Annotated in this window: 112 protein-coding genes, 7 tRNA genes and 2 pseudogenes (2 of these 121 cut by a window edge); 37 read left to right on the forward strand and 84 right to left on the reverse strand. The window is 58.9% G+C overall.

Annotated features, from left to right (window positions below; all coding sequences use genetic code 11):
- The 4 genes and pseudogenes from ACQY1J_RS13655 to ACQY1J_RS13670 all read right to left on the reverse strand — a co-directional run.
- Window positions 1–384: pseudogene (locus tag ACQY1J_RS13655) on the reverse strand (valine--tRNA ligase); it reaches 2642 nt to the left of the window's first position.
- 10 nt (window positions 385–394) lie between these two features.
- A complete protein-coding gene (locus ACQY1J_RS13660; protein WP_082471943.1) occupies window positions 395–1345 on the reverse strand; it encodes a DUF2497 domain-containing protein in 951 nt (316 codons plus the stop codon).
- Window positions 1346–1586: 241 nt separating this feature from the next.
- Entirely contained in the window at window positions 1587–2234 is a 648-nt protein-coding gene (locus ACQY1J_RS13665; RefSeq protein ID WP_184655165.1) for a protein-L-isoaspartate O-methyltransferase family protein, read from the reverse strand.
- A 132-nt stretch (window positions 2235–2366) separates the two neighbouring features.
- Entirely contained in the window at window positions 2367–2564 is a 198-nt protein-coding gene (locus tag ACQY1J_RS13670; protein ID WP_062457584.1) for a hypothetical protein, read from the reverse strand.
- 308 nt (window positions 2565–2872) lie between these two features.
- Here ACQY1J_RS13670 and ACQY1J_RS13675 point away from each other — a divergent pair.
- A tRNA-Cys gene (locus ACQY1J_RS13675) sits at window positions 2873–2946 on the forward strand.
- A gap of 194 nt (window positions 2947–3140) precedes the next feature.
- Here the strand turns inward: ACQY1J_RS13675 and ACQY1J_RS13680 are convergent.
- Window positions 3141–3329: a hypothetical protein gene (locus ACQY1J_RS13680; RefSeq protein ID WP_062580327.1), complete on the reverse strand. Its 189-nt coding sequence runs from the start codon at window positions 3327–3329 to the stop codon at window positions 3141–3143.
- Between the two features lie 139 nt (window positions 3330–3468).
- The gene (locus ACQY1J_RS13685; RefSeq protein ID WP_430250108.1) at window positions 3469–4164 is read right to left on the reverse strand and encodes a hypothetical protein; all 696 of its coding nucleotides are present in this window, start codon (window positions 4162–4164) and stop codon (window positions 3469–3471) included.
- Window positions 4165–4472: 308 nt separating this feature from the next.
- Here ACQY1J_RS13685 and ACQY1J_RS13690 point away from each other — a divergent pair, with 308 nt between their 5' ends.
- Together ACQY1J_RS13690 and ACQY1J_RS13695 are read left to right on the forward strand one after the other, a co-directional pair.
- The gene (locus tag ACQY1J_RS13690; protein WP_192086661.1) at window positions 4473–4649 is read left to right on the forward strand and encodes a hypothetical protein; all 177 of its coding nucleotides are present in this window, start codon (window positions 4473–4475) and stop codon (window positions 4647–4649) included.
- Window positions 4650–5456: 807 nt separating this feature from the next.
- Entirely contained in the window at window positions 5457–6098 is a 642-nt protein-coding gene (locus ACQY1J_RS13695; RefSeq protein ID WP_062580325.1) for an exopolysaccharide biosynthesis protein, read from the forward strand.
- Window positions 6099–6161: 63 nt separating this feature from the next.
- Here the strand turns inward: ACQY1J_RS13695 and ACQY1J_RS13700 are convergent, their stop codons facing one another.
- Window positions 6162–6425 carry a PGPGW domain-containing protein gene (locus ACQY1J_RS13700; RefSeq protein WP_062457597.1) on the reverse strand — a complete coding sequence of 88 codons (264 nt, stop codon included), beginning with the start codon at window positions 6423–6425 and terminating at the stop codon, window positions 6162–6164.
- A 181-nt stretch (window positions 6426–6606) separates the two neighbouring features.
- Here ACQY1J_RS13700 and ACQY1J_RS13705 point away from each other — a divergent pair.
- Window positions 6607–6681: transfer RNA gene (locus tag ACQY1J_RS13705), tRNA-Asn, on the forward strand.
- 230 nt (window positions 6682–6911) lie between these two features.
- Here ACQY1J_RS13705 and ACQY1J_RS13710 read toward each other — a convergent pair.
- On the reverse strand, window positions 6912–7196 hold the full coding sequence (locus ACQY1J_RS13710; protein ID WP_430250110.1) for a hypothetical protein: 285 nt from the start codon (window positions 7194–7196) through the stop codon (window positions 6912–6914).
- A gap of 329 nt (window positions 7197–7525) precedes the next feature.
- Here ACQY1J_RS13710 and ACQY1J_RS13715 point away from each other — a divergent pair, with 329 nt between their 5' ends.
- Window positions 7526–7768: a DUF982 domain-containing protein gene (locus tag ACQY1J_RS13715; RefSeq protein WP_062457603.1), complete on the forward strand. Its 243-nt coding sequence runs from the start codon at window positions 7526–7528 to the stop codon at window positions 7766–7768.
- 83 nt (window positions 7769–7851) lie between these two features.
- Here ACQY1J_RS13715 and ACQY1J_RS13720 read toward each other — a convergent pair whose 3' ends face one another.
- Both ACQY1J_RS13720 and ACQY1J_RS13725 read right to left on the reverse strand, forming a co-directional pair.
- Complete coding sequence (locus ACQY1J_RS13720) at window positions 7852–8403, reverse strand: cupin domain-containing protein (RefSeq protein ID WP_430243719.1); 552 nt, start codon at window positions 8401–8403, stop codon at window positions 7852–7854.
- A 132-nt stretch (window positions 8404–8535) separates the two neighbouring features.
- Window positions 8536–8805, reverse strand: a complete 270-nt coding sequence (locus tag ACQY1J_RS13725) for a hypothetical protein (protein ID WP_430250112.1) — start codon at window positions 8803–8805, stop codon at window positions 8536–8538.
- Here ACQY1J_RS13725 and ACQY1J_RS13730 point away from each other — a divergent pair.
- The 5 genes from ACQY1J_RS13730 to ACQY1J_RS13750 all read left to right on the forward strand — a co-directional run bounded on the left by ACQY1J_RS13730 (window position 8804) and on the right by ACQY1J_RS13750 (window position 12646).
- A complete protein-coding gene (locus ACQY1J_RS13730; protein WP_430250114.1) occupies window positions 8804–9841 on the forward strand; it encodes a cysteine synthase A in 1038 nt (345 codons plus the stop codon). The genes ACQY1J_RS13725 and ACQY1J_RS13730 overlap by 2 nt on opposite strands.
- A 24-nt stretch (window positions 9842–9865) precedes the next feature.
- On the forward strand, window positions 9866–10603 hold the full coding sequence (locus tag ACQY1J_RS13735; protein ID WP_430250116.1) for an alanyl-tRNA editing protein: 738 nt from the start codon (window positions 9866–9868) through the stop codon (window positions 10601–10603).
- Window positions 10604–10669: 66 nt separating this feature from the next.
- Complete coding sequence (gene sseA, locus ACQY1J_RS13740; RefSeq protein WP_430250118.1) at window positions 10670–11551, forward strand: 3-mercaptopyruvate sulfurtransferase; 882 nt, start codon at window positions 10670–10672, stop codon at window positions 11549–11551.
- Between the two features lie 2 nt (window positions 11552–11553).
- A complete protein-coding gene (locus tag ACQY1J_RS13745; protein ID WP_430250119.1) occupies window positions 11554–12111 on the forward strand; it encodes a GNAT family N-acetyltransferase in 558 nt (185 codons plus the stop codon).
- Window positions 12112–12181: 70 nt separating this feature from the next.
- Window positions 12182–12646 (forward strand): DUF1203 domain-containing protein, encoded by a 465-nt coding sequence (locus tag ACQY1J_RS13750; protein ID WP_092662080.1) that lies wholly within the window; start codon window positions 12182–12184, stop codon window positions 12644–12646.
- A gap of 10 nt (window positions 12647–12656) precedes the next feature.
- Here the strand turns inward: ACQY1J_RS13750 and ACQY1J_RS13755 are convergent, their stop codons facing one another.
- Window positions 12657–13358, reverse strand: coding sequence for a PadR family transcriptional regulator (locus ACQY1J_RS13755; protein ID WP_062580312.1), 702 nt, complete (start codon window positions 13356–13358; stop codon window positions 12657–12659).
- 272 nt (window positions 13359–13630) lie between these two features.
- Between ACQY1J_RS13755 and ACQY1J_RS13760 the strand changes: the two genes are divergently transcribed.
- A complete protein-coding gene (locus ACQY1J_RS13760) occupies window positions 13631–15631 on the forward strand; it encodes a bifunctional 2',3'-cyclic-nucleotide 2'-phosphodiesterase/3'-nucleotidase (protein ID WP_430250120.1) in 2001 nt (666 codons plus the stop codon).
- Window positions 15632–15666: 35 nt separating this feature from the next.
- Here the strand turns inward: ACQY1J_RS13760 and ACQY1J_RS13765 are convergent, their stop codons facing one another.
- Window positions 15667–16635 (reverse strand): LysR family transcriptional regulator, encoded by a 969-nt coding sequence (locus ACQY1J_RS13765; protein ID WP_062457631.1) that lies wholly within the window; start codon window positions 16633–16635, stop codon window positions 15667–15669.
- A 134-nt stretch (window positions 16636–16769) separates the two neighbouring features.
- Between ACQY1J_RS13765 and ACQY1J_RS13770 the strand changes: the two genes are divergently transcribed.
- A complete protein-coding gene (locus ACQY1J_RS13770; protein ID WP_430250121.1) occupies window positions 16770–17387 on the forward strand; it encodes an FMN-dependent NADH-azoreductase in 618 nt (205 codons plus the stop codon).
- Window positions 17388–17389: 2 nt separating this feature from the next.
- On the opposite strand, the gene ACQY1J_RS13775 is transcribed toward ACQY1J_RS13770, so the two are convergent.
- The 6 genes from ACQY1J_RS13775 to wrbA all read right to left on the reverse strand — a co-directional run bounded on the left by ACQY1J_RS13775 (window position 17390) and on the right by wrbA (window position 22384).
- Window positions 17390–18676, reverse strand: coding sequence for a GGDEF domain-containing protein (locus ACQY1J_RS13775; RefSeq protein ID WP_174196768.1), 1287 nt, complete (start codon window positions 18674–18676; stop codon window positions 17390–17392).
- Window positions 18677–18805: 129 nt separating this feature from the next.
- Window positions 18806–19126, reverse strand: a complete 321-nt coding sequence (locus ACQY1J_RS13780; protein ID WP_430250122.1) for an HlyU family transcriptional regulator — start codon at window positions 19124–19126, stop codon at window positions 18806–18808.
- Window positions 19127–19194: 68 nt separating this feature from the next.
- Entirely contained in the window at window positions 19195–20445 is a 1251-nt protein-coding gene (ilvA, locus tag ACQY1J_RS13785) for a threonine ammonia-lyase (protein WP_425503222.1), read from the reverse strand.
- Between the two features lie 158 nt (window positions 20446–20603).
- Window positions 20604–21503, reverse strand: coding sequence for an alpha/beta hydrolase (locus ACQY1J_RS13790; protein ID WP_430250124.1), 900 nt, complete (start codon window positions 21501–21503; stop codon window positions 20604–20606).
- Between the two features lie 74 nt (window positions 21504–21577).
- Window positions 21578–21663: transfer RNA gene (locus ACQY1J_RS13795), tRNA-Leu, on the reverse strand.
- Between the two features lie 121 nt (window positions 21664–21784).
- Complete coding sequence (gene wrbA, locus ACQY1J_RS13800) at window positions 21785–22384, reverse strand: NAD(P)H:quinone oxidoreductase type IV (RefSeq protein ID WP_062581387.1); 600 nt, start codon at window positions 22382–22384, stop codon at window positions 21785–21787.
- Between the two features lie 284 nt (window positions 22385–22668).
- Between wrbA and ACQY1J_RS13805 the strand changes: the two genes are divergently transcribed.
- The 3 genes from ACQY1J_RS13805 to gpt all read left to right on the forward strand — a co-directional run bounded on the left by ACQY1J_RS13805 (window position 22669) and on the right by gpt (window position 25009).
- Window positions 22669–23457, forward strand: a complete 789-nt coding sequence (locus ACQY1J_RS13805; RefSeq protein ID WP_430250126.1) for a competence/damage-inducible protein A — start codon at window positions 22669–22671, stop codon at window positions 23455–23457.
- Window positions 23458–23577: 120 nt separating this feature from the next.
- Window positions 23578–24417 carry a universal stress protein gene (locus tag ACQY1J_RS13810; RefSeq protein ID WP_062457648.1) on the forward strand — a complete coding sequence of 280 codons (840 nt, stop codon included), beginning with the start codon at window positions 23578–23580 and terminating at the stop codon, window positions 24415–24417.
- Between the two features lie 94 nt (window positions 24418–24511).
- Complete coding sequence (gpt, locus tag ACQY1J_RS13815; RefSeq protein ID WP_092662062.1) at window positions 24512–25009, forward strand: xanthine phosphoribosyltransferase; 498 nt, start codon at window positions 24512–24514, stop codon at window positions 25007–25009.
- A gap of 59 nt (window positions 25010–25068) precedes the next feature.
- Here the strand turns inward: gpt and ACQY1J_RS13820 are convergent, their stop codons facing one another.
- Both ACQY1J_RS13820 and ACQY1J_RS13825 read right to left on the reverse strand, forming a co-directional pair.
- Window positions 25069–26709: a M10 family metallopeptidase C-terminal domain-containing protein gene (locus ACQY1J_RS13820; RefSeq protein ID WP_192086674.1), complete on the reverse strand. Its 1641-nt coding sequence runs from the start codon at window positions 26707–26709 to the stop codon at window positions 25069–25071.
- A gap of 30 nt (window positions 26710–26739) precedes the next feature.
- On the reverse strand, window positions 26740–27156 hold the full coding sequence (locus ACQY1J_RS13825) for a hypothetical protein (protein WP_430250128.1): 417 nt from the start codon (window positions 27154–27156) through the stop codon (window positions 26740–26742).
- Window positions 27157–27957: 801 nt separating this feature from the next.
- On the opposite strand from ACQY1J_RS13825, the gene ACQY1J_RS13830 reads away from it, so the two are divergent.
- Window positions 27958–31782: a vitamin B12-dependent ribonucleotide reductase gene (locus ACQY1J_RS13830; RefSeq protein WP_430250130.1), complete on the forward strand. Its 3825-nt coding sequence runs from the start codon at window positions 27958–27960 to the stop codon at window positions 31780–31782.
- A 405-nt stretch (window positions 31783–32187) separates the two neighbouring features.
- Window positions 32188–33588, forward strand: a complete 1401-nt coding sequence (locus ACQY1J_RS13835; RefSeq protein ID WP_430250132.1) for a DUF882 domain-containing protein — start codon at window positions 32188–32190, stop codon at window positions 33586–33588.
- 225 nt (window positions 33589–33813) lie between these two features.
- Here ACQY1J_RS13835 and ACQY1J_RS13840 read toward each other — a convergent pair whose 3' ends face one another.
- Window positions 33814–34440: an outer membrane protein gene (locus ACQY1J_RS13840; RefSeq protein WP_430250134.1), complete on the reverse strand. Its 627-nt coding sequence runs from the start codon at window positions 34438–34440 to the stop codon at window positions 33814–33816.
- Window positions 34441–34742: 302 nt separating this feature from the next.
- Between ACQY1J_RS13840 and ACQY1J_RS13845 the strand changes: the two genes are divergently transcribed.
- The 3 genes from ACQY1J_RS13845 (at window position 34743) to ACQY1J_RS13855 (ending at window position 36683) form a co-directional block, all read left to right on the forward strand.
- Window positions 34743–34961 (forward strand): hypothetical protein, encoded by a 219-nt coding sequence (locus ACQY1J_RS13845; protein WP_062457666.1) that lies wholly within the window; start codon window positions 34743–34745, stop codon window positions 34959–34961.
- Between the two features lie 82 nt (window positions 34962–35043).
- Complete coding sequence (locus ACQY1J_RS13850) at window positions 35044–36048, forward strand: ketopantoate reductase family protein (protein ID WP_430250136.1); 1005 nt, start codon at window positions 35044–35046, stop codon at window positions 36046–36048.
- A 314-nt stretch (window positions 36049–36362) separates the two neighbouring features.
- On the forward strand, window positions 36363–36683 hold the full coding sequence (locus ACQY1J_RS13855) for a DUF1883 domain-containing protein (protein ID WP_192076793.1): 321 nt from the start codon (window positions 36363–36365) through the stop codon (window positions 36681–36683).
- Window positions 36684–36686: 3 nt separating this feature from the next.
- Here ACQY1J_RS13855 and ACQY1J_RS13860 read toward each other — a convergent pair whose 3' ends face one another.
- On the reverse strand, window positions 36687–38003 hold the full coding sequence (locus ACQY1J_RS13860; protein WP_430250138.1) for a replication-associated recombination protein A: 1317 nt from the start codon (window positions 38001–38003) through the stop codon (window positions 36687–36689).
- 13 nt (window positions 38004–38016) lie between these two features.
- Complete coding sequence (locus ACQY1J_RS13865) at window positions 38017–39444, reverse strand: DegQ family serine endoprotease (protein WP_430250139.1); 1428 nt, start codon at window positions 39442–39444, stop codon at window positions 38017–38019.
- A 313-nt stretch (window positions 39445–39757) separates the two neighbouring features.
- On the opposite strand from ACQY1J_RS13865, the gene ACQY1J_RS13870 reads away from it, so the two are divergent.
- Entirely contained in the window at window positions 39758–40123 is a 366-nt protein-coding gene (locus tag ACQY1J_RS13870; protein WP_062457681.1) for a lysozyme inhibitor LprI family protein, read from the forward strand.
- Between the two features lie 108 nt (window positions 40124–40231).
- On the opposite strand, the gene ilvD is transcribed toward ACQY1J_RS13870, so the two are convergent.
- Both ilvD and ACQY1J_RS13880 read right to left on the reverse strand, forming a co-directional pair.
- Window positions 40232–42067 carry a dihydroxy-acid dehydratase gene (gene ilvD / locus ACQY1J_RS13875; RefSeq protein ID WP_430250140.1) on the reverse strand — a complete coding sequence of 612 codons (1836 nt, stop codon included), beginning with the start codon at window positions 42065–42067 and terminating at the stop codon, window positions 40232–40234.
- Between the two features lie 269 nt (window positions 42068–42336).
- Window positions 42337–42759 (reverse strand): DUF4112 domain-containing protein, encoded by a 423-nt coding sequence (locus ACQY1J_RS13880; protein WP_430250141.1) that lies wholly within the window; start codon window positions 42757–42759, stop codon window positions 42337–42339.
- 190 nt (window positions 42760–42949) lie between these two features.
- On the opposite strand from ACQY1J_RS13880, the gene msrP reads away from it, so the two are divergent.
- Complete coding sequence (gene msrP, locus ACQY1J_RS13885; RefSeq protein ID WP_430250142.1) at window positions 42950–43897, forward strand: protein-methionine-sulfoxide reductase catalytic subunit MsrP; 948 nt, start codon at window positions 42950–42952, stop codon at window positions 43895–43897.
- A gap of 2 nt (window positions 43898–43899) precedes the next feature.
- Window positions 43900–44547 (forward strand): protein-methionine-sulfoxide reductase heme-binding subunit MsrQ, encoded by a 648-nt coding sequence (gene msrQ, locus ACQY1J_RS13890; RefSeq protein WP_192086678.1) that lies wholly within the window; start codon window positions 43900–43902, stop codon window positions 44545–44547.
- 9 nt (window positions 44548–44556) lie between these two features.
- Here msrQ and ACQY1J_RS13895 read toward each other — a convergent pair whose 3' ends face one another.
- The 3 genes from ACQY1J_RS13895 to ACQY1J_RS13905 all read right to left on the reverse strand — a co-directional run bounded on the left by ACQY1J_RS13895 (window position 44557) and on the right by ACQY1J_RS13905 (window position 47611).
- On the reverse strand, window positions 44557–44937 hold the full coding sequence (locus tag ACQY1J_RS13895) for a DUF779 domain-containing protein (protein WP_192086679.1): 381 nt from the start codon (window positions 44935–44937) through the stop codon (window positions 44557–44559).
- A gap of 79 nt (window positions 44938–45016) precedes the next feature.
- Window positions 45017–46525 carry an aldehyde dehydrogenase gene (adh, locus tag ACQY1J_RS13900; RefSeq protein ID WP_430250143.1) on the reverse strand — a complete coding sequence of 503 codons (1509 nt, stop codon included), beginning with the start codon at window positions 46523–46525 and terminating at the stop codon, window positions 45017–45019.
- Between the two features lie 132 nt (window positions 46526–46657).
- Window positions 46658–47611 (reverse strand): helix-turn-helix domain-containing protein, encoded by a 954-nt coding sequence (locus tag ACQY1J_RS13905; protein ID WP_184655184.1) that lies wholly within the window; start codon window positions 47609–47611, stop codon window positions 46658–46660.
- Window positions 47612–47781: 170 nt separating this feature from the next.
- Here ACQY1J_RS13905 and ACQY1J_RS13910 point away from each other — a divergent pair.
- Window positions 47782–48653 (forward strand): annotated as a pseudogene (locus ACQY1J_RS13910) (DUF817 domain-containing protein).
- Here ACQY1J_RS13910 and ACQY1J_RS13915 read toward each other — a convergent pair.
- The 32 genes from ACQY1J_RS13915 to rpsL form a co-directional block, all read right to left on the reverse strand.
- Complete coding sequence (locus tag ACQY1J_RS13915) at window positions 48625–49038, reverse strand: DUF2809 domain-containing protein (RefSeq protein WP_325260936.1); 414 nt, start codon at window positions 49036–49038, stop codon at window positions 48625–48627. The pseudogene ACQY1J_RS13910 and the gene ACQY1J_RS13915 sit on opposite strands and share 29 nt — an antisense overlap.
- An 86-nt stretch (window positions 49039–49124) precedes the next feature.
- A complete protein-coding gene (gene rplQ, locus ACQY1J_RS13920) occupies window positions 49125–49550 on the reverse strand; it encodes a 50S ribosomal protein L17 (protein WP_062457711.1) in 426 nt (141 codons plus the stop codon).
- A gap of 46 nt (window positions 49551–49596) precedes the next feature.
- Window positions 49597–50607 carry a DNA-directed RNA polymerase subunit alpha gene (locus tag ACQY1J_RS13925; RefSeq protein WP_062457714.1) on the reverse strand — a complete coding sequence of 337 codons (1011 nt, stop codon included), beginning with the start codon at window positions 50605–50607 and terminating at the stop codon, window positions 49597–49599.
- A gap of 174 nt (window positions 50608–50781) precedes the next feature.
- Window positions 50782–51171: a 30S ribosomal protein S11 gene (rpsK, locus tag ACQY1J_RS13930; protein WP_007766864.1), complete on the reverse strand. Its 390-nt coding sequence runs from the start codon at window positions 51169–51171 to the stop codon at window positions 50782–50784.
- A gap of 115 nt (window positions 51172–51286) precedes the next feature.
- On the reverse strand, window positions 51287–51655 hold the full coding sequence (gene rpsM / locus ACQY1J_RS13935) for a 30S ribosomal protein S13 (protein WP_062457717.1): 369 nt from the start codon (window positions 51653–51655) through the stop codon (window positions 51287–51289).
- 243 nt (window positions 51656–51898) lie between these two features.
- Window positions 51899–52549: an adenylate kinase gene (locus ACQY1J_RS13940; protein ID WP_062580269.1), complete on the reverse strand. Its 651-nt coding sequence runs from the start codon at window positions 52547–52549 to the stop codon at window positions 51899–51901.
- Entirely contained in the window at window positions 52546–53886 is a 1341-nt protein-coding gene (secY, locus tag ACQY1J_RS13945; protein WP_062457722.1) for a preprotein translocase subunit SecY, read from the reverse strand. Before secY ends, ACQY1J_RS13940 begins: the two co-directional genes overlap by 4 nt.
- Window positions 53887–54116: 230 nt before the next feature.
- Window positions 54117–54596, reverse strand: a complete 480-nt coding sequence (rplO, locus tag ACQY1J_RS13950) for a 50S ribosomal protein L15 (RefSeq protein WP_062457725.1) — start codon at window positions 54594–54596, stop codon at window positions 54117–54119.
- 16 nt (window positions 54597–54612) lie between these two features.
- On the reverse strand, window positions 54613–54822 hold the full coding sequence (gene rpmD, locus ACQY1J_RS13955; protein WP_062457727.1) for a 50S ribosomal protein L30: 210 nt from the start codon (window positions 54820–54822) through the stop codon (window positions 54613–54615).
- Window positions 54823–54836: 14 nt separating this feature from the next.
- The gene (gene rpsE, locus ACQY1J_RS13960; protein ID WP_062457730.1) at window positions 54837–55406 is read right to left on the reverse strand and encodes a 30S ribosomal protein S5; all 570 of its coding nucleotides are present in this window, start codon (window positions 55404–55406) and stop codon (window positions 54837–54839) included.
- A 125-nt stretch (window positions 55407–55531) separates the two neighbouring features.
- Window positions 55532–55894: a 50S ribosomal protein L18 gene (gene rplR / locus ACQY1J_RS13965; RefSeq protein ID WP_062457734.1), complete on the reverse strand. Its 363-nt coding sequence runs from the start codon at window positions 55892–55894 to the stop codon at window positions 55532–55534.
- A gap of 12 nt (window positions 55895–55906) precedes the next feature.
- Complete coding sequence (gene rplF / locus ACQY1J_RS13970) at window positions 55907–56440, reverse strand: 50S ribosomal protein L6 (protein ID WP_062457738.1); 534 nt, start codon at window positions 56438–56440, stop codon at window positions 55907–55909.
- Window positions 56441–56482: 42 nt separating this feature from the next.
- Entirely contained in the window at window positions 56483–56881 is a 399-nt protein-coding gene (rpsH, locus tag ACQY1J_RS13975; RefSeq protein WP_062457741.1) for a 30S ribosomal protein S8, read from the reverse strand.
- A gap of 12 nt (window positions 56882–56893) precedes the next feature.
- Window positions 56894–57199, reverse strand: a complete 306-nt coding sequence (gene rpsN / locus ACQY1J_RS13980) for a 30S ribosomal protein S14 (protein WP_062457744.1) — start codon at window positions 57197–57199, stop codon at window positions 56894–56896.
- A gap of 33 nt (window positions 57200–57232) precedes the next feature.
- Complete coding sequence (rplE, locus tag ACQY1J_RS13985) at window positions 57233–57790, reverse strand: 50S ribosomal protein L5 (protein ID WP_062457747.1); 558 nt, start codon at window positions 57788–57790, stop codon at window positions 57233–57235.
- Window positions 57783–58091 (reverse strand): 50S ribosomal protein L24, encoded by a 309-nt coding sequence (rplX, locus tag ACQY1J_RS13990; RefSeq protein ID WP_062457750.1) that lies wholly within the window; start codon window positions 58089–58091, stop codon window positions 57783–57785. Before rplX ends, rplE begins: the two co-directional genes overlap by 8 nt.
- 12 nt (window positions 58092–58103) lie before the next feature.
- Window positions 58104–58472: a 50S ribosomal protein L14 gene (rplN, locus tag ACQY1J_RS13995; protein ID WP_052638136.1), complete on the reverse strand. Its 369-nt coding sequence runs from the start codon at window positions 58470–58472 to the stop codon at window positions 58104–58106.
- A gap of 236 nt (window positions 58473–58708) precedes the next feature.
- Window positions 58709–58945 (reverse strand): 30S ribosomal protein S17, encoded by a 237-nt coding sequence (rpsQ, locus tag ACQY1J_RS14000; RefSeq protein ID WP_062457753.1) that lies wholly within the window; start codon window positions 58943–58945, stop codon window positions 58709–58711.
- Between the two features lie 12 nt (window positions 58946–58957).
- The gene (rpmC, locus tag ACQY1J_RS14005; RefSeq protein ID WP_007770142.1) at window positions 58958–59158 is read right to left on the reverse strand and encodes a 50S ribosomal protein L29; all 201 of its coding nucleotides are present in this window, start codon (window positions 59156–59158) and stop codon (window positions 58958–58960) included.
- Window positions 59159–59170: 12 nt separating this feature from the next.
- Window positions 59171–59584: a 50S ribosomal protein L16 gene (gene rplP / locus ACQY1J_RS14010; RefSeq protein WP_062457756.1), complete on the reverse strand. Its 414-nt coding sequence runs from the start codon at window positions 59582–59584 to the stop codon at window positions 59171–59173.
- Between the two features lie 38 nt (window positions 59585–59622).
- Window positions 59623–60360 carry a 30S ribosomal protein S3 gene (gene rpsC / locus ACQY1J_RS14015; RefSeq protein WP_062457759.1) on the reverse strand — a complete coding sequence of 246 codons (738 nt, stop codon included), beginning with the start codon at window positions 60358–60360 and terminating at the stop codon, window positions 59623–59625.
- A complete protein-coding gene (gene rplV, locus ACQY1J_RS14020) occupies window positions 60360–60749 on the reverse strand; it encodes a 50S ribosomal protein L22 (protein ID WP_062457763.1) in 390 nt (129 codons plus the stop codon). The genes rpsC and rplV overlap by 1 nt, the downstream gene beginning before the upstream one ends.
- A gap of 2 nt (window positions 60750–60751) precedes the next feature.
- On the reverse strand, window positions 60752–61030 hold the full coding sequence (rpsS, locus tag ACQY1J_RS14025; RefSeq protein WP_062457765.1) for a 30S ribosomal protein S19: 279 nt from the start codon (window positions 61028–61030) through the stop codon (window positions 60752–60754).
- A 16-nt stretch (window positions 61031–61046) separates the two neighbouring features.
- On the reverse strand, window positions 61047–61880 hold the full coding sequence (rplB, locus tag ACQY1J_RS14030; RefSeq protein WP_062457768.1) for a 50S ribosomal protein L2: 834 nt from the start codon (window positions 61878–61880) through the stop codon (window positions 61047–61049).
- A gap of 11 nt (window positions 61881–61891) precedes the next feature.
- The gene (locus ACQY1J_RS14035; protein WP_062457771.1) at window positions 61892–62185 is read right to left on the reverse strand and encodes a 50S ribosomal protein L23; all 294 of its coding nucleotides are present in this window, start codon (window positions 62183–62185) and stop codon (window positions 61892–61894) included.
- Entirely contained in the window at window positions 62182–62802 is a 621-nt protein-coding gene (rplD, locus tag ACQY1J_RS14040; protein ID WP_062457774.1) for a 50S ribosomal protein L4, read from the reverse strand. Before rplD ends, ACQY1J_RS14035 begins: the two co-directional genes overlap by 4 nt.
- A 14-nt stretch (window positions 62803–62816) precedes the next feature.
- A complete protein-coding gene (gene rplC, locus ACQY1J_RS14045) occupies window positions 62817–63458 on the reverse strand; it encodes a 50S ribosomal protein L3 (RefSeq protein ID WP_062457777.1) in 642 nt (213 codons plus the stop codon).
- Window positions 63459–63495: 37 nt separating this feature from the next.
- Window positions 63496–63804 (reverse strand): 30S ribosomal protein S10, encoded by a 309-nt coding sequence (rpsJ, locus tag ACQY1J_RS14050; protein ID WP_003547547.1) that lies wholly within the window; start codon window positions 63802–63804, stop codon window positions 63496–63498.
- 312 nt (window positions 63805–64116) lie between these two features.
- A complete protein-coding gene (gene tuf / locus ACQY1J_RS14055) occupies window positions 64117–65292 on the reverse strand; it encodes an elongation factor Tu (protein WP_092662037.1) in 1176 nt (391 codons plus the stop codon).
- Window positions 65293–65386: 94 nt separating this feature from the next.
- On the reverse strand, window positions 65387–67486 hold the full coding sequence (gene fusA / locus ACQY1J_RS14060) for an elongation factor G (protein WP_062453161.1): 2100 nt from the start codon (window positions 67484–67486) through the stop codon (window positions 65387–65389).
- Between the two features lie 33 nt (window positions 67487–67519).
- Window positions 67520–67990 (reverse strand): 30S ribosomal protein S7, encoded by a 471-nt coding sequence (gene rpsG, locus ACQY1J_RS14065; protein WP_062580266.1) that lies wholly within the window; start codon window positions 67988–67990, stop codon window positions 67520–67522.
- A gap of 81 nt (window positions 67991–68071) precedes the next feature.
- Complete coding sequence (gene rpsL / locus ACQY1J_RS14070) at window positions 68072–68443, reverse strand: 30S ribosomal protein S12 (RefSeq protein WP_042618537.1); 372 nt, start codon at window positions 68441–68443, stop codon at window positions 68072–68074.
- Window positions 68444–68943: 500 nt separating this feature from the next.
- On the opposite strand from rpsL, the gene ACQY1J_RS14075 reads away from it, so the two are divergent.
- Window positions 68944–69237, forward strand: coding sequence for a hypothetical protein (locus tag ACQY1J_RS14075; protein ID WP_062453163.1), 294 nt, complete (start codon window positions 68944–68946; stop codon window positions 69235–69237).
- 111 nt (window positions 69238–69348) lie between these two features.
- Here the strand turns inward: ACQY1J_RS14075 and rpoC are convergent, their stop codons facing one another.
- The 10 genes from rpoC to ACQY1J_RS14125 form a co-directional block, all read right to left on the reverse strand.
- Entirely contained in the window at window positions 69349–73557 is a 4209-nt protein-coding gene (gene rpoC / locus ACQY1J_RS14080) for a DNA-directed RNA polymerase subunit beta' (protein ID WP_092665502.1), read from the reverse strand.
- Window positions 73558–73745: 188 nt separating this feature from the next.
- Window positions 73746–77876, reverse strand: a complete 4131-nt coding sequence (gene rpoB / locus ACQY1J_RS14085; RefSeq protein WP_062454716.1) for a DNA-directed RNA polymerase subunit beta — start codon at window positions 77874–77876, stop codon at window positions 73746–73748.
- A gap of 247 nt (window positions 77877–78123) precedes the next feature.
- Entirely contained in the window at window positions 78124–78498 is a 375-nt protein-coding gene (rplL, locus tag ACQY1J_RS14090; RefSeq protein WP_062453165.1) for a 50S ribosomal protein L7/L12, read from the reverse strand.
- Window positions 78499–78553: 55 nt separating this feature from the next.
- Window positions 78554–79072 carry a 50S ribosomal protein L10 gene (gene rplJ / locus ACQY1J_RS14095; RefSeq protein WP_062453166.1) on the reverse strand — a complete coding sequence of 173 codons (519 nt, stop codon included), beginning with the start codon at window positions 79070–79072 and terminating at the stop codon, window positions 78554–78556.
- Window positions 79073–79409: 337 nt separating this feature from the next.
- A complete protein-coding gene (gene rplA / locus ACQY1J_RS14100) occupies window positions 79410–80108 on the reverse strand; it encodes a 50S ribosomal protein L1 (protein ID WP_062453167.1) in 699 nt (232 codons plus the stop codon).
- Between the two features lies 1 nt (window position 80109).
- Complete coding sequence (rplK, locus tag ACQY1J_RS14105; protein WP_062453168.1) at window positions 80110–80541, reverse strand: 50S ribosomal protein L11; 432 nt, start codon at window positions 80539–80541, stop codon at window positions 80110–80112.
- Window positions 80542–80715: 174 nt separating this feature from the next.
- Window positions 80716–81246, reverse strand: coding sequence for a transcription termination/antitermination protein NusG (gene nusG, locus ACQY1J_RS14110; RefSeq protein WP_062453169.1), 531 nt, complete (start codon window positions 81244–81246; stop codon window positions 80716–80718).
- 15 nt (window positions 81247–81261) lie between these two features.
- Window positions 81262–81462: a preprotein translocase subunit SecE gene (gene secE / locus ACQY1J_RS14115; protein ID WP_062453170.1), complete on the reverse strand. Its 201-nt coding sequence runs from the start codon at window positions 81460–81462 to the stop codon at window positions 81262–81264.
- A gap of 195 nt (window positions 81463–81657) precedes the next feature.
- Window positions 81658–81733: transfer RNA gene (locus tag ACQY1J_RS14120), tRNA-Trp, on the reverse strand.
- 108 nt (window positions 81734–81841) lie between these two features.
- Window positions 81842–83236, reverse strand: coding sequence for a capsule biosynthesis protein (locus tag ACQY1J_RS14125; RefSeq protein WP_430250145.1), 1395 nt, complete (start codon window positions 83234–83236; stop codon window positions 81842–81844).
- Window positions 83237–83445: 209 nt separating this feature from the next.
- Between ACQY1J_RS14125 and ACQY1J_RS14130 the strand changes: the two genes are divergently transcribed.
- Entirely contained in the window at window positions 83446–84750 is a 1305-nt protein-coding gene (locus ACQY1J_RS14130) for a capsule biosynthesis protein (RefSeq protein ID WP_430250146.1), read from the forward strand.
- A 108-nt stretch (window positions 84751–84858) separates the two neighbouring features.
- Here ACQY1J_RS14130 and tuf (ACQY1J_RS14135) read toward each other — a convergent pair whose 3' ends face one another.
- The 3 genes from tuf (ACQY1J_RS14135) to ACQY1J_RS14145 all read right to left on the reverse strand — a co-directional run bounded on the left by tuf (ACQY1J_RS14135) (window position 84859) and on the right by ACQY1J_RS14145 (window position 86561).
- The gene (gene tuf, locus ACQY1J_RS14135; RefSeq protein ID WP_092662037.1) at window positions 84859–86034 is read right to left on the reverse strand and encodes an elongation factor Tu; all 1176 of its coding nucleotides are present in this window, start codon (window positions 86032–86034) and stop codon (window positions 84859–84861) included.
- Between the two features lie 342 nt (window positions 86035–86376).
- A tRNA-Gly gene (locus ACQY1J_RS14140) sits at window positions 86377–86450 on the reverse strand.
- A 26-nt stretch (window positions 86451–86476) separates the two neighbouring features.
- Window positions 86477–86561, reverse strand: a tRNA-Tyr gene (locus tag ACQY1J_RS14145).
- 202 nt (window positions 86562–86763) lie between these two features.
- On the opposite strand from ACQY1J_RS14145, the gene ACQY1J_RS14150 reads away from it, so the two are divergent.
- The 3 genes from ACQY1J_RS14150 to cysQ all read left to right on the forward strand — a co-directional run bounded on the left by ACQY1J_RS14150 (window position 86764) and on the right by cysQ (window position 89315).
- Window positions 86764–87651, forward strand: a complete 888-nt coding sequence (locus ACQY1J_RS14150; protein WP_092662035.1) for a TrmH family RNA methyltransferase — start codon at window positions 86764–86766, stop codon at window positions 87649–87651.
- 102 nt (window positions 87652–87753) lie between these two features.
- Window positions 87754–88455, forward strand: coding sequence for a DUF982 domain-containing protein (locus ACQY1J_RS14155; RefSeq protein WP_113167067.1), 702 nt, complete (start codon window positions 87754–87756; stop codon window positions 88453–88455).
- A 62-nt stretch (window positions 88456–88517) separates the two neighbouring features.
- Window positions 88518–89315: a 3'(2'),5'-bisphosphate nucleotidase CysQ gene (gene cysQ / locus ACQY1J_RS14160; protein ID WP_430250147.1), complete on the forward strand. Its 798-nt coding sequence runs from the start codon at window positions 88518–88520 to the stop codon at window positions 89313–89315.
- A 71-nt stretch (window positions 89316–89386) separates the two neighbouring features.
- Here the strand turns inward: cysQ and ACQY1J_RS14165 are convergent, their stop codons facing one another.
- Window positions 89387–90424, reverse strand: a complete 1038-nt coding sequence (locus tag ACQY1J_RS14165) for a calcium-binding protein (RefSeq protein ID WP_430250148.1) — start codon at window positions 90422–90424, stop codon at window positions 89387–89389.
- A 249-nt stretch (window positions 90425–90673) separates the two neighbouring features.
- Here ACQY1J_RS14165 and ACQY1J_RS14170 point away from each other — a divergent pair, with 249 nt between their 5' ends.
- Window positions 90674–91201, forward strand: coding sequence for a DUF4142 domain-containing protein (locus ACQY1J_RS14170; protein ID WP_062453178.1), 528 nt, complete (start codon window positions 90674–90676; stop codon window positions 91199–91201).
- 191 nt (window positions 91202–91392) lie between these two features.
- On the opposite strand, the gene ACQY1J_RS14175 is transcribed toward ACQY1J_RS14170, so the two are convergent.
- Both ACQY1J_RS14175 and ACQY1J_RS14180 read right to left on the reverse strand, forming a co-directional pair.
- Window positions 91393–91677, reverse strand: a complete 285-nt coding sequence (locus tag ACQY1J_RS14175) for a hypothetical protein (RefSeq protein ID WP_139283848.1) — start codon at window positions 91675–91677, stop codon at window positions 91393–91395.
- Window positions 91678–91846: 169 nt separating this feature from the next.
- Window positions 91847–91922 (reverse strand) — tRNA-Thr (locus tag ACQY1J_RS14180).
- 261 nt (window positions 91923–92183) lie between these two features.
- On the opposite strand from ACQY1J_RS14180, the gene ACQY1J_RS14185 reads away from it, so the two are divergent.
- The gene (locus ACQY1J_RS14185; RefSeq protein ID WP_062580078.1) at window positions 92184–92957 is read left to right on the forward strand and encodes an NAD kinase; all 774 of its coding nucleotides are present in this window, start codon (window positions 92184–92186) and stop codon (window positions 92955–92957) included.
- A 73-nt stretch (window positions 92958–93030) separates the two neighbouring features.
- Here ACQY1J_RS14185 and prfB read toward each other — a convergent pair.
- The 3 genes from prfB to ACQY1J_RS14200 form a co-directional block, all read right to left on the reverse strand.
- A protein-coding gene (gene prfB / locus ACQY1J_RS14190; RefSeq protein WP_113111005.1) for a peptide chain release factor 2 occupies window positions 93031–94159 on the reverse strand; the annotation gives its coding sequence in 2 pieces (ribosomal slippage) (window positions 93031–94089 and window positions 94091–94159; 1128 coding nt in all).
- Window positions 94160–94280: 121 nt separating this feature from the next.
- Window positions 94281–96758: a penicillin-binding protein 1A gene (locus ACQY1J_RS14195; protein WP_062453182.1), complete on the reverse strand. Its 2478-nt coding sequence runs from the start codon at window positions 96756–96758 to the stop codon at window positions 94281–94283.
- Between the two features lie 266 nt (window positions 96759–97024).
- Window positions 97025–98188, reverse strand: a complete 1164-nt coding sequence (locus ACQY1J_RS14200; RefSeq protein ID WP_062453183.1) for an N-acetylmuramoyl-L-alanine amidase — start codon at window positions 98186–98188, stop codon at window positions 97025–97027.
- Window positions 98189–98948: 760 nt separating this feature from the next.
- Between ACQY1J_RS14200 and ACQY1J_RS14205 the strand changes: the two genes are divergently transcribed.
- The 6 genes from ACQY1J_RS14205 to aat all read left to right on the forward strand — a co-directional run bounded on the left by ACQY1J_RS14205 (window position 98949) and on the right by aat (window position 106261).
- Complete coding sequence (locus ACQY1J_RS14205) at window positions 98949–102035, forward strand: Rne/Rng family ribonuclease (protein WP_430250149.1); 3087 nt, start codon at window positions 98949–98951, stop codon at window positions 102033–102035.
- Window positions 102036–102340: 305 nt separating this feature from the next.
- On the forward strand, window positions 102341–103111 hold the full coding sequence (locus tag ACQY1J_RS14210) for a DsbA family protein (protein ID WP_062580069.1): 771 nt from the start codon (window positions 102341–102343) through the stop codon (window positions 103109–103111).
- 144 nt (window positions 103112–103255) lie between these two features.
- Window positions 103256–103693, forward strand: coding sequence for a type II 3-dehydroquinate dehydratase (aroQ, locus tag ACQY1J_RS14215; RefSeq protein WP_209903385.1), 438 nt, complete (start codon window positions 103256–103258; stop codon window positions 103691–103693).
- Between the two features lie 27 nt (window positions 103694–103720).
- Window positions 103721–104182: an acetyl-CoA carboxylase biotin carboxyl carrier protein gene (gene accB, locus ACQY1J_RS14220; RefSeq protein WP_062453187.1), complete on the forward strand. Its 462-nt coding sequence runs from the start codon at window positions 103721–103723 to the stop codon at window positions 104180–104182.
- Between the two features lie 9 nt (window positions 104183–104191).
- A complete protein-coding gene (gene accC / locus ACQY1J_RS14225) occupies window positions 104192–105538 on the forward strand; it encodes an acetyl-CoA carboxylase biotin carboxylase subunit (protein WP_062580065.1) in 1347 nt (448 codons plus the stop codon).
- Between the two features lie 105 nt (window positions 105539–105643).
- On the forward strand, window positions 105644–106261 hold the full coding sequence (gene aat / locus ACQY1J_RS14230; protein ID WP_092662023.1) for a leucyl/phenylalanyl-tRNA--protein transferase: 618 nt from the start codon (window positions 105644–105646) through the stop codon (window positions 106259–106261).
- Between the two features lie 20 nt (window positions 106262–106281).
- On the opposite strand, the gene ACQY1J_RS14235 is transcribed toward aat, so the two are convergent.
- The 5 genes from ACQY1J_RS14235 to gatB form a co-directional block, all read right to left on the reverse strand.
- A complete protein-coding gene (locus ACQY1J_RS14235; RefSeq protein WP_062453190.1) occupies window positions 106282–106713 on the reverse strand; it encodes a DUF2155 domain-containing protein in 432 nt (143 codons plus the stop codon).
- A gap of 86 nt (window positions 106714–106799) precedes the next feature.
- The gene (locus ACQY1J_RS14240) at window positions 106800–107198 is read right to left on the reverse strand and encodes an NADH:ubiquinone oxidoreductase subunit NDUFA12 (protein WP_062454718.1); all 399 of its coding nucleotides are present in this window, start codon (window positions 107196–107198) and stop codon (window positions 106800–106802) included.
- A gap of 102 nt (window positions 107199–107300) precedes the next feature.
- Window positions 107301–107762: an N-acetyltransferase family protein gene (locus ACQY1J_RS14245; protein WP_430250152.1), complete on the reverse strand. Its 462-nt coding sequence runs from the start codon at window positions 107760–107762 to the stop codon at window positions 107301–107303.
- Window positions 107763–107787: 25 nt separating this feature from the next.
- Complete coding sequence (locus ACQY1J_RS14250; protein WP_430250154.1) at window positions 107788–108294, reverse strand: N-acetyltransferase family protein; 507 nt, start codon at window positions 108292–108294, stop codon at window positions 107788–107790.
- Between the two features lie 4 nt (window positions 108295–108298).
- Window positions 108299–109237, reverse strand: partial view of an Asp-tRNA(Asn)/Glu-tRNA(Gln) amidotransferase subunit GatB gene (gatB, locus tag ACQY1J_RS14255; protein WP_113111013.1) — the 3' portion only. 564 nt of this gene lie beyond the right edge of the window; only the last 939 of its 1503 coding nucleotides appear in the window; its start codon lies off the right edge, out of view — the gene reads right to left on this strand; its stop codon occupies window positions 108299–108301.

A 109237-nucleotide genomic window follows, 5' to 3' on the forward strand; every position in this document is an offset into this window, starting at 1 on the left:
CCATCTGCGTGGCAATGCCCGCATGGTCCATGCCCGGCTGCCACAGCACGTCCTTGCCGCGCATGCGCTCGAAGCGGACCATGATATCCTGCAGCGTGTTGTTGAGCGCGTGCCCCATGTGCAGCGACCCGGTCACATTCGGCGGCGGGATGACGATGGTGAAGCTTTCCGCACCAGCCTTTGCGTTGGCACCGGCACGGAAGGCGTCCGCATCGTCCCAGGCTTTGGCGATCTTCGGTTCGACGGCGGCGGAATCGTAGGTCTTTTCGAGCATTTCCTGACCCGTTTTTCTTTTTGAATGAGATGGTGCGGTGTTAAAGACGTGGAGGCCGTGAAGTCAATAAAAAAGCCGCCCCGTGTGGAGCGGCCCTTGATGACAGGCATTGGAGGCGATTTAGCGACGCGGGCCGCGGGCAACGCGCTCGATTTCCTCGCGCACGAGACGCTCCACAAGTGTCGGCAGGTTGTCGTCCAGCCATTCCTGCAGCATCGGACGCAGCATTTCCTGCGCCATATCCTCGACAGAGCGACGCTCGAGACCATCGAAGACGGCTGCAAGTTCGTTGAACGATTTTGTCACCTGCGCGCCCGCTTCGACCGAAAGGAGCGTTGCAGCGGCCTCCTCGATCATCGCAGGAAGATTTTCCTGTTGAGCCGGTTGCGCCTTCGGTGCCGGCTGTTCGACCGGCTCGGACATCTCCGGCTGCTGCGCGACTGCCGGTTGCGGCTTCAGCGCTGGAATGGGCGATGGTCCTGCAGGCTCGACGTCTTTCGCCATAGGGGTCTCGATCGGCTTGGATACCATTGCCGCAGGCCTTGTTTCGAGAGGGGCGATGGTGTCACGCAGCGCGACGTCGGCAAAGGCCGAGATTGCAGCGGATGCCTTCTCGGCTGCGGGCATCGACAGGCGCGGCGCCGGTGCCGGGCGGCTCATCGCATTTTCCTGCTGGCGGGCCGAAGCGGCGCGGACGCGGGCCGCAACGTCGGCAAGCGAGAGCGAGCGCTCACCCGATGATGAAATCTCAGGGTCGACTGTCGATGCGGAAACAGGCTTGGGTGCGTCGTTTGCGGATGCGGGGGCGTAGGGTTCCGACTGGAACGGCATCGGGGCCGGTGAATGGGCACGAAGAGGAAGGCCCGGGTCGTTTGCAGCGATGCCAGCGGCAAGATCGGACGCAAAGTCCGTATCGTCGATATCGTCGATCAGATCGTCATCCGCATAGGGCGAACGCGATGCCTGATCTGGTGAACCCTCGCCGACCGGCTCGTTGCTTTCGATGATCCGGCGGATCGAAGCCAGGATCTCTTCCATTGACGGTTCACGCGCTACACTTGGCTGAGCCATTTTCATCCCCGTTCTCGCCGACTGGGTGCCAGGTCGGCAGACGACCTCTTTTCAAAGGTCTGATTCGTTTTCACTTTACGAACCTCGTCTCGCGATACAACGACGGGCGCATCAACGACTCTAGCGATACACAGATTTGTTGCCGACGTGAATCCCCGCTGCAGATTTGTATCGCGCTGGAAAAACAAAAAGGAGGCCAAGGCCCCCTTCCTAAACTTCGCAAATCGTCAGCAAGCCGATTTTAGAATACGAAATCCTTCGCTCGGCGAAATCCCGGCAACGGTTTGATCGAAGCGTTGAAGTGGGCGCTTTTTGACAGTGCACCCTGCTCTTTGACGAAGAGCGTCGCCTGCGCGGCATTTCCGTATCCGAGAACAGCGACCAGACGCCCGCCATCCTTCAGCTGCGCACTGAGTTCAACCGGCACGTCTTCGATCGAGCCGGCAATGAAGATGACATCGTAAGGGCCCTGGTTCGCAACGCCTTTTTCCATGTCGCCCGTGACGACAGTCACGTTGTGGGCGCCCGCCAGGTTGGCGATTGCCTGCTCGGCGAGCGCTTCATCGGATTCGATCGACACGACCGATTTAGCAAGAAGCGACAGAAGCGCAGAAATGTATCCGCTGCCTGTGCCGACCTCGAGCACCGTATCCGACTTGGTGATCGCAGCCAGCTGTAAAAGCTTGGCCAGAGGCGAGGCTTCCATCAGGAAGCGACCGGGACAGATTTCAACATCGTTGTCGATATAGGCCAGTGACTTCGACTTGGCCGGAACAAAGTTTTCGCGCTGTACCGTGAGAAACGCCTGAAGCACGGAATGTGCCGTCACGTCTGTCGTGCGGATCTGGTTCTCGACCATCTTCACACGGGCTGCTTCGAAATCAATCATGTCACCTGCCTCACAGCGCCGGCGTACCGGCCAATCCTTCAGCCGTGTTACTTGCCTCTCGCTGCGCTTTCAAGATAGCGCGCGCATCGATTGGAAAAAACACGGTGATGCAGGCGCTCGTGCAACTCTTGCTTAGTGCAGGATAAGGGTCGGAAGCTCTCGCTTCTTGGCGAGGACGACATCGTGTCCGTAGGATTTGCGCAGGCTGTGGCTGCGATCGAATGCCAACTGCTCGGCAGCACTCAGATGAAAGGCTCCATCTGCAAACGTGCCAGTCGCATCATCTTCGGTGACGGGTCTGTAGAGTGCGGTGATCAATCGGTTCAGCATTTTTCACTCCCTGGGCTTCGCTCACTAAAGTCGGAAGAGCTCGGTTCCGTTCCCCTGACCGCGAGGAATATTCGTGAAATATTTACCATAGGACCAACACAGCCAGATGACGCGAACACGCTGCATACAGCCTCCCCCGCAAGGGTATCTTCCGAGGACGCCGCGTTTTGCGGGCGCCCTTCATCACCGGTACAGACAGGCGCCGCTGACGAAGTGGATAAAAACGTCGAGGATTGAACAGAAGGGTATTGCACCTATCGGAGATTCGTTCTAATTCGGCGCCACCACTCGCTTTTTTAGCACCGGATGGCCTCGTGGCGGAGTGGTGACGCAGAGGACTGCAAATCCTCGTACCCCGGTTCAATTCCGGGCGAGGCCTCCATCCCTTTCTTGATATGTCGCAATGGGTTAGCATCGGCGTCAGCCGATCGACACGATATGTCCGATAGCAACCGGTCGCGCACATTCCTCGATATTATTTAGGTATTGCGACTGGCGCACGAGAACGCCAGCGGATCGTCTTTCACGCCCGCCAGCCTCCCGCCAATCCGCGATTGGACCTGTCGCCTGCCCGGATCAGCCCACCGGCCGCACCAGTTCTTCGACCAAGCCACGATAAGCCTCTGCGGCCAGTTCCAACTCCGCGATGAGGGTCTCGTTCGACGTCGTCTGCGTCCTGAACCCGCTCGTGGTCAGCCACTCGATGTCCGCACGAAGGATTTGGATAGTGTCTTTATAGCGTTGGACGCGATTTTCCGGCTGCATGTTCGGCTCCTGTGAACCGGAACAACTACCGCGCTTTGCGTTCGAGGCAATAAGCGGGATGCCAGAGACCGGACGTTTATCGGCACCGGTCGCTGGTTTGTGTCAAGAATTCAAGGATTGGGCGCGAAGCGTGATGATGTCAGAGAGCAGACGCCGCGGCCGGCTTGCGTCCCCTGGCTGCCGCGGAAAGATCGATGGAGCTTATAGTCGCCACCAGGAACATGACCGGAATGCCGAATTCCAGCACTTCTTCGACGATACCCAACAGAAGATTGGTGTGATCGCTGACAATGACGCCAAAAGGCGCAAGCTTGCGATCCAGCCCATCGATCGACTTGGAGACAATGGCAAGACCGATCGCCGCGATGATGTTCCAAGCCCAGGACGCGCGATACCTGACGCCGGAGAGAAGCTCAGGGCCGTTGCGAACGATCAGCCGGAACGCGACGGTTGCCACGAACAGGATCACCAGAACGCCAAAGACGCGCTCGACAGGTTGCGCCATGTTCGTCAGGTAGAGGTTGCTCTTGAGCATGCCGACACTGGTCAGCCGCTTGTCGAGGTCGAGTTCTCGCCCCATCATCAACAGCATGATGGCCGCAACCTGCCAGTCCCGCCGCCATATGTCGCCGGTGCGCGTCCACAGCCACACCATTGCGGTATAGGCGTAGAGCAAGGCCGTCGAAATCTCGAGCGCGCCGGTTTCCTTCGTCAGTGCTGTCGTAAAACCGTTACTCGCAAGGTCTACAGCGAACAGAACGGCAGCCCCGACCAATGCCAGTGTCAAAAGATACCAAGGACGGGAAGTAACAGCGTAGGCGTGGTGTGGGAGCATTTCGATTCTCAAAATTCATGTCGACGAGTGTGGATTGAGGGCGTGGACCGCTTAGCGGCCCGCTGACCGGTGCCGTGCGCGCCGATTCTGGATGAAAACGGTCTACTACTGGAGAAGCCGGTAGTCCATGTCTTTCACGGCGGACAGATTCTGCTCTGCCCCTGTTTCCAAAGAAACCGGCAAACCCGAAAAACTGTAGAGCAGTCCTTTACGCCGTTGATTTATTGCTTCTATTAGCAAATTTCCTTTACATTTCTGCAGGCGCGACTATTTCCGGCCCCTCACGGAATGATCGCAGCGAGGCCGATTTGAAGGATGATCCCGCCACACAACTCGCAGATATTGCGCGGCAACTCGCACTGCTTGCGGAGGCAGCCAAGGCATTGTCGCAGACGCCGCTGGTGGAACTGTCCGGTCAACTTCTGCCGGCCGGCCGCGAGAAGCCGGACGAGCCCAAAACCCCTCTTCCAAACAACGTCAATTAGACTTGAACGACTCGTATCGGACAAGGCTTGCGCCCGTGGTCGCGTGGTCGCGTGGTCGCGCAGCGATATGGGGTCTGCGCGGGTGCCGATAGAGCCCCGCTCATAGCATCGACACAAGCCACAACATTTCACGATCGGGTCGTAACCAGATATTAACGTTCCTCCATAGGGCTGCGTTAAACTATTTGTCCTAGAAATAGGCAGACGGCGATGTTGCCGCCATACCCTTGTCAGAGGATCGCCATGACGGCGATGGTTCGATATGAAGCTCTCATCTTCCGACGCCGTCATGGCGTTCACGACTATTATATCCCTCGTCAGCATCATTTATGTGGGGCATCTTTTCGTTGCCCTGTTTTGACGGTCTCACCGAGACACGCTGACTGACGGCTCTCCTCGTCCCCCACAAGCCGCACGCTCGCCCTGATCAACATTCTCGCTCACGGATCAAAATCGTGTTAGAGTGTCTGAAGTCAGGTGTGGGAGACATCTGGCGGCTTGGCTAACGGGAAGAGGAGACCGTTATGCAGTATCTCGATTTTGTAGCCGCATTGAATCCATTCGTCTTGTGCACTCTTGCTCTCGTGGTGGCCTGCGGCCTCTACGATCGCTTGTCGCAACCGAAATAGTGGATTGCATGCGCTGCCGGGAAATCGCGACGCGTTGCTCGTGTCGATAACCGGTACATCTGGAGGCGGCTTGATGGTCGACTGACGCGCCGCGCGTCGCGCGAGTTCGTTTTGTTGCCTTTGAGTTGCTTGTTTCTGCTGTTATTCAGACTGCATTTCTTATGATAGAGGTGCAGCTTTGCAGGATAACGCGGAATTCGAAGATACATCGGCAGGTCTCAGCGAAACGCTGAGGAAATTGATCGGTCGGATTGACGGCGGCACCGTGACGCTGCGTCAGTTGATGGATGGCGTCGGTGAACAGGGTCTTCTGCTGATCTGCGCGGTCACTTCCCTCCCCTTTCTGCTGCCCGTTTCGATACCGGGTGTTAGCACCGTGTTCGGCGCGGCCATCATAATGATCAGCATTGCTGTAGTGCTCAACCGGATGCCGTGGCTTCCTCGTGCGATTCTCGATCGGGAACTCGACAGCGCAAAGCTGGTGCCGACCCTTGAGAAAGGTGTGAAAATCGTCTCCAGGCTCGACAAATATCTGAAGCACCGCATGGCCGGCATCACGACCGGGCCCATTGCCAACAGGGTCAATGGCCTCGCAATCACGTTCGCCGGTGTGCTGCTGATGTTTCCGCTCGGCCTCATCCCCCTGTCCAACACGCTGCCCGGCATTGCTATTCTGCTTCTGTCGACAGGCATGGTTCAGCGGGATGGTCTCGTCGTTCTCGGCGGTTATTTCTTCAACCTTGCAACGATCGTCTATTTCGGGGCGCTTGCTTATGGCGCGTTCGCCGCCGGCCAGGGCCTGGCGTCACTCGCCGGATAAGACCCATCCCGGGAGAAGCTCTCGCACCAGGCAACAGCTTCTCCCGGTCTGGTTGACGTCATGTCATTTCCGAAGCGAAGCTGCTTGTTTCTCGCGGCGCCTGCGACCCCACCAGACTTCCAGGCGACGACGACGACGTCTGACGAAAGCGAGATCCTGCGACAGGATCAAGATACCCAGCGGCACCATCCAGAAGCCCAGAATCGGCAGGAAGCCCAGAATGCCGCCGACGATAAGAACGGTTCCGATGCAGAGCCGCGCCACGCGCGAGCGCGGCATCGGAATGGACCGCCCTGCGATGAAGAGACGACCCTGCCCCGGATCCATTCCAAACCGCCTGCCTTGAGGTTTTTCCACCACGTATACGGCTCCAACTAAACGCTTTTTTGTAGGGGCGAGATGGGGATGCATGGGGATAAAACAAGCCGGACCTAATTTTTTTGAAAAAACCGCTTGGCAAATGCGTGAAGCATTTGTATTACCCCGCTCACACCGCAAGCGCGGTTGTTCCCTGGTAGCTCAGCGGTAGAGCATTCGACTGTTAATCGACAGGTCGCCGGTTCGAATCCGGCCCGGGGAGCCAAATTCTGCGATAAGCGCCTGTTTTTGTTGATCCGTATCCGAAGACAGGCGCTTTTCCACTTCCCCTATTTTGACAAATCGAAAAAGCAACTTGATATCGCGAGCGGTTTCGCGTTCGGGGATGTGTAACGCTGTTGCGTGCAGTTCCACTGGTAAAGAAACAAGCCGGTCGCGATCCGCCACGTTGCAACGTGAGTCTTCTGTTTGCTCGCGCTCATCTCAAAGTCGTCTTCACTTCTGATCCGAGGGTGCGGGCGTGCCGGGAAGCGCGTTTTCGCGGGATGGGGCAGCCGGCGTATCGTAATGCGTGCCCTGCGGATCGGGCGGCACGCTGTTGGCGGTCGGAGCCTGCGTGACGCCGATGCTAACCGCGACGCCGACGGCGATCGCAACTGCCAAGCCGGCCAACGGAATCAGAGAGCGATGTCGGCTCTCCTTGTAGGAACCGTACGCAAGTGCGAGCCCAAGCATTGCTGCTCCGCCTGCGACGACGATAAACCCCATGTAATTAGCCATTATTTTTCCTCCTGAAACCAGAACATGCGTATCTGGCCGAAGTTCCGCGTCCAGCGGAGACGCCTGAACCGGCGCGACTGTTGCCGGCAGATGCCGCGGACGTCGCGAGTGACGACAGTTGGTCTCGTGCCTTGAAGTGAGCAGAGACTGGCTGATTCGATCGCGTACGTTGGGGCGGTGTCAAGACGACCCGTCCCCGGACACAGTGCCCGGCGATGCCGGCCCCAAATGCCCCCAACACACATCCGAACCCGGAAAATCCGCTTGTCCTAATGGGACATTGCGCTAGGCTGGAGGTAGAGGACAGTTGACTTAGGGAGGAGACAACTATGCCGCAGCCGAACTGGCAAAAACCGGTCAAAGTCGCGTTTGGGAATCTTGGGACCGAGGTAATCAATGGGCCATCCGAGGCCCTCATCCTGCTACTGGACCACTGGCCGGATCTTCGGGGTCCGCATTTCGTGCGGGCGCGCAGTGCCTGCCGGGCTGCCCTCGACGGCCGTCGTTCGCCGGAGGACGCACGACAGTTTTTCGAGCAGGCCGTGAGCGAAGCGCAAATGCACGTAAACTGATTGGTCTGACTGCTGCGTTTTCAGTTCTGGCCGATTGACGAATGGTTGACCGCGAACCAACCATTCGATGACAGTGTTCGGCTTTAAAGTCCGATCATATCGCCCATGAGCTGGATCGGCGATCCGCTGAGAGCGATCGGTGCGAACAGGACGGAAAAGCAGACGCACGGCCCCGAATCACCAACGATCGGCCGGTGATCGAGCGTCTCGTCAGCGACCGATATGTCGCCCTGCGTGAAGTTTCCGCGGTGATCGTGGAATTCGCCTTCGATCACCAGCGTGAGTTCGAGACCGTTGTGGCCATGGTTTGGAAGTGCCCTCCCAGGACGGGCCCAGAGAAGACTTGCTTCCACGTCGGGCGACCGCTCGATAATATGCTCGCGCAGTCCCGGCAGCTTGCGCCGCCACGGAATAGAAGTCAGGTCTTTCCCCGTATAATCCCGCAACAGGGCCGGCAACTGGGAACCTTGCTCCGGTGGCAACACGCTCCATGTCGGTGGGTCCGATCTGACAATATCGCTGATGGCCCTGTCTCGAAATTCACGGGACAACGTCTCATCGCAGGTCATGTCTTCCAACCCATCGCCGGCCAGTCGCTGAAGGGCATCGACAAGCTGGGCATTGGGTTTCTGCATCTGCAGATGGGAACCTAACAAGACGTGGGCTGCCTTTGGCAGAGAGCCGGCTACGTATTGCGAGATCAGAAAATCGACTCTCTCAATATTCAGATGCATAAACTAAGCCGCAATCGTTGGCGTGAACGAAATTCAGTTCTCGCAATCAATGCCATCAGGTCGAATCGTCTGAAACCAAAACCGAGCGCTCCACTCTGCGTAGTGCAGGGCGAAGGATGTATTATACAGTTGCATCCGAGCCATGTCGATAAACCTGCCGGTATTGTCCGGTAGATGACAGTCCTCGGTATGCGGGGCGATCCCATCGCGCGCGATGCGCGGAAAGGATTTTCTTGGCGCGGATGCCTTGCCCGCCGAATGCAGCCTGATTACATGATCCTTGAAAAAGAAGGCATTTCTCATGGCAATACAATCTTCTGTTCTCGACCTCATCGGCAATACGCCGCTCATCAGGCTGGCGGCTGCATCCGATGCAACCGGATGCGAAATCCTCGGCAAGGCCGAATTTCTCAATCCCGGTCAGTCGGTCAAGGATCGCGCAGCGCTCTATATCATTAGAGATGCCGAGAAGAAGGGGCTTCTGAAGCCGGGCGGAGTGATCGTCGAAGGGACCGCCGGCAATACCGGTATCGGTCTGACCCTGGTCGCAAAGGCATTGGGGTATCGAACCGTCATCGTCATTCCGGAGACCCAGAGCCAGGAGAAGAAGGACGCGCTGAGACTGATGGGCGCCGAGCTCGTGGAAGTACCAGCCGTTCCCTACAAGAACCCGAACAACTATGTGAAGGTTTCCGGTCGCCTTGCCGAGCAGCTTGCCAAGACGGAACCTGCGGGCGCGATCTGGGCAAACCAGTTCGACAATGTTGCCAACCGGCAGGCCCATATCGAGATGACGGGCCCCGAGATCTTCGAACAGACGGGCGGCAAGGTGGACGGCTTCGTCTGCGCAGTCGGCTCCGGCGGTACGCTGGTCGGTACAGCCATGGCGTTGCGGGCGCTTAACCCCGCCGTCAAGATCGGCATCGCGGATCCGGAAGGTGCCGCACTCTACGAATTTTATGCGCACGGCGAGATGAAATCCGAGGGAAGTTCGATCACCGAGGGCATCGGTCAGGGACGTATCACCGCCAATCTCGAAGGGTTTGCGCCTGACTATTCCTATCGCATTTCGGACGCTGAAGCGCTGCCGATCGTGTTCGATCTGATTGAGAACGAGGGGCTTTGCCTCGGCGGCTCTTCCGGCATCAACATCGCGGGCGCGATGCGCCTGGCAAAGGATCTCGGCCCCGGCCATACGATCGTGACGATCCTTTGCGACTACGGCAACCGCTATCAGTCCAAACTCTTCAACCCGGATTTCCTGCAGTCCAAGGGCCTGCCGGTTCCGGGCTGGCTCACGAAGAAGACCAAGATCGATATTCCGTTCGAAACCGTCTGAAACCGACCGCAGAGAACAGAACCGATGGCAACTGAACTCCTCTATCGCGACGACTTCTATCTCTCGACACTGGAGGCGGTGGTTACCGCGATCCACGAGGATGGCGGCATCGAATTCGACCGCACCTGCTTCTATGTGACATCTGGGGGGCAACCTGGTGATACCGGCAGTCTGGAGCGCGCCGACGGAACCAGGATCAAGCTTGGCCAGACACGGCACGGCGAGACGAAGGACATCGTCGTCCACGTTCCGCTGGAAGGCGAACCGCGGCCGACGGTCGGCGAAACTGTTGTCATGCATGTCGACTGGGACAGACGGCACAAGCTGATGCGGATGCATACGGCCTGCCACCTGCTGTCGGTCGTCTGCTCCTACCCGATCACCGGTGCCGCAGTTGGCGAAGACGAATCGCGTGTCGATTTCGACATGACCGCCGTCATCGACAAGGATGAGGTGACCGCCGGCTTGATGGATCTCGTCACGCAGAACCATCCGGTCTACCTGCAATGGATCACCGACGCGGAACTGGCGGCCAACCCTGGCATCGTCAAATCGAAGAACGTCCGGCCGCCGGTCGGGCTCGGGCGCGTCAGCCTTGTCTGCATCGGCGAGGATTCGAGCGTTGACAGCCAGCCGTGCGGCGGCACACATGTTGCAAACACCGGGGAAGTGGGCGCTATCCACATTTCCAAAATCGAGAAAAAGGGCAAGGAAAACCGTCGCTTCCGGATCCGGTTCGGCGATATCGCCACGGATGCCTGAAGACACTCGTTTGTCCGGACCGGTTTCTCACCGAATACCGCGTTTTATCAAGGTAGGAGTTTTGACATGAGCGACACCAGCCGTTTCGTCGTTTCGTCCGAGTGGCTCGAAAACGAGCTCGGAAGCCCGGATTTGAGAATCGTCGACGCCTCCTTCTACCTGCCTGCCCACAACCGCGATGCAGATACCGAATATGCGGCAGGGCATATTCCCGGTGCCGTGCGTTTCGATCACGACAAAGTCGCGGATCATTCCACCGGTCTCCCGCATATGGTGCCCTCGCCCGATGTGTTTGCCGATGCTGTCGGCAAGCTCGGCATCAGCGAGAATGACGTCATCGTCATCTACGACGGCCCGGGCATCTTTTCTTCGCCGCGCGGCTGGTGGCTGTTCCGCATTATGGGTGCGAAACAGGTGTTTATCCTGGACGGTGGCCTCGATGGCTGGAAAGCGGAAGGGCGAGCGCTCGAAACCGAGATCCCCTCGCCGGTTGCGTCCAATTTCGATGCGGAGCTTCGCCTCGACAAGGTCATCGACTACCATCAGATGATGTCGATCGTCAGCGATCGTACAAGCCAGATTGCGGATGCACGGCCGGCCGGACGCTTTACCGGCACAGAGCCGGAACCCCGCGCTGGCATGCGCTCCGGTCATATGCCGGGTGCGGTCAACGCTCCCTCCAGCAGCTTTTCGACAAACGGCAAGCTGAAGACGATACCCGAACTGCGCCAGGCTATCGAAGCCGCGGGAATCGATTTGGGGCGCCCGGTCGTGACGAGCTGCGGTTCGGGCATTACCGCTGCGATCATCACGCTTGCGCTGGAATCGCTCGGGCATGAGGACAACGCGCTTTATGACGGGTCTTGGACGGAATGGGGCGGACGCTCGGACACGCCGATCGAGACAGGACCGGCTAAGCCTACCCCTGCAATCTCGTCGCAGGCGTAACGATGGCGAAAAAGCCCGTACCGCTGAAGGCGCGCGTCACCGTTCTGGAAATGACGGCCGCGCCCAAGACAAGCATGCCGATTCCGGCCAACATTCAAACCGCCATCATACGCACCACCGAAGTGCCGTTGCATTTCTACCGGTACCTATACCGGCAAGTCGGCAAACGCTGGCACTGGTACGATAGGCTGCGGTTGTCCGACGCCGAGCTTGCGGCCGCGATCCACAACCCGCGCTGTTCGATCACGATCCTTCTGGTCGACGGATCGCCAGCCGGATTCTACGAGCTGAACTCTACTGACGACAACGTCGTAGAGCTGTCCTATTTCGGCCTGTTCGAGCGGGCCCTCGGGCTCGGCATCGGCAAGTGGTTCCTGACGCAGGCTCTTTATTCTGCGTGGCAGAACAACCCGGAGAAGGTCACCGTCACCACCAATTCGCTCGACCATCCCCGGGCGCTGCAGCTCTACCAGATGATGGGTTTTTCGCCCGTCTCGACATACGAGGCCGAGATCGTGCCGATGACCAGCGCGGAACTGGTGAAGGTGCTGGACAGCTAGCTCGCGCAAGGATCGGGTGGCGCTTCAAAGCCCGACGGGTCATCTCCTATGACTAGAAAAGGAGACGACCATGCCAATCTTCAACGCGATCCCGGGTGACCACGCAGAGCATCTATGGAACGGAGGCAGCGATTCCTACGGGCACCAACCGGAGACCATGATCTCGGATGGTCCCGGATATCCCTGCCGCCATTGCCTCAGGAATATCGACGCGGGCGAAAGCCTGTTCGTTCTTGCCTATCGACCGTTTCCGACAACGCAGCCCTATGCCGAAACCGGTCCCATCTTCCTGCATAAGACGCCCTGCCCACGGTTTATCGCGGAAGAGGTTCTACCGCCGATTCTGGTCAGTCCGGATTACATCGTCCGGGGTTATGCAGAAGATAACAGGATCGTCTACGGCACGGGTGCGGTGACCCCGACGTCCGAAATCATGCGGCGCGCCGAAGACCTGCTTCAACGCGCCGATATCGCCTATGTCCACGTTCGCTCGGCCCGCAACAACTGTTTCCAGTGCCGGATTGACGCGGCTTAGCAGGAGCCCCTTATGCCTGCGGGTCTCCGCCGTCCCGCTCCAGCTTTTCGGCAAAATCGAGGAGCTGCCGCACGAGATCGCCCGCAGCCTTGTCGTTTTGTTCGATCCTGCGAGCCGACACTTCTCTCAGGTTGAGAAGCGCCGCTTCCACACTGCGCGGCAGAGCCGGGCCGCGGTCATGATGTGGCCCCCTGTCGTGATCGCGGTGGTGTTCGTGCCGTTCCTGCTTCTGCTTGATCTTTTCAGCCAGCTCGGACAAGCGCTCGAGGATGGTCGTTGCGAAACTGCGGTTCTCATCGAGATGCGCACGGCCCTCGTCAGTGATGGTGTAACGCTTCTTGTTGCCATCCGCTTCAGCCGTCACGTAGCCGGCTTCCTCAAGATAGGTCAGCGTCGGATAGATGACGCCGGGGCTGGGTGCGTAAAAACCATACGTCATATCTTCGATATGTTTTATGATCTCGTAGCCGTGGCGGGCTTCTTTCTCGATCAAGGCCAGGACGACCAGTCTGAGATCGCCCTGCATCAGAAAGCGACCGATACGTCCCTCGCCATCGTCGCCGAAGCCACGACCACCGCCCGGCCCGCCTTTTCCGCCAAAACCCCTACCCGCAAAGCCTTTGCTGAACGGACCGCCCCGCATGGTAAATAGTCCCTCGAAGCCCGAGCGATCGGCGTTGCAGCTTCTGTGGGTTTCAAATCGTTGAAACATCTTACTCTCCTTTAGAGTATCTTTCGATATATCTAAAGCTAGCACATTTCCGCAATACTGCAAGCTGCCAGATATATCTAAGTCATATCCGTTTGATTTTTGTGGCGGATTTTTTTCGAGCTATCTGCGGCGCGCGGTGCGGCCGATCCGGATTGACCGTCGCGTCGTTACCCGGCAGTCACCGAACTTTCGCCGACCGTCATTTTAGGGATGCGTCCGTGGGCGATTGTGCCTAAGCTCGCCTCCATCAGTGATCCGGAGGGAGATATTAGATGTCGCTTTTCACCAAAGACCTTTTCGAAAATCATGCGGTCTCGCGCCGATCCCTTCTCGGTGGCATTGCGGCCACATCGGCGCTGGTCATGCTCCACCCGTTTGCGGCACGCGCGGCCGCCAACCAGGCGCATCTGCGGCTGATGGAGACGACAGACATCCACGTGCATGTCTTCCCTTATGATTATTATGCCGACAAGCCGAACGACACACTTGGACTGGCCCGTACCGCCTCGCTCATCGATTCGATTCGAGCCGAAGCCGGAAATTCGATGCTGATCGACAACGGCGACTTCCTGCAGGGCAATCCGCTCGGGGACTACATCGCCTATGAGCGTGGCATGAAGGAGGGCGACAAGCATCCCGTGATCACTGCGATGAACGTGCTGGGATATGACGTCGGCACGCTTGGAAACCACGAATTCAACTACGGCCTCGATTTCCTGTTCAAGGTTCTTGCAGGATCCGGCTTCCCGCATGTCTGCGCCAACCTGACCAAGGGCCAGCTTGCCTCCAGTGCCAAGGACGACGATCTCTTCTTCAAACCCTACGTGATCATCGAAAAGCAGATCCGCGACGGTTCCGGCCAGTTGACCCCGATCAAGGTCGGCTTCATCGGCTTCGTGCCGCCACAGATCATGACCTGGGATAGCAAGAATCTTGAGGGCAAGGCGCAGACGCGCGATATCGTCGATGCTGCCAAGGCCTGGGTGCCCGTCATGAAGGAGGAAGGCGCCGACATCGTCATCGCCCTCTCTCATTCCGGCATCGATGGTTCCGGCCAGAGCGATCGGATGGAAAACGCGTCTCTTTATCTCGCAGGGATCGAGGGTATCGATGCGATCTTCACCGGTCACCAGCATCTGGTTTTCCCGGGTCCAAAGGATTTCGAGGGCATTGCCGGCGCTGATGCCAAGAAAGGCACGCTGATGGGCAAGCCCGCCGTCATGGCCGGGTTCTGGGGCTCCCATATGGGTCTGATCGACCTGTTGATCGAAAAGGATGGCAGCGGCTGGAAGATCGTCGATTCCACCTCGGAAGTCAGACCGATCTATCACCGCGACGAAAATCGCAAGATCGTTGCCGACGTCAAGGACAAGCCTGAGGTCACCGCGGCCATCAAGCCGGAACACGAGGCGACGCTTGCCTATATCCGCCGCCCGGTCGGCAAGACATCTGCGCCGCTCTATTCCTACTTCGCGCTGGTCGCGGATGATCCGTCGGTGCAGATCGTCTCAAATGCGCAGACCTGGTACATCAAGGACATGCTGAAGGAAGGCGAGTACAAGGACCTCCCGGTGCTGTCCGCTGCCGCTCCCTTCAAGGCCGGCGGTCGCGGCGGTGCGGATTACTTCACCGACGTCCCGACCGGCGACATCGCCATCAAGAATGTCGCGGATCTCTATCTCTATCCCAACACGGTTCAGGCCGTGCTGATATCGGGCGCGCAGGTCAAGAACTGGCTGGAAATGTCGGCTGGCATGTTCAACCAGGTCAAACCGGGATCAAAGGATGTTCCGCTGCTCAACGCCGGTTTCCCGTCCTACAATTTCGACGTGATCGATGGCGTGACCTACCAGATCGACCTGTCCCAGCCGTCGCGCTTCGACAAGGACGGAAAGGTACTGGACGAGAATGCTCACCGTATCGTCGACCTGAAGTTTGACGGCAAGCCGATCGATCCGGCGCAGAAGTTTGTCGTCGTCACCAATAACTACCGTGCCGGCGGTGGGGGCAAGTTTCCGGAGATCGCCAGCGACAAGGTCATTTTCGTCGCCCCCGACACCAACCGCGACGTCGTTGTTCGCTACATCATCGATCAAGGGACGATCAATCCTTCGGCCGACGACAACTGGTCGTTCAAGGCGCAGCCCGGATCCACGGCCCTGTTCGAGACCGGACCCAAGGCGCGCCAGTTTGCCGGCAGCCTGAAGGGGACGAAGATCGAGGAGGCCGGCGACGGCGAGAACGGTTTCGCGAAGTTCAGACTGGTTCTCTGAGGCGCCCCATCCAGTCGTCCGGCCGAGGAGGCGTGTTATTCGGCAGCCTGCCAATACGTCCTTTCCGGCTCCTGCTTCAGGAGTTCGGGAAGGTCATCATGGTTTGGACATGAGGACAGCTTGGCTGCAAACGATTCGATCAACCACTGTCCCGCGGGTCCGGGCGGATTGGATGCCTTTCGCAAGGCGTAGATCGGATATTGCCCCTGCTCGTACGCGTCGATATCCAACGCGACCAGATCGCCGTTGCGGATGTCATCGAGCACCAGGGACGCCGGAAGCCCACCCCAACCAAGCCCACCCTTGATCAGCTGATACTTGGTGGCGATGTCACTGATGCGCCAGATCTTGTAGGACAGGACGTTGAAGTTACGCCCTGCGGTAAGGCCTGACGCGTCGGTCACGACCAGTTGCGTCTCGTCGCGCACGTCGGCGAGGGTGAGTGTGCGGTTGAGCTTCACCAGTGGATGGTCAGGCGCTGCGACCGGCAAGAGGTAGGAATGACCGATCCTTTCGGCAATCAGCGAATCGTCCTGCTTAAGGAGAGCGCCACCGATGCCGATGCCGGCCCGTCCACTGATGACCTGGCCCATCACCATGCCGAGTTCCCCGACGCTGAGGTTGAGGGCGACACTTGGAAATTTCTCTCGGAATTCGCGTAGCTGGCTGACCACCGCGTCGGCCGGCACCATCACGCTGACGGCCAGCGTGATCTCGGCTTCCAATCCCTGAGTGATGCTCTTTGCCCGAGACCGCATGATCTGCAGGTCGGCAACAATTCGCCGCGCATCCATCAGCATCGCCCGCCCGGCCTCGGTCAGTTTTGGCTGACGCGCCCCGGCCCGGTCGAACAATTGAATCTCGAGCTGCGTCTCGAGGTTGGCAATCGTGTAGCTGACAACCGACTGAGCCCGGTTCAGCAGGCGTGAGGCGGCCGAAAAACTGCCGCTTTCGGCAACTGCGATGAAGACCTGCAGCTGATCGAGGGTGGGATTCGCGTCCATGTGACCTATCCAGATTTTAGATGGAAAGCTTCGACATTATCCCCATTCCATCGATTGCCGTCTACTCCTATTTGTCTTCTCAGACAGGCGACCTCCAGTCTCCCACCGTCGAGAAATTCATAGGAAACAAAGCAATGCCATCCATCCTTCTCGTTACATCCAGCCCTCGCGGCAACGAATCGCTGTCGACAAAGATTGCTACGGAATTTGTCGACAAGCTGAAGGTCCAGCATCCAGGCGCGACTGTTGTGACCCGTGATTTGGGTCAGAACCCGATCGCCCATCTCGACACCGTGACCACATCTGCGATCCGCAAGCCCGCAGACGCTCGCAATTCCGAGGAAGCGGCAGCAGCGAAACTGTCCGATGAACTCGTCGCCGAGTTGCTCGCCGCCGATACGGTCGTGCTTGCCACGGGCCTGATCAATTTCAATATCTATTCGACGCTGAAAAGCTGGATCGACAACGTTGCCCGCGCCGGCATGACGTTCCGCTACACAGCCGAAGGTCCGCAGGGACTTGCGACCGGCAAGAAGGTCTATGTGGTTCTGTCGGCCGCCGGCATCTATTCGGAAGGCCCGGCCATGGCGATGAACCACGCCGTTCCTTACCTCAAGACGGTTCTTGGCTTCATGGGCATGAGGGATGTCGAAGTGATCTACATTGAAGGTACCGCATTCGGTCCGGAAGCGTATGAGAAGGCGATTGCCGCCGCACAGGATCGCACGCAGCAGCTTGCACTGGCGGCCTGATCCTAGACGTCCACACCGGTTGGTGAGACGAGACGCCCCTGACGGCCGTGGACATTGTCCCGGCCGTCTTTCTTTGCGTGATAGAGGCGTTGGTCCGCAACGCCGAACAGTGTCGCGAATGTGTCGCCATCGTCAGACGTGGTCGCCACTCCGATCGACACGGTGATGCACTTGCCATCCGGCCTGATGACAGACGCGCAGATATCCTGGCGAAGCCGCTCGGAGAGCGCCAAGGCTCCTTCGTGGTTCGTGTTCGGCAGGATCAGCACAAACTCCTCGCCGCCGAACCGCGAGAGATGATCGCGCGGCCGCGTTCGGGCCTTGAGCTGCGCTGCCACGTCCTTGAGCACCTCGTCCCCCTTCATGTGACCGAAGAGATCGTTCACGTCCTTGAACCGGTCTGCGTCGATGATCACGAGACTGAGCTGCTGCCGCATATCGATACTTTGCTTGATCATCGCCGGCGCATCGGCTTCCAGCCGGTTGCGATCGAAAACGCCAGTCAACCGATCGACGCCGCTTGTGGCAAGCAGTGCCTGATACCGCTCGCGAAACGTCAGATCGTGAAAAATGTCGGCAATTTCGCGCCGCGACAAGGCAAGCCTCGGAATCTGTTCGACCTTGAGATAGGCGAGCAGCAGCACGGAATAGATGATCACCGCGAGCATTTTGGCGTACCAACCGCCGAACAGGACCGATAGCGGCGCGTCGAACAGCAATCGCAGTCCGGAATAGAAGGCAAGCTGGTCAAAGCTTAGAACGATCGCACCGCTGACGGCAAAGCGCAGGATGATATGGCGCCTGAAGATCCGGCCGAAACGCTCATAGAGAAGAATGATGGCGATGGCGTCGATATAGAGCAGCGCCGTGCCCCATACCATGAGTGAGCCCATCTCGTTGAGAAAGACCATGTCGGCAGGTCGTCCGGCGGGAAGGGTGACGACCGGATGCGCCTGCAGGATCTGCGCGATGAGAACCGTCAGGAGATTGCCGAGAAACAGTCCGTAGATGGGTTGGCGCACCGTCGAGGCATCCTCTTTCAAGTACAAGAGGAGGATCATCATCAGCTTGCCCGCAAAGAAGACGGACGATCCGGGCGATACCAGCCCGAACGGCAGTTCGACATAGAAGACCGCCGCGAGGTAGGTCTCCATGAAGTGCATCACACCGAGCGCAGCCAAGAACACGCCAAGGCCAAGCTGGCGCCTGAAATGCAGGAAGGCGGCCATGATCGTGAAATAGACGATCGCTTCTGCAACGAACAGAAAGAGGTTCAAAACCTGCATCATCACGCCTTTTAAGCCTGGCGGACCTCGCGTTCACATCCCAAAGCCATGACTTTGTTGGATAATCGCAACACCAGTTATGCCGGTAAATTGCTGCGGCGCAATAGAGGATCTCGCGGGACGGACGAACAATCAGGCAGAGCGCGAAACGGCGCCATCCGAGAACAGCAAGGCGCCGTTCTGATCAATGATCTGCTGTGCCTTGCGAACGGCATATTCGGATGCGTCCTCCGCAGAGGTGAACATGTCTGCCCGCACGAAAGTGCGGACGAGTGTTTCGCCGGCGACATCTTTTTCGATGCGGCCGGCAAGCCGGAACTGGCTGCCTTCCTTGATCGGTGCAGGATAGATGCGGCATTCGCCATGCATCTGCGGCTCGGCTTCCCGTGCGGGCGCTGTTTCGGATTTCGGGCCGGAAAACATCGAAAGAAGAGAGGAAAGAAACGAAGCCATGGATGAGTGCTACCCTTTGCTCGGCACCGGCGGAATCCGAAGACCATTCCGGTGCGATTTCGACAAAATCAGATGATCAGGTTGGCAAGGATCTCGTTTTCGGTGATGTCCTCGTAACCAAGCCCCGCCGCCTCGAAGCGCTCGTGCAGACCGGCAAAGTTTCCGGACTCGGTTGTTTCAATGCCGATGAGGATCGAGCCAAAGTTGCGGGCCGACTTCTTCAGGTATTCGAAACGAGCGATATCGTCTTCCGGACCGAGAAGATTGAGAAAGTCTCGCAGGGCGCCCGGACGCTGCGGAAGGCGCAGGATGAAGTATTTCTTCAACCCCGCATAGCGCATCGCCCGTTCCTTGACGTCCGGAAGGCGTTCGAAATCGAAGTTGCCGCCGGAAACGATGCAGACTACCCGCTTTCCGGCCAGCTTCTCGCGGCCGAGCATCTCGAGCGCGGTGATCGACAGAGCACCGGCGGGCTCCAGCACAAAGCCTTCGAGGTTGAGCATCTCCGTGAGCGTCACGCAGATCGCGTTTTCGGGAACGAGCAGAACCTGATCGGGAGAAAATCCCTTCAGCATCTCGAAATTCAGTTCGCCGATCCGCGCAACCGCAGCGCCATCCACGAAGTTGTCGACCTTCGGGAGTGTGACGAGCGACCCGGTCTGGAGGCTGGTTTTCAGGCTCGGGGCACCTGTCGGCTCGGTGAAAATAAAGTTTTCCTTCGCCACCACGTCGGAAAGATAGCCGCTCAGTCCTGACGCAAGCCCACCACCGCCGACCGGCATGATGACGAGATCAGGCGTTGCGCCTTCCGGCAGTTGCTCGAGGATTTCAGCAGCGACTGTCGCCTGCCCCTCGATGATATGAGCCGCATCGAACGGTGGCACCATCATGCCACCGGTCTCCTCCACATGGGCGCGTGCCGCGGCATAGCACTGGTCAAAGATGTCGCCGACGAGCTTGATGGTGATGTACTGGCCGCCGAAGATCCGCGTCTTGTCGATCTTCTGCTGCGGCGTCGTTACCGGCATGAAGACGACGCCCGGCACTTCGAAATGCCGGCACACGAAGGCAAAGCCCTGAGCGTGATTGCCTGCCGATGCACAGACGAAGGTGCGATCCTTTGCCCCGTCGGCGATCGCCTTGCGAAGAAAGTTGAAGGCGCCGCGGATTTTGTAGGAGCGGACCGGAGACAGGTCCTCGCGCTTCAGCCAAATCTCTGCGCCGTATTTACGGCTCAGATGTTCGTTGAGCTGAAGCGGCGTCTCCGGAAAGATCGTCCGCATTGCGGCTTTTGCTTCGTCAACACCGAGCTTCGTCACGCTAAACATCCCAATTCTTCACGATTTCACCCGCTATGCCACACGTGCCGTAACAAGACCAAGCCCGTTTTGCAGACTTTCCGTTCTGTGCGCGTTTTTGGGAACAAAAACATCGATGCCCCGGATCTTCGGGTAATGGCGACGCACTCTGCGCGGCACTATTGATGCAGGAGTTTGCCGATGAACCGGGTCGCTTCCGGCAGACCCGAGCGCCAATAGGTCCAGTCGTGGCCACCTTCACGCGCCATGAAGCGGTGCGGCACGCCGAGCTTCTGCAGCTTTACCGTCAGTTCCGCATTGCCCACCAAAAAGCTGTCGGACGATCCGCAATCGATGAAGAGTTCGGTTTTGCGGATTGCGTCTGGAGGCGTCTTGTCGACGAGATCGAGAACGCTGTTGGCGTAGTAAGGCTGGTTCAGCCGATCCGTGCCTCTCAACCCCTCACCCCAAGCCTTGCCGTACCGACGGTCATAGCCTGCCTGATCCATCGCTACAATCTGCTGATCGGTTCTGAACGCAGCACTCAGCGCTGCAGCACCGGCAAACAGATCCGGATATTTCAGCGCGTAGGCCATGGCTGCATAACCACCCATGGAAAGGCCCAGAATGCCGCGCGACTTCTTGCCTGCGATCACCGGGAACGAGCCCTCAACGTGCGGAATGAATTCCTTCACGAACATATCCTGCCACAGATATTTTCCGTCGGCATCGTTCATATAATAGGTGTTGAACTTGTTTTCCTCGTCCCGCCGACCCTCAGGCGTCACGGCGATGAAGGGCGGCACTTCGCCGCTTTCGATCAGTTTGTCGAAGATCAGGTTGGCGTTCCCATACCGGTACCAGTCCTGATTCTTTCCATCGCCACCACCGTGCATCAGATAGATGACCGGGTATCGCCGTTCGTCGGATCCGTAGCCTGGAGGAAGATAGAGCGTAAACTCGACATTCTTGCCAAGGATCCGGCTCGCCATCACCTGGCCTTCCTTTACGACGCCAGCCGCGAATGCATTCGCGCTGACGAATAGACCGGCCACAACGATCAAAATTGCCCTGAGCATACGTTTTTCTCCTACCGCTCCTGATGGAAGTAGAGGGCAAGGAGATCAATTCAATTTGGAAAGGTTAAGAATGATGGTGCGGACGACGGGGGTCGAACCCGTAAGACCTGAGGTCGGCAGATTTTAAGTCTGCTGCGTCTACCAATTTCGCCACGTCCGCCTGGGTTCCTGTTTCGTGAAGTTCGCCTTCGACGTCAAGGACGGAAATTGCAGGCGGCGGCAGGCGCGCAACAAAAAAGCGCGGAGCCGAGGCCCCGCGCTTTTCACTTGAAGTGGGCAGATCAGGCGCAGAGCTTGGCTGCAGTCTTTGCAACATGGGCGCCCTGGAAGCGTGCGCCTTCGAGTTCGATCTCGGAAGGCTGGCGCGAGCCGTCGCCGTTGGTGATGGTCGTGGCGCCGTAAGGCGAGCCACCCATCACTTCTTCCGTGCCCATCTGGCCCTGGAAGGAGTAAGGCAAACCAACCACGGCCATGCCCTGGTGAAGGAAGGTCGGGATGAAGCCGAGAATCGTCGATTCCTGGCCGCCATGTTGGGTGGCCGACGAGGTGAACACGGAGCCGACCTTGCCGATCAGCTTGCCAGCGAACCACAGGCCACCGGTCTGATCCCAGAAATTGCGCATCTGCGAGGCAACCGAACCGTAACGGGTACCGGCACCGACGATGATCGCATCGTATTCGGCGAGCTCGTCGGGCGTGGCGATCGGAGCCTTCTGATCAAGCTTGAAGTGCGATGCCTTGGCAACCTCTTCAGGAACCAGTTCCGGAACGCGCTTGACGGTCACTTCGGCACCGGCCGAGCGAGCGCCTTCGGCGACAGCATACGCCATCGTCTCGATATGGCCGTACGAGGAATAGTAGAGAACCAGTACTTTTGTCATTGTTTTCGATTCCTTTGCAGGTGCTGGAATGATGATCGCAAGGCGGCGACGGACCACGTCACGATCATGGCAAGCAGGACGCTTTCCGTTAACAGGCCTCGAGGCTTAGCTAGCGCAGTGTCACAGCACCGGCCAGAGGGCGATCTCTGCACGGACTGTCCACAATTGCTGAACGCGATCGAATGCTTGTCGTTTCATTCGCACGTCAGTTTTTGGATTGAACGATTGCAATCGTTTCCCGGCGCGCGCTAACGTTCCCGTGCAATGAGAAAGCGAGCGCCTCCATGTCCGATACCCTGTCATCCTCACCTACCCTCGTCAGCGCGGCGATGCTCGCCATCGGCGACGAGCTTCTTTCCGGCCGGACCAAGGACAAGAATATCGGCCACCTCGCCGACCTGCTGACGCTTTCAGGCATCGACCTGAAGGAAGTGCGCATCGTTGCGGACGAAGAAGACGCGATCGTTGAGTCTCTGAACACTTTGCGTGCCCGCTACGATTACGTCTTCACATCCGGCGGCATCGGCCCGACCCATGACGACATCACAGCGGATGCAGTCTCAAAAGCATTCGAAGTGCCCTGCATTCACGACCCGGAAGCGATGCGGTTGCTCGCCGAGATGTACAAGCGCCGCGAAATGGAATTCACCGAGGCCCGCCAACGCATGGCGCGGATGCCGCAGGGTGCCACGCATATTGCCAATCCGGTTTCGACGGCACCCGGCTTCGTCATCGGCAATGTCCACGTGATGGCCGGTGTACCGCAGGTGTTCCAGGCGATGATGGACAATGTTCTGCCGACGCTCAAATCGGGCTCGAAAGTGCTGTCGCGCGCAATTGCCTGCCCCTATGGCGAGGGCGATATCGGGACCCCGCTTGCGGCTGTGCAGAAGGCGCATCCGGAGACCAGCATCGGCTCTTATCCGAAATACGACGGCAAGCGCTTTTCAACCGAGCTGGTGGTCCGCGCCCGCGATCCGCAGGTTCTGGACGCGGCCGCGCAGGCTGTCGCGGACATGATTGCCAATATCGACGGCACCCGGATTGCCGACAACCCGACGGCGGACGCCTGAGAGAGACCTGCGCGAGCTGGCCTTCCCCAAGTCGATCGACCAAGCCCGATCTGGGCATCACGTAACAATTAGAGACCGGATTTCGGCTCCCCGGCGCCGGTCAACAAGGGAGATGACGCCATGGCTTACAAAACCATTCTTGCTGTCCTCGACATTCCGCAGAACGCCCGGCAAATGGCGGATTTTGGCGCGGCCCTGGCTGAAACGTTTTCCGCCCACCTAATTGGCGTGCATGCCGAGACGCTTGCCGCCGTGCCGTTGATTGCGCCAATGGAGATCCCCGATCCCGCAGCGGTCCAGGTCCTGCAGGAGGTTGCTCAGAAGGAAACGGCCATGGTCGCCGACATCTTCAACACGGTGTCCACGCGTGAGGGACTGTCGCGCGAATGGCGCAGTTTCGTCTCCTCTGCCGGATATGGCGCGAGTTCGGTGATGGAGACTGCCCGGACCGCGGACCTCATCATTGCAAGCCAGAGCGACCCTTCGCATTCGGATCACCGGGCCGATCTCGAAACATTCCTGTTCGAGAGCGGTCGCCCGATGTTGCTCGTTCCCCACCGGATGACCGCCTTCAAGCCGATCGAGCGTGTTCTGATCGGTTGGAACGGTTCCAAGGAAGCGGCCCGCGCGACCTTCGACGCCCTGCCCTTCCTCAAGACCGCCGCAAGTGTGGAAGTGCTCGTCGTCGACCCGCCGGAGCGCGGCGACCAGACGGCCGAGTTTGCGGGAACCGAGATTGCCACAAGTCTTGCGCGACATGGCGTCAACGTCACTGTCACCACGCGGATCGGTAGCCGCGAGACGCCAGCCAAGGCCATCGAAAACCGGCTTTTGGACGACAGTATCGATCTGCTGGTCATGGGTGGCTACGGCCATTCCCGCTGGTGGGAAATGCTGTTCGGAGGGACGACACGCAGCGTTCTGGATTCAATGACCGCGCTGACGCTTCTGTCGCGATGAAGGGTCGGACCGAAGTCGTCCTACCCACCTTGCCAGAAACATCCGTTTCCCGCTATTAGCGAGAGCCAAAGCAGATCTAAGCCAAGGCTCTCCAATGTCTCTTCCCGAAAAAGCTTTCCCCGTCTCCTGGGACCAGTTCCACCGTGATGCGCGCGCGCTGGCGTGGCGTCTCGCCGGTTTGGGTCAGGAGTTCAGAGCGATCGTCTGCATCACGCGCGGCGGCCTTGTGCCGGCGGCGATTATTTCGCGCGAGCTGAACATCCGCCTGATCGAGACCGTCTGCATCGCGTCCTACCACGACTACGTCAACCAGGGTGAGATGAACCTTCTGAAAGGGATTTCGCCCGAGCTCTGCGAAGACGGTGGGCTTGGCATACTCGTGATCGACGACCTGACCGACACCGGCAAGACAGCCTCCGAGGTGCGTGCCATGCTGCCAAAGGCGCATTTCGGCTGCGTCTATGCAAAGCCGTCGGGCGTGCCGATGATCGATACGTTCGTGACCGAGGTCAGCCAGGATACGTGGATCTATTTCCCCTGGGATATGGGCTTCACCTACCAGGAGCCGATCGCCAAGGGCCACAAGGGCTGAATTGCCATACGACATCCAGACCGGCCCACCCGTGCCGGTCTGTCTTCGCGCAACCGGTTTTAGACGATCAGGAAATCCTGATAGCTCAGCGCCAGGCTCTTATCGAGATGCGCGATCATGATCGAGCCGCCGGACTTGCTGCCGTTGGCATCGTAGAACAGATTTCCGGTATCGGTTTCGTAGACCAGAAAATCGTTGCTGTCCTTGGCCGTTGGCGACGTGCTTTTCAGGAAATTGCCGCTGGAAATCGCTCCGTTCTTGGTGAAGGCGGTGAAGATCGCGTTCTCCAGATGGATCAGATCGTCCACGACCGAGAAGTCGGTGATCGTATCGACATTCGTTGAGCTGTTCAGCGCCGAACTGAAGACGAACGTGTCCTTGCCGCTGCCACCGGTCAGGGTATCGTTTCCGGTACCACCGATCAGCTTGTCGTTGCCGCCGTTGCCGATCAGCTTGTCTTGTCCAGCCCGACCTTCGAGGATGTTGGCGACCGCGTTGCCGACGATGACGTCCACGCCCTTGCCGCCGATCGCGTTCTCGATCACCGTGCCCCGCGACAGCGAGAGATTGTTGATCCCGCCCGAGACGCTCGAGAATTCCTCAGCATTGAGGTCGATCCGCTGGTTTCCCGACGCCCAGCTGAAATTCAGCGTATCGCTGCCGCCGGTATCGACCAGGTTCATCGCGACATCCTTGCCGAGGAAGTCGGACTTCAGGTCGTAGGTCGTGTTGCCCGAACTGATCGCCGTGGTCCCGTAGAGGTTGCGGATGGCAAGGACGTCCACCATCATCGGCGTGATGGAAGTGGTGCCGGAGCCACCGGCCCAGACACTGACCTGATCGTCGAAATAGGACATCACCGTCAGTTGTGAGGAATCGTTTTCGAACCGGTTGTCTATGCCCCAGGTGGCGTTGCCGTCATAGTTGCCCGCATGGCCGAGCCCCAGCGCATGACCGATCTCGTGCACATAGGTGGACATCGTGTAGCTGTCTGCGCCCGCGCCGTAGTCGGTGATCCAGCTTGCCGCCACATTGACGAAAGACGCCGTGGTGAAACCGCCGATGATCGACGTCGATCCGCCGTAAGCGCCGCCCTCCTTGTCGTCGAAGGAGATCTGTGCCGAACCGGACACGAACTTGAACTTGATGCCGGAGGCTTCCGTCCAGGCAGTGAGAGCCCACTTGGCCAGCTGCTGGCCCTGGGTGGTCAGCGCACCGATGTTGACGGTCAACGTGCCGCCGGCCGCGATATTGAACTTGAAGGGCGTGCCGCCGTCGCTGGTCCAGAAATCCGTGGTCAACTGCTTGGCGATCGTATCGTAGCTTGCGAATTTCGGGGCGGTAACAACCGTCGTCTTCAGCGCATAGTCGCCTGACCATTCGTCGTCGTGACTGCCGACGCGGATATAGTAGGTGCCGCTCTTTTCGGCAAAGACGCTGAGCGTCGACTTCTCGAAGTCCGTGTCGAGACTGTTCTCGTCGATATCAATCGCGATGCCGTCCGCGTCCATGACCTGGAGACCGGCCCAGCCGACCGTCCCCGACATGTCGAACTGATAGGCTTTGCCTGCAGTGAGCGAGACCTTGATCCAATCGGCATCTCCGGTCGCCAGCGCGCCGGTGAACGTGTCGCCGGCAGCGATCTTGTAGGCCGTGGAACGGCTAGCCGCTGCGTCAGTCTCTTCCGTGTAAGTCGCCATTCAAGTCTCCCCCGGCCTTCCTGTGGCCATTCAAAATCCTGATGCCTCGACAAGCTGCCGGGCAAATGCCTTCAGAATATCGTCATTCAAAGCTGCGTCCGAGACGACGGTCGTCACGACCGGTCCGGAACGCCAGCCAGCAGCTCCGTCTGCCTTCCAGCGCAATCTCGCAGACACGCTGTTTGTGCGAGCGCGCGTCACCTCGAAGACGAACTGTCCATAACCAGGTCCTCGACCCGTCATCTGCTGGACTGTGGAGCGGACAGCATTACAGGCGGATCTCGAAACTGCAGTATCCATGGTATGCGCAAATTCGCAACGATACGAAGGTCGTTGCGTCGCATCGGCAAACGCGGCGAGCGAGCCGGAGGTACAGATCACCGCGAGCCCGAGTGTACGAAAGATTGCCTGACGACTATGCCGCGCAACGACGTCGCCGAACATCATGGGCTCCCTCTTTTGAACTCGCTTTTTGCGAAACCTACTTGCATCCCGGTTAGATATACGAAAACCGTTTACGGTACATTTGCGGAATACGAGGGATGAGAAATCGGAGCGATGGACTTACCCCTGCAAGACGTGCCGTTTGGAAACATTTCCGGCTGTCAACAGAGCGAACCGCATTTTCCCAACCTCGAAAATAATCCGAAATTGTCGCCGGTGTCACACAGATGCTTCAGAGCATAGGCAAAGTCCCTGCTTTACAGGCGTCGCACTGTCGAAGCAGTCCTGATCGCGAACGCCGTCCAATTGCGTGAACTTTGCGCAGTCCGGTACTTGACGTCGTAAATCACTGAGATTCCTCAACGTTTTTTCTTCCCCGTTATCCACAGCCAAACCTACAATATCTTGTGGTTACGAAACCACTAACAACTACGGCTTGACGAATCTCCCCTGGAGGTCGACATTGCCATCAGGTTGCGGCGGCGACTGGACCGGGAGTAACGAGGCCGGTTCTTTTTCGAGTCAAAATGGGTTTCCTGCAGGTCGTGGCGGTTCTTGAGGATCGCCTGGTGACGGATTTCCATGGCCGCTCGATGGTCTGCTGAAACGGTGCTGGCGCTGGTGGAAAGAAACTGTTAATACTATATTTAGTGTTTGCAGCCACCATCCATCACAAGATACAGACATGCCATCCATGATGTTTCACTGGGTGATAAAATTTTGACCGGCTGCCCATGATGGCGAGCAGCCGGCATGAACACGTGCGCCCCATCGAGTGGCGCCTCACTGACGAGGGATTAGGCAATGCGCATCGAACGTCGTTTCACCAAGCCGGAAACGGGCGCCTACGGAGAGATCGAATTCCGCAAGGCAACCAGCGAGATCCGTAATCCGGATGGCTCGATCGTCTTCCGGCTTGCGGATATCGACGTGCCCACGCAGTTCTCGCAGGTTGCGACGGACGTTCTGGCGCAGAAGTATTTCCGCAAGGCCGGCGTGCCTGCGCGCCTGAAGAAAGTCGAAGAAAACGACGTTCCGTCGTTCCTCTGGCGTTCGGTTGCCGATGAAAAGGCGCTGCGCGATCTTCCCGAAGGCGAGCGTTACGGTTCGGAAATCGATGCGCGCCAGGTATTTTCGCGTCTTGCCGGTACCTGGACCTACTGGGGCTGGAAGGGCGGCTATTTCACGTCGGAAGACGACGCCTCCGCGTTCATGGACGAGCTTGCCTATATGCTTGCCACCCAGCGCGTTGCGCCGAACAGCCCGCAGTGGTTCAACACCGGCCTGCATTGGGCCTATGGCATCGACGGTCCTGGCCAGGGCCATTTCTATATCGACCCGTTCACCGGCAAGCTGACCAAGTCGAAGTCGTCTTACGAGCATCCGCAGCCGCATGCCTGCTTCATCCAGTCGGTCGGCGATGACCTCGTCAACGAAGGCGGCATCATGGACCTGTGGGTTCGCGAAGCCCGCCTGTTCAAGTACGGCTCCGGCACCGGCTCCAACTTCAGCCATCTGCGCGGCGAAGGCGAAAAACTTTCGGGCGGCGGTCGCTCCAGCGGCCTGATGAGCTTCCTCAAGATCGGTGACCGTGCAGCCGGCGCCATCAAGTCGGGCGGCACGACGCGCCGCGCCGCGAAGATGGTCGTGGTCGATATCGACCATCCGGATATCGAGGAATACATCAACTGGAAGGTCAAGGAAGAGCAGAAGGTTGCCGCCCTCGTCACCGGTTCCAAGATCGTCAGCCGTCATCTGAAGGCGATCATGAAGGCTTGCGTCAACTGCGAGGCCGATGGCGACGAGTGCTACGACCCGCTGAAGAACCCTGCCCTGAAGCGCGAGATCAAGGCTGCCAAGAAGGACCAGGTTCCGGAAAACTACGTCAAGCGCGTCATCCAGTTCGCCAAGCAGGGCTACAAGGATCTTGAATTCAAGACCTATGACACGGACTGGGATTCGGAAGCCTACCTCACGGTATCCGGCCAGAACTCTAACAACTCTGTCTCGCTAAAGGACGACTTCCTCAAGGCGGTCGAGAATGACGGCGACTGGAACCTGACCGCTCGCAAGGACGGCAAGGTCATGAAGACGCTGAAGGCCAAGGACCTGTGGGAACAGATTTCCTATGCCGCATGGGCGTCTGCCGATCCGGGCATCCACTTCAACACGACGATGAACGACTGGCACACGTCGCCGGCCGGTGGACCGATCCGCGGCTCGAACCCGTGCTCGGAATACATGTTCCTCGACGACACGGCCTGCAACCTTGCCTCGCTGAACCTTCTTCAGTTCAAGAACCCGGCGACGAAGAACATCAACATTGCCGATTACGAGCATTCGGTCCGCCTGTGGACCGTCGTTCTCGAAGTCTCGGTCATGATGGCGCAGTTCCCGTCCAAGGAAATTGCCGAACTCTCCTACCAGTACCGCACGCTCGGCCTCGGCTATGCCAACATTGGTGGCTTCCTGATGTCGTCGGGCATTCCGTATGACTCGAAGGAAGGCCGCGCCATTGCCGGCTCGCTGACCGCGATCATGACCGGCGTTGCCTATGCGACGTCTGCCGAAATGGCCGGCGAACTCGGACCGTTCGCGAATTTCGCACCGAACCGCGAGAGCATGCTGCGGGTCATCCGCAACCACCGCCGCGCAGCTTACGGCGAAACCTCCGGCTACGAGCAGCTGTCGGTCGATCCGGTTGCGCTGATCCACTCGGAAAACCCGGACCAGGATCTCGTCGTCCATGCAAAGGCTGCCTGGGACAAGGCGCTGCAGCTGGGTGAAAAGCACGGCTATCGCAACGCCCAGACAACAGTGATTGCGCCGACAGGCACGATCGGTCTCGTCATGGACTGCGACACGACTGGCATCGAGCCCGACTTTGCGCTGGTCAAGTTCAAGAAGCTCGCCGGCGGCGGCTACTTCAAGATCATCAACGGTGCGGTTCCGGAAGCCCTGCGCAGCCTCGGCTATACCGAAAGCCAGCTTGCGGAAATCGAGGCCTATGCGGTTGGTCACGGCAACATCAACCAGGCTCCCGGCGTCAACCCCGGTTCGCTGAAGGCAAAGGGCTTCTCCGACGAGAAGATCGCTGCCATCAACGGCGCAACCAAGGCTGCCTTCGACATCAAGTTCGTGTTCAACCAGTGGACGCTCGGCACCGACTTCCTCAAGGAAACCCTGAAAGTTTCCGACGAGCAGCTGGCCGACATGAGCTTCAACCTGCTCGAGCATATCGGTTTCTCAAAGAAGGACATCGAAGCCGCCAACATCCACGTCTGCGGTGCGATGACGCTGGAAGGCGCTCCGTTCCTCAAGGACGAGCATCTGCCGGTGTTCGATTGCGCCAACCCGTGCGGCAAGATCGGCAAGCGCTACCTGTCGGTTGAAAGCCACATCCGCATGATGGCGGCGGCCCAGCCGTTCATCTCCGGCGCGATCTCCAAGACGATCAACATGCCGAACGAGGCGACCGTCGAAGATTGCGGCGCAGCCTATATGCTGTCCTGGAAGCTGGCTCTCAAGGCCAACGCCCTCTACCGCGATGGTTCGAAGCTGTCGCAGCCGCTCAACGCCTCGCTGATCGACGAAGACGATGCCGAGGACGCGATCGAGGAGCTGATCGCAGCACCAAGTGCAGCCCAGGCCGTGACGATCACCGAAAAGATCGTCGAGCGGATCATCGAACGCGTGACCCGCGAACGTGAAAAGCTGCCGAACCGCCGCCAGGGTTACACCCAGAAGGCCAATGTCGGCGGACACAAGGTATATCTGCGCACCGGTGAATTCGGTGACGGCCGCATCGGCGAGATCTTCATCGACATGCACAAGGAAGGCGCCGCCTTCCGTGCAATGATGAACAACTTCGCCATCGCCATCTCGCTCGGTCTCCAGTACGGCGTGCCGCTCGAGGAATATGTGGAGGCCTTCACCTTCACCAAGTTCGAGCCGGCCGGCATCGTGACGGGCAATGACGCGATCAAGAACGCCACGTCGATCCTCGACTACGTGTTCCGCGAACTGGCCGTCTCCTATCTCGGTCGCCACGACCTGGCGCATGTGGATACGTCGGACTTCTCGCAGACCGCACTCGGCAAGGGTATCGAGGAAGGCAAGACCAACCTTCTCTCCACCGGCTGGACGCGCGGCTACAAGCCGACACTCGTCTCGGGTGGTTCCGACCGGTTGGCCGGCAACGAGCCGAAGGGTTCGGCAGGGGGCTCCGCGGCAAAGGCCTCGGTCGGCAGCGGCGGCGGCAACGTCACCTCGTTTGCCGGCTCGGCTGCCCGCAAGCTCGAAACCACGCTTGCGATCTCCACATCGGAAGTCGTGTCCTTCAAGCGCGACTACGAAGAGCGGCCTCGCGAAGTGGCGGATGATATCGCCGACGAGCAGCTTGCCGACGAAGGCCAGCAGGTCGCAACCGCCCTCTTCTCGGACAAGGCTGAGGCAGACGCTGCCGCTGCCAAGGCGGAAGCCAAGAAGAAGGAAGCCGATCGCCGCATGAAGTCGATCATGCAGGGCTACACCGGCAACATGTGCACCGAGTGCCAGAACTTCACCATGGTCCGCAACGGAACATGCGAAAAGTGCGACACCTGCGGCGCAACGAGCGGCTGCAGCTGAGTTGAGACGGGATTGGTGAGTGAGCGGCTAGCCCTCAACTGAGCCAAATTAGTCTAACCTGATCCCCGCACTGATGATGTTCAGTGCGGGGATTTTTCTTGCGGCCTTTTCCTCAAACACTGAATAAACTCTGTTCGTAGCTGTTCCCTCGAAACAGTCTTTCCCGTGTATGCCAAAAGCGAGGAACCGAGCTTAGAGCGCTGGCGACCCACGGCCAGCAACAGCATGACCTGCAATCCGGTTTGATCCTAGCGTGGCCCACCCCACTTCACAAAGCCGTGTCACCGCACTTCGCCTTGCGGCCATCAACCTCCCGTTAGCTTTTCGTTGACCATAATGGTCCCGTATTCGCCGGGCTGCGGTTTTCGCATCCCGCTGTCACAGTTTGCGTAAAGCGGGTTTGTCGTGTCCCAGTCTCTGTCGATTAAGTCTGTACCCGGTGCTGCACGCGCACTTGTGAACCTCGCCTCGCAAGCGGCCGGCAAGGCTGCACGGTCTGCGGGCGCAGCCGGGCTTGCGGTAGCGGCTCTGTTGGGATCGGCGTCGTTTGCCTTTGCCGAGGATCGGTCTCTCAAGCTCTATTTTACCCATACGGGCGAAAAGGCGACGATTACCTACAAGCGGGACGGCAGGCTGGATCAGAAGGGTCTTGCCCAGATGAACCGGTTCCTGCGCGACTGGCGCCGCAACGAGACGGCGCGAATGGATCCGAACCTGCTCGATCTCGTCTGGGAGATCTACGAGCGTTCCGGCACCAACAATTACATCCACGTCGTTTCGGCTTATCGTTCGCCTGCCACCAACAACATGCTGCGCGGTCGCTCACGCTCCACCGGGGTTGCGCGCAAGAGCCAGCATATGCTTGGCAAGGCGATCGATCTCTACATTCCCGGCGTCAAGCTTTCGACGCTGCGGGCCATCGCTGTTCAGATCCAGGGCGGCGGCGTCGGTTATTACCCGACATCCGGCTCGCCCTTCCTGCATGTGGATGTCGGCAATGTCCGGGCCTGGCCACGACTGTCGCGGCAGGAGCTGGCGCGTATCTTCCCGAACGGCAGAACCATTCATGTTCCCGCCGACGGAAGACCGCTCCAGGGCTATAGCGTCGCGATGGCCGACCTCAAACGCCGTGGCAGCGGCAAGTCGATCGCTATTGCGCGTGCGACCATAGATATCGAGGCCGACGATGATGCAGGTGCCGGAAAACGGGTCGGCAGCGGCCTGATCACCGCGATGCTGCCAACACCACGCAGCCGCGCGCTTGCAGCACTCGACGAGCAGACAACGCCACGGCCATCGGCGCGTGCGACGGTTGCCGTGGCGCCGGTACCCGCCTTTGCCGATCTGGCATCTCTCGCAATCCCGGCCCCGGGCCTGCGTCCGGCGGCTGCAACCGCGTCATCGGCTCCTGCCGCCGTCATCGAAACCGCCTCGCTTGGTCCGGCACCGACGGCCGCATCGGCGTCCGCGCTCGGAAACAGCACGCCGATGCTGCCGCGCCCTGCACAGGGCTTCGTACCCGCCTTAGCCCTTGCTGCGCCGGCGAAAGGACTTCCAGAACCAAGACACTCGCTGGCATCGCTGCCGATCACCGGGCCGCAAATCGATCCGGAAGACGAGTTTGATGGCGAAGACGTTTTGATCTCCTGGGCGATTTCGCCCCCCGGCGCATCGACCGGAATGACCGCGCCGCTCGTCGTCGGCCGCACGCTGACGGATCTGACTGCCAAGCCGGACAGTGCCGAGCCTCTGCCGCTCGGTATTGCCGAAGAGTTCGATCACAGCCGGTTCTGGTCGGACGGCTGATCGGCCACCGGTTCAGACCCATCGTTTTCATAGCGATCATGAAAAAGGCCCGCGATTGCGGGCCTTTCGAGTTTATGTAGTGAGCGATGGGGCAGAAGTTGTGGCTCGCAGCGTTTCCCGACAGACATCGATAGGCAAACCGTTGAGGCGGCTCAGCCCAAGTCTCCAACGAAAAAAGGCCCGCGTGTGAGCGAGCCTTTTCCGTTCCGGGTGTGACCGGATTAATCAGAACCTGTAGTTCACGCCAGCGGTAACCGAGTGGTCATGAACGTCCTTACGGGTTTCGACGCCCTGGTAGGAGCTCTTGACGTTGTCGGTCATGACATAGTTGTACTCGACGCGGGCCGAGATGTTGCCGGTCAGCTTCTGCTCGATGCCGGCACCCAGCAGGAGGCCAGGCTTCCAGCCGTCCGGGCCGGTAACATTGTCGCCATCGCGATACTTCGTCATGGCAAGACCGGTCGTGCCGTAAAGCAGCGTCTGGTCGAGCGGAACACCAGCCTTGACCTTGGCGGCCATGCGATGACGCTCGGACAGCTTGCCGCCGCGGGCCTTCACATCGGCATCGCCGAGATAGGAGTAATCGAGTTCGCCACCAACGATAGCGCCGCCCAGGTCGTGGTTGTAGCCGCCGTGAACGCCGAGGTTGAGGCCCTTGCCGCTGGCAAACGGGTTGATCCTCGGCGACGTTACACCGCCGTGTCCACCGACATAAGCACCTGACCAACCGGCCGGTTCGCTCGCAGGTTCGCTGTAGGCGGGCGCCTCATAGGCGCTGGTGAGATCCGCAGCCATAACGGGGCTGGCGGCAAAGGCGGCGACGAGCGCCAGGGCAAGTGTCGTCTGGGTCATTGCGTTTACTCCATACAAAGCCTGCAAGTGGCGGATGCGCAGGCGATACAACCGGCTGAAAGCCGCGGGACGATCCAGGCAACCCAGCCCAGATAGCGAGGACAAACCCGCACCGTATTGCGATTTATTTTCACGAATTCATAAACGCATCGTTAACTGCGACCGTTCGCAACGACCTTTGTGCGATATCTTCAGATCACGATATTGGGATGCCAGAAAGCCCGCAAAATCGACGTTTTTTGGGAACCTTTTCGGGGGTCGTTAAATTGGATAGATTCGACCATCACAGAGGAGAACCGCACATGCTGACGAATACCGCACGGCAGTCCGTCCCGTCGCCGGAGGAGAATGTTCTGACCGTCCAGGAAGCGCTCGAGCCGCTGTTTCTTGCGCTCGAGGAAGAGGCGGAAGTAAGGATGATTGCAGCGGCCCTGAAGGCCGGCTGGACCGCAGAAGAGGCTGTCACAGCAATCGACGAACTGCGAATGAACGAACTGCTGCCGAACAACCCCTCGCACTAGGACCGGCCGAAATTATCGGTCGCCTCGCTTCTACCGCTCCCCTACACTGCTTCCGACTTACGTCGGAATGCAGCGAGGACAGATGACGTTCAGAAAAATTTGCGTATATGGCGCGGGCGCGCTCGGAAGTGCATTTGCCGCAAAGATAGCGGCGGGATCAGGAGCCGACACGGAGCTGTCGGTTGTGGCGCGAGGCGCACAGCTTAAGGCAATCCGAGAGAACGGGTTAAACGTCGTTTATGAAGACACGGGCATCGATCCGGTCCGCGTACGGGTTACCGCGACGGATGATCCGTTCAGTCTGCCTCCACAGGATCTTATCATTACCGGTTTGAAGGGCCATCAGCTCGCAGCCGCAACAGATGGTCTAGCGGCACTGCTTGGCGAAAGCACGCGCGTCGTGATGATCCTGAACGGAATTCCCTGGTGGTATTTCCATGGGGACATGGAAAGCGGCTTTGGAGGCCGGCAAATCCCCGAGCTCGACGCAGACAGTTGCATCTGGAACGCCATCGGTCCGGAACGCGTGATCGGTTGCGTCGCGTATCAAGGTGCGGAAATCATCGAACCCGGCAAGACACGCCTGAACGGCAAAGGCCACTTCTTTCTCGGAGAACCCAGCGGCGAGATGTCCGGCGAACTGTCGTCGATCGTGGACCTTTTCCAGCGCTGCGATCTCGATGCCAAGGCAACGCCGCGGATCAGAGACGAGATCTGGGCGAAGCTTCGTGGCAACGCCGCCTTCAATCCCATCAGCGCCCTCACCCGCGCCTTGATGATCGACATGATGTCAAACCCGGATATCGCCGAAATCGTTCGGAAAATCATCAACGAGGTTCAGACCGTCGGCACCGCCTTTGGTGCGAGGTTCACCCAGACGGCCGATGAAATGTTTGCGAGAGCGCAAGGTTTCGGGCCAGTAAAAACCTCGATGCTTCAGGATCTACTTGCGGGCAAGGCGCTGGAGATCGTGCCGTTGACGGGCATGGTCGTGTCGCTCGGAAAACTGGCCGGCGTGCCGACGCCCGTGTGCGAAACCATCTTTGCGCTGACCGCCCAACTGGACCGCCAGCACCTCACAAACTGAATCAAATCGCTCTCGACCTGAGTCCGGAAATTGCTTCAAGTCTTTGTAGAGACAGCTTTTTACGAAACCGAAAAAAGAAAAGTCCCGCTGCGGGGAACAGCGGGACCAGGTAGATTGGAGGTCAAATATTTTGTCGTTTTTGGGCGACGCGGGGGGAAACATCGCCTTGCTTTATCTGTCTTGCCAGCGGGCTGGTGGCTCAGCGCGTCGGCATCATGCTTAAATAACACCCAGGAACGCAGTAGGTTCCATAGATCTTTAACCGGGTGTCTGTAGGATTGTTGTACCCATATACTGGCATGAATGAGGCAAGCATGGCAGGTCCGAATTTTCGCTACACGCATTATGATCTCAAACCGCAGCGCGCCGGCACGATCATCGAAGTCACGCTCAATGGCGTGAACAACGTCCGCCTGATGACCGCTTCGAACTACCAGCGGTTTACGGAACAACTCGATTTCAAGTTCGTCGGCGGCGTTGCGAAGAAATCGCCGCTGCGGATCGCCGTTCCGGAAAACGGCCACTGGCATCTGGTGGTGGATATGGAAGGGCATCACGCTCTGGCCGAGTCTTCGGTGAGGCTCGTCGCGGCACCGGGTCAGGCGCAGAAACCAGGCATCGCCAGGGCTTCCTGAGGCTTAGCTGCCGCCGCGCTCCTTGCGCAGCTTCGACCACCAGTCGAGACGCTTTCTGATGTCACGCTCGAAGCCACGCTCCGGCGGATCGTAATAGGTCTGGCGGCCCATTTTTTCCGGGAAGTAGTTCTGGCCCGAAAATGCGTCGGGCTCGTCGTGATCGTAGCGATACCCGTCATTATAGCCCTCGGCTTTCATCAGCTTGGTCGGGGCATTGAGGATATGCTTGGGTGGCAGAAGCGAGCCGTTTTCCTTGGCAGCACGGGTCGCTGCCTTGAAGGCCATATAGACCGCATTCGATTTCGGAGCCGTCGCCAGGTAGACGCAGGCCTGGGCCAGCGCAAGCTCCCCTTCCGGCGATCCGAGATAGTCATAGGCATCCTTGGCGGCATTGCACACGACAAGCGCCTGCGGGTCGGCAAGGCCTATGTCCTCCACCGCCATCCGGACCAGACGTCGGCCGAGATAGAGCGGGTCCTCGCCGGCATCGAACATGCGCGCGAGGTAGTACAGTGCTGCATCGGGATCCGAGCCCCGCACCGACTTGTGGAGCGCGGAGATGAGATTGTAGTGGCCGTCCTGTGCCTTGTCGTAGACAGGGGCGCGGCGCTGGACGATCTCGGTAAGACCAACCGTGTCGAAGACCTCGCCCGCGCGCGCTGCACGCCAGATTTCTTCGGCCAGCGTCAGAACCGCACGGCCGTCTCCGTCCGCCATCCGGATCAGGCTTGCGCGCGCGCCGTCATCGAGCGGCAGCGGCTTTGCCTCCACTTGCTCAGCGCGTTCCAAAAGTTCGCTGAGGCTGTCCTCGTCGTGACTGCGGTAGGTCAGAACGCGCGCGCGAGAGAGAAGAGCGGCGTTGAGTTCGAAACTGGGGTTCTCGGTGGTAGCGCCCACGAGGATCACCGTTCCGTCTTCCATGACGGGCAGGAAACTGTCCTGCTGGGCGCGGTTGAAGCGATGGATCTCATCGACGAAGAGAAGCGTCTGGCGGCCCTGCATGCGTCTCAGCCGGGCCAATTCGAACACCTTCTTCAGATCCGCGACGCCGGAAAAGATCGCCGAAATCTGCTCAAAAGCGAGACCCGCCTCACCCGACAGCAGCCGGGCGACTGTTGTCTTTCCTGTGCCGGGAGGGCCCCAGAAGATCATCGATCCGAGCGAGCCGGAATTGATCATGCGACGAAGCACGCCATCGTCACCCGTCAGATGAGCCTGACCTGTCACCTCCGAAAGCGTCTTCGGCCGCAACCGGTCGGCAAGCGGCCGCCGGCTGGCGACTTCTTCTGGGACTTTCGGTGCAAACAGGTCGTCGCTCATCAGCCCTTACCGTTCATCGGAAGAACTGCCGGATACGCTGGCCCTTGCGTTCGATCTCGACCCGCCAGAACCCCGGATCGGTGCGGAGCATCTTTTCCATGACAGTCGTCGAAGCGACCGCCTCGCCGTTCAGCGAGACGACGATGTCCTGTGGCTGGAAGCCAAGACGACCGGCAGGCGAGCCGCGCGAGACGTCGGTGACGACGACGCCGCTCTTGTCTGTGGGCATGCGCAGTTCCGTGGCGAGTTTCGGTGACAGGTTGGCAATCCGAAGACCGGCGAAGGGATTGCGGCCTTCCAGCACCCGCTCGTCGCGCGGCGTGCTTTCCGGCGCGGAATTGAGTGCTAGGTGAAGGTCGCGCATGCCGTCGGGCGTCTGGACGCTCAATTTCGCTCCCTTGCCGAGGCCAGCCGTCGTCAGCCGGTAGCCGAGCGCATCGGGATGCTCGACTGGAATGCCATTGACGGCCGTCACGACCTCGCCGGGCTTCAATCCTGCCTTGTCGGCCGGACCGCCTTCGACGACACGCGAGACCAGAGCGCCGCGGGCGGCCTTCAAGCCGAGCGCTTCGGCGACGTCAGAGGTCACGGCATCGAAGGTCGCGCCGACATAGGGACGGTCGAAGACCGACTTGCCTTCGGAGGCAGCCGCCAGGAAGACCTTGACAAGATTTGCCGGAATGGCGAAGCCGATCCCGTTCGATCCGCCACCGCGCGAGAAGATCGCGGTGTTGATGCCGATCAGTTCGCCATTCATGTTCATCAGCGCGCCGCCGGAGTTACCGGGATTGATCGACGCGTCGGTCTGGATGAAGAAGCCGAAATCTCCCGACGACACCTGGTTGCGGGCAAGCGCCGACACGATGCCGCTGGTGACGGTCTGGCCGACACCAAACGGATTGCCGATCGCGAGCACCAGATCACCGACCTCTGTGCGGTCCGAATCGGCCAGCGGCAGGACCGGGAAATTTTCCTTTGCCTTAATCCGCAACACGGCCAGATCGACGCTCTCGTCCTTCAGGACGAGTTCGCAGGGAAACTCCCGGCCGTCCGCCAAGGCGATCTTGATATCATCAGCGCCTTCGATGACGTGATTGTTGGTAACGACAAGACCGTCGCCGGAGAGAATGACACCGGAACCGAGCGAAGACTGCTTTTCCGAACGGTTCGGCATGCGCTGGCCGAAGAACTGCTCGAAGAAGGGGTCGCCGGAAAACAGGTTCGGGCGCTGCACGACGCGCTCGGCATAGACGTTGACGACGGCACCGGAGGTTTGCTTGACCAGCGGCGAGAACGAAAGCTGCATTTCCTGCCGGCTTTGCGGCACCGTCTTCTGGTCCTGCGCATAGGCGCCAGCGGGGGCCAATGCCGCGAGCAGGACGACGCTGAGCGAGAGCTGCCTGAGATGCCGTTCGAACGGTCGCTTGAGCGTGCTGGACATGTGATTCCTCTTACAAATTGCTGGATGACGTTGTAGCGCCGCAAGCGGCAAAAGAAAGGTGCCCGGAACCCGATGACGCGTCCTTGCGACCGCGTATATGGGTATCTGGCACAGGCAGGGAAAGACGGTACCCGACAAAGCCCGCGGGCGGGTGTTGCTGCTTCCAGCTGATCCGCAAAAAGCATCGGCTTTTCAGCACGATCCTATCCTCCATCATCCTTGCTATCTCGCGCATGTGCATCATGTTTGTCCTTGGGAGTTTACGATGCCGTTTGGGATCGGCTCCAGAGACTGCACACAGGAGCGTTCCAGCATGAAAACCATATTCGCGGCCACCGGCGTGGCTGCACTTGTCCTGAGCGCCGGCCTTTCCCTTGCCCCTCGCCCGGCAGCGGCGGCGAGCTTCGATTGCGAGAAGACCGATCTGGTCGCCGACGAGAAGGTGATCTGCGACACACGCACGCTGAACGATGCCGATGTGAAGATGGTCACCACATTCGACATCCTGACCAGCCTGCTCGCCATGGGCAATCGCGACCAGCTGCGCCAGGAACAAAGCGACTGGTTGAAGAAGCGTCGGGCTTGCGAGGCAGACGTCCAATGCCTGACGACGGCCTATGCGGAGCGGATGAAGCAGTTGCAGGAAGCGTTTAGCGGACTGAGCAAAGAGCCGCTTTAGTCCTTAAGCGACGTTCACTGGAAACGATAAAAGACAAAGGCCTCGGTGTTGTGCACCGAGGCCTTTGTCTTTGAGATCTCTGTCTGCGGGGTTGGTTCGACCAGAGACTTACTCAGGCAGAATCCGGACCGCGCCCTTGTCCGCACTCGACGCAAATGCCGCATAGGCCTTGAGAGCCGTCGTGACGTTGCGCTTGCGGGGTGCTGACGGCTTCCAGCCGAGTGCGTCCTGCTCGTGGCGACGCGCCGAGAGTTCAGCGTCCGACACCGCCAGATGGATTGTCCGGTTCGGAATATCGATCTCGATCATATCGCCCTGGCGGACAAGTCCGATCGCGCCACCCTGGGCTGCTTCCGGGGAAGCGTGACCGATGGAAAGGCCGGATGTACCGCCGGAGAAGCGACCGTCGGTGATCAGCGCGCAGGCCTTGCCGAGGCCCTTCGACTTCAGATAGCTGGTCGGATAGAGCATTTCCTGCATGCCCGGTCCGCCCTTTGGACCTTCGTAGCGGATGACGACGACATCGCCGGCCTTCACCTCGTTGCTGAGGATCGCCTTGACGGACGCATCCTGGCTTTCGAAGACGACAGCGGGACCGCTGAACTTCAGGATCGACTCATCGACGCCCGCGGTCTTCACGATGCAGCCGTCGGCCGCGATATTGCCGTAGAGAACCGCCAGGCCGCCATCCTTGGAGAAGGGATTTTCAACCGAGCGGATGATGCCCGTGTCGCTATCCGTATCGAGCTCGTCCCAACGCGAAGACTGGCTGAAGGCAACCTGAGTGGGAACGCCTCCGGGTGCTGCCTTGAAGAAATCGCGGACGCTCTCGGAATTGGTGCGAGTGATGTCCCAGCGGTCGATCGCATCGCCGAGCGTTGCTTCGTGAACCGTGTAGCAGTCCCGGTTGATCAGACCGCCGCGTTCGAGTTCGCCCAGGATACGCATGATGCCGCCGGCGCGGTGAACGTCTTCCATGTGGACATCGCTCTTGGCAGGCGCGACCTTGGACAGGCACGGCACCTTGCGCGACAGCTTATCGATGTCCTCCATGCCAAAATCGACGCCGCCTTCATAGGCAGCCGCCAGGATATGGAGAACCGTATTGGTCGAGCCGCCCATGGCGATATCGAGCGACATGGCGTTTTCGAAAGCCTGCTTGGTGGCGATATTGCGCGGCAGGACCCGTTCGTCATCCTGCTCGTAGTAGCGGCGGGCGATATCGACGATCAGGTGACCGGCTTCGACGAACAGGCGGCGGCGGTCCGAATGGGTGGCGAGTGTCGAGCCATTACCGGGCAGCGACAGGCCAAGCGCCTCGGTCAGGCAATTCATCGAGTTTGCGGTGAACATGCCGGAGCACGAGCCGCAGGTCGGACAGGCGGCCTTTTCGATGGCGGTGACGTCTTCGTCCGACATCTTGTCGTCAGCGGCTGCCACCATGGCATCGACGAGGTCGAGCGCAACGGTCTTGCCGTGCAGGACGACCTTGCCGGCCTCCATGGGGCCACCTGAGACGAAGACGGCCGGGATGTTCAGGCGCATGGCGGCATTCAGCATGCCGGGCGTGATCTTGTCGCAGTTGGAGATGCAGACCATGGCGTCGGCGCAGTGGGCGTTGACCATGTACTCGACCGAATTGGCGATGATCTCGCGCGATGGCAGCGAGTACAGCATGCCGTCGTGGCCCATGGCGATGCCGTCATCGACGGCGATCGTGTTGAACTCCTTGGCGACGCCGCCGGCGGCTTCGATTTCGCGGGCAACCAGCTGGCCGAGATCCTTGAGGTGGACATGGCCCGGCACGAACTGGGTGAACGAATTGACCACGGCGATGATCGGCTTGCCGAAATCGCCGTCCTTCATGCCGGTGGCGCGCCAGAGGCCGCGCGCGCCAGCCATGTTGCGGCCGTGGGTCGTGGTTCTTGAACGATAGACAGGCATGATGTTTCCTCGATCGCGTTCAGCCGTTGCTATTTACCGCGTTGGATCACGCGGCGCAAAGGACCTTGTTTTCTCCGTCCTACTGCAGGCTAAAGCCAGTGTCACTACCAATGGGGCGAAAAACAGTACGGTACGGTACGGTTCTCACCAGCGCGGTAAAAATCTGCCCAGCGATGTAGGCGAGGCCGAAGTTTCATAGCGGTTCTGCTTCGGCGTGGCGCTTGAGGAGTGAGGCAACGTCACCGTCCCTCACCCTCTTCTCGTGTCCGCTATCGCTTTGCGCGGAGGTCGTCCGCCGTCACACCGAAATGGTCGAGAACGATGTTGAGGTTGCGGCGGTGCGACTTGAAGAAGACGTCGAACAGATCACCGGCCAGCGGCACGCTGCCGACGACAGAATTGACCGCAAGGTTGCCGATCATCTTTGCAAGCTTGTCGTTCGGCACACCCATGCGGCGGGCCTCGTTGACGATATAGAGGCCAATCAATGCGCCCCCGGCATCGCCCACGAGCGGAACAAGGCCCATGATGGAATCGGCACCAAACCGAAACCGGGTGCCGGGAATACCGATCGCCGTATCCATCATACGGGCGACGCCGTGGATACGCCGCAAACGCCGCAGTCGATCGATCCGGCCCGCATCGGTTTCCGTGAAGCGTTCGCTGGCAGCATCCCAGGTTTTCGTCGCCATACTCACTATCCTTGATTAATGTCAAAGCTGAAATGAGCATGCGATTTCCCGGTTCAAGGCTTAGCGTATGTTTCAACGCTAATTCTTTCACGCAAACGTGGTTTAATGCCTTTCCTTCGGCTCTGTGAAACCAAACCTGTCGGCGGTACGTATAAGCAGAGGATAGGCTTTTGCCTGAAGGAGATCCGCAATGCCCGCATTTCGCCCACCCCACATTTCGCCGACTGAGATCACGCCGCGCGACATCTATCTGTCGCGTCGAAATTTCGTGGGCACCGTCGCCGCGGGCGCCGGCCTTTCTGTCCTTGGAGGTACGGGCGCACTCGCTGCAGCCCTCAGTGCAGCGCCCGGCCCCTACAAGCTTGACGAAAAGCTGACGCCCAAAGAGGCGGTGACCACGTACAACAATTTCTACGAATTCGGCGTCGGCAAGGAAGATCCCTCGCAGAATTCCAGCGCGTTCAAACCGACACCCTGGACCGTCAAGGTCGAGGGCATGGTGGGCAAGCCGAAGGAATTCGGTCTCGACGAGATCCTCAAGATGAAGCTCGAGGAGCGGACATACCGCATGCGCTGCGTCGAGGGCTGGTCGATGGTGATCCCGTGGATCGGTTTCCCCCTGGCGGCGATCCTCGACCAGGTCGAGCCGCTTGGCAGCGCGAAATACGTGGCGTTCGAGACGGTCGTGCGTCCCGAGGAAATGCCCGGCCAAGGCGGTCTCTTCCAGGCTCTACCCTGGCCTTACGTCGAGGGCCTGCGCCTCGATGAAGCGCGCCATCCGCTGACCATTCTTGCCGTCGGTCTCTACGGCGAAACGCTGCCCAACCAGAACGGCGCGCCGATCCGGCTCGTGGTGCCGTGGAAATACGGTTTCAAAGGCATCAAGTCGATCGTCAAGATCAAGCTGGTCGAAGAGCAGCCACAGACCACTTGGAAGAATTCAAACGCCCGGGAATACGGTTTCTATTCCAACGTCAATCCGGCCGTCGACCATCCGCGCTGGAGTCAGGCGACCGAACAGCGAATCGGCGAAGGCGGCTTCTTCGGAACCAAGCGCGTCGATACCCTGCCCTTCAACGGCTATGCGAACGAAGTAGCGAGCCTCTATACCGGCATGGACCTGAAAGCGAACTACTGACCATGCTCTCGATCCCAGCCCTGCCCCGCCGATACCATGCCGCCAGCATCTGGGCACTTTACGTCGTGGGGCTTTGTCCCGCGGCCTGGTACTTCTATCAGGCCGCGACGGGCGGGCTGGGTTTCAATCCCGTCAAGACATTCGAGCACCTGATCGGCATCTGGGCGTTGCGTTTCATCATCCTGACGCTCGCCGTCACGCCCCTTCGCGATATTCTCGGGATCAACTGGATCCGCTATCGCCGTGCGCTAGGGCTGCTCGCCTTCTATTACGTCGTGTTCCATTTCAGCGTCTATCTTCTGCTCGATCTGCAGCTGAACTTTGGCGCTGTTGGCAGCGATATCGTGCGGCGCCCCTATATCACGATCGGCTTTGCCTGCCTGCTGCTGCTGATCCCGCTTGCGGTGACATCCAACAACTGGTCGATCCGCAAGCTCGGACAGACCTGGGTGAAAATGCACAAGCTGATTTATCTCGTGGCACTGGGCGGCGCGCTCCACTATGTGCTCGCGGTGAAATCGGTGACGCTGGTTCCGTTTATCCATATCGCAGCGATCGGGCTGCTCCTCGCCTACCGGCCGCTCAGAAAACCGTTCCTCAACTGGAAGCGCGGCAAGAGCCGCCCGGCTCGGCCCGCGCCTACGACATAGTGGGCGGCGTCAACGCATGGCAGGTATGGCGCAGGCCTCGCCGCCGCCGAACAGCCGAGAACGGGTGAGGAAGCGCTTTTCACGCCCATTGTCGAGCGAGAACATGCCGCCCCTTCCGGGCACGACATCGATGATCAGTTGTGTGTGCTTCCAGGCCTCGAACTGGCTGCCGCTGATATAGACCGGCACGCCGCCGATTTCGCCGAGCTTCACGTCGTGGTCGGCAAGCATGAAATCGCCCTTCGGATAGCACATGGGTGACGACCCGTCGCAGCAGCCGCCGGATTGGTGGAACAGGATGTCTGGGTGGTCCGCCTGGATCTCGGCAATGAGGTTCAGCGCGGAATCCGTGGCCGTGACGCGCGGTTCGCCGTTGATTGTCGCATCCATCATGTCATTCCTGTTCGCATCGAGACATTGAAAGGCTCCCGACCCTGCAGCCGGGAGCCCACGCTTCGGTTGAGATCGATCAGAAGAACCCGAGCTTCTTCGGGCTGTAGCTCACCAGCATGTTCTTGGTCTGCTGGTAGTGGTCGAGCATCATCTTGTGGTTTTCGCGACCAATCCCGGACTGCTTGTACCCGCCAAATGCCGCATGCGCGGGATAGGCGTGATAGCAATTGGTCCACACGCGGCCGGCCTGGATCTCCCGGCCGAAGCGATAGGCGCGGTTGCCGTCGCGGGTCCACACGCCGGCGCCGAGCCCGTACAGCGTATCGTTGGCGATCTCCAGCGCCTGCTTTTCGTCCTTGAAGGTCGTTACCGACACTACCGGTCCGAAGATCTCCTCCTGAAAGATCCGCATCTTGTTGTGGCCCTTGAAGATCGTCGGCTTGATGTAGTAGCCGTTCGCCAATTCCCCGCCGAGATCGTTCTTGACGCCGCCAGTCAGCACTTCCGCGCCTTCCTGCTTGCCGATGTCGAGATAGGACAGGATCTTTTCCATCTGCTCCGAGGATGCCTGCGCGCCAATCATGGTCGAGCTATCGAGCGGGTTGCCCTGCGTGATGGCTTCGACGCGTTTGACCGCCCGCTCCATGAAACGATCGTAAACCGATTCCTGGATCAGTGCGCGGCTGGGGCAGGTGCAGACTTCGCCCTGGTTCAGCGCGAACATCGCAAAGCCTTCCAGCGCCTTGTCGAGGAAATCGTCGTCTTCACTCATCACATCGGCGAAGAAGATGTTCGGCGACTTGCCGCCAAGTTCGAGCGTGACAGGGATAAGGTTTTGGCTGGCATATTGCATGATCAGCCGGCCTGTCGTGGTCTCTCCTGTAAAGGCGATCTTGGCAATCCGGTTGCTGGTCGCAAGAGGTTTTCCGGCTTCGAGGCCGAAACCATTGACGATATTCAGCACGCCGGGTGGCAGGAGGTCACCGACGAGTTCCGCCCAGACCAGAAGCGAGGCCGGCGTCTGCTCGGCCGGCTTGATGACAACGCAGTTGCCGGCGGCAAGCGCCGGTGCAAGCTTCCAGGCGGCCATCAGAATCGGGAAATTCCACGGAATGATCTGGCCGACAACGCCAAGCGGTTCGTGGAAGTGATAGGCGACCGTATCGTGGTCGATTTCACTGATCGAACCTTCCTGGGCACGGATGCAGGATGCGAAATAGCGGAAGTGATCGATGGCGAGCGGGATGTCGGCTGCCATTGTCTCGCGGATCGGCTTGCCGTTGTCCCAGGTTTCGGCCTGCGCCAGAACTTCCAGCTTGTCTTCCATCCGCTGGGCGATCTTCATCAGGATGTTCGAGCGGTCAGCCGGCGCCATGCGGCCCCATTTTTCCTTGGCGGCGTGGGCAGCGTCTAGCGCCGCATTGACATCCTTTTCGTCAGACCGCGGGATCTCGCAGATCTTGCCGCCGGTGATCGGCGTGACGTTGTCGAAATACTTGCCGCTGATCGGTTCTTTCCACTCACCGCCGATATAGTTGCCGTATTTGAGCTTGAACGGTGACTCAACGATTTTCTGGTGCAGCATGTCATCCTCCCATGATGAACAGGTTCAAAGCGAACCCGATGGTACAGAATCTGCGCTTCTGGCGTGGTGAAAACAGGCCTAACCCGCGATACCGCGACGCACTCTGTCGCAAGTCTGCGACAAAACTCCCCGTCATTGAATGCCAAATCGCTTCATCTTGCGATGCAGGGTGGAACGGCTGACGCCGAGCACCTGCGCTGCCAGCGAGACGTTGCCGTGGACACGAGACAACGCCCGAAGAAGCGCCGAGCGCTCGGCATCGCCCAGGAGTTCTCGCGCATCCCGGCTCGACTCGTGAAGCAGATCGGAGGCCGGGATCCCTTCCGCAATCCGATCGTCGTCCAGACGCAGCGCCGATCGCGCAGCCCGCGTGGCACCGATCACAAGGTCGTCGCGATCTACAGCCAGGAGCGCCATTGGAGATCCCGTCTCACTCGGCACCATCACGAAGCGGGCACCTTGAAACGCGTTTCGGAACAGGTTCAGCTCGATCCGGGATGCCGCCTCACGCACCGTCTGCGACAGGATGGCGATCGTGCCTTCGTTTGCGTCACTTCGGCACGTCGAGACATCGAGCGCGCCGGCCAGAACTCCACGGTGATCACGAATGGGCGCAGTCGTGCAGCTCAGATCGATATTGGATGCAAAGAAGTGCTGGTCGCGGATGATCGATATCGGCCGGTCGTCGGCGATTGCGGTGCCGATCCCGTTGGTCCCGATACTCTCCTCGGTCCAGACCGAGCCGGTCCAGAGGCCCAGCGCACGAAAATCCTTGTCGTCGCCCGCTGCGCCGCGACGGTCAAGCGCGATACCTTTGCTGTCGGTCATCAGGATGCAGCAGCCGGCGCGACCGACGACCATGAACAGCCGATCGAGCTCGTCCCTCGCCTGCCCGATAAGACGCTCCGACTGTTTTCGGGCGACGTCAAGTTCCTGCTCTGTCACCCGCTCCGGCATCCGCCGGTCCTCTGGCGCCAAGTGATGCATGGTCATGCAGCGGCGCCAGGACGCGACTACAGCTGAACTCGCGACAGGGGAATTGGCCGACGCGTAGACTTGGTCGGCATGGGAAACAGGGTCATGCATCGGGCTCCTCCCACCAAATGCGTCACGGCTCGATTGTCGCTAAAAAAACGGGATGTGGCAACAGCGATATAGGGAGCTTCAGTCATTCGGCAGGCCGGTCAGCCTGCCATCCCCCGGACTTGACAGTCACAGTCACCGCAGGCTTCAGTCCGTGCAGCGGAGATGTTTTGATGACACCAGAATCGACTGTGGACGGCGGACGACTATCCCTGCTGGATGTCTATCTTTGCAACCAGCGGCCGTTTGGAGAAATCCACGGTATCACGCGTTTCGTCATCGAGTTTCTCTACTTCGGCATCAAGGAAGCGCGGGCCTGCCTGTTCGCCGGCCTGTTTTTTGTGTCGATCTTCATCGTTCCGCGAACGGGCGTGCTCGGCATCCCGCGCTACGACGTTCTGCTGATCATCGCGCTGGCAATCCAGTCCGTTATGATCTGGAGCAAGCTGGAAACCTGGGATGAGGCAAAAGCGATCGGTCTTTTCCACGTGGTCGGCTTTGCGCTCGAGGTGTTCAAGACCTCCGGCAGCATCCAGTCATGGTCCTACCCTGACTTCGCCTACGCGAAAGTGCTGGGCGTGCCGCTGTTTTCCGGCTTCATGTATGCCGCCGTGGGGAGCTACATCATCCAGGCCTGGCGGCTTTTCGATCTGCGGATCCACCACCATCCAGCTACTGGATGGCCGGCCTGATCGCGATTGCAATCTACGCGAATTTCTTCACCCACCATTTCATCGGCGACTATCGCTGGTATATCGCTGCCTGCGCGCTCGGCCTTTACGCCCGCACCACCGTCACCTACCGGCCCTACGATCGCGAAAGACGGATGCCGCTTCTCATCGCGTTCGTGCTGATCGGCTTCTTCATCTGGCTGGCGGAGAATATCTCGACCTTTTTCGGGATCTGGCAATATCCGAACCAGATCGGGGCGTGGTCGGTCGTCCATCTTGGCAAATGGAGTTCGTGGTCATTGCTGGTGGTGATGACTTTCACGATCGTCGCCAACCTCAAGCATATCAAACGGAAGATCTACGTCCCCGTCTGAGCCTCCACGCATCGACAGTTGCGGCACTGCCGATACCGACGGCGTAAGCTGCGATATTCCACAGGGAAAACACGCGTCCGAGCAACAACTTGCCGGCGACAGTCAGTCGAAACGCGTCCATTGCAGGCGTGCGGTAGAGCCTTGAGAGTTCGACGCAGAGGGCGATGAGGAATGCTCCGAAGGCGAGCCTGGCGATGTTCGAAGATCCGGTAAGGGCAGCCAATGCCAGGAACACCATCGCACCCCAGAGAACTGACCCACCGTATTTCACGACGACGAATGACATCCCGAGATCGTAGCCGAAGCGTCGGAGCAGAAGGCCCGCGGCAATCACAAGCAGCGTCGCCAGACAGCGTTGAACGCGGGTAGATCGTGGCGCAATCAAGCTCGAGCCTGCTCCCCTTCTTTTCCCAAAGAAAAAGGCCGGGCGTTGCCGCCCGGCCTTTTCGAAAAGTGCGATCCTGGATCGAATTATGCGGCTTCGGCAGTTTCTGCTTCAGCAGCAACGCGAGCCTTGTCGGCTGCGCCCTTGGCATCGACGTCGCGCTCGACGAATTCGATGACTGCCATCGGAGCGTTGTCGCCCTGACGATAGCCGGCCTTCATGATGCGCAGGTAGCCGCCGTTGCGGGTTGCGTAACGCGAAGCGATGGCATCGAACAGCTTGCGAACAGCGTCCTGATCCTGGATCTGCGAGATCGCCTGACGACGAGCGTGCAGGTCGCCGCGCTTGCCGAGGGTGACGAGCTTTTCGACGATCGGGCGAATTTCCTTCGCCTTCGGCAGGGTTGTTACAATCTGCTCATGGGTGATGAGCGAAGCCGCCATGTTGGCAAACATGGCCTTGCGGTGGCTTGCGGTGCGGTTGAGCTTACGGCCCGAATTTCCGTGACGCATGGTGTGTCTCCTTCACTTGCAGGCATTCGCCTGCAGTCTGATCCTGTTAGTATTGGTCTTCGTAACGCTTGGCGAGATCTTCGATGTTTTCCGGCGGCCATGCAGGAACTTCCATACCAAGATGGAGGCCCATGGATGCCAGAACTTCCTTGATCTCGTTCAGCGACTTGCGACCGAAATTCGGAGTGCGGAGCATCTCGGCTTCGGTCTTCTGGATGAGGTCGCCGATATAGACGATGTTGTCGTTCTTCAGGCAGTTGGCCGAACGGACGGAAAGTTCCAGTTCGTCGACTTTCTTGAGGAGTGCCGGGTTGAACGCGAGTTCAGTGACGGCTTCCTCTTCTGCTTCCTTCTGCGGCTCGTCGAAGTTGACGAAGACCGACAGCTGGTCCTGAAGGATACGAGCGGCGAAGGCTACGGCGTCTTCACCCGAGACCGAACCATCGGTTTCGATGGTCATGGTCAGCTTGTCATAGTCGAGAACCTGGCCTTCACGGGTGTTTTCCACCTTGTAGGACACTTTCTTGACCGGGGAATACAGGCTGTCGACCGGGATGAGACCGATCGGAGCGTCTTCCGCACGGTTACGATCGGCAGGAACGTAGCCCTTGCCGTTGTTGACCGTGAATTCCATACGGATCTCAGCACCCTCGTCGAGCGTGCAGATCACGTGGTCGGGGTTGAGGATCTCGATATCGCCAACCGTCTGGATGTCTCCAGCGGTAACCGAACCCGGACCCTGCTTGCGCACGACCATGCGCTTGGAATCGTCACCATCCATCTTGATGGCGATTTCCTTGATGTTCAGCACGATGTCCGTCACATCTTCCCGAACGCCGGGGATGGAGGAGAATTCGTGCAGAACGCCGTCAATCTGCACTGCGGTAACAGCAGCACCGCGCAGCGACGACAGAAGTACGCGACGAAGCGCGTTGCCGAGCGTCAGGCCGAAGCCGCGCTCGAGAGGCTCAGCAACAAGCGTTGCCTTTGTACGGCCGGAAGAGGAAAACTCCACCTTGTTCGGCTTAATCAGTTCCTGCCAGTTCTTCTGGATCATGACCTACTACCTTCCGTTCGTTACCACCATCCAATCGTGGTAACCGAGCACGAGGAACACCGGAAATACCCTTCCGGCTATACGGTGAAAGCCGCCTCGACTCTTTCAGGAGACGGAGCGGCTATTACCGGGTTCAGATGAAGATCGCTGCGAAGCGAGCTCCAAAAACGTCCATTAGACGCGGCGCTTCTTGCGCGGGCGGCAACCGTTGTGCGGGATCGGGGTCACGTCGCGGATCGAGGTGATCATGAAGCCGGCAGCCTGCAGAGCGCGCAGAGCCGATTCGCGACCGGAACCCGGACCGCAGACTTCGACTTCGAGCGACTTCATGCCGTGCTCCTGAGCCTTCTTGGCGCAGTCTTCGGCAGCGATCTGAGCTGCGAACGGGGTCGACTTGCGCGAACCCTTAAAGCCCTTGGCACCAGCAGACGACCAGGCAATTGCATTGCCCTGTGCGTCGGTGATGGTGATCATCGTGTTGTTGAACGTCGAATTGACGTGGGCAACGCCCGACGTAATATTTTTGCGTTCGCGGCGGCGTACGCGTGTGGCTTCCTTGGCCATGGTATTCCTTTCGTTGATCTCTGCACCGCCGTAATGCCAGCGGCTCCACCTCAGATCGAACAGTCACGAAAAAGCGGACAGGAGCCCTGCCCGCTTTGCGACTATCGATCCAAAATTACTTCTTCTTACCAGCAATCGCCTTTGCCGGACCCTTGCGGGTGCGGGCATTGGTGTGCGTGCGCTGACCGCGGACCGGAAGGCCACGACGGTGACGCAGGCCGCGATAGCAGCCGAGGTCCATGAGGCGCTTGATGTTCATCGCGGTTTCGCGACGAAGATCACCTTCGACGCGATAATCGCGGTCGATGGTTTCGCGGATCTGCAGGACTTCAGAGTCGGTCAGCTGATGGACGCGCTTTTCAGCGGCAAGACCAACCTTCTCCATAATTTCCTGTGCGAATTTCGGGCCGATCCCGTGAATGTAGGTCAGCGCGATGACAACGCGCTTCGCAGTCGGGATGTTGACGCCAGCGATACGTGCCACGTCTATTCTCCTTGCGTTCCGGTTGCCATCCGGCAAGCGGTACTTCTTCCATGAAAGCGACCTTTGGATACGGTCGCCAGTTCAAACTTCATACGAGACAGGCAAAATGATCGCCCCGGATGTCCTTGCGGGAATCCGCGCCGATCGCTGTAAAACTGTCGCGAGTTGGCGCGGTGTGTAGCGGAATCAGTGCTTGAATGCAACTGCTCCACCCCAAGATTCTTTAACCCATCCAAGACAGTCTCAGAGACTGGCGAGGATCTTTTCGATATCGGCCGTGACAGTATCCATCTCGGCCATGCCATCGACAACCTTGAGCTTGCCTTTGGCATAGTAGTAACCAATGAGCGGCGAGGTTTCCTTGTAGTAAACCTCGAGACGCTTGGTCATGGTCTCGGCGTTGTCGTCCGGCCGACGCTTGAAGTGGGTCGAGCCACACTTGTCGCACGTGCCCTCCGACGAAGGCTTCTTATCCGAGTCGTGGTAGACCGTCCCGCACTGGGCGCAGGAATAGCGACCGGAGACGCGACGGACAAGCTCCTTATCGTCGACGCGAAGTTCAATCACCACGGAAAGATCGAGCCCCTTGGCAGACAGCATCGCCTCAGTGGCGTCCGCCTGCACGAGCGTGCGGGGAAAACCGTCAAGGATGAAACCGTTCGCGCAGTCAGGCGCGTCTATGCGCTCTGAGACGATCGCGTTGACGATCTCGTCAGAGACGAGATTGCCCGCATCCATGACTGCCTTGGCGCGCTTGCCGACTTCGGTCTCAGCTGCCACGGCTGCCCGCAGCATATCACCAGTGGAGAGCTGCGGAATGCCATGCTTCTCCACGATCCGCTGGGCTTGGGTCCCCTTGCCCGCGCCCGGCGGTCCTAAAAGAATCAGTCTCATCGTCCCCTCTTTCCACCGCGTAGTTTCGACTTCTTGATCAATCCCTCATACTGCTGCGCGATGAGGTGTCCCTGGATCTGCGCAACCGTATCAAGGGTTACACTGACCACGATCAAAAGCGAAGTACCACCAAGGGCTAACGGAACGCCCGTTCTGGCCACCAGGAATTCGGGAAGAATGCAGACCACGACGAGATAGATAGCGCCGACGACCGTGATTCGGGTCAGGACGTAATCGATATATTCCGCGGTACGCTCGCCGGGACGGATGCCGGGAATGAAGCCGCCGTGCTTCTTCAGGTTATCAGCCGTATCCTTCGGGTTGAAGACGATGGCCGTGTAGAAGAAGGCGAAGAACGCGATCAGCATGGCGTAGAACAGCATAAACAGCGGCTGGCCGTGGCCAAGAGCTGCAATGATCCCCGTCGCCCAGTCTGGCAGCTGTGAATTGCCGGCAAAGCCTGCAGCCGTTGCCGGCAGAAGCAGAAGCGAGGATGCAAAGATTGCCGGAATAACGCCCGCTGTATTGAGCTTCAGCGGAAGGTGCGAGGTATCGCCCTGGAACATGCGGTTGCCGACCTGACGCTTCGGATACTGGATCAGGAGCCGCCGCTGGGCGCGTTCAACAAACACGATCAGCGCAATGACGGCGATCGCGACGATGATAACGGTGAGAATCAGAGCCGTCGGCAGAGCGCCGGTACGACCGAGTTCCATTGTGTTGGCGAGCGCGCCAGGAAGGCCTGCGGCAATACCGGCAAAGATGATCAGCGAAATACCGTTGCCGATACCGCGCGAGGTGATCTGCTCACCAAGCCACATCAGGAACATCGTGCCGCCAAGCAGCGTGACGACCGTTGAGAGCGTGAAGAACCAGCCCGGGTTGGACACGATGCCCTGACCGCTCGAAAGGCCGGCAGCGATGCCGTAGGCCTGAAGCGCGCCGAGAATCACGGTGCCGTAGCGAGTGTACTGGTTGATGATTTTGCGACCCGCCTCGCCTTCCTTCTTCAGGTTCTCGAGCGACGGGACGACCGAAGTCATCAGCTGCACGATAATCGAAGCGGAAATGTAAGGCATGATGCCGAGGGCGAAGATCGCCATGCGCTCGACAGCACCGCCGGAGAACATGTTGAAGAGGCCGAGAATGCCACCCGACTGACCGCTAAAGGCCTGCGCATAGGCTTCAGGGTTGAGGCCTGGCAGCGGAATATGCGTGCCCAAGCGATAGACAAGAAGCGCTGCCAGCGTGAACCACAGGCGTTTCTTAAGATCTTCCGCCTTGGCGAAAGTTTTGAAATTCAGATTTGAGGCCAGTTGTTCAGCTGCAGAAGCCATGCAATTCTCCGCCCGACCCATCCCCCGGCGGCATGTGCCTTCCGGAACGCAGTCTTGATTCTGTTTTCAGAAAGCTGGGGGCGCGAGATGCTGTCGCAATCGCCTGCCTCACCCATTTTTCCGTCTGATCCCGGTAGCTGACCGGCCGGACTGCCTTGGGGATCGTGAGGCTCACATATGGACATAAAATCACCCGGTGTGAAGCTCACACCGGGTGATTTTCAAACGATTTATTCAGCGGCTGTTTCAGCAACCACGAGCAGCTTGATCGAGCCGCCCGACTTTTCGATCTTTTCGACGGCAGCCTTGGAGGCACCGGCGACTTCGATCGAAACCTTGGTTGTCAGTTCGCCGCCGGACAGGACGCGAACGCCGTCCTTGAGGCGACGGATGACGCCGGCAGCCTTGAGAGCTGCTGCGTCGACAGTCGCGTTTGCGTCGAGTTTGCCAGCATCGATCGCAGTCTGGATACGGCCGAGCGATACGGTTGCGTATTCAGATGCGAAGATGTTGTTGAAGCCGCGCTTCGGAAGACGACGGTAGATTGGCATCTGACCGCCTTCGAAGCCGTTGATCGAGACGCCTGAACGGGCCTTCTGACCCTTGACGCCGCGTCCACCGGTCTTGCCCTTGCCGGAACCGATACCGCGACCAACGCGGATACGGTCCTTCGAAGAGCCTTCGTTGTCCTTGATCTCATTCAGTTTCATGGTCAATTCCTCCGTCTCACTTCTCTTCGACGACGCGAACGAGATGCTGGACAGCACGGATCATGCCACGAACGGAAGGAGTATCTTCCAGAGTGCTGGTCCGATGCATCTTGTTGAGGCCAAGACCGATCAGCGTTGCGCGCTGTTCGGCCGGGCGGCGGATTGGGCTGCCGATCTGCTGAACGGTAACCGTCTTTGCTTCAGTCTTCTGCGTAGCCTTAGCCATGGTTCAGACTCCTCTTATTCTTCCGACGCATTGCCGGAAGCGGCGCGGCGCGACTGCAGGGTGGCATACTTGAGGCCACGCTGAGCTGCTACGTCCTTCGGATGCACCTGGTGCTTCAGAGCGTCGAACGTTGCGCGAACCATGTTGTATGGGTTCGACGAACCAGTCGACTTCGCAACAACGTCATGGACGCCGAGCGTTTCGAATACAGCGCGCATCGGTCCGCCGGCGATGATACCGGTACCAGCCTTGGCCGAGCGCAGCAGAACCTTGCCGGCGCCGTGACGACCATTGACGTCGTGATGCAGCGTACGGCCGTCACGCAGCGGTACGAAGATCAGATCGCGCTTTGCAGATTCGGTTGCCTTGCGGATGGCTTCCGGCACTTCGCGTGCCTTGCCATGACCGAAGCCAACGCGACCCTTCTGGTCGCCGACGACGACGAGAGCAGCAAAACCGAAACGACGGCCGCCCTTGACGACCTTGGCGACGCGGTTGATCGCGACCAGCTTGTCGACGAATTCGCTATCGCGCTCTTCGCGGTTCTGGCGATCGTTGCCCGAACCTCTTCTTTCCTGTGCCATTGTCCTTTTCCTTTTTCTTTTGCGGGTGGAACGGCAGGTTGAGACTGTCCGGCGTACCGGACGTGATGCGGTAAAACCGCAAATCGCCCGGCCTCCCCTTCTTCAGGCAGACCGGGCGAAATTTCTTAGAAGCTCAGGCCGCCTTCGCGGGCAGCTTCAGCAAGAGCCTTGATGCGGCCGTGGTAGATGAAGGCGCCGCGGTCGAACACGACTTCCGTCACGCCAGCCTTGGCAGCGCGCTCTGCAACCAACTTGCCAACGGCAGCAGCTGCTGCAACGTCCGCACCGGTCTTCAGCGACTTGCGCAGATCGACGTCGAGCGTGGAAGCGGCTGCAAGCGTGCGGCCGGCCACGTCGTCGATGACCTGAACGTAGATGTTTTTCGAGGAGCGGTGAACCGACAGACGCGGACGGCCATTTGCGACCTTCTTGATCTGACGGCGAACACGGCTCGCACGCTTTGTGAGTGCTTCTTTTCTGGTAGCCATGATCCCGCGTCCTTACTTCTTCTTGCCTTCCTTGCGGACGATCCGTTCCTCAGCGTACTTGACGCCTTTGCCCTTGTAGGGCTCTGGACCGCGGTATTCGCGGATTTCCGCTGCTACCTGACCGACCTGCTGTTTATTAATGCCGGAGACGATGATTTCCGTCGGCTTCGGCACGGCAATGGTGATGCCTTCCGGCGTCTGATAGACCACGTCGTGGCTGAAACCGAGAGCCAGCTGCAGGTTCTTGCCCTGCAGCGACGCGCGGTAACCAACGCCGTTGATTTCAAGCTTGCGCTCGAAACCGTCCTTCACACCCTTCAGGATGTTTTCGATCATCGTGCGGGACATGCCCCACTTCGAACGAGCATCCTTGGAATCGTTGACCGGAGTCACCGAAATGGCATTGTCTTTGATTTCAAGCTTGATTTCGTCGTTAGCGACGAAGAAAAGCTCGCCCTTCGGGCCCTTGGCAGTGACTTTCTGGCCATCAACCGAGGCCGTGATCCCTGCAGGAACCTGAACGGGCTTTTTACCGATACGAGACATTATTCAATCCTGTCTGTTCGCTAGGGAGATCCTTGCGCAGTCTTAGAAGACCGAGCAAAGAACCTCGCCGCCTACGTTCTGTTCGCGAGCCTGGTGATCGGCCATCACGCCCTTCGGAGTCGAAAGGATGGTGATGCCGAGGCCGTTCGCGACCTGAGGGATGGACTTGACCGAGACATAAACTCGGCGGCCCGGCTTGGACACGCGGCCGATCTCACGGATCACCGACGCGCCTTCGTAGTACTTCAGTTCGATTTCGATCTCGGCCTTGCCGTTGCCGAAATCGGTTTCAGTGTAACCGCGGATGTAGCCTTCAGCCTGCAGCACGTCGAGAACGCGAACGCGCAGCCTGGAGGCTGGCGTCGAAACGGTCGACTTGCGGCGGGAAGCGCCGTTGCGGATACGTGTGAGCATATCGCCCAAGGGATCAGTCATGGTCATCTAACGATCTCCTTACCAGCTCGACTTGACGATGCCCGGCACTTTGCCGAGGCTGCCGAGTTCGCGAAGTGCAATACGCGACATCTTAAGCTTGCGATAGAAAGCGCGTGGGCGACCGGTGACTTCGCAACGGTTGCGGATACGCGTCTTCGAGCCATCGCGCGGCAGAGAAGCGAGCTTGATAGTTGCCTTGAACCGCTCTTCGATCGGAAGTTCCTGGTTCATGATGGTCGCCTTCAATACAGCACGCTTGGCTGCATGGTCCGCGACGGTCTTGCGGCGGCGCTTGTTCTTTTCAACTGCGCTGGTTTTCGCCATATCGGAGTTCCTTTTAAACGCTCGTCGTTACGGTTACTGGCGGAACGGGAAGTTGAACTCTTTCAGGAGAGCCCGTGCTTCGTCGTCGTTGGTAGCCGTCGTGCAAACGATGATGTCCATGCCCCACATCTGATCAACCTTGTCGTAGTTGATCTCCGGGAACACAATGTGTTCCTTGATGCCCATGGCGAAGTTGCCACGGCCGTCAAAGGACTTCGGGTTCAGGCCGCGAAAGTCGCGAACGCGCGGAAGCGCGATGTTGACCAGTCGATCCATGAATTCGTACATGCGGGCGCCGCGAAGCGTAACCTTGGCACCGATCGGCATGAATTCGCGAACCTTGAAGCCCGCGATGGAATTCCGTGCCTTTGTGATGACCGGCTTCTGGCCGGCGATCGCTGCGAGGTCGGCTGCTGCAACCGTTGGCTTCTTGCTGTCGGCAGTTGCTTCGCCCACACCCATGTTGATGACGATCTTGTCCAGCTTGGGGATCATCATGTCGTTGGAGTAGGAAAACTGCTCCTTTAGCGCGGCGCGGATGCGGGAAACGTATTCCGCCTTGAGCCGCGGCTCATACTTGGACTCAGCCATCGATCACATCTCCCGTACGCTTGGCGACACGCACCTTCTTACCGTCGACGACCGAGAAACCAACGCGAGTTGGCTTACCGTCTTTCGCGGCAACCGCGATGTTCGACAGATGGATGGACGCTTCCTTGTTGATGATGCCAGCTTCCTGCGTCTGCGACTGACGCTGGTGGCGCTTCACCATGTTGATGCCGCGAACGACCGCACGGTCTTCCTTCGGCATAACCTGGATTACTTCACCGGTGCGGCCCTTGTCCTTGCCGGTCAGTACGACGACGTTGTCGCCCTTCTTGATCTTCTGCATATCTCTCGCTCCTTACAGAACTTCAGGAGCCAGCGAGATGATCTTCATGTGGTTCTTGGCGCGAAGTTCGCGCGGAACCGGTCCGAAGATACGGGTGCCGATCGGCTCTTTCTTGTTGTCGATGAGGACCGCTGCGTTGTTGTCGAAGCGGATGACGCTGCCGTCGGCGCGACGGATGTCCTTGGCGGTACGCACAACCACCGCCTTCATCACGTCACCCTTCTTCACGCGGCCGCGCGGAATAGCTTCCTTGATCGAAACGACGATAACGTCGCCGATCGAAGCGTACTTGCGCTTGGAGCCGCCCAGCACCTTGATGCACATGACACGACGTGCGCCGGAATTATCCGCCACGTCGAGGTTTGTTTGCATCTGAATCATGTCAGGTCGCCTTTTTCTAATGACCAACTATCCGCGCGCATGAATACGAACGGAGCTGGCTATGAACACATTTTCAGTATGCGCGGGATCGGTCTTGCCAAGGTGGTTTCCCTAAGTGGGACCTTCCGTGCGCTGAAAGCAAAAGAACGCTCGTTTCCGAGCGTTCTACGCCAGTGGCGTGCTTCTTACAGGATTCTGTGTCCGACGCAAGGGCCTGACGCAAAATCCTGAAGTCTTTAAGCCTGGGCGTTGATAACCGTCCAGGTCTTGTCTTTGGAGATCGGGGCGCATTCCTGAATGGAAACTACGTCACCAACCTTGAACTGGTTGTTTTCGTCATGGGCCTTGTACTTCTTGGACCGGCGAACGGTCTTCTGAAGCAAAGGGTGAGCGAAGCGGCGCTCGACGCGGACAACAACGGTCTTCTCGTTCTTGTCGGAAACGACTACGCCCTGCAGAATGCGTTTCGGCATATTATTCTTCCTTTAGGCCTTGGCTTCTGCCGCCTTCTGGCGGGCAATGGTTTTCACGCGAGCGATATCCTTGCGGACCTCGGTGATGCGCGAGGATTTCTCGAGCTGGCCGGTGGCCTTCTGGAAGCGCAGGTTGAACTGCTCCTTCTTCAGGTCAGCAAGCTTGTCCTTGAGCTGGTCGGCGGTCAGGCCGCGTACGTCTTCGGCTTTCATCGTGCCTTCTCCTTAATCTGCGATGCGCTGTACGAAGCGCGTCGTGACCGAGAGCTTGGCAGACCCGAGGCGAAGTGCCTCGCGCGCGATCTCTTCCGAAACGCCGTCGATCTCGAACATGATACGACCAGGCTTGACCTTGCAAGCCCAGTATTCGACAGAACCCTTACCCTTACCCATGCGCACTTCGGTCGGCTTTGCCGTGACCGGTACGTCTGGGAATACGCGGATCCATACACGACCCGCACGCTTCATGTAACGTGTGATCGCGCGGCGAGCCGCTTCGATCTCACGTGCGTTGACGCGGTTCGGTTCCTGAGCCTTCAGACCGAATTCGCCGAATGCGAGGTCGAAGCCACCCTTGGCAACGCCCTTGATGCGGCCCTTGAACTGCTTGCGGAACTTGGTACGCTTTGGCTGCAACATTTTATTACTTCTCCGAGCTTATCTTTCGCCAGCGCTAATCAAGCGTTTTCACGTTCGCGGCGACGGTCGCCACGATCGCCACGCTCACGGCTTGCCGGACCCTGCGCATCGCCTTCCAGCGCGCGACGTTCCGACGCCATCGGATCGTGCTCAAGGATTTCGCCCTTGAAGATCCAGACCTTGATGCCGCAGATACCGAATGCGGTTTCGGCTTCAGCCGTACCGTAGTCGATGTCAGCGCGCAGTGTGTGCAACGGCACGCGGCCTTCGCGGTACCATTCGGTACGAGCGATTTCCGCGCCACCGAGACGGCCGGCGCAAGTGATCTTGATGCCTTCGGCGCCAAGACGCATGGCGGACTGAACAGCACGCTTCATCGCACGGCGGAAAGCCACGCGGCGTTCGAGCTGCTGGGCGATCGACTGGGCAACGAGCGTTGCGTCGACTTCCGGCTTGCGCACTTCAACGATGTTGAGGTGCGTTTCCGAGTTGGTCATCGTGGAGATCTTCTTGCGAAGCTTCTCGATGTCCGCGCCCTTCTTGCCGATGATGAGACCCGGGCGAGCCGAGTGGATCGTGACGCGGCACTTCTTGTGCGGACGCTCGATAACCACCTTGGCGATGCCGGCCTGCTTCAGCTCGGACATCAGGTATGCGCGGATCTTCAGGTCTTCATGAAGCAGCTGGCCGTATTCGGCGTTGTCGGCGAACCAACGGCTGTCCCATGTACGGTTGATGCCGAGGCGAAAACCGATAGGATTGATTTTCTGACCCATTATGCGGCCTCCCCTTTTTCCTCGACTTCGCGAACGACAATCGTCAGATGCGCGAACGGCTTTTCAATCCGCGATGCACGGCCACGGCCGCGAGCGTGGAAACGCTTCATCGTGATCGACTTGCCGACGTAAGCTTCCGCTACGATCAGCGTGTCGACGTCGAGGTCATGGTTGTTTTCGGCGTTGGCGATAGCAGACTCGAGAGTCTTCTTCACCGTGCCTGCGATGCGCTTGCGGGAGAACTCGAGTTCTGCCAGAGCGCGTTCGACCTTCTTGCCGCGGATCATGGCGGCAACCAGGTTTAGCTTCTGCGGGCTGACGCGAAGCGTACGGGCGACTGCCTGTGCTTCATTGTCCTTCAGCCGGCGTTCGGTCTTTGCCTTCGCCATGATTACTTCCTCTTCGCCTTCTTGTCCGCGCCGTGACCGTAATAGGTCCGGGTGGGAGCGAATTCACCAAACTTGTGTCCGACCATGTCTTCGTTGACGCTGACCGGCACGTGCTTGTTGCCGTTGTAGACGCCGAACGTCAAACCGACAAACTGCGGCAAGATCGTGGACCGACGGGTCCACATCTTGATTACTTCACTGCGTCCGCCTTCGCGCACCTTCTCAGCCTTCTTGAGAAGATAGCCGTCAACAAACGGACCTTTCCAAACTGAACGAGCCATTTAACGACTTCCTCTCTTACTTCTTGACGTGGCGCGAGCGCATGATGAACTTGTCCGTGGACTTGTTCGAACGCGTGCGCTTGCCCTTGGTGGGCTTGCCCCACGGGGACACCGGATGGCGTCCACCAGAGGTACGGCCTTCACCACCGCCGTGCGGGTGGTCGACCGGGTTCATGACAACGCCGCGGTTATGCGGACGCTTGCCACGCCATACGGTACGACCGGCCTTGCCGTCGTTGATGTTGCCGTGATCGGGGTTGGAGACAGCACCGATCGAAGCCAGGCAGGAGCCCGGAACGAGACGCTGTTCACCAGAGTTGAGGCGCAGGATCGCCATGCCGGCATCGCGGCCGACGAGCTGCACATAGGTGCCGGCGGAGCGAGCAATCTGACCGCCCTTGCCTGGCTTCATTTCGACGTTGTGAACGATCGAACCAACCGGGATGAACTGCAGCGGCATGGTGTTGCCGGGCTTCACGTCGACAGCCTTCGAGGAAGCGATGACCTTGTCGCCTGCAGCAAGACGCTGCGGAGCGATGATGTAGGCCTGTTCGCCGTCCGTGTAGGTTACGAGCGCGATGAACGCGGTACGGTTAGGGTCGTATTCCAGACGCTCGACCGTGCCTTCAATGTCGAACTTGCGACGCTTGAAATCGACCAGGCGATAGGTACGCTTGTGACCACCGCCGATGAAGCGGGCAGTGATACGACCGTTGTTGTTGCGACCACCGCTCTTGGACAGACCTTCAGTCAGCGACTTGAGGGGCTTGCCCTTCCAGAGGCCCGAACGGTCGACGATAACCAGCTGACGCTGGCTCGGGGTCGTCGGATTATAGCTTTTCAGTGCCATTTTTCTTTACCTCAGAGACCGGTGGAGATGTCGATCGTCTGACCTTCGGCCAGGGTTACGACAGCCTTCTTGACGTCCTTCTGTTTGCCGATGAAGCCCTTGAAGCGCTTCACCTTGCCCTTGCGGACCAGCGTATTGACGGCAGTGACCTTCACACCGAAGAGAGCTTCCACGGCAGCCTTGATTTCCGGCTTCGAAGCAGTCTTGGCAACGTTGAAGACGATCTGGTTATACTCGGAAACCAGTGTCGACTTTTCGGTGATCGAAGGAGATACGATCACATCATAGTGGCGAATGTCGGTCACTTGAAACGCTCCTCGAGGGCTTCAACCGCAGCCTTGGAAAGCACGAGCTTACCGCGACGCAGGATGTCGTAAACATTGATGCCCTGGACCGGCAGAACGTCCACATTCGGGATGTTCTGGGCTGCGAGCTTGAAGTTGCTGTCGAGCTCAGCACCGCCGATGAACAGCACGTTGGTGAGGCCGAGCGATGCGAACGTACCGACGAGAGCCTTGGTCTTTGCTTCAGAAGCAACCAGGTTGTCGATGACGATCAGATCTTCAGACTTCAGCTTTGCAGACAGAGCGTGACGCAGAGCAAGAGCGCGAACCTTCTTAGGAAGATCATGCTCGTGGCTGCGAACGACCGGGCCGTGTGCACGACCACCGCCGCGGAACTGCGGAGCGCGAGCCGAATGGTGACGAGCGCGGCCCGTACCCTTCTGCTTGAACATCTTCGCACCGGTGCGAGCAATCTCGGAACGGCTCTTGGTCTTGTGCGTGCCCTGCTGCTTCTTAGCGAGCTGGTAACGCACCATGCGTGCGAGGATATCCTCGCGTGGGTCGAGGCCGAAAATCGCGTCCGACAGGGAAACCTGGCCGGCGTCTTTTCCCTCGAGGGTCTTGACGTTGAATTCCATAATAGCTGGCTCCCTTACTTCGCGGCCGACTTGACGGCGTCGCGAACTTCAATCCAGGCGCCCTTGGAGCCGGGAACGGCACCCTTGACGAGGATCAGTCCGCGGTCTTCATCCGTCGAGACGATTTCGAGGTTTTGCGTGGTGATACGCGTCTGGCCCATGTGACCAGCCATGCGCTTGCCCTTCCAGACCTTGCCCGGATCCTGGTTGTTACCAGTCGAACCGTGCGAACGGTGCGACACGGAAACACCGTGGGTCGCCCGCAGACCACCGAAGTTATGGCGCTTCATAGCACCGGCAAAACCCTTACCGATCGAAGTGCCGGTGACATCCACCAGCTGACCAGCAGCAAAATGACCAGCCTTCAGCTCGGTGCCGACGTCGATCAAATTTTCTTCGGAAACGCGAAACTCAACGAGCTTCGACTTCGGCTCGACATTAGCGATGGCGAAGTTGCCACGCATAGCCTTGGAGGTGTTCTTTACCTTGGCGACGCCAGCACCGAGCTGAACGGCAACATAGCCATTCTTCTCAACAGTGCGCTGTGCGACAACCTGGCAGCTCTCCAGCCGCAAAACGGTAACCGGGATGTGCTCACCAGCGTCGTTATAGACGCGGGTCATTCCCACTTTCTGTGCAATTACACCCGAACGCATCGGTTCAATCCTTCTCACTCAGCTCGAGACATAAGCCTCAGAGCTTGATCTCAACATCGACACCTGCGGCGAGGTCGAGCTTCATCAGCGCGTCCACGGTCTGTGGTGTCGGGTCTACGATATCGAGAAGGCGCTTGTGTGTGCGCATCTCGAACTGCTCGCGGCTTTTCTTGTCGATGTGGGGGGACCGGTTAACCGTAAACTTCTCGATGCGAGTCGGAAGCGGAACGGGGCCCCGGACGCTTGCGCCGGTGCGCTTCGCCGTCGACACGATCTCACGCGTCGAAGCGTCGAGAATGCGGTGATCGAACGCCTTCAGGCGAATGCGGATATTTTGGCCGTTCATTCGACGTTATCCTTGTTTCTTGTTTCCACGTGCCAACGTTACAGCACGAGTTGTTCGTTATCCTAAGGCGGGACCATCAGTGTCAAAGATCGAACGGGTGCGCCAACAGCGGCAGTCCGTTCTCGTCTCCAGGCCGAAGGCCCACCTTAATGTCTTTGGCAATTGCCTGCCTCGATAAAACGAAGCAAGGCGCAAATAGCGCTCGCGCGCCATTTGCTACATTTTCATGTCATAAGCAAGTCAGCAGGGCCAACTTGCTTAAAAAAAGTGAACCGGGCGGGCCCCGAAGAACCCGCCCTGCCCTCTGATTTGTTACTCGATGATCGAGGCAACGATGCCGGCGCCGACGGTACGGCCGCCTTCGCGGATCGCGAAGCGCAGCTTTTCTTCCATCGCGATCGGAACGATCAGCTCGACTTCAACGGTGACGTTGTCGCCTGGCATAACCATTTCCGTGCCTTCAGGAAGCGAAACGATACCGGTCACGTCCGTTGTACGGAAGTAGAACTGAGGACGGTAGTTCGTGAAGAACGGCGTATGACGGCCGCCTTCTTCCTTCGTCAGGATGTAGGCTTCTGCCATGAACTTCTTGTGCGGCTTGACCGAACCCGGCTTGCACAGGATCTGGCCACGCTCGACGCCGTCACGCTGTACGCCACGGATCAGAGCGCCGATGTTGTCGCCGGCCTGGCCCTGGTCGAGCAGCTTGCGGAACATTTCAACGCCGGTAACAGTCGTCTTGGTCGTGGCGCGGATGCCGACGATTTCGACTTCTTCACCAACCTTGACGATGCCACGCTCGACGCGACCGGTCACAACCGTACCACGGCCCGAGATCGAGAACACGTCTTCGATCGGCAGCAGGAACGGCTGGTCGATCGGACGCTCAGGCGTCGGGATGTAGGCGTCAACAGCTGCCATCAGTTCGCGAACGGCGTCTTCGCCGATCTTCTTGTTCGAATCTTCAAGAGCGGCCAGAGCCGAACCCTTTACGATCGGAATGTCGTCGCCCGGGAAGTCGTAGGACGACAGAAGTTCGCGAACTTCCAGTTCGACGAGCTCGAGGAGCTCTTCGTCGTCGACCTGGTCAACCTTGTTGAGGAACACGACGATCGCCGGAACGCCAACCTGACGAGCAAGCAGGATGTGCTCGCGGGTCTGTGGCATCGGGCCGTCGGCAGCCGAGCAAACCAGGATCGCGCCGTCCATCTGCGCCGCACCGGTGATCATGTTCTTAACGTAGTCGGCGTGGCCGGGGCAGTCGACGTGTGCGTAGTGGCGGTTTGGCGTTTCGTATTCGACGTGTGCCGTCGAAATGGTGATGCCGCGGGCCTTCTCTTCAGGAGCAGCGTCGATCTGGTCGTAGGCCTTGAATTCGCCGAAGTACTTCGTGATCGCCGCAGTCAACGACGTCTTGCCGTGGTCGACGTGACCGATCGTGCCAATGTTGACGTGAGGCTTATTGCGCTCAAACTTGCTCTTTGCCATTTCCGGCTCTCCATTTTGCGTGAGCCCTCAAGGGCTCCAATTCTTGTTGTCGCCCCGGCACGAGGCCGAGGCGTATTTTGGATCGGTATTCCGATTACTTCTGACCGGAATACTTAGCCTGGATTTCGGTCGCGACGTTCGACGGAACCGGTGCGTAGTGATCGAAGGTCATCGAATACTGTGCACGGCCCTGCGACATGGAGCGCAGGTTGTCGACGTACTTGAACATGTTCGCGAGTGGCACGTGAGCGTTGATAACGATCGCGATGCCGCGCTGTTCCTGGCCCTGGATCTGGCCACGACGGGAGTTCAAGTCGCCGATCACGTCACCGACGTAATCTTCCGGGGTCACAACTTCGACCTTCATCATCGGCTCGAGAAGCTGTGCGCCAGCCTTCTTTGCCGCTTCACGGAAGCAAGCACGCGATGCGATTTCGAACGCGAGGACCGAGGAGTCGACGTCGTGGAAGGCGCCGTCCATCAGGGTTGCCTTGACGCCGAGCATCGGGAAGCCCGCGAGCGGACCCGAAGACAGAACGCTCTCGATACCCTTCTGAACGCCGGGGATGTATTCCTTCGGAATGGAACCACCAACGATCTTGGATTCGAACTTGAATTCGTCGCCATCCGGATTCGGTTCGAAGACGATCTTGACGCGCGCGAACTGACCGGTACCACCGGACTGCTTCTTGTGCGTGTAATCTTCTTCGTGCGTGCGTGTTATGGTTTCGCGGTAGGCAACCTGCGGCGCGCCGACAGTAGCTTCTACCTTGAATTCACGGCGCATGCGGTCGACGAGGATGTCGAGATGCAGTTCGCCCATGCCGGCGATGATCGTCTGACCAGACTCTTCATCCGTCTTGACGCGGAACGAAGGATCTTCAGCAGCCAGGCGGTTGAGCGCGAGGCCCATCTTTTCCTGGTCGCCCTTGGTCTTCGGTTCGATCGCGATCTGGATGACCGGCTCAGGGAATTCCATGCGCTCGAGGATAACGGGGTGCAGCGGATCACACAGGGTGTCGCCGGTCGTGGTTTCCTTGAGACCTGCGAGAGCAACGATGTCGCCTGCAAAGGCTTCTTCGATGTCTTCACGGGAGTTGGAATGCATCTGCAGCATGCGGCCGACGCGCTCGCGCTTTTCCTTGACCGTGTTCATGACGGCCGTGCCCTTGGTGAGCTTGCCGGAATAGATACGGGCGAAGGTGAGCGAACCAACGAAGGGGTCGTTCATGATCTTGAACGCAAGCATCGAAAGCGGCTCATCATCCGACGGATGACGGGCGATTTCGGCTTCGGTCTTGACGTCGATACCGTTGATGGACGGGATGTCGAGCGGCGAAGGCAGATATTCGACAACGGCGTCGAGCAAAGGCTGAACGCCCTTGTTCTTGAACGCAGTGCCGCAGAACATCGGATGGAACTTGACGTCGATGGTACCACGACGAACCAGCGCACGGATCTTGTCATTGTCCGGCATGATGCCGTTCAAGTAGTTTTCCATGGCTTCTTCATCGATATCGACGACCTGTTCGATCATCTTCTCGCGGTATTCGGCAGCCTTTTCCTTCATGTCGTCAGGAATCTCGACGACGTCCCAGGCAGCGCCGAGCGACTCGTCGCGCCAGATCAGGGCATTCATCTCGATCAGATCGATGACGCCCTTAAACTCGGTTTCTGCACCGATCGGGAGCTGCATGACAACAGCGATGGCACCGAGACGGGTTTTGATCATTTCTACCGAGCGGTAGAAGTCAGCGCCGGTCTTGTCCATCTTGTTGCAGAAGATCATCCGCGGGACGTGGTACTTCTCGGCCTGACGCCAGACGGTTTCCGTCTGCGGCTCTACGCCTGCGTTGGCGTCGAGAAGAGCGATCGCACCGTCGAGCACGCGCAGCGAACGTTCGACTTCAATGGTGAAGTCGACGTGGCCGGGAGTGTCGATGATGTTGAAGCGGCGCATCTTGCCGTCACGGCCCTTCCAGAAGGTCGTGGTCGCAGCGGAGGTGATGGTGATCCCACGCTCCTGCTCCTGCTCCATCCAGTCCATGGTGGCTGCGCCATCATGAACTTCGCCGATCTTGTGCGACTTGCCCGTGTAGTAAAGAATCCGCTCTGTGGTCGTGGTCTTGCCGGCGTCGATATGCGCCATGATACCAAAATTGCGGTAGTCTTCGATTTTATATTCGCGAGCCATAGGACTGCCTTTCGAAACTCGATCGGATGAAGATTACCAACGGTAATGCGAGAATGCGCGGTTTGCGTCCGCCATCTTGTGGGTGTCTTCACGCTTCTTGACGGCGCTGCCACGGTTGTTCGAAGCATCCATGAGTTCGCCCGAGAGGCGATCGATCATGGTGGTTTCGTTACGCTTGCGGGCAGCAGCGATCAGCCAACGGATGGCGAGTGCCTGACGGCGCTCCGGGCGAACGTCGACCGGGACCTGGTAGGTTGCACCACCAACGCGACGCGAACGGACTTCGACGTGCGGAGCGACGTTGTCGAGGGCTGTGTGGAAGATGCCGAGCGGATCGGACTTGGCCTTGCCCTGCACGGAGTCAAACGCACCGTAGACAATGCTTTCGGCGACAGACTTCTTGCCGTGAAGCATGATGGCATTCATGAACTTGGTGACGATCAAATCGCCGAACTTCGGGTCCGGATTGATCTCACGCTTTTCTGCACTATGGCGTCGGGACATATTACTCGTCTCTCAAACGGTTTAGACGCTTTATCACGCGGAGAACCTCGCGCAGCGCCGGAAAATTGGAAATCCGAAGGATTACTTCGGACGCTTCGCACCATACTTCGAACGGCGCTGCTTACGGTTCTTGACGCCCTGGGTGTCGAGAACGCCGCGGATGACGTGGTAACGAACGCCTGGCAAGTCCTTTACGCGGCCGCCACGGATCATGACGACAGAGTGTTCCTGCAGGTTGTGACCTTCACCCGGAATGTAGCCGATGACTTCGAAGCCATTGGTGAGGCGAATCTTGGCAACCTTACGCAGAGCCGAGTTAGGCTTCTTCGGGGTCGTCGTATAAACGCGGGTGCAAACGCCGCGCTTCTGCGGGTTTTCCTGCAGAGCAGGAACCTTGTTGCGCTTTACCTGTGCCTGGCGTGGCTTACGGATCAGCTGGTTTACGGTAGGCATATACCCATCCCTTGCAAAATCTTCTTTCAAGCCCCTTTCGGGACCATTCGGATGCCGTTTCCGGCGGCGACACACACATCTCCTCATGCACGAAACGTGGCCCGATCCGTATCCGGATGGACCACATAAGGCAGAGGACGCATTGAAAACACGTCGTGCGTGCAGCATTCTTGTAGTCAACGTGCGTTTTTTTGGAAACCTGTTTGAGGCGAACTCCGGAGAAAGACTCTCCAGACGCACATGTCTCACATGGTGTCCGATGCCGCGGCGTTTACTGACTTAACCCTTCTGCGTCAAGAGCTGGCCCGAAAATAATGGCGGAAAGCCTTGTTTACCGGGGTTTTCGATCTCCTGAAAAGCCGCCCCAAAACATTAAAGTTCGACCCTGGGATTTCCGTTTGGGAATCACTGAATATGGCAATAAAGGAGGTTTCGGAACATTCCTCGCTCTTGCCTCTTGATGACAATGAAGCGTCAGCCCCTTTACCTGGAGATTGCACATGGCAAACCCCGCCGATAACGACAATACGCTCGATGACCCGATGATTTTCATCATCATCGGCAAGGCTTACGAGACCAAGGGCGGCGAAGGCATCGAGATGCATGTCATCCTGCGCGCGCCCGACGATGATTCCGCCGTAAGGGAGGCGTTGAACGCGCTCACCGAAGAAGGCTTCCTAGAGGCCGACCTCGATCAGATCGGCGTCCTGACCGACGAGCCGCCCGAAGAGCCGCATGCATCGGCCTATCAGGGTGCGCTTGAGGGCGAAGTCGCGATCATCCGCTTCGACTGACCATTGTCTGAATACAGCAAAACAAAAACGCCCGGATCGCTCCGGGCGTTTTTTTTGTCGTGCGTTCCTGAAAAGAGAGCGCCCGTTTCCGGGCGCCCTACCCTCGCAGCCTTATTCGGCCGGAGTCTTTTCCGGGTTCATGTTCTGCAGCATCGGTGTAGCCGAGCCAGCGCCGGAGCCCTTCTTGCGTTCCTCAAGGATGAGGTCGTCGCGCGAAGTGGCGATGCGGCGGATCTGCGTCATGGTGCCGCCAGTACCAGCCGGGATGAGACGGCCGACGATGACGTTTTCCTTCAGACCCTGCAGCGTATCCGTCTTGCCGGCGATTGCAGCTTCCGTGAGAACCTTGGTGGTTTCCTGGAAGGATGCAGCCGAGATGAAGGACGGCGTCTGCAGCGATGCCTTGGTGATGCCGAGGAGTACCGGGTCGCCGAAGGCAGGCTTCTTGCCTTCCTCGATGAGACGGTCGTTGGCATCGTCAAGTTCGATCCGGTCGACATTGTCACCGACGATATACTGGCTGTCGCCGCTATCGGTGATCTCGACCTTCTGAAGCATCTGACGAACAATCACTTCGATGTGCTTGTCGTTGATCACAACGCCCTGCAGACGGTAGACTTCCTGGATTTCGTTGACCAGGTAGGAAGCGAGTGCTTCCACGCCCTTGATCGCCAGGATGTCGTGCGGCGCAGGATTGCCGTCGAGGATGTAGTCGCCCTTTTCGATGTAGTCGCCTTCCTGAAGGTGGAAGGGCTTGCCCTTCGGGATCAGGTATTCGACTGCTTCGACACCGTCTTCGGCAGGCTCGATCTGGACGCGACGCTTATTCTTGTAGTCGCGGCCGAGGCGGATCGTACCATCGATCTCAGCGATGATGGCGTGGTCCTTCGGACGACGAGCTTCGAACAGTTCGGCAACGCGCGGCAGACCACCGGTGATGTCCTTGGTCTTGGCGCTTTCCATCGGGATACGCGCCAGAACATCGCCCTGCGATACCTTGCTGCCCGGTTCTACGGACAGGATGGCATCGACGTTGAGGTTGAAGCGGGCGTCACCACCACGCGACAGCTTCATGATCGCACCCGAAGCGTCCTTGATGACGATTGCAGGCTTCAGATCGATACCGCGCGGGGTCGAACGCCAGTCGATAACCTGACGCTTGGTGATACCCGTGGATTCGTCGGTCGATTCCGATACCGAAATCGAGTCGACCATGTCCTCGAAGAACACCGTACCGGCGACTTCCGTCATCATCGGGCGTGTGTAGGGGTCCCACTCTGCAAGACGCTGACCACGACGAACCTTGTCGCCGTCATCGACATGCAGCTTCGAACCGTAGGCGACGCGCTGCGAGGAACGCTCGACACCACGCTCGTCGAGAATGGTGACCGACATGTTGCGGCCCATCGCGACGAGAACGTTTTCCGAGTTGCGCAGCATGTTGCGGTTCTTGATCTGGATCGTGCCCTCATAGGACGCTTCCAGGAACGACGAGTCGACCACGTTTGCCGTACCGCCCAAGTGGAACGTACGCATGGTCAGCTGGGTACCCGGCTCACCGATCGACTGAGCAGCGATAACGCCGACAGCCTCACCCATGTTGACCGGTGTACCGCGCGCAAGGTCACGGCCGTAGCAGATCGAGCATACGCCCGTCTGAACTTCGCAGGTCAGTGCAGAGCGGATACGGATCGACTGAATGCCAGCCTTTTCGATCTCGATGACATCGGGCTCGAGGATCATGCGACCAGCATCGACGATGCGCTCACCCGTGACTGGATGATCGATGTCGTCGAGGGCCGTACGACCGAGAACGCGGGTACCGATGGACGCAACAACCTGACCGGCGTCAACGATGGCGGTCATGGTGAGACCGCTCTCGGTGCCGCAATCGACCATGTTGACGATGCAGTCCTGGGCCACGTCGACGAGACGACGGGTCAGGTAACCGGAGTTCGCCGTCTTCAAGGCGGTGTCTGCGAGACCCTTACGGGCACCGTGGGTCGAGTTGAAGTACTCGTTAACGGTCAGGCCTTCTTTGAAGTTCGAGATGATCGGGGTCTCGATGATTTCACCCGACGGCTTCGCCATCAGGCCGCGCATGCCGCCCAGCTGACGCATCTGGTTCGGTGAACCACGGGCGCCGGAGTGGGACATCATGTAGATCGCGTTCATCGGCTTCTGGCGACCGGTCTCTGCGTCGAATTCGACAGCCTTAATGCGGGCCATCATGTCTTCGGCGACCTTCTCGGTGGCCTTACCCCAGGCGTCTACGACCTTGTTGTACTTCTCGCCCTGAGTGATCAGGCCGTCGTTGTACTGCTGTTCGTATTCCTTCACGAGGGCTTCGGTATCACCGACGATTTTCACCTTCGAGTCCGGGATGATCATGTCGTCCTTACCGAACGAAATGCCAGCCTTGCACGCATGGGTGAAGCCGAGCTGCATGATACGGTCGCAGAAAATGACCGTGTCCTTCTGACCGCAGTGGCGGTAGACCGTGTCGATCATCTTGGAGATGTTCTTCTTGGTCATTTCCTGGTTGCAGGTCTCGTACGGCACCTTGAAGTTCTTCGGCAGAAGTTCGCCGATGATCATACGACCAGGTGTCGTTTCATAGATCTTGGAAACCGGCTTGCCGTCCTCGTCGACCGTCTTGAAACGACCGCGAATCTTGGCGTGCAGGGTGACGACCTTGTTTTCCAGAGCATGGTGCAGTTCGCCCATGTCCGAGAAGACCATGCCTTCGCCCGGCTCGTTCTGATTGAGGATCGACAGATAGTACAGGCCGAGAACCATGTCCTGCGAAGGAACGATGATCGGTGCGCCGTTTGCCGGATGCAGAATGTTGTTCGTCGACATCATGAGCACGCGGGCTTCAAGCTGGGCTTCCAGCGAGAGCGGCACGTGAACAGCCATCTGGTCACCGTCGAAGTCGGCGTTGAAGGCCGTGCAGACGAGCGGATGCAGCTGGATAGCCTTGCCTTCAACCAGGATCGGTTCGAAAGCCTGGATGCCCAGACGGTGCAGCGTCGGTGCGCGGTTCAGAAGAACCGGATGCTCGCGGATGACCTCGTCGAGGATATCCCAAACTTCTGGCTTTTCCTTTTCAACCAGCTTCTTCGCCTGCTTGACGGTCGAGGAATAACCCTTGGCGTCGAGACGGGCGTAGATGAACGGCTTGAACAGCTCGAGCGCCATCTTCTTCGGCAGGCCGCACTGGTGCAGCTTCAGTTCCGGACCGGTCACGATGACCGAACGACCGGAATAGTCGACGCGCTTGCCGAGAAGGTTCTGGCGGAAGCGGCCCTGCTTGCCCTTGAGCATGTCGGACAGCGACTTCAGCGGACGCTTGTTGGCACCGGTGATGACGCGGCCACGACGGCCGTTGTCGAACAGCGCGTCCACAGATTCCTGCAGCATGCGCTTTTCGTTGCGGATGATGATGCCGGGAGCGCGCAGTTCGATCAGGCGCTTCAGACGGTTGTTACGGTTGATGACGCGGCGGTACAGATCGTTGAGGTCGGACGTCGCGAAACGGCCGCCGTCAAGCGGAACCAGCGGGCGCAGATCCGGTGGGATGACCGGAACGACCTTCATGATCATCCATTCCGGGCGGTTGCCGGATTCCATGAAGTTCTCGACGATCTTCAGGCGCTTCATCAGCTTCTTCTGCTTGAGATCCGATGTGGTCTCAGCAAGGTCCGTGCGAAGGTCACCAGCGATCTTTTCGAGATTCATCGATGCCAGCATCTCGTAGATGGCTTCAGCACCGATCATCGCCGTGAACTGATCTTCACCGAACTCGTCGATGGCAATCATGTATTCCTCTTCCGACAGAAGCTGATTTTCCTTCAGCGACGTCAGGCCAGGCTCAGTGACGATGTAGTTCTCGAAATACAGAACGCGTTCGACATCCTTCAGCGTCATGTCGAGCAGTGTCGAGATACGCGAAGGCAGCGACTTCAGGAACCAGATGTGGGCAACAGGCGCAGCAAGTTCGATATGGCCCATGCGCTCGCGGCGAACGCGCGACAGCGTGACTTCAACGCCGCACTTTTCGCAGATGATGCCCTTGTACTTCATGCGCTTGTACTTGCCGCACAGGCATTCGTAGTCCTTGATAGGTCCGAAAATGCGCGCGCAGAAAAGACCATCGCGTTCAGGCTTGAACGTACGATAGTTGATCGTTTCCGGCTTCTTGATCTCGCCGTAGGACCACGACAGGATCTTTTCCGGGCTCGCAATCGAGATCCGGATCGAATCGAAGTGCTGTGCGGGCACTGTCGGGTTGAAAAGGTTCATGACCTCTTGGTTCATGCCTGTCTCCTTGATGGGGCGTTACGCCCTCAGTCGGGTCGCGGTACTGGCAAATTCCCGGGATGCCAATCCTCGACCCATAAATGACAATAACCGCAGAATGCGGCAAAACTCCCCTCTCCCGGTGCTAACTTCACCGGCGGAAGGAATGGCGTGCGCGGTTGCCCCCGCACGCCCCTTGTCAAATTTTATTCAGCCGCGTCGGGCAGTGCGTCAGCCGTATCGAGCTTGGAATTTTCCAGTTCGACCGACAGACCCAGCGAGCGCATTTCCTTGACGAGAACGTTGAAGCTCTCCGGAATGCCTGCCTCGAACGTGTCGTCGCCTCGGACGATCGCCTCGTAGACCTTGGTACGACCTGCCACGTCGTCCGACTTCACCGTCAGCATTTCCTGCAGGGTGTAGGCGGCGCCGTAAGCTTCCAGAGCCCAGACTTCCATTTCCCCGAAGCGCTGACCACCGAACTGAGCCTTACCACCAAGCGGCTGCTGGGTGACGAGCGAGTACGGACCAATCGAACGCGCGTGGATCTTGTCGTCCACAAGGTGGTTCAGCTTGATCATGTACATGTAGCCAACAGTCACCTGACGGTCGAAGGCTTCACCGGTACGACCGTCGTACAGGGTCGACTGACCGCTTTCGTGCAGACCGGCCTTCTTCAGCATCGAAGCAACGTCTGGTTCATGCGCACCGTCGAAAACCGGCGTTGCGATGGAGACGCCCTTGCGGGACTGTTCGGCAAGTCTGACCAGCGAGTCATCGTCGAAGTCGACGACTTCGTTCTTGGCCTCACTGGCATACACGTCGGTCAGAACTGTCTTCAGCTCGCCGATGTCCATGGTCTTGCGGTATTCGTCGAGTAGCTCGCCGATCTTCTTACCCATGCCGGCGCAAGCCCAGGCAAGGTGGGTTTCGAGGATCTGACCGACGTTCATGCGCGAAGGCACGCCCAGCGGGTTCAAGCAGATGTCGACGTGGGTACCGTCTTCGAGGAACGGCATGTCTTCGACAGGCACGATACGCGAAACAACGCCCTTGTTACCGTGACGGCCGGCCATCTTGTCGCCCGGCTGGATCTTGCGCTTCACAGCGACAAAGACCTTGACCATCTTCATGACACCCGGAGGCATTTCGTCGCCGCGCTGGACCTTTTCGACCTTGTCCATGAAGCGATGCTCAAGCAGCGACTTCGACTCGTCGTACTGACCACGCAATGCTTCGATCTCGCCCTGGACCTTTTCGTCCTCGACCGCGAACATCCACCACTGGGAGCGGGGATATTCGGAGACGACGGCGTTGGAGAGCTCGACGCCCTTCTTGAAGCCCTTAGGACCGGCCACAGACGCCTGACCACGGAGCATCTCGATCAGACGGCCGTAGACGTTACGGTCGAGGATCGCCTGTTCGTCGTCGCGGTCCTTGGCGAGGCGTTCGATTTCCTCGCGTTCGATCGCCATCGCACGTTCGTCCTTTTCGACGCCGTGACGGTTGAAGACGCGAACTTCGACGACGGTGCCAAACGTGCCCGGAGGCATACGCATGGACGTGTCGCGAACGTCGGAAGCCTTTTCACCGAAGATGGCGCGCAGAAGCTTTTCTTCAGGCGTCATCGGGCTTTCGCCCTTCGGTGTGATCTTGCCGACGAGGATGTCGCCCGGCTGAACTTCGGCGCCGATATAGACGATGCCGGCTTCGTCGAGGTTCTTCAGCGCTTCTTCCGATACGTTCGGAATGTCGCGCGTGATTTCTTCAGGACCAAGCTTCGTGTCGCGCGCCATCACTTCGAATTCCTCGATGTGGATGGAGGTGAACACGTCGTCAGACACGATGCGCTCGGACATGAGGATCGAGTCTTCGTAGTTGTAGCCGTTCCAAGGCATGAACGCGACGAGCGCGTTGCGGCCGAGAGCCAGGTCACCGAGGTCGGTCGAAGGACCGTCAGCGATGATGTCGCCCTTGTTCAGAATGTCGCCGACGGCGACCAGCGGACGCTGGTTGACGCAGGTATTCTGGTTGGAGCGCTGGAACTTCTGCAGGCGGTAGATATCGACGCCGGACTTGCCGGATTCGAGATCTTCCGTCGCACGGATAACGATACGGGTCGCATCCACCTGGTCCACAACACCGCTACGCCGGGCAGCAATAGCCGCGCCGGAGTCACGCGCAACCACGGGCTCCATGCCGGTGCCGACGAACGGCGCTTCGGCGCGAACCAACGGAACCGCCTGACGCTGCATGTTGGACCCCATGAGGGCGCGGTTGGCGTCGTCGTTTTCGAGGAACGGGATCAGAGCCGCTGCGACGGAGACGAGCTGCTTAGGCGAAACGTCCATCAGGTTGACGGTGTCGCGCGGGGACAGCATGACTTCGCCGGAATGGCGGCAGACCACGAACTCTTCAACGAAGGTGCCCTCGGAGGTGAGTTCCGAGTTCGCCTGCGCAACGTAGTACTTCGCCTCTTCCATAGCGGAGAGATAGACGACGTCCTTCGTCACCTTGCCATCGATGATCTTGCGGTACGGGCTTTCGATGAAGCCGTACTTGTTCACACGGGCGAAGGTTGCGAGCGAGTTGATCAGACCGATATTCGGGCCTTCCGGCGTTTCGATCGGGCAGATACGGCCGTAGTGGGTCGGGTGAACGTCGCGGACTTCGAAGCCTGCGCGCTCGCGGGTCAGACCACCCGGGCCAAGTGCCGAAAGACGACGCTTGTGGGTGATTTCCGAAAGCGGGTTCACCTGGTCCATGAACTGCGACAGCTGCGAGGAACCGAAGAATTCGCGAACCGCGGCAGCAGCCGGCTTCGCGTTGATCAGGTCCTGCGGCATCACGGTGTCGATCTCGATCGACGACATGCGTTCCTTGATGGCGCGCTCCATGCGGAGCAGACCCAGACGGTACTGATTTTCCATCAGTTCGCCGACAGAACGAACGCGGCGGTTGCCGAGGTTGTCGATGTCGTCGATTTCGCCCTTGCCGTCACGCAGTTCGACGAGCATGCGGACCACGGCCAGGATATCGTCCTTGCGCAGAACGCGCATCGTGTCTGGAGCGTCGACGTCGAGACGCATGTTCATCTTCACGCGGCCGACGGCGGAGAGATCGTAACGCTCCGAATCGAAGAACAGCGAATTGAACATGGCTTCGGCCGAGTCCATCGTCGGCGGCTCGCCCGGACGCATGACGCGGTAGATGTCGAACAGTGCATCCTGACGATGCTCGTTCTTGTCTGCGGCCAGCGTGTTGCGGATGTAGGCGCCAACATTGATGTGGTCGATGCCGAGAACCGGGATCTCGTCGAAACCGTGGTCGAGGATGACCTTGAGGGTCTTCTCGTCGATTTCGTCGCCGGCTTCGAGATAGATCTCACCCGTCGAGTAGTTGACGATGTCTTCGGCCAGATAGTTGCCGTAGAGGTCGTCATTCGTTGCCTTGATGGCCTTGAGGCCCTTCTCGGTCAGCGAACGAAGCAGACGCGGGGTCAGCTTCTTGCCGGATTCCACAACGACTTCGCCTGTGTCGGCGTCAACCATTTCCGACAGCGCCTTGGCACCCTTGAGGGTTTCGGCGTTGAACGGAATGCGCCAGCCTTCGCCGTCGCGAACATAGTTGGACTTCGTATAGAACGTCGACAGGATTTCCTCGCCGTCCATGCCGAGCGCCATCAGCAGCGAAGATACCGGGATCTTGCGGCGACGGTCGATACGAGCGTAGACGATGTCCTTGGCGTCGAATTCAATGTCGAGCCAGGAACCGCGATACGGAATCACGCGGGCCGCGAACAACAGCTTGCCGGAAGAGTGGCTCTTGCCCTTGTCGTGGTCGAAGAACACGCCCGGCGAACGGTGCATCTGAGACACGATGACGCGCTCGGTACCGTTCACGATGAACGTCCCGTTGTCGGTCATGAGCGGCATGTCGCCCATGTAGACGGACTGTTCCTTGATGTCCTTGATGGACTTCGCGCCCGTATCCTCGTCGATATCAAACACGATGAGACGCAGCGTCACCTTGAGAGGCGCTGCGTAGGTCAGATCGCGCTGACGGCATTCTTCGACGTCGAACTTCGGCGGTTCGAATTCGTAGGACACGAATTCGAGCATGGAAGCGCCGGAGAAATCGCTGATCGGGAAGACAGACCTGAACACGGAGTTCAAACCTTCGTCCGGACGACCACCCTTCGGCTCTTCAACCATCAGAAACTGATCGTAAGACGCCTTCTGAACCTCGATAAGGTTCGGCATTTCTGTGACTTCGGGGATTTTCCCAAAAAACTTGCGTACGCGCCTGCGACCGTTAAATGAAAGGGTCTGAGCCATCGTCGCTCCTTCAAAATTGCATCCGGGCCTGCAACGGACGGGGTTCGCTGGCCAGTCGATCCCGTCGAACATGGTATTCTCAAACTCGTCCTACTTCCCGAAAGCGAAAGGCCGGATTGCCTTCTCGGTTCGGTTCAGGACCATCCTCTTGAGAACCCATTACCCAGGGGCCGTTTTCACGATCCCTGGGTAATAGTTTCGGAGGAAGAAAGCGGGGGAGACTGATCTCCCCCACCGTATTCCGATATTACTTGACGTCGACCTTGGCGCCTGCGTCTTCAAGCTTCTTCTTGAGGTCTGCAGCTTCAGCCTTGGAAACGGCTTCCTTGACAGCCTTAGGAGCGCCTTCGACGAGGTCCTTAGCTTCCTTCAGGCCGAGACCTGTGATTGCGCGGACTTCCTTGATGACGTTGATCTTGTTAGCGCCGGCTTCAACGAGGATAACGTCGAATTCGGTCTTTTCTTCTTCAACGACAGCAGCAGCACCGCCGCCAGCAGCAGCAGCTGCGACAGGAGCAGCAGCCGAAACGCCCCACTTTTCTTCGAGCATCTTGGAAAGCTCAGCAGCTTCCAGAACGGTCAGGGCGGACAGGTCTTCAACGATCTTTGCGAGATCAGCCATTTTATCAGTTCCTTATATTCGGTTCGAACTTGGTTTTGAACAGCGAAAAACCGCCTTACGCGGCTTCGTCCTTCTTTGAGTAAGCCGCAAACACGCGAGCAAGCTGAGCTGCTGGTGCGGATACAACCGTTGCAATGCGGGTAGCCGGGGCGTTCAAGAGGCCCAGCAGCTTGCCACGAAGCTCGTCCAGCGAAGGCAGGGTCGCAAGCGACTTGACTGCTTCAGCGTTGAGCGTGGTTGTTCCCATGGCTCCACCGAGGACAACGATCTTGTCGTTAGTCTTGGCGAAATCCACGACGACTTTGGGAGCAGTGATCGGGTCATTGCTGTAGGCAATGAGTGTCTGACCGGTGAAGAGATCGGAGATCCCTTCTGCTTCCGTACCCTGAAGAGCGATCTTGGCCAGGCGGTTCTTCGCGACTTTGACGGTGCCGCCAGCAGCACGCATTTTTGAACGGAAGTCGTTCATCTGCGCAACTGTGACACCAGCATAGTGGGCCACGACAACTGAACCAGAAGCCTTGAAGACTTCATTCAGCTCCGTGACGAATTCGCGTTTTTCCGCTCTTTCCACTGTCTGTCTCCAGTTGATAGGACCGCAATCCTGCAGGCCCTACCGGGTTTGCCTTTGCCTCGAACGATCGTTTGACGGACCGTCCGTGGCGGTTGAGGATCCTGTCCCCCCGCTCTGTCGCCAAGAAGGCTTCAGGCTTAAGGCACACAAGGCTCGAACCGAATTGACAACGCCGGAGCGCCGAAAATCTGCGTTCTTACCCGTCTCATGCAGGCCAAGTGATTAAGGGAAAACCACCTGCAATCTCGGACAGGAATTCCGGATTTCTCCGGAAATTCCCACTCCCCAAAGGGAGAGGGAATTCATGCAGCCGGAGCCCTGGGGCTCCGGCAATTCATTAAGCAGCGGTGACCGAAGAAGGTTCGATCTTGACGCCTGGGCCCATCGTCGACGAAATCGCGACGCGCTTCAGGTAGTTGCCCTTGGCACCAGCCGGCTTTGCCTTGATGACGGCGTCAGCGAAGGCACGGATGTTTTCTTCGAGTGCCTTGGCATCGAAGGAAGCCTTGCCGATGCCGGCGTGAACGATACCGGCCTTCTCGACGCGGAACTCGACAGCGCCGCCCTTGGAAGCCTTGACGGCTCCGGCAACGTCCATGGTCACAGTACCGACCTTCGGGTTCGGCATCATGCCACGCGGGCCGAGAACCTTACCGAGACGACCGACGAGCGGCATCATGTCAGGAGTTGCGATGCAACGATCGAAGTCGATCTTGCCGCCCTGAACGATTTCCAGCAGGTCTTCTGCGCCAACAATGTCTGCACCAGCAGCCTTGGCTTCATCAGCCTTTGCGCCACGTGCGAAAACAGCAACGCGAACGTCACGGCCGGTGCCGTTCGGCAGGTTGACAACGCCGCGGACCATCTGGTCTGCGTGACGCGGGTCAACGCCGAGGTTCATCGAGATTTCGACGGTTTCGTCGAACTTAGCCGTCGCACGTTCCTTGACCATCGAGATGGCTTCGGTGAGAGCGATGAGCGTTGTCGGATCCACGCCTTCGCGGATCTTCTTCATGCGCTTTGCGAGCTTTACCATGTTAAGCCACCACTTCCAGGCCCATGGAGCGGGCAGAGCCCTCAACCATCAGCATTGCGCCTTCGACGTCGGCTGCGTTGAGATCCTTCATCTTACCTTCGGCGATCGCACGGACCTGAGCCTTGGTGATGGTACCGGCCTTGCCACCCTTGCCAGGTGTCTTGGAACCGGATGTGATCTTCGCTTCCTTCTTCAGCCAGTAAGTAACCGGCGGCTGCTTCATCGCGAAGGTGAAGGACTTGTCCTGGTAATAGGTGATGACGACCGGGATCGGCATACCCTTTTCCATTTCCTGCGTGGCGGCATTGAACGCCTTGCAGAATTCCATGATGTTGATGCCACGCTGACCAAGCGCCGGGCCGATTGGCGGGGACGGGTTAGCCGATCCTGCCTTGACCTGAAGCTTGAGCTGGCCTGCTACTTTCTTAGCCATTTCTCTGCCTTTCGTTATGGACCGATGTCTTGGTCCGAAATGCCGGATTGACCGGCGGCTGCGGTTGCGTGGTGCGGCTTACCGAGGTCCGGCTAGACCCCTCACCTTCCACGCGGGTTACGGCAAACGCCGCACAGGGCCGCCAACTCAATGGCAGCCCATATTTAAAAACAATCAGACCTTCTCGACCTGAGCGTATTCGAGCTCCACCGGAGTGGCGCGGCCAAAGATCGACACTTCGACCTTGAGGCGCGAACGCTCTTCATCGACATCCTGAACAACGCCGTTGAACGACGCGAACGGACCATCGGAAACACGAACCTGTTCACCAACCTCGAACGAGATCGAGGACTTCGGCCGCTCGACACCTTCCTGAACCTGACCGAGGATACGATCGGCTTCGGAGTCAGGGATCGGAACAGGCTTGTTGTCAGAACCAAGGAAGCCGGTAACCTTCGGCGTGTTCTTGATCAGATGGTAGGCTTCGTCCGTCAGGTTCGCACGAACCATGACGTAGCCTGGGAAGAACTTGCGTTCGCTATCGACCTTTCGGCCGCGACGCACTTCCACAACCTTTTCCGTCGGAACAAGGATCTGTTCGAACAAGTGCTCAAGCCCCTTCTGGCGAGCCTTGTTCTCGATGTCCTCAGCGACCTTTTTCTCAAAGTTCGAATATGCGTGGACGATGTACCAGCGGGCCGCCATCTTAATACTCCAGGATCAAACGCTGACGTTCAGCACGAAGCCGAGCAACCAGCCAATAAGCTGGTCCGCAGCGAAGAAAAACAGCGCCGCAACCACGACCATGACCAGAACCATGATCGTCGAGATCGTGGTTTCACGGCGGGATGGCCAAGTGATTTTAGACGCTTCGGAACGAACCTGCTTGAAGAACGTTGCCGGATTGGTTTTGGATGCCATCGATTGCCCACGCAATTACGGCACGTAAAGCCGATATCGTTCAGCCCCACGCACCGCGTGTCTGTTGTTCCCTACATAAACACCCATTTCCCGTTAAACAAGAGGAAAAAGGTGCCTACATGAAATTCCCAACTTTGGACAACAACCGCTCAGCGCCTATCAATTACAGTCGCAAGCTATGTGTTGTGCGAAGGCTGGCAGGGGCAGCCGGGCTTGAACCGACGACCTGCGGTTTTGGAGACCGCCGCTCTACCAACTGAGCTATACCCCTTCAAACCGAAGACTGACGGACCATCAAGATCCTCTCCGTCACCGGCTAGGCGCTCCCTTTAAGACGCTGCGCCGGACTTGGCAAGAGTGTTTTTTGAAACTTGCCAGGCTATCTGAATTTGCCGCCGACGTTGTCGCCGAGATCTATTGCCGAGACCGGGGACAAGACTTGATCCGGCTTCCCCAGGAGAAGATCGCGCGTTGAAAGCTCGACGGCGCCCGTCGCCGTCCCGGTCGCCGGCACGCGCCTCTCTGTTGGCAGCGGAAGCCGTTGCCATGCCAGACGCGGCGGTTTTTCGACGAAGGCGCCAGGTTCGTTGACGGTGCGGTCGCGAACGCGGGTGATGATCGATTCGATCGCGAGCGCGCGGCCCTCTTCGTGATAGAAATTGCCCTTGATCTGTACCGTGCCGGCCAATGCCTTGATGAAGGCGCGCAGCAGGTTCGCGTCAAGCGGCTCGGGGTCAGACCAGAACGAGTCGATCCCGCCCTGATGGGTCAACCCGGGCATGTCGTAAACTGCCGCACCGAGCGCAATCGTCGGAAGACCGGCTCTCAGGCTGTGCATCGCCGTCGTGGAGTTGGCAACGATCGTCCCGTGCGAATGGCGAAGGATCGCTCCGAGATCACCTCTTTCGATAAACACGACCCGGTTAGAGACGCGGTAGCGGGCGGCAATCTTCGACACGATCTTGCGCCAGCCCTCGAGATCGTTGTCGAGCGGATGCTGCTTTACGATCAACCGCGCGCTTTCGGGAGCATGTCTCGAGAACGAGTGGATGACCTGATCGATCATCTGAGAGAGATGCCGATAAGGAGAGTTTGCTCGGATCTGGTAGTCGCTCTGCAATTGCAGAGCCAGGAGGTAATTCTTGCCGGTTTCGCCGTCGAAAAATCCCTCTGGCAGATCGTGGCGCGAACGGAACATGCGCGGCAGCCACGACAGATAGTCGAACAGCGGATCGTAGTACTTGTCCGAGCGGTAGAACGGGAACATCGGGCGGCCGAAATATGCCAGGAGATTATAGATGACCTCGTTTGTCGCCTCCTGTCCGAACGTGTGGCCGTAGCGCGCCTTGAGATCCGGTTCGGGAACCTGCTCGGCAACCTTGCGAATCACGTTCGGATCGTTGGGGAAGTGCGAGAAGCGGCCCATGCCATTGCGTTCGAGCGTGATCCAGTCCGGCCGAAGATAGCCGAACTCGACGGCATGACACTGAATGCCCAACCGACGTGCAACGCGTCCGGCAAAGCGATGGTAGGGCAGCCTGTCGGCATAATAGAGAATGTCGGTGATGCCTTCGCGACGGATGAGTTCAGCCAGATAGCGTGGCCAGGCCCTCAGCGTTCCGCGATAGTTGATCGCTCCGGACTTGCGCCAGTAGGCCTGGTCTCCGAACGAGAAGTTCACACGCTTCGTACCGATCCCCTGCGCTTCGAACGCGTTTGCCAGCTCGCGCCAGAACACGGACGGTGGACCTTGGAGAAACAGGACTTTTGTCATTCGAAGCCAATACCGCTTGATTCGGGATCATGAAATTGAGGGTCGTTTAGCCTGATCGGGGTTCTCCCGACGTAATACACAGCTCCCCGTACGTGAGACGGATGCCAATTCACACAATTACCGTTAAACAGTTCCGGTACTTTCACGAAGGCACCACCGTCGTCAATGGCGCCTTTTACGCACGAAGCATATCCCAAGGTTACGTCGCCATGCATCAACGCCGATTCCTGCTGCTTCAAGGACCCGCCTCGCCGTTTCTCAAGAAGCTCGCGGAAGCCATTGAAAACAAAGGCGCGGAGGTATCGAAGATCAACCTATCCATAGGTGATGTGGCGTTTTGGTGGCCGCGCAAAAGCGAACTGTTTCGCGAAAAGCCTGAACATTGGGCAGTGTATCTCGATCGCTACATAAGCGATCACAATGTAACCGATATCGTCATGCTTGGTGATGGTCGTGCGCCGCATCACAGCGCGGCTGCCGTTGCGTCAGCCAGAGGCGTTGACGTCCATATTCTCGAACACGGGTATCTGCGGCCCGACTGGCTGACGATAGAGCCGGATGGCATGTCGGCACATTCTCGCTTCCCGCAGGATGCGGAGCGTATCCGCATGATCGCGGAAAGCGCACCGGCCATTGACGGGGTCGGACGCTACCGCTCCAGCTTCTTGACCTACGCGCTCTACGATCTTGTCTATCACGTTCCCAATGTTCTCTTGGGATGGCTCGTTCATCCCAACTACCGGACCCATGGGCCCGTGCATCCGGTTAGGGAATATGCCGGCTGGATCTGGAAGGCGCTGAGGATGAAATCTCGGCGACGGAACGCCGATCTCGCGACCACAGCCGCCCTCACCCCGATTCAGACGGCGGATGGCGTGCGCTTGCCTCGGGTCTTCCTGTTTCCATTGCAGCTTCCTGGGGATTACCAGATCATCCGTCACGCCCCCGGCGGCGACCTCTTCGCCATCGTCGATTCGGTGATTGCTTCTTTCGCAAAGCACGCAGGCAGTAACGACCGCCTGCTGTTCAAGGTCCATCCGATCGACAACGGTCTGTCGCGCTGGCCCGAGCGCATCCGGGCCGCCTCAAACCGCCACGGAATAACGGACCGTGTCTTCTATGCGGATGGCGGTGACACCGACGACCTTATCTCCCGCGCGGCCGGCGTCGTCACAGTCAACTCGACCGTCGGACTGACGGCGCTATCGATGGCAAAGCCGGTAATTGCGCTGGGCGCTGCGGTTTACGACATCCCCGGGCTGACGTTCCAAGGGCCACTCGCGGAGTTCTGGACAAATCCGGGGCGACCGGACATGGAACTGTTCGACGCCTTCCAGCGGGCGCTTGCCGCGACGACGCAGGTCCGCGGTGGTTTCATCGGGAGAGACGCGATTGAAGCTGGCGCCGAGAATGTTGCAGCACGGCTGATGGAGCCTGCGCCACGCCTGCCGAAGAGCTGGGCCAAGCCACGCGGCAGCACGCAGTTCCGCTATATGAATGAACTCTTTGGCTGAACGGCGTCCGCGCTTCCTGCGGACGTCTCCTGACCGATTTCAACACGCTGTAACGAAAAAGGCCCCGCGGTTTCCCGCGAGGCCTTTTTCAAGTGGTTGATCTATCGATTACTCGATGATCGAGGCAACGATGCCGGCGCCGACGGTACGACCGCCTTCGCGGATCGCGAAGCGCAGCTTTTCTTCCATCGCGATTGGAACGATCAGCTCGACTTCAACGGTGACGTTGTCGCCTGGCATAACCATTTCCGTGCCTTCAGGAAGCGAAACGATACCGGTCACGTCCGTTGTACGGAAGTAGAACTGAGGACGGTAGTTCGTGAAGAACGGCGTATGACGGCCGCCTTCTTCCTTGGTCAGGATGTAGGCTTCTGCCATGAACTTCTTGTGCGGCTTGACCGAACCTGGCTTGCACAGGATCTGGCCACGCTCGACGCCGTCACGCTGTACGCCACGGATCAGAGCGCCGATGTTGTCGCCGGCCTGGCCCTGGTCGAGCAGCTTGCGGAACATTTCAACGCCGGTAACAGTCGTCTTGGTCGTGGCGCGGATGCCGACGATTTCGACTTCTTCACCAACCTTGACGATGCCACGCTCGACGCGACCGGTCACGACCGTACCACGGCCCGAGATCGAGAACACGTCTTCGATCGGCAGCAGGAACGGCTGGTCGATCGGACGCTCAGGCGTCGGGATGTAGGCGTCAACAGCTGCCATCAGTTCGCGAACGGCGTCTTCGCCGATCTTCTTGTTCGAATCTTCAAGAGCGGCCAGAGCCGAACCCTTGACGATCGGAATGTCGTCGCCCGGGAAGTCGTAGGACGACAGAAGTTCGCGGACTTCCAGTTCGACGAGCTCGAGAAGCTCTTCGTCGTCGACCTGGTCAACCTTGTTGAGGAACACGACGATCGCGGGAACGCCAACCTGACGAGCAAGCAGGATGTGCTCGCGGGTCTGTGGCATCGGGCCGTCGGCAGCCGAGCAAACCAGGATCGCGCCGTCCATCTGCGCTGCACCGGTGATCATGTTCTTGACGTAGTCGGCGTGGCCGGGGCAGTCGACGTGTGCGTAGTGGCGGTTTGGCGTCTCGTATTCGACGTGTGCCGTCGAAATGGTGATGCCGCGGGCCTTCTCTTCAGGAGCAGCGTCGATCTGGTCGTAGGCCTTGAATTCGCCGAAGTACTTCGTGATCGCCGCAGTCAGCGACGTCTTGCCGTGGTCGACGTGACCGATCGTGCCAATGTTGACGTGAGGCTTATTGCGCTCAAACTTGCTCTTTGCCATTGAATGCTTCCTGTGAACATAAGAGGTTGACCCGGCGACCGGGTTTGGTGTCGCCGTTTAAGGCTTTCCCAAGGATTGCGCAAGACATAATTACGCCGCCGCCCCGTACAAGGGGCAGGCCGAAAGATGGCGCTCTATCTGCCTGTATTTCAAGGCCTCGGCGTGTCGCCCTCCCCGTCTGCCGGAAGTATGGTCGCCGCAGAGATGGTGATGGCCTGATACGTAATCCTGACGTCCGATCCGGTTTTTGCGCGTGCCGCACGTGATCAACACGAGCACAAATCGACGCGATGTTTGAATGGATCAAACCGGTCGAAAATAGAAATCATTTGTCCGGGATATTGGAGCGGGTAGCGGGAATCGAACCCGCGTATTCAGCTTGGAAGGCTGCTGCTCTACCATTGAGCTATACCCGCGGGGGTGGTCCGATCTCGAAGACGAATGGTGGAGAGAGTTGGATTTGAACCAACGTAGGCGTAGCCAACGGATTTACAGTCCGTCCCCTTTAACCACTCGGGCATCTCTCCATTCGTCTGGATCGTTAGACCAAGTCTGCTGACCGTCAGGCTTGCCGCCCCTCGGTCTGCGCCGCGTATATGACGGCCTCATGTCCGTCTGTCAACACGACCTCTTTGAAAAAAGGAGGAAAAAATTGGATATCGTCATGCCATCCGACGAAGGCTCGAGCGGAGGGCTTTGCCGAAACCGCGCTCCTCGATATAAGGCAGCATGAGCACAAAAGATCCTAAAGACAAAACCGCCCGCGACACCCATTACGCGACGCTTCGCCGGAATGTTCGCGATACCAAGCGCGAACGCGGCGAGATCCCGACGCCGCAGCAGGGCCGCGTCAAATCCAACAAGGGCGCCAAGGATTGGACGCCACCGCAGCTGCAGCCGGAACAGGTGCTGCTCTATGGTCTCCATACGGTTCGGGCTGCGATCCAGAACCCGGAGCGCAAGCTGATCAAGCTTTCGGTGACACAGAACGCCTTTATGCGACTGGAGATCGGCGAATCGAGCGAGCTGTCTTTTCCTGTCGAGTTCGTCTCGCCGCAGGATATCGACAAGGTGCTGGGCCCCGAGGCGATTCACCAAGGCGTGATGCTGGAAACGAGGCCCCTGCCCGTACGCCGGCTTGAAGCCCTTAAAGAGAGCCCGCTTCTCCTGGTACTCGACCAGGTAACGGATCCCCATAACGTCGGTGCCGTCATGCGATCGGCCGTAGCGTTCGGCGCAGGCGCTCTCATCACCACCCAGAGACATAGCCCGACCGAGTCAGGCGTGCTGGCAAAATCCGCGTCCGGTGCACTGGAACTCATTCCCTATATCCAGATCACCAACCTCGCCGACGCGCTGGAATCGATCCACAAGCTTGGCTTCCAGACGATCGGGCTTGATTCGGAAGGTCCTGCCCCGCTGGAAGGCACGTTCTCCGGTGAGCGGATTGCCCTGGTCCTCGGATCCGAGGGCAAGGGCTTGCGCCAGAAGACCCGCGAAACGGTGAATGCGTTGGCCCGGCTCGACATGCCCGGCGAGATCAAGTCGCTCAACGTCTCGAATGCCGCAGCGATTGCGCTTTACGCGACAAGGCAGCATCTCCTGAAGATCTCCTGAAATCACATCAGCGGCCTGACGAAAACCGTCGGGCCGCTGCGCTCCATCTTGGCGCAAGCTTTATATGAGTATTTCCTAATTATCTTAAATGGGAGAGCTTGGATGGATCGCGGGACCTGGAAGCAACCTGTCATCCTGGAAATCTTCGGCCAACCGGGGCCGATCATCGTGCAAGGCACGCTGGATGCCGCTCTTATGCTGCTCAGCGGATGGCCGGCCGCACGCACAGAAGCGCATATGGCGGCGGTGATGGCGTGCCGCGATGTGCTGACGGGCCGAAGCGTAGCGGCCCTTGCCCGCGCCGATTTCATTGAGGCTGCACTAGAGGCCGGCTTTCATGTTCAACCGCAAACCTTTCTTGCCGATATCGATGCCGAACCAATCAAAGACGTCCCGGCCTCACTTGCGACCCTGCCGATCTCGCCGGACCGCCTCGCCCCCCTCGCACCGTTCCGGCGTCGCCTCAGTAAGTCGCCCCGCTTACGCGGGCTTACCCTTGCTTATACCGAACCCGATGCTGGCGGATCCGATTCACTCCCGTCATATCACCACCCGGTGATTAGCTGGAGCGAGCCGCATTCCGCGGCATCGGGGGCTGGGCCGGCCAGCCCACACACACCCTGCATGCGCGAATTATTGGCAGAGCTCTCGCGGACGATCGGCATGATTGCACGGCTCGGCGCCCGACGCGCCGCGGGCGTGCTGCGGCCCCAGCTTCGCCACGGAGCATCGGATCTTCCGGCCGCGGCGGATGCGCACCTTGGCAATTCCTGGGCCGTCGGTCGTCAGCAACCAATGGCATAGGCACGGTGATGTAGAGGCGAGACGAGCTTGCGCTGCTGAAGGCAAGGCAGTAGATCGTCTTCATGATGAGTATGCTTTCCATATTCGAGACGATCGCGCTCGATGCAGGCCGCACGATTCTTGAGATCCGTGGCCGTGGCGCTCATACCCACTACAAGCCTGACCACTCGCCGGTGACGGAGGCTGACGAAGCCGCGGAAGCGATCATTCTCGAAGCGCTTGCGCAGCATTGGCCGGCGATCCCCGCGGTTGCAGAAGAAGCCGTCGCCGCCGGGCAGATCCCCGATATTTCCGGTGGTCGTTTCTTCCTGATCGACCCGCTTGACGGCACACGTGAATTCATCAACGGCCGCGATGACTTCACCGTCAATATTGCGCTGATCGAAAATGCCCTTCCGACCGTTGGTATCGTGTATGCTCCGGCGCTCAACGTCGGCTATGGCGGCGCACAGAACAAAGCGTCCAAGCTCGCGATCGCCCCCGATTTCACCATCGAAAACCGTCAGGCGATCCGCGCCCGCGTCATGCCACGGCGACCCATCGCCTGTGCCAGCCGGTCCCACCGAACTGTCGAAACGGATGATTTCCTGGCGCAATACGGCGACCTCGAAACCCTTTCCGTCGGTTCATCGCTGAAATTCGGTCTGCTGGCGGAAGGTGCCGCCGACATTTATCCGCGGTTCGGCCGGACGATGGAATGGGACACGGCAGCCGGAGATGCGGTCCTGCGCGCCGCCGGTGGCAAGACCTGCGCTATCGACGGACAGCCGCTCCTTTACGGCAAGGTCGGTCGATCGGATGAGACTGATTTCGCCAATGGCGACTTCATCGCGACCGGCGCATCGGTTGATGCGCTGTAGTTTACGAGTTCTGTCGACCACGAAAAAAGGCGCCTCCTTTCAGAAGCGCCTTCCTAAAACAGCTCGATATCTCAGAGGAAGAAATCGCTGTCGTACATTTTGGTCTGGCCCGCGATCTTGATCTGGAAGTCGGCATAACCGTCGCCGTTCACATCGCCTGAGACGATGCCGCCGCTAAAGCGCAACTCGCCCGCCTCGCCCGAAAAGCCTTTCGAACCGATGAAATCGAAGGACTGATTGCCGCCGAAGGTCGTATCCGCATCGATCGACCGGAGATCGATATAATCGTCTTCGGCGCGGCTGAAGTCCTGGATGATGTCGCGGCTGCTGTTTGCCTTGGAGTCTGCGATCGAGGTGAACACGAACGTATCGGCGCCCGATCCACCATAGAGATGGTCGTTGCCGGATCCGCCGTAAAGCTTGTCGTTGCCGCTTCCACCGTAGAGGTCGTCGTTACCGGCGCCGCCGTAGAGCGTGTCATTACCGCCCTTGCCGTCGATCAAGTCGTTTCCATCATCGCCCCAAAGCTTGTTTGCGCCGGATGAGCCGTAGATCTTGTCGCTCGCACCGGTCCCGATGGCATTCTCGATGCTGACGAGCGTCTCTTTGTAACTGGTTCCAAGCGTCTGCGCCGAGCCCTTGCCGAGATCGATGGCGACGCCGAGACCGGCCAGATCATCATCCTCGTCCTGCGTCTCATAGCTGATCGTATCGGTCCCCGAGCCACCGTTGAAATAGTTGCGATAGCCGACCGAGAAGAAGGCGTCATTGCCCGTCTCGCCGTAATAGTCGCTGTGATAGGTGGAGACTTCGAAAGAGTCGTTGCCGCTGCCGGCATAGACGACATCATAGAGCTTGCTCGACGTCGAAAATCCTGTTGCGACGTAGCTGTCGTTGCCGGAGCCGAGATCGATCTTGTTGCCGCCTTCGAAGGCATTTCGCACCAAATCGTCGTCAGCGCCTGCATAAACCGTGTTGAAACCACCGTATTTGCCGACGAGGTTGAGGAAAATCCGGTCGTCGCCGCCATAGGTGTAGACGGTGAGATCAGAATCGTAATCATCCTGGTAGACGGTGTTGTCGTAATCGTTGCCGTAGAATGTGGGCATCCGTTTCCTCCGGTCCGCTCCTGGCATGACAATCGCCGCGGATTGCTGTGCTTATGCTAGACTACGAATCCTGACGGAATCCGTAATATCCCGTTGTCTGCCATTCAGGTTCGTTAACGCGCAATGGCCGCCTTCGTCATCCCCTCGCTTCGACGCTTTATCTCAATCAGATGAAGTACCACGTTGAAAAATCTTTGCGGAACCTCTTTGATTTCCATGGGTTGGTAGGGCTCACAGGAGATACCGACCATGAAAAAAACAATTCTCACCGCAGCATTTCTCATGACCGCAACGGCAGCTTTCGCGCAGTCGGCTGCAGAAAGCACCGGCGCAAACTCGGTTCTGGGTCGCGCTCCGACCACCGCAGACTTTATCATGCAGGCGTCTGCGAGCGGTATGTACGAGATCGAGTCGAGCAAGCTCGCGCTGACCAAGGGCGACGACGCCACCAAGAAATTTGCGCAGCAGATGATTACAGACCATGAAAAGGCTTCTGCCGAACTCAAGGCGCTGATCGACAGCGGCAAGGTTCAGGGCAATCCTGTCACGGCATTGACCGAAGATGACAAGGAAGATGTCGACGAGCTGGCAAAGCTTGAAGGCGCCGATTTCATCGAGGAATATTTCGACGATCAGGTCGAAGCACATGAAGACGCGGTAGACCTCTTCAAGCGCTACGCTGAAGAAGGTGAAAATGCCGATCTGAAGGCCTTTGCCGCGAAGACACTTCCGGCCCTCGAGCATCACTACAAGATGGCACAGGACATGGATAAGTAAGAACTACCCTTCCACAACTGCCATACGCTAAAGAGACAGCCGCCTGATTCGTCGAGGCGGCTTTTTCTGTTGCTTCGCCCTCAGACCCAACGCCCGGGAGGTCGTTGGAAGCTTACTGAGCAGCGAACCGTCAAACGGATGGTTTTGAAAACGCGAGATAGCGACGCACGAAGGATGCATTGACGTTTCCGTCAGGCCTCAACCGCTGCGTCACGCTTCTTCTTACCGTCCAATAACTGAGCGAAGAGTTCGGCCTGTCTTTCGGTTGCTGCTCGGATCGCATTGAGCTGCAAAAGCATGCTGCCAAACGCTGCGACGAGCACAGAGCCGATGAAGGCGGGTGCCGCCCAAGGCAGTGCTGCCAAGAGCGCGAGCAGGGCATAGGACCCCTGCCCGGCGCTGGCCATCAGCGCCACGAGGGCGCAGACCACCAGAACGATCCCGATCCAGCCAATCCACATCAAGACTTTTCCCATCAGTCTCCCCTTAAATTTAAGAGATCCTGACAGAGCGCATTCCATGTTGCAAGGATTGGCCGGCACGAGAAGAGATGCCGGAAAGACAACGGAGCGACGTGCGTCACACCCTGCTCTCCTCAGCCCGAGAAAAGAGATGATCAACCGATCAAAATGAATGGGATAGAAGTGGTGCCCCCGACAAGGTTCGAACTCGTGACCCCCTGATTACAAATCAGGTGCTCTACCAACTGAGCTACAAGGGCACTTCTGGGGGTGGAATTACCAGATTCTGATTTCGTGTAAAGCGAAAATTCCGTTGATCGCGATAAACACTTTCGAGAAACGAGATACTCGTGGTCTACCCGCAGCCGGAATGGCTGACGAAGTACCGACGCTGCACGGAAGCGGCTTGTTCGTCCTGTCGTTTCTCCTATAGCTACCTGCTGGAAGCCGTATGTTGACGATGCGGTGTTTCAGACTTGTATTCCCTGGGCGCATGTCCGCGTCACACCAAAGGCCTTCCCATGTCGATCGCGACCGAAAAGCTCGCATTCATCGCCTCAACGGCACCCGATGCCGAGGCAGCGTTTGACGAGCTGACCCGGCTTTATGGAAACGTTCCCCTGGTGGAGGCCGACGTGGTCGTGGCCTTGGGTGGTGACGGGCTCATGCTGCAAACGCTGCACGAGACCATGCATATCGGCAAAAGGGTCTACGGCATGAACCGAGGCTCGGTCGGCTTTCTGATGAACGATTTCGAAACGGTCGATCTTCCCGACCGAATCGCGCGTGCCGTGGAAAACGAGTTTCACCCGCTAAAGATGACGGCGACCGATGCCTGGGGTGCGATATCCCACTCGCTCGCGATCAACGAGGTCTACCTGTTCCGCCAATCCTATCAGGCCGCGAAGCTGAAGGTGGTGGTCGATGGGCACACAAGGCTGGAGGAACTGATCTGCGACGGCCTGATGGTCGCGACGCCCGCCGGCTCCACCGCCTACAATCTGTCGGCGCACGGGCCGATCCTGCCGCTGGAGGCGCCGCTTCTGGCGATGACGCCCGTCAGTGCATTTCGTCCACGTCGCTGGCGGGGTGCGCTTTTGCCAAACCGGGTCTGCGTCGACATCGAGATTCTTGAGCCGGAAAAGCGACCGGTCAACGCGGTCGCCGACAATACCGAGGTGAAATCCGTCATCCATATCCGCATCGCGCAATCGACTGAACTGACGGCACGGCTTCTATCGGATCCCGACCATTCCTGGTCTGACCGGATCTTGGCCGAGCAGTTCAACGACTGACAACGACCCCCAAGAAACGAAAACGGCCGGATCGCGAGATCCGGCCGTTTGTGATTCGTGATGCCTCCAAACCTTACTCGGCGTCGGCGCCAAGATCGGGCTTGCCGCTGATGCGGTGTGCAAGGGCTGCTTCCATAAACTCGTTGAGTTCGCCGTCGAGAACGTCGCTGGGTGCCGTGCTTTCGACACCGGTGCGCAGGTCCTTCACCAGCTGGTATGGCTGCAGAACGTAGGAGCGGATCTGGTGGCCCCAGCCGATGTCGCTCTTCGAAGCGGCTTCCGCATTGGCGGCCGCTTCGCGCTTCATCAGTTCCGCTTCGTACATACGGGCGCGCAGCATGTCCCACGCCTTGGCGCGGTTCTTGTGCTGCGAGCGTTCCTGCTGGCAGGCGACGACGATACCGGACGGAATGTGCGTGATACGCACGGCCGAGTCGGTGGTGTTGACGTGCTGCCCGCCGGCACCCGACGAACGATAGGTGTCGATGCGGCAATCGCTCTCGTTGATCTCGATGTTGATCGAGTCGTCGACCACAGGATAGACCCAGATCGACGAGAACGACGTGTGGCGGCGTGCCGCGCTGTCGTAGGGCGAAATGCGCACCAGGCGATGGACGCCCGACTCGGTCTTCAACCAGCCGAACGCATTGTGTCCCTTGACGAGTATGGTCGCGGACTTGATGCCGGCCTCTTCGCCATCGTGCACTTCCAAGAGCTCGACCTTGTAGCCCTGGCGCTCGGCCCAGCGGGTGTACATCCGCAGCAGAATGTTCGCCCAGTCCTGGCTTTCCGTGCCACCGGCACCGGAATGCACTTCGACATAGGTATCGTTGCTGTCTGCCTCGCCCGAAAGCATCGCCTCCACCTGCCGGCGGTTGGCTTCGGTGCGCAACGTCTTCAGCGCTTCCTCGGCCTCTTTAACGATCGAGTCGTCGCCCTCGTCTTCCCCCATCGCGATGAGTTCGACATTGTCGTTGAGCTGCTGATCGAGCGCTCGCACGCCGTTGATGCTGTCATCCAGCTGCTGACGCTCGCGCATCAGCTTCTGCGCTTCGGAGGCGTCGTTCCAGAGGTTTGGATCCTCTGCCTTGTTGTTCAACCAGTCCAGTCGTCTTACCGCCTGATCCCAGTCAAAGATGCCTCCTCAGCAGGCTTATGGCCTGCTTGATTTCGTCGGTTACGTTGATGATTTCCGCGCGCATGGCGTAATGCTTCTCTCGTCTTTTCGTTGTTGACCGAAGTTGCGGTGGACATAGTTGCGCCGGCCCCGGAAGTAAACCCCGGGCCGGCGCGACGATGTCCTAGAGGATGTCAGTATGAGGATCAAAACAGGCCGGAGGCACCGGACGTGATGGCCTGCTGTGCCTGTGGCGAGGAGTCCAGGATCTGGTCCTGCGTCATGTATTCGCCGCCACCGATGACCTGGAAGACGTCGGCCGGGCCGGTGCCGGGCTTGAAGGCTTCGGTGATCGTATCCGGCTCGCCTTCCATGGCCATCATGCCCGTCTTGCGGTTGACAGCGACGAACTGCATGCCTTCCGGCACCAGGAATTTTTCAGCCGGCATATGCTTTGCCGCCGCTTCGATGAACTGACCGAAGATCGGCGCTGCAAGTCCGCCACCCGTGCTGCCGCGTCCGAGCGGCGCCGGTGTGTCGAAGCCGATATAAAGGCCGGCCACGATGTTCGGCGTGAAGCCGACGAACCAGGCGTCCTTCTCGTCATTGGTCGTTCCGGTCTTTCCGGCGACCGGGCGGTCGGTCAGATGGATCTTGCCGGCCGCGCTGCCGCGCTGCACGACGCCTTCCATCATCGAGGTGATCTGGTAGGCGGTCATCGGATCGAGAACCTGCTCGCGGTTGTCGGCCAGAACCGGCTCTTCCTGGTTCGCCCAGCTGTTGGCATTGCAGCCTTCGCAGGTACGCTCTTCATGGCGGAAAATGGTCTTGCCGTAACGATCCTGGATGCGGTCGATCACGGTCGGCTTGATCTGCTTGCCGCCGTTGGCGATGACCGCATAGGCCGACACCATCCGCATCACGGTCGTTTCGCCGGAACCTAGCGACATGGCGAGAACAGGCAGCATCTTGTCGTAGATGCCGAAGCGTTCGGCATATTCCGCCACCAGTTCCATGCCCATGTCTTGCGCCAGGCGGACAGTCATCTGGTTGCGCGACTTTTCGATGCCGGTGCGCAGCGTTGCCGGACCGTTGCCGTCCTTGTCGCCGTAGTTGGACGGGCGCCAGACCTGGCCGCCGGTGACAATCTCGATCGGCGCGTCAAGCACAACCGATGCCGGGGTGTAGCCGTTGTCGAGCGCTGCAGAATAGACGAAGGGCTTGAATGACGAACCTGGCTGACGCATCGCCTGGGTGGCGCGGTTGAACTCCGACTGTGCGTAGGAGAAGCCGCCGACCATGGCGAGAACGCGGCCGGTATTCGGGTCCATCGCGACAAAGCCGCCCTGGACCTTCGGAGGCTGACGCAAACGAAAGGTCTTGGCTTCTTCATTGATCGGCTCGACATAGACGACGTCGCCCGGGCTCAGCACGCCATCGGGACCTTTCGCCGTCCGGCGAGAACCCTTGGCGTCGCGATAGGCCCATTTCATGGCGTCCGCGGGGATCGTTCCCGTCACGCGCTCTTCGGTCACCTTGCCGCCACCATCGGCAGCGGGACGCAGACCGATCTCGGCGGACTTGGCGGACGCGCTGATCACGACGGCAAGCTGCCATTCCGGGACATCGCGCAGGTCAGGCGCCTTGCCGTCGGTGATCGCCTTGGCAAGCGAGACACCCCAATCGGGTGAAATGTCGACCGTGGTCACTGGGCCCTGAAAACCGCGGCGTTCGTCGTAATCAAGAAGCCCGTTCTGCAGCGCGGCGCGCGCAGCAAGCTGAAGCTCGGGATTGATCGAGGTGCGGACGGACAGGCCACCTTCATAGAGCGACTTGTCGCCATAACGGCCAATGATCTGGCGACGCACCTCTTCGGAGAAATAGTCGGACGCGAACAGGTGCGTACCACTCCGGCGCTGCTTGACGCCAAGCGGCTGGGTCTTGGCATCGTCGGCGTCCATCTGGGTAATGTAGCCGTTTTCGGCCATGCGATCGACAACCCAGTTGCGGCGATCGAGCGCTGCCTGCTGATGGCGGAACGGATGATAGTTGTTGGGGCCCTTCGGCAGCGCCGCGAGATAGGCTGCTTCCGCCGTCGTCAGTTCCGTCACCGACTTGTCGAAATAGGTCAGCGCTGCACCGGCGATGCCATAGGAGTTAAGGCCGAAGAAGATCTCGTTGAGGTAGAGCTCGAGGATCTTGTCCTTCGAGTAGGCCTGTTCGATGCGGAACGACAGGATCGCTTCCTTGACCTTGCGGTCCATCGTCTGGTCTGCCGACAGAAGGAAGTTCTTTGCCACCTGCTGGGTGATCGTGGACGCACCTTCCGGACGACGGCCTGAGCCGAAGTTCTGGAGATTGTTCACAACCGCGCGGCCAAGGCCGAAGATATCGACGCCGGGGTGGTTGTAGAAATTCTTGTCTTCAGCAGACAGGAAGGCCGCCTTGACCCGGTCGGGGATAGCCTGGATGGGGAGGAACAAGCGACGCTCGCGCGCATATTCCGTGACCAGTGCACCGTTGCCGGCGTGGACACGAGTGGCAACCGGAGGCTCATAGGCAGCAAGGACCGCATAATCGGGCAAATCCTTGGATACACCATTCAAATAGATGGCAACCGCTGCAGCAACGCCCAGAAAAAGGACGCAGGCCATTCCAAAGAAGTATCCAATCAATCTGATCATGTCGAAGCTACCGTTCGGCTTTCGGGTTGCTGCGCAAGGCGCAACATCGCATGGTTCTCGGCGTTTTGCACGGTGATTACGCCAGCGCAAGGCGTCGAGGATAAAAGGCGCGTTATCCGCCCTGCCTCGTGCAGCAGGGTGTAACCGTCTGAATGTGCGTAAAATAGGGCTTCAACCAAGGTATTTCCGCAACTTAGCTTGTATACCGGGATATTCCCGGGCCGTTGTTGCACGTCAGCCACTCCGCATGGGACGCAGCACTCCCCTCACCCGCCGTTGGCGACAGAGTGACCGCGATACCGATCGACGGCTGCGGCAATCAGGTCTGCAATCCGGTTGCGCCAGTTCTGATCGAGCAGAAGTTTTTCGTCTTCCTGATTGGACAGAAAACCCAGCTCGAGCAGGACGGAGGGAATATCCGGCGCCCGCAGCACCTGGAAGCTTGCCTGCCGATGCGGGTTGTTGATGAGCCCGATCTGCCCCTCGAACGACTTGACGACATTGTCCGCCATGGCGATCGAGAAGGCCTGGGTCTCGCGCCGCGTCAGGTCGAGAAGGATATCCGCCACGTCCGACGGTCCGTTCTGAATGCTGTAGCCGGCGAGCTGGTCAGAAAAATTTTCTCGCGCCGCAAGGTTTTCCGCCATCCGGTCCGATGCCTTGTCGGAGAGGGTATAGACGGTGGCACCGCGGATATCCTTTTGCGTCAGCGTATCGGCGTGAAGGGATATGAAAAGGTCGGCGCGATGTTCCCGCGCCGTCGCCACCCGCTCCGACAGCGAAAGAAACGTGTCGTCGTCACGTGTCAGAAATGCCTTCACGCCGGATAGCCGGTTCAAGCGCTCGGCAAGCGTCTTTGCGAAATCGAGGGTAATGACCTTTTCCTGCGTCTTCGTCGTCAGCGCAGTCGCACCGGCATCGATCCCGCCATGGCCTGCATCGACCGCAACGGTGAAAACGCCGTCGTCGGCCATCAGTGGCGTCGGCTCCGAGTCAGTTTGCGTCGTGGCGCGCCAGTCCTGGCCTTTGAGGAGAACGGCAAATTCTTCCTTCGAGACGACCTCGGCATCAAGGACGAGGCGCCAGACGCCGTTCTCACCGGGCCGAACATCCGCCGTCGAGAGCTTCACTGGCCGGTTGGTGGTCAGCACGATCCGGGCGCTCTGTTCATCCATAGTGCCGAAGCGGATATCCTTGAACAGACCGCGCGGCGATAGATCTTCGGGTGGAAAACCGAAGGCGGTAGCCGAGAGGTCGACAATGACGCGTTCGGGGCCGCCCACATAGTGCACGGAAAACTCAGGCTTCGATTCGAAGTCGATGACAATGCGGCTGCGTGCCGCGTCGCCGGCAATGCGGGCTCCGAATGCGAGGATCGGCTTCGTGGTTGCCGCCATCGCAGGCGCCAACGCTGCCCCAGCCAACAACATGACCAAACCAAAAGCGATTCGCCTTACGACACCGGTTGCACCGGTCGCGAAATCGTATCTGGACGTCTCATGTGATACACGCAACGCACCCGTCGGTTTGCCCACCCTCACATAAGTCCCCTAACCTGACTTCGCACATTCGGAATGCAGCAACGGCAGCCGCTGCAGCCGCATGTTTTTAACATAGCAATTTCATGCAGATCGGATGCGAATCATCTCGTCCGCCCGTTGTTTTTGCATAGAATGGCAATTCGATCGACAATATGGCAAAGGCGGCTTTTCCCTTGCTATTGTGACAGATAAACCATACAACGCGAGCGAAGGTTGAAGTGTTGACGGGATAGTCTGCCGATAGGCTGCCAGCTGATAATGATCTGGCGCCATGGACCGACAGACATCCGCCGTCGCTACGCTTCATCCTGATACACGATCCGCCCGGCGGTGGCCGGAAACATATCGGGTGGCATGCCACCCACCGCTCCATCGAGCAAATCTCATTGGAGCAAATTCATCGGGCCCCGTTTGGGGCCTATGGTAAAGTCATTCTCGTTTGGTTTTTGATGGCGCGGCAAAATTTTCAGAACCGGGAGAGATCAGGGACGCCTTTGGCTCCGTCTTCTTTCCGGTTGCCCGCACAATCCCACCCGACGGGATCCTTTTTATCCGGCGGAACGACCATTTCGCATGACAAGCCTGTTGTCGGGGAAATCCTCGCGGCAGGCTTTTGTGCATTTGCTCGGCGCCGAGGAGCAGAATTTACATGGCAGACAAAATGCTTATCGACGCGTCTCACGAAGAGGAGACGCGGGTAGTCGTTGTACGCGGCAACCGTATCGAAGAATTCGATTTTGAATCGGAACACAAGAAACAGATCCGGGGCAATATCTATCTGGCCAAAGTGACGCGCGTTGAGCCGTCGCTGCAGGCCGCGTTCGTCGATTACGGTGGCAACCGCCACGGCTTCCTGGCTTTTGCGGAAATCCACCCCGACTACTACCAGATCCCGCTGGCCGACCGGCAGGCGCTGATGCAGCAGGAAGCTGAAGACCAGCGCCGCATTGCGGAAGCCGATTCGGCGGATCCTGGCGATCCGGTGGTCGATCTCTCCCAGCAGGACCAGCCGGATGTCGGCATCGTCCCTGTCAACGCCGTAGAAGAACCGGTTGAAGCTGCAGTTGAAGACGCTCCAGCTCCCGAGGACGCACCGGTTGCAGACGTGGCCGAGAAGAAGGCCAAGCCGAAGCGCACCCGCTCGCGCAAGAAGGTTGTCGAGCCGACTGCGGAAGATGCGCCAGCTACTGAAACTGTCTCCGAAGAAGAAGCGCCCTCCTCCGACGAAAACCCGTCTTCCGACGACGAGGGTTCAAAGCCCGGCGAGATGGCGGCGATGGTCGACACCGATTCGATTTCCGAAGACGCCGGTGGGCGTGGCGGTAACGACGATGACGATGATGGTGACGACGACGATCACCACGAGAAGGAAGAGATCGAATCCGTCGGCGCCGAAGACGCCATGGAAGAGGTTCCGGATCGCATCCAGCGCAAGCCGCGCAAGCAGTACCGCATCCAGGAAGTCATCAAGCGTCGCCAGATCCTGCTCGTGCAGGTCGCCAAGGAAGAGCGCGGCAACAAGGGCGCAGCTCTCACGACCTATCTGTCGCTCGCAGGCCGCTACTCGGTTCTGATGCCGAACACGGCACGTGGCGGCGGCATTTCCCGCAAGATCACCCAGCCGACCGACCGCAAGCGTCTGAAGGAAGTCGCTCGCGAGTTGGACGTGCCGCAGGGCATGGGCGTCATCCTGCGCACCGCCGGTGCCAACCGCACCCGCGTCGAAATCAAGCGCGACTTTGAATATCTGATGCGCCTCTGGGAGAACGTCCGTACGCTGACGCTCGCCTCGACCGCACCTTGCCTCGTTTACGAGGAAGGTTCGCTGATCAAGCGCTCGATCCGCGACCTCTATAATAAAGACATCAACGAGGTCATCGTCTCCGGCGAAGAAGGCTATCGTGAAGCAAAAGACTTCATGAAGATGCTGATGCCGAGCCACGCCAAGGTGGTTCAGCCCTACCGCGACCTTCACCCGATCTTTTCCCGTTCGGGCATCGAGGCACAGCTCGACCGCATGCTGCAGCCGCAGGTGACGCTGAAGTCGGGTGGCTATCTCATCATCAACCAGACCGAAGCTCTGGTTGCAGTCGACGTGAACTCCGGGCGTTCGACCCGCGAACATTCGATCGAAGACACAGCACTCCAGACGAACCTGGAAGCCGCCGAAGAAGTGGCTCGTCAGCTTCGCCTGCGCGACCTTGCCGGTCTGATCGTCATCGACTTCATCGACATGGAAGAAAAGCGCAACAACCGCGCTGTCGAGAAGAAGCTGAAGGATTGCCTCAAGAACGATCGCGCCCGCATCCAGGTCGGCCGTATCTCGCATTTCGGCCTGCTCGAAATGTCGCGCCAGCGTATCCGCGCATCGGTTCTCGAATCGACCACGCAGATCTGCTCGCATTGCGGCGGCACAGGTCATGTGCGCTCGCAGTCGTCGGTTGCGCTTCATGTTCTGCGCGGCGTCGAGGAATACCTGCTGAAAAACACCACACACGACATCACCGTGCGGACCACGCCTGACATCGCGCTGTTCCTGCTGAACCACAAGCGCGGCAGCGTGGTGGATTACGAGAACCGCTTCGGTGTGTCGATCTTCATCGAATCCGACGTCACCATCGGTTCGAACCACTTTGCAATCGATCGCGGCGAAGCCGTCGAGAACCCGGTCAAGATCGAAAGCCTGATGCAGTTTGCGGCGATCCCCGTTGAAGACGAGGACGACGACATCATCATCGAGGTCGATGAAGAGGAAGAAGACGAGGAGATCGTCGCTGCTGCGCCTGCCGCCAAGCAGGACCGCGAGCGGACCGAAGGCGATGATCAGAACGGCCGCAAGCGCAAGCGTCGCAGGCGTCGTCGCAACCGCAACGGCGAGAAGAATGGCGAAGGCCAGACGCTCGACGCGGCAAGCGATGCCGAATCGGGTGCCGATGACGAAGACGATGAAGACGGCGACGAGAACGAAGCAGTTGCTGCCGACGGAACTGCGCCTGTCGCAGACGGCGACGACTCGGATGAGAACTCGCGCCGCAAGCGCCGTCGTCGCGGCAAGCGTGGCGGACGTCGCAACCGGACCGAAGACGGTCAGGAGCTGAACGCGTCCGACGACGAGACCGAAACCGCAGACACTGGTGACGGTTCCGAAGCCGGTCCGGCCGAGACGGTCGCTGCTGACGCGGGTGCTGATGTCGGTTCTGAAACCGAAGCTGCGCCAGTTGACGTTGCTGCAGCGCCGGTCGAGCCTGCGCCCAAGCCACGCCGTTCGCGCCGTGGCAAGGCGTCTTCCAAGACGGAAGAGGTTTCGTCCGAAGTTGAGGCTGTTGCCGAACCTGATGCCGTCGTCGAGACTGCTGCAGAAGCTCCGGCTCCTGCCCCGGTCGAACTTCCGGTGGAAGCTCCGGTCGCAGCGATCGTCGAACAGGTCGATGCAGCCCTTGGTGAACAAGCACCTGCCGAAGCCCCGGAAGCTCCGGAGGCCGCTGACGCATCACCTGTCGCAGAATCCCAGCCGGTAGAAGAAGCCGCGCCGGTTGCAGAACCTGCTCCACAGGCTGTCGCTGCCGACGAGGCCAACAACTCGAAGCCTGCCCGCGCGAACCGCGCCTCCAACATCTCTTCGTCCACCGAAGCGGTGGTGAAGAGCTCCGATCCTGCCAAGGCAGCGACCGAGAGCGACGGCGATCCGGCCAAGCCCAAAAAGGGCGGCTGGTGGCAGAAGCGCGGCTTCTTTTGAGCCGTAACCCATCCTAGAAATCGAAACGGCCGCGTTTAACGCGGCCGTTTTTTTGTCTGCGGCATGTCCTCAGAAAATGATTCAAGTCGCTTGCTGATTGATTCCGGAAACGGATCTAAGGCTCTGATTGCAAGTGCTTTTTGTACCGCCTGCCCTGCGGAGTCGGCCGCTGTTGCGCAGTCCCGGGCACCCCTGCCGTTTTTACTCTATCGCCTCGCGCCACGCTGGCTTAGTTTTGGCGCAAACAGACATGATGGTGCGGCGTTTCGCGCGAAGCCACGCCCAACAGACCGACGAGGAAACGAATGACCCGCCTTCTCAACCCGATACTGAAGACGCTTGCTGCCGGTTCGATGCTGGCCGCAACGGCGTTTGCCGTTCCGGCCTTTGCCCTGGATGACCAGCAGAAGAAGGAGATGGGCGAATTCATCCGGGAATATCTTATCCAGAACCCGGAAGTGATGATCGAGGTCCAGAACGCGCTGGAGGCCAAGCAGCAGAACCAGCGCGTCGACCAGTCCACCAAGGCGGTCGCGGCCAACAAGGAGGCGATCTTTGCCTCCCCCACCGACATCACGCTTGGCAATCCGAAGGGCGACGTCACGGTCGTTGAATTCTTCGATTACAATTGCGGCTACTGCAAGCATGCGCTGGCCGACATGGACACCATTCTCAAGAAGGACAAGAACGTCCGCTTCGTGCTGAAGGAATTCCCGATCCTCGGCCCGGACTCGATTGCCGCGCACAAGGTTGCCAATGCGGTGCGTCTGGTCGCCCCGACAAAGTATGCCGAGTTCCACCGCACGCTGCTCGGCAGCCGCGAGCACGCGTCCGAAGAGACCGCGCTCTCTGTCGCCACCGCGCTTGGGATCGACGGAGCAGCACTGCGGAAGTCGATGAAGGACAATCCCAACGACGATCTCGTACGCCAGGCCTATCAGTTGGCCACCGCGATCGGCATCACCGGCACGCCGACTTATGTTGTCGGAGACGAGGCCGTGTTCGGTGCTGTTGGCCTCGATACGATCGAGGAAAAGGTCGCCAATGTGCGCGCTTGCGGAAAGGCCAGCTGCTGACGGCCGAGATTTCGAGCGGGATGCTGCATTCTTGCCCGTTCGCCGGTGGATGCATGGCGTTTAGGCGCGTCAGGGGCTTTCCCTTGCCGTCCCAGCCGTTTATACGTGGCCGCTGAATTCTGGGTGGAACAAATAGTTATCTCGATGAGCAAACCGATTTTCGTCCTCAACGGTCCCAACCTCAACATGTTGGGAAAACGCGAACCTGGCATCTACGGCGGCAAGACCTTGGCCGATGTCGAGCAGGAATGTGCGGCCGTTGCTGACGAACTCGGACTGACTGTCGAGTTTCGCCAGAGCAATCACGAGGGCGTCCTCATTGATTGGATACATGAAGCCGGCGAGCGGGCTTCTGGTGTCGCCATCAATGCCGGCGCCTTCACCCATACCTCGATCGCCCTTCATGATGCGATCAAGGCCATTTCCGTACCGGTGGTGGAACTTCATATCTCGAATGTGCATGCGCGGGAGGAATTCCGCCACCATTCCATGATTGCACCGGCCTGCAAGGGCATCATCTGCGGGTTCGGCACGCAGAGCTACGTGCTCGCGCTGCACGCCTTGAAGTCCACCATCGCCTGACAACATAACAAAACAGTAGGGTTTGCCATGTCTGAGAAGAAAGCCGGTATCGACAAGGGACTGATCCGCGATCTCGCGAACATCCTCAACGACACCGATCTCACCGAGATCGAAGTTGAGCAGGATGACCTGCGCATCCGTGTTTCACGCGCAGGCACTCCCCAGTACGTTCAGGCTCCGATTGCAGCCGCGCCTGCCCTTGCGGCCGCCCCTGCCGCCGCTGCAGCACCCGCTGCCGTAGCCGGCCCGGACCTCAAGAACGCGCTCACCGCTCCGATGGTTGGCACCGTCTACCTTGCACCTGCTCCCGGTTCACGCAACTTCGTAGAAGTCGGCGCGACCGTGAAGGAAGGCCAGACCCTCGTCATCATCGAAGCCATGAAGACGATGAACCAGATCCCCTCGCCGAAGTCCGGCAAGGTTACGGAAATCCTGGTCACAGACGGGCAGCCTGTCGAATATGGCCAGCCGCTCGTCATCATCGAGTAAGGCGATCTCATGATCTCGAAAATCCTCATAGCCAACCGCGGCGAGATTGCACTTCGCGTCCTTCGCGCCTGCAAGGAACTCGGCATCGCGACCGTCGCCGTTCACTCGACGGCCGATTCGGATGCGATGCATGTGCGCCTCGCCGACGAGAGCGTCTGCATCGGGCCGCCGCCTTCGCGTGACAGCTATCTGAACATCCACCAGATTGTTGCCGCCTGCGAGATCACCGGTGCCGACGCCGTTCATCCCGGTTACGGCTTCCTGTCCGAGAACGCCAAGTTCGCAGACATTCTGGAAGCACACGGCATCACCTTCATTGGACCGACCGCCGAGCACATCCGCCTGATGGGCGACAAGATCACTGCCAAGAAGACAGCAGTGGAGCTTGGCATTCCGGTCGTTCCCGGTTCGCCCGGCGAAGTTCTGCCTGAGAACGCGCTCGAAATTGCCCGCGAAATCGGTTTCCCGGTGCTGATCAAGGCGACCGCTGGCGGTGGTGGCCGCGGCATGAAGGTGGCAAAGACCGAGGCCGAGCTCGAGGAGGCCGTGTCCACGGCCCGTTCCGAAGCGCTCGCAGCTTTCGGCAACGATGCCGTCTACATGGAAAAGTATCTCGGCAAGCCGCGGCATATCGAGATCCAGGTCGTCGGTGATGGCGAAGGCAATGCCATTCATCTGGGTGAACGCGACTGCTCGCTGCAGCGCCGCCACCAGAAGGTCTGGGAAGAAGCCAATTCGCCGGCCCTCGATGTCGAACAGCGCATGAAGATCGGCCAGATCTGCGCCGACGCCATGAAGAAGATGAAGTATCGCGGCGCCGGTACGGTCGAGTTCCTCTACGAAAACGGCGAGTTCTATTTCATCGAAATGAACACCCGTCTTCAGGTCGAGCATCCGATCACCGAAGCGATCACCAATATCGACCTGGTTCACGAGCAGATCCGCGTTGCCTCCGGAAACGGCCTGTCCGTGACCCAGGAAGAGATCCAGTTCCAGGGCCATGCGATCGAGTGCCGCATCAATGCCGAGGATCCACGGACCTTCGTTCCGTCGCCTGGCACGATCACGCATTTCCATGCTCCCGGCGGTCTCGGCGTTCGCGTCGATTCGGGTGCCTATGCCGGCTACAAGATCCCGCCTTACTACGACAGCCTTATCGGCAAGCTTATCGTGCATGGACGCACCCGCGCCGAATGCATGATGCGCCTTCGCCGCGTGCTGGACGAGTTCGTCGTGGATGGTATCAAGACCACGCTTCCCCTCTTCCAGGAACTGGTGGACAATCCGGATATCTTGAGCGGCAATTACGATATTCACTGGCTGGAAAACCATCTGGCCGGCGACAAGTCTCACTAGACGCTACCTACCGGATCAACACGATCCGTTAGCGGTTCATAAGATGCTGTCGACCATTCCGCGCCAGATGAGGCGCGGAATGCGATGGCCGGATCAAGGAGACCGATGGCAGGGCGTCGTGGCAAATATTACCCGGCAATAACCCCGGAAATTCTGTTGCGAGCCTATTCCATCGGGCTTTTCCCGATGGCGGAAGCCGCCGATGATCCTGAGATATTCTGGGTCGATCCCGAGATGCGGGGCATCCTGCCGCTCGACGCTTTCCACGTCTCCAAGAGCCTGCAGAAAACGGTCCGCAAAAAGCCTTTCGACATCCGTTTCGACACAGACTTCGAGGGCGTCATCGCGCTCTGCGCGCAACCGGCCGATGACCGGCCGAGTACCTGGATCAACGAGACGATCCGCAAACTCTACCGCGAACTCCACCACATGGGCCATGCCCATAGTGTCGAGGCTTACGATGGCGATGAACTCGTTGGCGGGCTTTACGGCGTTTCGCTTGGCGCTGCTTTCTTCGGCGAGAGCATGTTTTCGCGCCGCACCGACGCGTCCAAGATCTGCCTCGTGCATCTGGTGGAACGGATGAAGGCCAAGGGGTTCGTGCTGCTCGATACGCAGTTCACGACAGAACACCTGAAGACCTTCGGGGCGATCGACGTTCCGAAGGATGACTATCTCAAGCTGCTGCATGCGGCAGTCAACTCGCCGCATCTCGAATTTTGATCTGCCAGAAATCGTGAGCTTCAGTTGGTCGCGCGGGCGGGTGCCGGCACGTCGGAAGTCTGCTTGCAGCCTGTCAGCCAGACGTCATAGATTGGGTGCTCGACGGCGTTGAGGCCGGGGCTGTCCGCAAACATCCAACCGGTGAAGATGCGGCGGATCTTGCGGTCGAGTGTGATCTCGTCGACTTCGATAAACCCGTCGATCTTTTGGGCTTCCGTTTCGTCTCGGGAATAGCAGACCTTCGGCGTCACCTGAAGCGCGCCATACTGCACCGTCTCGTTGAGATAGACGTCGAATGTGGTGATGCGGCCGGTGATCTTGTCGATGCCGTTGAAGACGGCAACCGGATTTTCGATCCGCGCAGCCGAGGCATTTCCCCCTGTCAGAACCGAGACGACGGCCAGAAAGACGCCAATCGATCGTGTGCGTGGGGAAAGCTTGGTACGTGTCATTATTGGTCCCGTCTCGAAAAGGCGTCCTTGGAATGCCCGATCGAGGACTAGTTGTGGAATATGGCCAAAACAGGTGCCAGTCAGGCTCAGTTGCCGGGCGTCCAGGCGTCATAGTCGCCGGTGACGCGAGGACGTTCACCATTGGCCGACAGAGAACCCTGAGGCCGGTATGCAAGCGGCGATCCGGTGAGGTTCGGCTTGTGCGACTTCTGCCATTCGCGCGCCTTGTAATCCTCCTGCGACGGAGGCGTATCGGTGCGGTAATGCATCCAGCCGTGCCAGCCTGGCGGGATCGCGGAGGCTTCGGCGTAATCCTTGTAGATCACCCAGCGCTTCGGCTTACCCCAGGAGGTCATCGGGCCTTCGAAATAGACGTTGCCCAACTCATCGTCGCCCACCTTCTTGCCATGGCGCCAGGTAAAGAAACGCGTGCCCATGGTTTGGCCGTTCCACCAGGTGAAGATCTGCAGCAGGAGATTTTTCATGGGCTTGTCCATAGGATTGGCAAACAGGTGACCAGTCGAACTGGCTCCACCGCTTATGCCGCCAGACAGCGGTGATGTCCAGCATTTCCGAGATGTAGACCTCTATTTGAACTTCATCTTGAAGCCCGCATGGCTCTTGGCAAAACCCATCCGCTCGTAGAAGCGATGGGCATCCGTGCGAGCCGCGTTGGACGTCAGTTGCACGAGGCGGCAGTCGCGCCGCTTTGCCTCTTCGATCGCGTAACCGATCATCTGAGCGCCGATGCCCTGCCCGCGCATGTCGGGTCTCGTCTGTACGGCTTCGATGATCATCGACAGCGAGCCGCGGCCGGTCAGCGTTCGGTTGAACAGGATCTGGAACGTGCCGACAACGTCGCCGTCCCGCTCGGCAACGAAAAGCTGCTCGTTCTGGGAGGCATCGATCATGTTGAAGGCGCGCAGGTAATCGTCGTAGGCGTCTGCATCGGTCGTATCGCCGTGACCACCGACATCGTCGGCAGCAAACATTGCGATCAGTTGGGAGAGGTCCGATTCGCGAGCCCTGCGAATGATGTTTCCGTCCATGCTACCCTCCCCTGATCCACGCCGTCTATTGCGACAGAAGCCGCTTTTCCATGATGATCGCCGGCAGGCCGGAGTTCGGCGCGCCCCATTCCTCCATGCGGTCGACTTCGGCAAAGCCAAGCCGCTGGTAGAAGGAGGCGGCACGCACATTCGGCAGCGACACCTCGACCCGCATGATTTCCGCATCCGGGAAGCAGGTCTCGATTTCGGCAAACAGATCCCGACCGATGCCGTCATTCTGGCAGGCCGGCGCGACGTAGAGCTGATGCAGCATCACCGTCTTTGCCATCTTGGGGTAGACTGCGGCGTAAGCGATGCCGCCGATCTTGCTTCCATCGTCGGCGACGAGAAACTCGCCATCCTTCTTGATCAGCCTAGTGCGGATCGCGACCGGCGAATGCCAGTTGCGCACCATCTTCTCGACGGCGTCTGCACCGTAGAACGGGTCGTAGGACTGATGAAACGTCTCGGCGAGAAGGACGCGGATCTTTTCCACGTCCTCGTCGCCGGCTGTGCGAATGAAGTAGACCAACAGGTTAGTCCTCGATGCCCAGCTTGGCCTTGACCAGAGCCTGGACGGCCTGCGGGTTTGCCTTGCCGCCGGTCGACTTCATCACCTGTCCCACGAACCAGCCGGCAAGAGTTGGCTTGGCCAGCACCTTGGCGACCTGATCGGGATTGGCGGCGATAATGTCGTCCACGGCTTTTTCGATGGCGCCGGTGTCGGTGACCTGCTTCATGCCGCGGCTCTCGACGATCTGAGCCGGGTCACCGCCTTCGGAAAAGACGATCTCGAACAGGTCCTTGGCGATCTTGCCGGAGATGACTTCCGACTTGATCAGATCGATGATGCCGCCGAGCTGGGCGGGAGAAACCGGAGTCTCTTCAATGCCTTTGCCCGCTTTGTTCAAGGCGCCCAGCAAGTCGTTGATGACCCAGTTCGCCGCCATCTTGCCGTCGCGGCCTTCAGCCACGGCTTCGTAATAATCGGCAATCGCCTTTTCAGACACCAGAACCGAGGCGTCATAGATCGAAAGGCCAAGTTCAGCCACGAAGCGAGCCTTCTTGTCGTCAGGCAGTTCCGGCAGGTCCTTGGCAAGCTCTGCGACGAACGCATCGTCAAAGACGAGCGGCAGCAGGTCGGGATCCGGGAAATAGCGGTAGTCATGCGCGTCTTCCTTGGAGCGCATCGACCGGGTTTCGCCCTTGCCCGGATCAAACAGGCGGGTCTCCTGGTCGATCGAGCCGCCGTCCTCGAGGATGGCGATCTGGCGACGGGCTTCGTATTCGATCGACTGACCGATGAAGCGGATAGAATTGACGTTCTTGATTTCGCAGCGCGTGCCGAAACCTTCACCCGGACGACGCACGGAAACGTTGACGTCGGCGCGCATCGAGCCTTCGTCCATGTTGCCGTCGCAGGTGCCGAGATAGCGCACGATCGAGCGCAGCTTGGTCATGTAGGCCTTCGCCTC

This window comes from Neorhizobium sp. DAR64860/K0K1 (genome assembly GCF_050500205.1).
Taxonomy (GTDB): Bacteria; Pseudomonadota; Alphaproteobacteria; order Rhizobiales; family Rhizobiaceae; genus Neorhizobium; species Neorhizobium soli.

Bases quoted from the DNA above. Each gene is read 5' to 3' on its own strand.
- ACQY1J_RS13660 (WP_082471943.1), bottom strand. From the start codon at position 1,345: ATGGCTCAGCCAAGTGTAGCGCGTGAACCGTCAATGGAAGAGATCCTG.
- ACQY1J_RS13665 (WP_184655165.1), bottom strand. From the start codon at position 2,234: ATGATTGATTTCGAAGCAGCCCGTGTGAAGATGGTCGAGAACCAGATC.
- ACQY1J_RS13670 (WP_062457584.1), bottom strand. From the start codon at position 2,564: ATGCTGAACCGATTGATCACCGCACTCTACAGACCCGTCACCGAAGAT.
- ACQY1J_RS13680 (WP_062580327.1), bottom strand. From the start codon at position 3,329: ATGCAGCCGGAAAATCGCGTCCAACGCTATAAAGACACTATCCAAATC.
- ACQY1J_RS13685 (WP_430250108.1), bottom strand. From the start codon at position 4,164: ATGCTCCCACACCACGCCTACGCTGTTACTTCCCGTCCTTGGTATCTT.
- ACQY1J_RS13700 (WP_062457597.1), bottom strand. From the start codon at position 6,425: ATGGATCCGGGGCAGGGTCGTCTCTTCATCGCAGGGCGGTCCATTCCG.
- ACQY1J_RS13710 (WP_430250110.1), bottom strand. From the start codon at position 7,196: ATGGCTAATTACATGGGGTTTATCGTCGTCGCAGGCGGAGCAGCAATG.
- ACQY1J_RS13715 (WP_062457603.1), top strand. From the start codon at position 7,526: ATGCCGCAGCCGAACTGGCAAAAACCGGTCAAAGTCGCGTTTGGGAAT.
- ACQY1J_RS13720 (WP_430243719.1), bottom strand. From the start codon at position 8,403: ATGCAGAAACCCAATGCCCAGCTTGTCGATGCCCTTCAGCGACTGGCC.
- ACQY1J_RS13730 (WP_430250114.1), top strand. From the start codon at position 8,804: ATGGCAATACAATCTTCTGTTCTCGACCTCATCGGCAATACGCCGCTC.
- ACQY1J_RS13725 (WP_430250112.1), bottom strand. From the start codon at position 8,805: ATGAGAAATGCCTTCTTTTTCAAGGATCATGTAATCAGGCTGCATTCG.
- ACQY1J_RS13735 (WP_430250116.1), top strand. From the start codon at position 9,866: ATGGCAACTGAACTCCTCTATCGCGACGACTTCTATCTCTCGACACTG.
- sseA (WP_430250118.1), top strand. From the start codon at position 10,670: ATGAGCGACACCAGCCGTTTCGTCGTTTCGTCCGAGTGGCTCGAAAAC.
- ACQY1J_RS13745 (WP_430250119.1), top strand. From the start codon at position 11,554: ATGGCGAAAAAGCCCGTACCGCTGAAGGCGCGCGTCACCGTTCTGGAA.
- ACQY1J_RS13750 (WP_092662080.1), top strand. From the start codon at position 12,182: ATGCCAATCTTCAACGCGATCCCGGGTGACCACGCAGAGCATCTATGG.
- ACQY1J_RS13755 (WP_062580312.1), bottom strand. From the start codon at position 13,358: ATGTTTCAACGATTTGAAACCCACAGAAGCTGCAACGCCGATCGCTCG.
- ACQY1J_RS13760 (WP_430250120.1), top strand. From the start codon at position 13,631: ATGTCGCTTTTCACCAAAGACCTTTTCGAAAATCATGCGGTCTCGCGC.
- ACQY1J_RS13765 (WP_062457631.1), bottom strand. From the start codon at position 16,635: ATGGACGCGAATCCCACCCTCGATCAGCTGCAGGTCTTCATCGCAGTT.
- ACQY1J_RS13770 (WP_430250121.1), top strand. From the start codon at position 16,770: ATGCCATCCATCCTTCTCGTTACATCCAGCCCTCGCGGCAACGAATCG.
- ACQY1J_RS13775 (WP_174196768.1), bottom strand. From the start codon at position 18,676: ATGATGCAGGTTTTGAACCTCTTTCTGTTCGTTGCAGAAGCGATCGTC.
- ACQY1J_RS13780 (WP_430250122.1), bottom strand. From the start codon at position 19,126: ATGGCTTCGTTTCTTTCCTCTCTTCTTTCGATGTTTTCCGGCCCGAAA.
- ACQY1J_RS13790 (WP_430250124.1), bottom strand. From the start codon at position 21,503: ATGCTCAGGGCAATTTTGATCGTTGTGGCCGGTCTATTCGTCAGCGCG.
- wrbA (WP_062581387.1), bottom strand. From the start codon at position 22,384: ATGACAAAAGTACTGGTTCTCTACTATTCCTCGTACGGCCATATCGAG.
- ACQY1J_RS13805 (WP_430250126.1), top strand. From the start codon at position 22,669: ATGTCCGATACCCTGTCATCCTCACCTACCCTCGTCAGCGCGGCGATG.
- ACQY1J_RS13810 (WP_062457648.1), top strand. From the start codon at position 23,578: ATGGCTTACAAAACCATTCTTGCTGTCCTCGACATTCCGCAGAACGCC.
- gpt (WP_092662062.1), top strand. From the start codon at position 24,512: ATGTCTCTTCCCGAAAAAGCTTTCCCCGTCTCCTGGGACCAGTTCCAC.
- ACQY1J_RS13820 (WP_192086674.1), bottom strand. From the start codon at position 26,709: ATGGCGACTTACACGGAAGAGACTGACGCAGCGGCTAGCCGTTCCACG.
- ACQY1J_RS13825 (WP_430250128.1), bottom strand. From the start codon at position 27,156: ATGATGTTCGGCGACGTCGTTGCGCGGCATAGTCGTCAGGCAATCTTT.
- ACQY1J_RS13830 (WP_430250130.1), top strand. From the start codon at position 27,958: ATGCGCATCGAACGTCGTTTCACCAAGCCGGAAACGGGCGCCTACGGA.
- ACQY1J_RS13840 (WP_430250134.1), bottom strand. From the start codon at position 34,440: ATGACCCAGACGACACTTGCCCTGGCGCTCGTCGCCGCCTTTGCCGCC.
- ACQY1J_RS13845 (WP_062457666.1), top strand. From the start codon at position 34,743: ATGCTGACGAATACCGCACGGCAGTCCGTCCCGTCGCCGGAGGAGAAT.
- ACQY1J_RS13850 (WP_430250136.1), top strand. From the start codon at position 35,044: ATGACGTTCAGAAAAATTTGCGTATATGGCGCGGGCGCGCTCGGAAGT.
- ACQY1J_RS13855 (WP_192076793.1), top strand. From the start codon at position 36,363: ATGGCAGGTCCGAATTTTCGCTACACGCATTATGATCTCAAACCGCAG.
- ACQY1J_RS13860 (WP_430250138.1), bottom strand. From the start codon at position 38,003: ATGAGCGACGACCTGTTTGCACCGAAAGTCCCAGAAGAAGTCGCCAGC.
- ACQY1J_RS13865 (WP_430250139.1), bottom strand. From the start codon at position 39,444: ATGTCCAGCACGCTCAAGCGACCGTTCGAACGGCATCTCAGGCAGCTC.
- ACQY1J_RS13870 (WP_062457681.1), top strand. From the start codon at position 39,758: ATGAAAACCATATTCGCGGCCACCGGCGTGGCTGCACTTGTCCTGAGC.
- ilvD (WP_430250140.1), bottom strand. From the start codon at position 42,067: ATGCCTGTCTATCGTTCAAGAACCACGACCCACGGCCGCAACATGGCT.
- ACQY1J_RS13880 (WP_430250141.1), bottom strand. From the start codon at position 42,759: ATGGCGACGAAAACCTGGGATGCTGCCAGCGAACGCTTCACGGAAACC.
- msrP (WP_430250142.1), top strand. From the start codon at position 42,950: ATGCCCGCATTTCGCCCACCCCACATTTCGCCGACTGAGATCACGCCG.
- msrQ (WP_192086678.1), top strand. From the start codon at position 43,900: ATGCTCTCGATCCCAGCCCTGCCCCGCCGATACCATGCCGCCAGCATC.
- ACQY1J_RS13895 (WP_192086679.1), bottom strand. From the start codon at position 44,937: ATGGATGCGACAATCAACGGCGAACCGCGCGTCACGGCCACGGATTCC.
- adh (WP_430250143.1), bottom strand. From the start codon at position 46,525: ATGCTGCACCAGAAAATCGTTGAGTCACCGTTCAAGCTCAAATACGGC.
- ACQY1J_RS13905 (WP_184655184.1), bottom strand. From the start codon at position 47,611: ATGCATGACCCTGTTTCCCATGCCGACCAAGTCTACGCGTCGGCCAAT.
- rplQ (WP_062457711.1), bottom strand. From the start codon at position 49,550: ATGCGTCACGGAAATTCGGGCCGTAAGCTCAACCGCACCGCAAGCCAC.
- ACQY1J_RS13925 (WP_062457714.1), bottom strand. From the start codon at position 50,607: ATGATCCAGAAGAACTGGCAGGAACTGATTAAGCCGAACAAGGTGGAG.
- rpsK (WP_007766864.1), bottom strand. From the start codon at position 51,171: ATGGCCAAGGAAGCCACACGCGTACGCCGCCGCGAACGCAAAAATATT.
- ACQY1J_RS13940 (WP_062580269.1), bottom strand. From the start codon at position 52,549: ATGAGACTGATTCTTTTAGGACCGCCGGGCGCGGGCAAGGGGACCCAA.
- secY (WP_062457722.1), bottom strand. From the start codon at position 53,886: ATGGCTTCTGCAGCTGAACAACTGGCCTCAAATCTGAATTTCAAAACT.
- rplO (WP_062457725.1), bottom strand. From the start codon at position 54,596: ATGAAACTGAATGAGATCAAGGACAACGAAGGCTCTTCGAAGGACCGT.
- rpmD (WP_062457727.1), bottom strand. From the start codon at position 54,822: ATGGCTAAGGCTACGCAGAAGACTGAAGCAAAGACGGTTACCGTTCAG.
- rpsE (WP_062457730.1), bottom strand. From the start codon at position 55,406: ATGGCACAGGAAAGAAGAGGTTCGGGCAACGATCGCCAGAACCGCGAA.
- rplR (WP_062457734.1), bottom strand. From the start codon at position 55,894: ATGGCTACCAGAAAAGAAGCACTCACAAAGCGTGCGAGCCGTGTTCGC.
- rplF (WP_062457738.1), bottom strand. From the start codon at position 56,440: ATGTCTCGTATCGGTAAAAAGCCCGTTCAGGTTCCTGCAGGGATCACG.
- rpsH (WP_062457741.1), bottom strand. From the start codon at position 56,881: ATGACCATGACTGATCCCTTGGGCGATATGCTCACACGTATCCGCAAC.
- rpsN (WP_062457744.1), bottom strand. From the start codon at position 57,199: ATGGCGAAAACCAGCGCAGTTGAAAAGAACAAGCGCCGCCGCAAGACC.
- rplE (WP_062457747.1), bottom strand. From the start codon at position 57,790: ATGGCTGAGTCCAAGTATGAGCCGCGGCTCAAGGCGGAATACGTTTCC.
- rplX (WP_062457750.1), bottom strand. From the start codon at position 58,091: ATGCAGAAGATCAAGAAGGGCGACAACGTCGTCGTACTGACCGGCAAG.
- rplN (WP_052638136.1), bottom strand. From the start codon at position 58,472: ATGATTCAGATGCAAACAAACCTCGACGTGGCGGATAATTCCGGCGCA.
- rpsQ (WP_062457753.1), bottom strand. From the start codon at position 58,945: ATGCCGAAACGCATTCTGCAGGGCGTAGTCGTTTCCGACAAGAACGAG.
- rpmC (WP_007770142.1), bottom strand. From the start codon at position 59,158: ATGAAAGCCGAAGACGTACGCGGCCTGACCGCCGACCAGCTCAAGGAC.
- rplP (WP_062457756.1), bottom strand. From the start codon at position 59,584: ATGTTGCAGCCAAAGCGTACCAAGTTCCGCAAGCAGTTCAAGGGCCGC.
- rpsC (WP_062457759.1), bottom strand. From the start codon at position 60,360: ATGGGTCAGAAAATCAATCCTATCGGTTTTCGCCTCGGCATCAACCGT.
- rplV (WP_062457763.1), bottom strand. From the start codon at position 60,749: ATGGCGAAGGCAAAGACCGAACGCCGGCTGAAGGACAATGAAGCACAG.
- rpsS (WP_062457765.1), bottom strand. From the start codon at position 61,030: ATGGCTCGTTCAGTTTGGAAAGGTCCGTTTGTTGACGGCTATCTTCTC.
- rplB (WP_062457768.1), bottom strand. From the start codon at position 61,880: ATGGCACTGAAAAGCTATAATCCGACGACCCCGAGCCAGCGTCAGCTG.
- rplD (WP_062457774.1), bottom strand. From the start codon at position 62,802: ATGGAATTCAACGTCAAGACCCTCGAGGGAAAAGACGCCGGCCAGGTT.
- rplC (WP_062457777.1), bottom strand. From the start codon at position 63,458: ATGCGTTCGGGTGTAATTGCACAGAAAGTGGGAATGACCCGCGTCTAT.
- rpsJ (WP_003547547.1), bottom strand. From the start codon at position 63,804: ATGAACGGCCAAAATATCCGCATTCGCCTGAAGGCGTTCGATCACCGC.
- tuf (WP_092662037.1), bottom strand. From the start codon at position 65,292: ATGGCAAAGAGCAAGTTTGAGCGCAATAAGCCTCACGTCAACATTGGC.
- fusA (WP_062453161.1), bottom strand. From the start codon at position 67,486: ATGGCTCGCGAATATAAAATCGAAGACTACCGCAATTTTGGTATCATG.
- rpsG (WP_062580266.1), bottom strand. From the start codon at position 67,990: ATGTCCCGACGCCATAGTGCAGAAAAGCGTGAGATCAATCCGGACCCG.
- rpsL (WP_042618537.1), bottom strand. From the start codon at position 68,443: ATGCCTACCGTAAACCAGCTGATCCGTAAGCCACGCCAGGCACAGGTA.
- ACQY1J_RS14075 (WP_062453163.1), top strand. From the start codon at position 68,944: ATGGCAAACCCCGCCGATAACGACAATACGCTCGATGACCCGATGATT.
- rpoC (WP_092665502.1), bottom strand. From the start codon at position 73,557: ATGAACCAAGAGGTCATGAACCTTTTCAACCCGACAGTGCCCGCACAG.
- rpoB (WP_062454716.1), bottom strand. From the start codon at position 77,876: ATGGCTCAGACCCTTTCATTTAACGGTCGCAGGCGCGTACGCAAGTTT.
- rplL (WP_062453165.1), bottom strand. From the start codon at position 78,498: ATGGCTGATCTCGCAAAGATCGTTGAAGACCTGTCCGCCCTGACCGTT.
- rplA (WP_062453167.1), bottom strand. From the start codon at position 80,108: ATGGTAAAGCTCGCAAAGCGCATGAAGAAGATCCGCGAAGGCGTGGAT.
- rplK (WP_062453168.1), bottom strand. From the start codon at position 80,541: ATGGCTAAGAAAGTAGCAGGCCAGCTCAAGCTTCAGGTCAAGGCAGGA.
- nusG (WP_062453169.1), bottom strand. From the start codon at position 81,246: ATGGCGGCCCGCTGGTACATCGTCCACGCATATTCGAACTTTGAGAAA.
- secE (WP_062453170.1), bottom strand. From the start codon at position 81,462: ATGGCATCCAAAACCAATCCGGCAACGTTCTTCAAGCAGGTTCGTTCC.
- ACQY1J_RS14125 (WP_430250145.1), bottom strand. From the start codon at position 83,236: ATGACAAAAGTCCTGTTTCTCCAAGGTCCACCGTCCGTGTTCTGGCGC.
- ACQY1J_RS14130 (WP_430250146.1), top strand. From the start codon at position 83,446: ATGCATCAACGCCGATTCCTGCTGCTTCAAGGACCCGCCTCGCCGTTT.
- tuf (WP_092662037.1), bottom strand. From the start codon at position 86,034: ATGGCAAAGAGCAAGTTTGAGCGCAATAAGCCTCACGTCAACATTGGC.
- ACQY1J_RS14150 (WP_092662035.1), top strand. From the start codon at position 86,764: ATGAGCACAAAAGATCCTAAAGACAAAACCGCCCGCGACACCCATTAC.
- ACQY1J_RS14155 (WP_113167067.1), top strand. From the start codon at position 87,754: ATGGATCGCGGGACCTGGAAGCAACCTGTCATCCTGGAAATCTTCGGC.
- cysQ (WP_430250147.1), top strand. From the start codon at position 88,518: ATGATGAGTATGCTTTCCATATTCGAGACGATCGCGCTCGATGCAGGC.
- ACQY1J_RS14165 (WP_430250148.1), bottom strand. From the start codon at position 90,424: ATGCCCACATTCTACGGCAACGATTACGACAACACCGTCTACCAGGAT.
- ACQY1J_RS14170 (WP_062453178.1), top strand. From the start codon at position 90,674: ATGAAAAAAACAATTCTCACCGCAGCATTTCTCATGACCGCAACGGCA.
- ACQY1J_RS14175 (WP_139283848.1), bottom strand. From the start codon at position 91,677: ATGGGAAAAGTCTTGATGTGGATTGGCTGGATCGGGATCGTTCTGGTG.
- ACQY1J_RS14185 (WP_062580078.1), top strand. From the start codon at position 92,184: ATGTCGATCGCGACCGAAAAGCTCGCATTCATCGCCTCAACGGCACCC.
- ACQY1J_RS14195 (WP_062453182.1), bottom strand. From the start codon at position 96,758: ATGATCAGATTGATTGGATACTTCTTTGGAATGGCCTGCGTCCTTTTT.
- ACQY1J_RS14200 (WP_062453183.1), bottom strand. From the start codon at position 98,188: ATGTTGTTGGCTGGGGCAGCGTTGGCGCCTGCGATGGCGGCAACCACG.
- ACQY1J_RS14205 (WP_430250149.1), top strand. From the start codon at position 98,949: ATGGCAGACAAAATGCTTATCGACGCGTCTCACGAAGAGGAGACGCGG.
- ACQY1J_RS14210 (WP_062580069.1), top strand. From the start codon at position 102,341: ATGACCCGCCTTCTCAACCCGATACTGAAGACGCTTGCTGCCGGTTCG.
- aroQ (WP_209903385.1), top strand. From the start codon at position 103,256: ATGAGCAAACCGATTTTCGTCCTCAACGGTCCCAACCTCAACATGTTG.
- accB (WP_062453187.1), top strand. From the start codon at position 103,721: ATGTCTGAGAAGAAAGCCGGTATCGACAAGGGACTGATCCGCGATCTC.
- accC (WP_062580065.1), top strand. From the start codon at position 104,192: ATGATCTCGAAAATCCTCATAGCCAACCGCGGCGAGATTGCACTTCGC.
- aat (WP_092662023.1), top strand. From the start codon at position 105,644: ATGGCAGGGCGTCGTGGCAAATATTACCCGGCAATAACCCCGGAAATT.
- ACQY1J_RS14235 (WP_062453190.1), bottom strand. From the start codon at position 106,713: ATGACACGTACCAAGCTTTCCCCACGCACACGATCGATTGGCGTCTTT.
- ACQY1J_RS14240 (WP_062454718.1), bottom strand. From the start codon at position 107,198: ATGAAAAATCTCCTGCTGCAGATCTTCACCTGGTGGAACGGCCAAACC.
- ACQY1J_RS14245 (WP_430250152.1), bottom strand. From the start codon at position 107,762: ATGGACGGAAACATCATTCGCAGGGCTCGCGAATCGGACCTCTCCCAA.